The organism is Bradyrhizobium sp. USDA 4538 (assembly GCF_024171045.1).
Classification (GTDB): Bacteria; Pseudomonadota; Alphaproteobacteria; order Rhizobiales; family Xanthobacteraceae; genus Bradyrhizobium; species Bradyrhizobium australafricanum.
Genome location: NZ_JALJZE010000002.1, coordinates 114,887 through 230,229 on the forward strand (window position 1 = coordinate 114,887; position 115,343 = coordinate 230,229).

Annotated in this window: 85 protein-coding genes and 23 pseudogenes (1 of these 108 cut by a window edge); 57 read left to right on the forward strand and 51 right to left on the reverse strand. The window is 59.6% G+C overall.

Annotated features, from left to right (window positions below; all coding sequences use genetic code 11):
* A protein-coding gene (locus J2R78_RS41830) for an LLM class flavin-dependent oxidoreductase (RefSeq protein ID WP_253610277.1) crosses the window boundary here: on the reverse strand, positions 1-240 show its start. Its footprint begins 1,182 nt before the window's first position; the window shows 240 of its 1,422 coding nt (coding positions 1-240); the start codon lies at positions 238-240; its stop codon lies off the left edge, out of view.
* 534 nt (positions 241-774) lie between these two features.
* On the opposite strand from J2R78_RS41830, the gene J2R78_RS41835 reads away from it, so the two are divergent.
* Both J2R78_RS41835 and J2R78_RS41840 read left to right on the forward strand, forming a co-directional pair.
* Entirely contained in the window at positions 775-1,998 is a 1,224-nt protein-coding gene (locus J2R78_RS41835; RefSeq protein ID WP_253610275.1) for an acyl-CoA dehydrogenase family protein, read from the forward strand.
* 94 nt (positions 1,999-2,092) lie between these two features.
* Entirely contained in the window at positions 2,093-3,463 is a 1,371-nt protein-coding gene (locus J2R78_RS41840) for a styrene monooxygenase/indole monooxygenase family protein (protein ID WP_253610274.1), read from the forward strand.
* 141 nt (positions 3,464-3,604) lie between these two features.
* On the opposite strand, the gene J2R78_RS41845 is transcribed toward J2R78_RS41840, so the two are convergent.
* Positions 3,605-3,952: a hypothetical protein gene (locus J2R78_RS41845; protein WP_253610273.1), complete on the reverse strand. Its 348-nt coding sequence runs from the start codon at positions 3,950-3,952 to the stop codon at positions 3,605-3,607.
* Positions 3,953-4,046: 94 nt separating this feature from the next.
* Positions 4,047-4,529, reverse strand: a complete 483-nt coding sequence (locus J2R78_RS41850; RefSeq protein WP_253610272.1) for a hypothetical protein — start codon at positions 4,527-4,529, stop codon at positions 4,047-4,049.
* Between the two features lie 306 nt (positions 4,530-4,835).
* Between J2R78_RS41850 and J2R78_RS41855 the strand changes: the two genes are divergently transcribed.
* Positions 4,836-5,441, forward strand: coding sequence for a hypothetical protein (locus J2R78_RS41855; protein ID WP_253610271.1), 606 nt, complete (start codon positions 4,836-4,838; stop codon positions 5,439-5,441).
* A 167-nt stretch (positions 5,442-5,608) separates the two neighbouring features.
* Positions 5,609-5,794 (forward strand): winged helix-turn-helix domain-containing protein, encoded by a 186-nt coding sequence (locus tag J2R78_RS41860; protein WP_253610269.1) that lies wholly within the window; start codon positions 5,609-5,611, stop codon positions 5,792-5,794.
* A gap of 620 nt (positions 5,795-6,414) precedes the next feature.
* Here the strand turns inward: J2R78_RS41860 and J2R78_RS41865 are convergent.
* Positions 6,415-6,621: a hypothetical protein gene (locus J2R78_RS41865; RefSeq protein ID WP_253610267.1), complete on the reverse strand. Its 207-nt coding sequence runs from the start codon at positions 6,619-6,621 to the stop codon at positions 6,415-6,417.
* A 12-nt stretch (positions 6,622-6,633) separates the two neighbouring features.
* The gene (locus tag J2R78_RS41870; RefSeq protein ID WP_253610266.1) at positions 6,634-7,605 is read right to left on the reverse strand and encodes a GTP-binding protein; all 972 of its coding nucleotides are present in this window, start codon (positions 7,603-7,605) and stop codon (positions 6,634-6,636) included.
* Between the two features lie 331 nt (positions 7,606-7,936).
* Here J2R78_RS41870 and J2R78_RS41875 point away from each other — a divergent pair, with 331 nt between their 5' ends.
* Positions 7,937-8,818: a metal ABC transporter substrate-binding protein gene (locus tag J2R78_RS41875; RefSeq protein WP_253610264.1), complete on the forward strand. Its 882-nt coding sequence runs from the start codon at positions 7,937-7,939 to the stop codon at positions 8,816-8,818.
* 94 nt (positions 8,819-8,912) lie between these two features.
* Positions 8,913-9,917 (forward strand): murein L,D-transpeptidase catalytic domain family protein, encoded by a 1,005-nt coding sequence (locus J2R78_RS41880; RefSeq protein WP_253610263.1) that lies wholly within the window; start codon positions 8,913-8,915, stop codon positions 9,915-9,917.
* 1,103 nt (positions 9,918-11,020) lie between these two features.
* On the opposite strand, the gene J2R78_RS41885 is transcribed toward J2R78_RS41880, so the two are convergent.
* From J2R78_RS41885 to J2R78_RS41895, 3 genes are read right to left on the reverse strand one after another with little or no spacing between them, the layout of a single operon-like run.
* A complete protein-coding gene (locus J2R78_RS41885; RefSeq protein ID WP_253610262.1) occupies positions 11,021-11,818 on the reverse strand; it encodes an ABC transporter ATP-binding protein in 798 nt (265 codons plus the stop codon).
* A complete protein-coding gene (locus J2R78_RS41890) occupies positions 11,818-12,813 on the reverse strand; it encodes an ABC transporter permease (RefSeq protein ID WP_253610260.1) in 996 nt (331 codons plus the stop codon). The genes J2R78_RS41885 and J2R78_RS41890 overlap by 1 nt, the downstream gene beginning before the upstream one ends.
* Before the next feature lie 8 nt (positions 12,814-12,821).
* A complete protein-coding gene (locus J2R78_RS41895; protein WP_253610259.1) occupies positions 12,822-13,847 on the reverse strand; it encodes an ABC transporter substrate-binding protein in 1,026 nt (341 codons plus the stop codon).
* 685 nt (positions 13,848-14,532) lie between these two features.
* On the opposite strand from J2R78_RS41895, the gene J2R78_RS41900 reads away from it, so the two are divergent.
* A complete protein-coding gene (locus tag J2R78_RS41900; RefSeq protein ID WP_253610258.1) occupies positions 14,533-15,060 on the forward strand; it encodes an L-2-amino-thiazoline-4-carboxylic acid hydrolase in 528 nt (175 codons plus the stop codon).
* Between the two features lie 677 nt (positions 15,061-15,737).
* On the opposite strand, the gene J2R78_RS41905 is transcribed toward J2R78_RS41900, so the two are convergent.
* Positions 15,738-16,208, reverse strand: coding sequence for a GNAT family N-acetyltransferase (locus J2R78_RS41905; protein ID WP_253636050.1), 471 nt, complete (start codon positions 16,206-16,208; stop codon positions 15,738-15,740).
* Between the two features lie 538 nt (positions 16,209-16,746).
* Here J2R78_RS41905 and J2R78_RS41910 point away from each other — a divergent pair.
* Positions 16,747-17,223, forward strand: coding sequence for an Lrp/AsnC family transcriptional regulator (locus tag J2R78_RS41910; RefSeq protein ID WP_253610255.1), 477 nt, complete (start codon positions 16,747-16,749; stop codon positions 17,221-17,223).
* An 886-nt stretch (positions 17,224-18,109) separates the two neighbouring features.
* Positions 18,110-18,886, forward strand: a complete 777-nt coding sequence (locus J2R78_RS41915) for an autoinducer binding domain-containing protein (RefSeq protein WP_253610253.1) — start codon at positions 18,110-18,112, stop codon at positions 18,884-18,886.
* A gap of 126 nt (positions 18,887-19,012) precedes the next feature.
* Here J2R78_RS41915 and J2R78_RS41920 read toward each other — a convergent pair whose 3' ends face one another.
* Both J2R78_RS41920 and J2R78_RS41925 read right to left on the reverse strand, forming a co-directional pair.
* Positions 19,013-19,333, reverse strand: coding sequence for a transcriptional repressor TraM (locus tag J2R78_RS41920; RefSeq protein WP_253610252.1), 321 nt, complete (start codon positions 19,331-19,333; stop codon positions 19,013-19,015).
* A gap of 107 nt (positions 19,334-19,440) precedes the next feature.
* Positions 19,441-20,383, reverse strand: a protein-coding gene (locus tag J2R78_RS41925; RefSeq protein WP_253608102.1) for an IS630 family transposase whose coding sequence is annotated in 2 segments (ribosomal slippage) — positions 19,441-20,043 and positions 20,045-20,383 — 942 coding nt in all. Because the reading frame shifts where the segments join, the coding sequence is not laid out codon by codon here.
* A 403-nt stretch (positions 20,384-20,786) separates the two neighbouring features.
* Here J2R78_RS41925 and J2R78_RS41930 point away from each other — a divergent pair.
* Positions 20,787-21,785, forward strand: a complete 999-nt coding sequence (locus tag J2R78_RS41930; RefSeq protein ID WP_253610251.1) for an alpha/beta fold hydrolase — start codon at positions 20,787-20,789, stop codon at positions 21,783-21,785.
* A gap of 586 nt (positions 21,786-22,371) precedes the next feature.
* A pseudogene (locus J2R78_RS41935) lies at positions 22,372-22,812 on the forward strand (transposase); the annotation flags it as partial.
* A 75-nt stretch (positions 22,813-22,887) separates the two neighbouring features.
* On the opposite strand, the gene J2R78_RS41940 reads toward J2R78_RS41935, so the two are convergent.
* The 3 genes and pseudogenes from J2R78_RS41940 to J2R78_RS41950 form a co-directional block, all read right to left on the reverse strand.
* Complete coding sequence (locus tag J2R78_RS41940; RefSeq protein ID WP_246786227.1) at positions 22,888-23,415, reverse strand: group II intron maturase-specific domain-containing protein; 528 nt, start codon at positions 23,413-23,415, stop codon at positions 22,888-22,890.
* A gap of 115 nt (positions 23,416-23,530) precedes the next feature.
* Complete coding sequence (gene ltrA, locus J2R78_RS41945) at positions 23,531-24,781, reverse strand: group II intron reverse transcriptase/maturase (protein WP_253607755.1); 1,251 nt, start codon at positions 24,779-24,781, stop codon at positions 23,531-23,533.
* Between the two features lie 554 nt (positions 24,782-25,335).
* Positions 25,336-26,019, reverse strand: a pseudogene (locus J2R78_RS41950) (group II intron reverse transcriptase/maturase); the annotation flags it as partial.
* A 556-nt stretch (positions 26,020-26,575) separates the two neighbouring features.
* On the opposite strand from J2R78_RS41950, the pseudogene J2R78_RS41955 reads away from it, so the two are divergent.
* Positions 26,576-27,484, forward strand: a pseudogene (locus J2R78_RS41955) (IS5 family transposase); the annotation flags it as partial.
* 249 nt (positions 27,485-27,733) lie between these two features.
* On the opposite strand, the gene J2R78_RS41960 reads toward J2R78_RS41955, so the two are convergent.
* Entirely contained in the window at positions 27,734-27,883 is a 150-nt protein-coding gene (locus J2R78_RS41960; RefSeq protein WP_309145054.1) for an ATP-binding protein, read from the reverse strand.
* A 29-nt stretch (positions 27,884-27,912) separates the two neighbouring features.
* Between J2R78_RS41960 and J2R78_RS41965 the strand changes: the two genes are divergently transcribed.
* Together J2R78_RS41965 and J2R78_RS41970 are read left to right on the forward strand one after the other, a co-directional pair.
* Positions 27,913-28,146: a hypothetical protein gene (locus J2R78_RS41965; RefSeq protein WP_253610190.1), complete on the forward strand. Its 234-nt coding sequence runs from the start codon at positions 27,913-27,915 to the stop codon at positions 28,144-28,146.
* Between the two features lie 250 nt (positions 28,147-28,396).
* Complete coding sequence (locus J2R78_RS41970; RefSeq protein WP_253610249.1) at positions 28,397-30,499, forward strand: recombinase family protein; 2,103 nt, start codon at positions 28,397-28,399, stop codon at positions 30,497-30,499.
* Between the two features lie 6 nt (positions 30,500-30,505).
* Here the strand turns inward: J2R78_RS41970 and J2R78_RS41975 are convergent.
* A pseudogene (locus J2R78_RS41975) lies at positions 30,506-30,823 on the reverse strand (ATP-binding protein); the annotation flags it as partial.
* A 318-nt stretch (positions 30,824-31,141) separates the two neighbouring features.
* Here J2R78_RS41975 and J2R78_RS41980 point away from each other — a divergent pair.
* From J2R78_RS41980 to J2R78_RS42000, 5 genes and pseudogenes are all read left to right on the forward strand, one after another.
* Positions 31,142-31,309, forward strand: a complete 168-nt coding sequence (locus tag J2R78_RS41980) for a hypothetical protein (protein WP_253636051.1) — start codon at positions 31,142-31,144, stop codon at positions 31,307-31,309.
* Positions 31,302-32,633: a recombinase family protein gene (locus J2R78_RS41985; protein WP_253610247.1), complete on the forward strand. Its 1,332-nt coding sequence runs from the start codon at positions 31,302-31,304 to the stop codon at positions 32,631-32,633. Before J2R78_RS41980 ends, J2R78_RS41985 begins: the two co-directional genes overlap by 8 nt.
* Positions 32,609-32,782 (forward strand): annotated as a pseudogene (locus J2R78_RS41990) (IS110 family transposase); the annotation flags it as partial. The gene J2R78_RS41985 and the pseudogene J2R78_RS41990, both read left to right, overlap by 25 nt.
* Before the next feature lie 835 nt (positions 32,783-33,617).
* A pseudogene (locus J2R78_RS41995) lies at positions 33,618-33,932 on the forward strand (conjugal transfer protein TraD); the annotation flags it as partial.
* A 6-nt stretch (positions 33,933-33,938) separates the two neighbouring features.
* Positions 33,939-34,073: pseudogene (locus J2R78_RS42000) on the forward strand (conjugal transfer protein TraD); the annotation flags it as partial.
* Between the two features lie 19 nt (positions 34,074-34,092).
* On the opposite strand, the gene J2R78_RS42005 reads toward J2R78_RS42000, so the two are convergent.
* The gene (locus tag J2R78_RS42005; RefSeq protein WP_253610246.1) at positions 34,093-34,437 is read right to left on the reverse strand and encodes a hypothetical protein; all 345 of its coding nucleotides are present in this window, start codon (positions 34,435-34,437) and stop codon (positions 34,093-34,095) included.
* Entirely contained in the window at positions 34,437-35,528 is a 1,092-nt protein-coding gene (locus J2R78_RS42010) for an IS5 family transposase (protein ID WP_069276043.1), read from the reverse strand. The genes J2R78_RS42005 and J2R78_RS42010 overlap by 1 nt, the downstream gene beginning before the upstream one ends.
* 420 nt (positions 35,529-35,948) lie before the next feature.
* On the opposite strand from J2R78_RS42010, the gene J2R78_RS42015 reads away from it, so the two are divergent.
* Both J2R78_RS42015 and J2R78_RS42020 read left to right on the forward strand, forming a co-directional pair.
* Entirely contained in the window at positions 35,949-40,091 is a 4,143-nt protein-coding gene (locus J2R78_RS42015; RefSeq protein WP_309145061.1) for an IPT/TIG domain-containing protein, read from the forward strand.
* A gap of 241 nt (positions 40,092-40,332) precedes the next feature.
* Positions 40,333-40,563, forward strand: a complete 231-nt coding sequence (locus tag J2R78_RS42020) for a hypothetical protein (protein ID WP_253610244.1) — start codon at positions 40,333-40,335, stop codon at positions 40,561-40,563.
* 240 nt (positions 40,564-40,803) lie between these two features.
* Here J2R78_RS42020 and J2R78_RS42025 read toward each other — a convergent pair whose 3' ends face one another.
* The 6 genes and pseudogenes from J2R78_RS42025 to J2R78_RS42050 all read right to left on the reverse strand — a co-directional run bounded on the left by J2R78_RS42025 (position 40,804) and on the right by J2R78_RS42050 (position 45,791).
* The gene (locus J2R78_RS42025) at positions 40,804-42,252 is read right to left on the reverse strand and encodes an IS4 family transposase (RefSeq protein WP_253610243.1); all 1,449 of its coding nucleotides are present in this window, start codon (positions 42,250-42,252) and stop codon (positions 40,804-40,806) included.
* Between the two features lie 730 nt (positions 42,253-42,982).
* Positions 42,983-43,189 (reverse strand): transposase, encoded by a 207-nt coding sequence (locus J2R78_RS42030; RefSeq protein WP_253610241.1) that lies wholly within the window; start codon positions 43,187-43,189, stop codon positions 42,983-42,985.
* 447 nt (positions 43,190-43,636) lie between these two features.
* Positions 43,637-43,852: a copper-binding protein gene (locus tag J2R78_RS42035; RefSeq protein ID WP_253610240.1), complete on the reverse strand. Its 216-nt coding sequence runs from the start codon at positions 43,850-43,852 to the stop codon at positions 43,637-43,639.
* A gap of 53 nt (positions 43,853-43,905) precedes the next feature.
* Positions 43,906-44,160, reverse strand: a pseudogene (locus J2R78_RS42040) (copper resistance protein); the annotation flags it as partial.
* A gap of 171 nt (positions 44,161-44,331) precedes the next feature.
* Positions 44,332-45,228: an amidohydrolase family protein gene (locus tag J2R78_RS42045; RefSeq protein ID WP_253610239.1), complete on the reverse strand. Its 897-nt coding sequence runs from the start codon at positions 45,226-45,228 to the stop codon at positions 44,332-44,334.
* Between the two features lie 143 nt (positions 45,229-45,371).
* Entirely contained in the window at positions 45,372-45,791 is a 420-nt protein-coding gene (locus J2R78_RS42050; protein ID WP_253610209.1) for a hypothetical protein, read from the reverse strand.
* A gap of 245 nt (positions 45,792-46,036) precedes the next feature.
* Here J2R78_RS42050 and J2R78_RS42055 point away from each other — a divergent pair, with 245 nt between their 5' ends.
* From J2R78_RS42055 to J2R78_RS42090, 8 genes and pseudogenes are all read left to right on the forward strand, one after another.
* A complete protein-coding gene (locus J2R78_RS42055; protein WP_253610238.1) occupies positions 46,037-46,627 on the forward strand; it encodes a LysR family transcriptional regulator in 591 nt (196 codons plus the stop codon).
* 33 nt (positions 46,628-46,660) lie between these two features.
* On the forward strand, positions 46,661-47,359 hold the full coding sequence (locus J2R78_RS42060; RefSeq protein ID WP_253610236.1) for a hypothetical protein: 699 nt from the start codon (positions 46,661-46,663) through the stop codon (positions 47,357-47,359).
* Positions 47,360-47,488: 129 nt separating this feature from the next.
* Entirely contained in the window at positions 47,489-48,223 is a 735-nt protein-coding gene (locus tag J2R78_RS42065; protein WP_253610235.1) for a class I SAM-dependent methyltransferase, read from the forward strand.
* Between the two features lie 35 nt (positions 48,224-48,258).
* Positions 48,259-53,421 carry a rhamnan synthesis F family protein gene (locus J2R78_RS42070; RefSeq protein WP_253610234.1) on the forward strand — a complete coding sequence of 1,721 codons (5,163 nt, stop codon included), beginning with the start codon at positions 48,259-48,261 and terminating at the stop codon, positions 53,419-53,421.
* Positions 53,422-54,900: 1,479 nt separating this feature from the next.
* A complete protein-coding gene (locus tag J2R78_RS42075; RefSeq protein WP_253610233.1) occupies positions 54,901-56,226 on the forward strand; it encodes an IS4 family transposase in 1,326 nt (441 codons plus the stop codon).
* Positions 56,227-56,465: 239 nt separating this feature from the next.
* Positions 56,466-56,843, forward strand: coding sequence for a transposase (locus J2R78_RS42080; RefSeq protein ID WP_176937120.1), 378 nt, complete (start codon positions 56,466-56,468; stop codon positions 56,841-56,843).
* On the forward strand, positions 56,840-57,187 hold the full coding sequence (gene tnpB / locus J2R78_RS42085; protein WP_057016787.1) for an IS66 family insertion sequence element accessory protein TnpB: 348 nt from the start codon (positions 56,840-56,842) through the stop codon (positions 57,185-57,187). The genes J2R78_RS42080 and tnpB overlap by 4 nt, the downstream gene beginning before the upstream one ends.
* Before the next feature lie 47 nt (positions 57,188-57,234).
* A pseudogene (locus tag J2R78_RS42090) lies at positions 57,235-57,858 on the forward strand (IS66 family transposase zinc-finger binding domain-containing protein); the annotation flags it as partial.
* Positions 57,859-57,994: 136 nt separating this feature from the next.
* Here the strand turns inward: J2R78_RS42090 and ltrA (J2R78_RS42095) are convergent.
* Complete coding sequence (gene ltrA / locus J2R78_RS42095; RefSeq protein WP_253610232.1) at positions 57,995-59,191, reverse strand: group II intron reverse transcriptase/maturase; 1,197 nt, start codon at positions 59,189-59,191, stop codon at positions 57,995-57,997.
* A gap of 617 nt (positions 59,192-59,808) precedes the next feature.
* Between ltrA (J2R78_RS42095) and J2R78_RS42100 the strand changes: the two are divergent.
* A pseudogene (locus J2R78_RS42100) lies at positions 59,809-60,635 on the forward strand (IS66 family transposase); the annotation flags it as partial.
* Here J2R78_RS42100 and J2R78_RS42105 read toward each other — a convergent pair.
* On the reverse strand, positions 60,606-61,793 hold the full coding sequence (locus tag J2R78_RS42105; RefSeq protein ID WP_253610619.1) for an IS110 family transposase: 1,188 nt from the start codon (positions 61,791-61,793) through the stop codon (positions 60,606-60,608). The pseudogene J2R78_RS42100 and the gene J2R78_RS42105 overlap by 30 nt on opposite strands.
* A gap of 252 nt (positions 61,794-62,045) precedes the next feature.
* Between J2R78_RS42105 and J2R78_RS42110 the strand changes: the two are divergent.
* Together J2R78_RS42110 and J2R78_RS42115 are read left to right on the forward strand one after the other, a co-directional pair.
* Positions 62,046-62,315 (forward strand): annotated as a pseudogene (locus J2R78_RS42110) (transposase domain-containing protein); the annotation flags it as partial.
* Between the two features lie 78 nt (positions 62,316-62,393).
* Positions 62,394-62,708: pseudogene (locus J2R78_RS42115) on the forward strand (transposase); the annotation flags it as partial.
* 334 nt (positions 62,709-63,042) lie between these two features.
* Here J2R78_RS42115 and J2R78_RS42120 read toward each other — a convergent pair.
* From J2R78_RS42120 to J2R78_RS45500, 4 genes and pseudogenes are all read right to left on the reverse strand, one after another.
* Positions 63,043-64,022 (reverse strand): annotated as a pseudogene (locus J2R78_RS42120) (IS3 family transposase); the annotation flags it as partial.
* Between the two features lie 1,527 nt (positions 64,023-65,549).
* Positions 65,550-65,684 (reverse strand): annotated as a pseudogene (locus J2R78_RS42125) (NAD(P)-dependent alcohol dehydrogenase); the annotation flags it as partial.
* A gap of 173 nt (positions 65,685-65,857) precedes the next feature.
* Positions 65,858-66,742, reverse strand: a complete 885-nt coding sequence (locus tag J2R78_RS42130; RefSeq protein WP_253610230.1) for a DUF3102 domain-containing protein — start codon at positions 66,740-66,742, stop codon at positions 65,858-65,860.
* Between the two features lie 25 nt (positions 66,743-66,767).
* Positions 66,768-66,919: pseudogene (locus J2R78_RS45500) on the reverse strand (DUF932 domain-containing protein); the annotation flags it as partial.
* A 148-nt stretch (positions 66,920-67,067) separates the two neighbouring features.
* Between J2R78_RS45500 and J2R78_RS45505 the strand changes: the two are divergent.
* Together J2R78_RS45505 and J2R78_RS42135 are read left to right on the forward strand one after the other, a co-directional pair.
* Complete coding sequence (locus J2R78_RS45505) at positions 67,068-67,169, forward strand: helix-turn-helix domain-containing protein (protein ID WP_375167191.1); 102 nt, start codon at positions 67,068-67,070, stop codon at positions 67,167-67,169.
* Positions 67,166-68,038, forward strand: coding sequence for a DDE-type integrase/transposase/recombinase (locus J2R78_RS42135; RefSeq protein ID WP_253610228.1), 873 nt, complete (start codon positions 67,166-67,168; stop codon positions 68,036-68,038). Before J2R78_RS45505 ends, J2R78_RS42135 begins: the two co-directional genes overlap by 4 nt.
* 610 nt (positions 68,039-68,648) lie before the next feature.
* Here J2R78_RS42135 and J2R78_RS42140 read toward each other — a convergent pair.
* A pseudogene (locus tag J2R78_RS42140) lies at positions 68,649-68,880 on the reverse strand (pyridoxal-phosphate dependent enzyme); the annotation flags it as partial.
* 169 nt (positions 68,881-69,049) lie between these two features.
* Complete coding sequence (locus J2R78_RS42145; protein ID WP_253610226.1) at positions 69,050-70,114, reverse strand: GlxA family transcriptional regulator; 1,065 nt, start codon at positions 70,112-70,114, stop codon at positions 69,050-69,052.
* Between the two features lie 62 nt (positions 70,115-70,176).
* On the opposite strand from J2R78_RS42145, the gene J2R78_RS42150 reads away from it, so the two are divergent.
* Genes J2R78_RS42150 through folD form a run of 6 tightly spaced genes read left to right on the forward strand, consistent with a single transcriptional unit; the run spans position 70,177 to position 77,063 of the window.
* Positions 70,177-71,427 (forward strand): sarcosine oxidase subunit beta family protein, encoded by a 1,251-nt coding sequence (locus tag J2R78_RS42150; RefSeq protein ID WP_253610225.1) that lies wholly within the window; start codon positions 70,177-70,179, stop codon positions 71,425-71,427.
* A gap of 8 nt (positions 71,428-71,435) precedes the next feature.
* The gene (locus tag J2R78_RS42155; RefSeq protein WP_253610224.1) at positions 71,436-71,699 is read left to right on the forward strand and encodes a sarcosine oxidase subunit delta; all 264 of its coding nucleotides are present in this window, start codon (positions 71,436-71,438) and stop codon (positions 71,697-71,699) included.
* The gene (locus tag J2R78_RS42160) at positions 71,696-74,689 is read left to right on the forward strand and encodes a sarcosine oxidase subunit alpha family protein (protein ID WP_253610222.1); all 2,994 of its coding nucleotides are present in this window, start codon (positions 71,696-71,698) and stop codon (positions 74,687-74,689) included. Before J2R78_RS42155 ends, J2R78_RS42160 begins: the two co-directional genes overlap by 4 nt.
* Complete coding sequence (locus tag J2R78_RS42165) at positions 74,682-75,293, forward strand: sarcosine oxidase subunit gamma (protein ID WP_253610221.1); 612 nt, start codon at positions 74,682-74,684, stop codon at positions 75,291-75,293. Before J2R78_RS42160 ends, J2R78_RS42165 begins: the two co-directional genes overlap by 8 nt.
* Before the next feature lie 30 nt (positions 75,294-75,323).
* On the forward strand, positions 75,324-76,184 hold the full coding sequence (purU, locus tag J2R78_RS42170) for a formyltetrahydrofolate deformylase (RefSeq protein WP_253610220.1): 861 nt from the start codon (positions 75,324-75,326) through the stop codon (positions 76,182-76,184).
* A 3-nt stretch (positions 76,185-76,187) separates the two neighbouring features.
* On the forward strand, positions 76,188-77,063 hold the full coding sequence (gene folD / locus J2R78_RS42175; RefSeq protein WP_253610219.1) for a bifunctional methylenetetrahydrofolate dehydrogenase/methenyltetrahydrofolate cyclohydrolase FolD: 876 nt from the start codon (positions 76,188-76,190) through the stop codon (positions 77,061-77,063).
* A 102-nt stretch (positions 77,064-77,165) separates the two neighbouring features.
* On the opposite strand, the gene J2R78_RS42180 is transcribed toward folD, so the two are convergent.
* The 8 genes and pseudogenes from J2R78_RS42180 to J2R78_RS42215 form a co-directional block, all read right to left on the reverse strand.
* Positions 77,166-78,108, reverse strand: a protein-coding gene (locus tag J2R78_RS42180) for an IS630 family transposase (protein ID WP_141343507.1) whose coding sequence is annotated in 2 segments (ribosomal slippage) — positions 77,166-77,768 and positions 77,770-78,108 — 942 coding nt in all. Because the reading frame shifts where the segments join, the coding sequence is not laid out codon by codon here.
* A 115-nt stretch (positions 78,109-78,223) separates the two neighbouring features.
* Positions 78,224-79,151, reverse strand: a pseudogene (locus J2R78_RS42185) (IS630 family transposase).
* Positions 79,152-79,303: 152 nt separating this feature from the next.
* A complete protein-coding gene (gene glnT, locus J2R78_RS42190; protein WP_253610218.1) occupies positions 79,304-80,602 on the reverse strand; it encodes a type III glutamate--ammonia ligase in 1,299 nt (432 codons plus the stop codon).
* Positions 80,603-80,677: 75 nt separating this feature from the next.
* Positions 80,678-82,006, reverse strand: a complete 1,329-nt coding sequence (locus J2R78_RS42195) for an FMN-binding glutamate synthase family protein (RefSeq protein WP_253610217.1) — start codon at positions 82,004-82,006, stop codon at positions 80,678-80,680.
* Positions 82,007-82,018: 12 nt separating this feature from the next.
* Entirely contained in the window at positions 82,019-82,708 is a 690-nt protein-coding gene (locus J2R78_RS42200) for a protein glxC (RefSeq protein WP_253610216.1), read from the reverse strand.
* The gene (locus tag J2R78_RS42205; protein WP_253610616.1) at positions 82,708-83,601 is read right to left on the reverse strand and encodes a glutamine amidotransferase family protein; all 894 of its coding nucleotides are present in this window, start codon (positions 83,599-83,601) and stop codon (positions 82,708-82,710) included. The genes J2R78_RS42200 and J2R78_RS42205 overlap by 1 nt, the downstream gene beginning before the upstream one ends.
* A 199-nt stretch (positions 83,602-83,800) precedes the next feature.
* Positions 83,801-85,135: an ammonium transporter gene (locus tag J2R78_RS42210; protein ID WP_253610215.1), complete on the reverse strand. Its 1,335-nt coding sequence runs from the start codon at positions 85,133-85,135 to the stop codon at positions 83,801-83,803.
* A 540-nt stretch (positions 85,136-85,675) separates the two neighbouring features.
* Positions 85,676-86,618 (reverse strand): IS630 family transposase gene (locus tag J2R78_RS42215; protein WP_253608102.1). Its coding sequence is split into 2 segments (ribosomal slippage): positions 85,676-86,278 and positions 86,280-86,618, totalling 942 coding nucleotides; the frame shifts between segments, so codons are not numbered across the junction.
* A 214-nt stretch (positions 86,619-86,832) separates the two neighbouring features.
* On the opposite strand from J2R78_RS42215, the gene J2R78_RS42220 reads away from it, so the two are divergent.
* Entirely contained in the window at positions 86,833-87,501 is a 669-nt protein-coding gene (locus tag J2R78_RS42220) for a helix-turn-helix domain-containing protein (protein WP_253610214.1), read from the forward strand.
* A gap of 412 nt (positions 87,502-87,913) precedes the next feature.
* Here J2R78_RS42220 and J2R78_RS42225 read toward each other — a convergent pair.
* Positions 87,914-88,617, reverse strand: a pseudogene (locus tag J2R78_RS42225) (SDR family NAD(P)-dependent oxidoreductase).
* A 141-nt stretch (positions 88,618-88,758) separates the two neighbouring features.
* Here J2R78_RS42225 and J2R78_RS42230 point away from each other — a divergent pair.
* On the forward strand, positions 88,759-89,034 hold the full coding sequence (locus tag J2R78_RS42230) for a hypothetical protein (RefSeq protein ID WP_253610213.1): 276 nt from the start codon (positions 88,759-88,761) through the stop codon (positions 89,032-89,034).
* Between the two features lie 90 nt (positions 89,035-89,124).
* Positions 89,125-90,009, forward strand: coding sequence for a DMT family transporter (locus J2R78_RS42235; protein WP_253610615.1), 885 nt, complete (start codon positions 89,125-89,127; stop codon positions 90,007-90,009).
* Between the two features lie 97 nt (positions 90,010-90,106).
* Here J2R78_RS42235 and J2R78_RS42240 read toward each other — a convergent pair whose 3' ends face one another.
* The 3 genes from J2R78_RS42240 to J2R78_RS42250 all read right to left on the reverse strand — a co-directional run bounded on the left by J2R78_RS42240 (position 90,107) and on the right by J2R78_RS42250 (position 91,546).
* Entirely contained in the window at positions 90,107-90,652 is a 546-nt protein-coding gene (locus J2R78_RS42240) for an amidohydrolase family protein (protein ID WP_253610212.1), read from the reverse strand.
* Positions 90,653-90,677: 25 nt separating this feature from the next.
* Positions 90,678-90,983: a hypothetical protein gene (locus J2R78_RS42245; protein ID WP_253610211.1), complete on the reverse strand. Its 306-nt coding sequence runs from the start codon at positions 90,981-90,983 to the stop codon at positions 90,678-90,680.
* Positions 90,984-91,126: 143 nt separating this feature from the next.
* Positions 91,127-91,546: a hypothetical protein gene (locus J2R78_RS42250; protein WP_253610209.1), complete on the reverse strand. Its 420-nt coding sequence runs from the start codon at positions 91,544-91,546 to the stop codon at positions 91,127-91,129.
* A gap of 245 nt (positions 91,547-91,791) precedes the next feature.
* Between J2R78_RS42250 and gcvA the strand changes: the two genes are divergently transcribed.
* On the forward strand, positions 91,792-92,715 hold the full coding sequence (gene gcvA / locus J2R78_RS42255) for a transcriptional regulator GcvA (RefSeq protein WP_253610208.1): 924 nt from the start codon (positions 91,792-91,794) through the stop codon (positions 92,713-92,715).
* A gap of 263 nt (positions 92,716-92,978) precedes the next feature.
* On the opposite strand, the pseudogene J2R78_RS42260 reads toward gcvA, so the two are convergent.
* A pseudogene (locus J2R78_RS42260) lies at positions 92,979-93,437 on the reverse strand (transposase); the annotation flags it as partial.
* A gap of 72 nt (positions 93,438-93,509) precedes the next feature.
* Between J2R78_RS42260 and J2R78_RS42265 the strand changes: the two are divergent.
* From J2R78_RS42265 to J2R78_RS42305, 9 genes and pseudogenes are all read left to right on the forward strand, one after another.
* A pseudogene (locus tag J2R78_RS42265) lies at positions 93,510-93,680 on the forward strand (IS5/IS1182 family transposase); the annotation flags it as partial.
* Between the two features lie 23 nt (positions 93,681-93,703).
* Positions 93,704-94,234, forward strand: coding sequence for an L-lactate permease (locus J2R78_RS42270; RefSeq protein ID WP_253610207.1), 531 nt, complete (start codon positions 93,704-93,706; stop codon positions 94,232-94,234).
* An 82-nt stretch (positions 94,235-94,316) separates the two neighbouring features.
* The gene (locus tag J2R78_RS42275) at positions 94,317-95,210 is read left to right on the forward strand and encodes a sterol desaturase family protein (RefSeq protein WP_253610206.1); all 894 of its coding nucleotides are present in this window, start codon (positions 94,317-94,319) and stop codon (positions 95,208-95,210) included.
* Positions 95,211-95,630: 420 nt separating this feature from the next.
* Positions 95,631-97,069, forward strand: a pseudogene (locus tag J2R78_RS42280) (IS701 family transposase).
* Positions 97,070-97,521: 452 nt separating this feature from the next.
* The gene (locus J2R78_RS42285) at positions 97,522-98,199 is read left to right on the forward strand and encodes a TetR/AcrR family transcriptional regulator (RefSeq protein WP_253610205.1); all 678 of its coding nucleotides are present in this window, start codon (positions 97,522-97,524) and stop codon (positions 98,197-98,199) included.
* Between the two features lie 249 nt (positions 98,200-98,448).
* Entirely contained in the window at positions 98,449-99,177 is a 729-nt protein-coding gene (locus J2R78_RS42290) for a hypothetical protein (protein WP_253610204.1), read from the forward strand.
* Between the two features lie 49 nt (positions 99,178-99,226).
* A complete protein-coding gene (locus J2R78_RS42295) occupies positions 99,227-100,141 on the forward strand; it encodes a carotenoid biosynthesis protein (protein ID WP_253610203.1) in 915 nt (304 codons plus the stop codon).
* A gap of 114 nt (positions 100,142-100,255) precedes the next feature.
* Positions 100,256-101,878: an MFS transporter gene (locus J2R78_RS42300; protein WP_253610202.1), complete on the forward strand. Its 1,623-nt coding sequence runs from the start codon at positions 100,256-100,258 to the stop codon at positions 101,876-101,878.
* A 4-nt stretch (positions 101,879-101,882) separates the two neighbouring features.
* Positions 101,883-102,923 (forward strand): HlyD family secretion protein, encoded by a 1,041-nt coding sequence (locus J2R78_RS42305; protein WP_253610201.1) that lies wholly within the window; start codon positions 101,883-101,885, stop codon positions 102,921-102,923.
* A 181-nt stretch (positions 102,924-103,104) separates the two neighbouring features.
* Here J2R78_RS42305 and istB read toward each other — a convergent pair whose 3' ends face one another.
* Both istB and istA read right to left on the reverse strand, forming a co-directional pair.
* Positions 103,105-103,947, reverse strand: coding sequence for an IS21-like element helper ATPase IstB (istB, locus tag J2R78_RS42310; RefSeq protein ID WP_076832955.1), 843 nt, complete (start codon positions 103,945-103,947; stop codon positions 103,105-103,107).
* The gene (istA, locus tag J2R78_RS42315) at positions 103,944-105,446 is read right to left on the reverse strand and encodes an IS21 family transposase (protein WP_253610614.1); all 1,503 of its coding nucleotides are present in this window, start codon (positions 105,444-105,446) and stop codon (positions 103,944-103,946) included. Before istA ends, istB begins: the two co-directional genes overlap by 4 nt.
* A gap of 211 nt (positions 105,447-105,657) precedes the next feature.
* On the opposite strand from istA, the pseudogene J2R78_RS42320 reads away from it, so the two are divergent.
* Positions 105,658-105,849, forward strand: a pseudogene (locus J2R78_RS42320) (transposase); the annotation flags it as partial.
* Between the two features lie 167 nt (positions 105,850-106,016).
* Here J2R78_RS42320 and J2R78_RS42325 read toward each other — a convergent pair.
* From J2R78_RS42325 to J2R78_RS42335, 3 genes are all read right to left on the reverse strand, one after another.
* Positions 106,017-106,478, reverse strand: coding sequence for a group II intron maturase-specific domain-containing protein (locus J2R78_RS42325; RefSeq protein ID WP_253610200.1), 462 nt, complete (start codon positions 106,476-106,478; stop codon positions 106,017-106,019).
* Positions 106,479-106,611: 133 nt separating this feature from the next.
* Entirely contained in the window at positions 106,612-107,862 is a 1,251-nt protein-coding gene (gene ltrA / locus J2R78_RS42330) for a group II intron reverse transcriptase/maturase (RefSeq protein ID WP_253607755.1), read from the reverse strand.
* 518 nt (positions 107,863-108,380) lie between these two features.
* Positions 108,381-109,223, reverse strand: coding sequence for a reverse transcriptase domain-containing protein (locus J2R78_RS42335; RefSeq protein ID WP_253610199.1), 843 nt, complete (start codon positions 109,221-109,223; stop codon positions 108,381-108,383).
* A gap of 508 nt (positions 109,224-109,731) precedes the next feature.
* Here J2R78_RS42335 and J2R78_RS42340 point away from each other — a divergent pair.
* The 3 genes and pseudogenes from J2R78_RS42340 to J2R78_RS42350 all read left to right on the forward strand — a co-directional run.
* Positions 109,732-109,998 (forward strand): annotated as a pseudogene (locus J2R78_RS42340) (transposase domain-containing protein); the annotation flags it as partial.
* Complete coding sequence (locus tag J2R78_RS42345) at positions 109,995-110,597, forward strand: plasmid pRiA4b ORF-3 family protein (protein WP_253610198.1); 603 nt, start codon at positions 109,995-109,997, stop codon at positions 110,595-110,597. The pseudogene J2R78_RS42340 and the gene J2R78_RS42345, both read left to right, overlap by 4 nt.
* Before the next feature lie 709 nt (positions 110,598-111,306).
* Entirely contained in the window at positions 111,307-112,698 is a 1,392-nt protein-coding gene (locus tag J2R78_RS42350) for an MFS transporter (RefSeq protein WP_253610197.1), read from the forward strand.
* 248 nt (positions 112,699-112,946) lie between these two features.
* Here J2R78_RS42350 and accD read toward each other — a convergent pair whose 3' ends face one another.
* A complete protein-coding gene (accD, locus tag J2R78_RS42355; RefSeq protein WP_253610196.1) occupies positions 112,947-113,819 on the reverse strand; it encodes an acetyl-CoA carboxylase, carboxyltransferase subunit beta in 873 nt (290 codons plus the stop codon).
* Positions 113,820-115,343 lie beyond the last annotated feature (1,524 nt).

Here is a 115,343-nt window from a genome sequence, read left to right on the forward strand (position 1 = left end):
AATCTGCGCTGCCTGCTCGAGCGCATGGAACAGAGAATTTTTGTAGACGTCATAGTAGCCGATCACGTCGGCGATGAAGATGCCGTCAAATATCCCTCGCTCCAGCGTTCGCCCGAGATCCTGCCAATAGTCGAGATCCTTGTACTTGTATGAGCGGTCTCGCGGGTGCGCCCAGACACCGGGAGACTGATGGCCGACACAATTCATGTCGAACGCATTGAACCGAATCTGTCGCGCCATTCACACATCTCCGTCGCGTCGCTCAGCACGACACCGTTGGCTCGTTCGCGCGACATCTCGCCACAACACGCGATCAATCGTCCATCGCGTTTATCGATCTTTTTCGACACGCATCTTTCGTCGCATCTCGTTGCGGGATGAAAAACTCGCTCCTGGCTGCTTCCTGCTTGGCGTCACCAGGCTCGGCCCATGCGACGCACTCGATGCAAGACGCGACAACAACTTGCTTCGATTCGATCGCGTTTCGACACGATCTACCGCGCAGATCGCACGGCACGGAGAAGACTCCTTTCGCGCTAGCTGTGCTCGCGAGCATCGCAATCTTTTTCACCGATCCTTGCGTCACTTCAGACGACGTCGATAGACGACATCGATCGGCGGCTCACGCAGCAGATTTTTCTTCGCGCGACGTGCGGCTCCAAACGATCGTGTTGCATCCGAACGGAAATTCAGTCTGGCTCTCGCAAGCGCGTGGATTATTCTTCAAGACAACAAATCCATCCAAGGACCCACGGAACGAGCGGACGCAGCACGATGACCATTCATCCCGGCAGACCGAGCATCAGCGACGATGCCCTTCACGAGCGCTTCGCTCCGATCTTTGAGACGATCGCAGCAGGTGCGGTAGCCCGCGAACGAAGCCGCACGCTGCCGATCGAGGAAATCAGACTGTTGAAAGAGGCCGGCTTCGGCGCATTGCGTGTGCCGATCGAGTTCGGAGGGCTCGGCGCGACGCTCCGCCAGACCTTCGAGCTACTGATCGCGCTCGCGGCCGCCGATTCCAACCTGCCGCAGGCGTTACGGGCACACTTCAACCTGGTCGAGGACCTGCAGCTGAACAAGGATGAGGCCGTCAAGGCACGATGGCTCGGAGCCATCGCGAACGGCGCGCTGGTCGGGGTCGCCGTCACCGAGCCGGGCCTGGGTGCGGTTGATCGCTACCGGACCGCCGTCACATCGGAAGGAACCGCGCTGCGGCTCAACGGACTGAAATATTACACGACCGGCACACTTTACGCCGATCATCTGCTTGTCGCGGCCGACCAGGACGGCAAACGAGTGACCGTCCTGGTCGACACCAGCCAGCCTGGCGTCAGCGTCGAGGACGACTGGGATGGCTTCGGCCAGCGGCTCACGGCAAGCGGCACGGCGGAATTCAAGAATGTCACGGTCAGCCCGGATCGGATCATCGGTCCCGGCTATGGAACGGAAGGCAGGGTGTTTGGAACCGCCCACGTTCAGCTGATCCTGCTCGCCACGCTCGCAGGGATTGCGAAACGCGCCGCGGCGGATACGACCGACTGGATTAAGGCACGAACGCGCACGTTCACCCATGCCGTCGCCGACCTGCCCCGCAATGATCCCCTGGTGCAGCAGGTGATCGGCCAGCTCCTCAGCGCCGCCTTTGGCGCGCGGGCAACGGTCCTCGCCGCGGTCGACGAGCTCGCGCGGACGCTTGATGGCCGCCACCAGGATCCTCAACAGCTCGATGCCTCCGAGCTTGCTGCAGCGCAGGCACAGGTAACCGTCATCAAGCTCGTGCTCGACGCCGTGACCACCCTTTTCGAGGTCGGCGGCGCTTCCCTCAGTTCGGAGAAGCTCGCCATCGACCGGCACTGGCGCAACGCACGGACCATCGCTTCCCACAACCCTGTAATCTTCAAGCTCCGCGCAGTTGGCGGGTACGAGTTGAATGGCGAGACGCTTCCATATGCCTGGAGTGCCGGCGTTCGTTCCACACGACAACAGGGTAACTAGCACCCCGCCTTCTCGCGAGCTTCACGCGTCGAGACGATGACGCACGTCGAGATCCCGCCTTCGGCGCCGAGAACTTTTCCTTCAGGAGAACCACGTGTCCAACACCAACCGCAAAGTCGCGATCATTGGAGCAGGTCTTGCCGGGACGACGGCCGGACTTGGCCTCGTCAACGCGGGATTTGATGTCACCATTTACGGCGACCGAGACCGGTTATCGCTACGCAACGATGTGCCTCCCACGGGGACGGCTGTCTACTTTGGCAAATCCCTCGAATACGATGCCGAGGTCATCGAGGATCTCTATGACATCGGGACCAGCACCGGCATGAGCGTTCGGATCTTCTCCGGCATCGGCGAGGCTCGAACTCCCGTTATCGAGTTCGACCGTCCCTTTAACTATCGGGCGCAGGCCGTTGATACGCGGCTCCGTGCCGACGATCGCCTCGGTCGTTTCCTGGCGCGAGGCGGAAAATTCGTCGTGCGCCCGGTCACGCCCGAAGATCTGGATGCGATTGCGGCGGACGCCGACCTCACCCTCGTGGCGACAGGGAAGGGCGGCTTGTCGTCCCTATTCCCGGTTGATCCGGATCGCACCGTCTACACCGAGCCGCAGCGGCACCTGCTGCTCGCAACATTCAAGGAGCTGGATCGCGCCGATCATCAGTTTGCCTATCGCAGCTCGGACGGCGCCCGGCACAACTGGTTCAACATCCATGCCGATTTTGGCGAGACGTTCTTCGGCCCTTATCTGCACAAGGACCTCGGCGCCACGCGGGCGTTCATTGGGTTCGCCAAGCCCAGTAGCCCGTGGATCGACATCTTCAACACTGTAAAAGACGCTCAGAGCGCGCGTGACGCCGTGGTGAACCTGTTCGCGACCTATTTCCCGGAAGATGCGGGGCTGATCGATCAGCTGAAGCCCTTGCACGAGGATCCACACTCCTGGCTTCTCGGCGCGGTCTCACCGACGGCTCGACGCGCCGTCGCCCGCACCAAAAATGGACACGCTGTTGCAGCAATCGGAGATGCCGCAGTCTCCTTTGATCCGCTCGGCGGTCAGGGCGCGCAAAATGCAGTTGTCCAATCCGTGCTACTGATCCGCGCGCTCAAGGAGCACAAGGACAGGATCACCTACGAATGGCTGCAGGATCAATTCAACAAGCATTGGGACCATCGCGCCGAGGCCGCGACGGAAGTTACCCGGCTGCTTCTTGGCGATGAAAAATACGCAACGCATGCGGAGTTGCTGTTCCCGGCCGCTGCTGTCAACGCGACGGTCGGAAGCGCGTTCTTCGATTTTCTCTCGGAGCCGCAGCCGTTACTCGGTATTCAGAGCCGAGAGCAGATAATCAAGTTCATTTCGGATCTCGCGGGTGAGACAGCGGACAATGTCTTGGCACGGTTCAATCCACCGGAGCAACTTGCGCGCGCGCAAGCGGCCGAGCGTGCGTTCGTCTCATCATAAGCAACGGAGTTCACTACTTCGGCGATGATCGAAGCCTATGCCGAAGCCGAAAAGTCGGCAGCCTGCTTGATGCGTACGGGAGCAGACCGAAGGCCGTGCTCGACATCGAATTCAGCCGTCGGAACGACATTTTCGATAGCGTCAAGGCCCACGTCCTGGCACGGAAATGGACGGCAGCCGAGCTCGATGGACGGTTTCGTGCGTCAGCACTTGCCGAACGACGATCCTGACTGCCGCGCACCGCAATTTCGCAGAGAAATTGTTGCTCCTGATGGTGTAGTTGGCGAAACCGACCGGGCCGAGCGCGTTGTTCAGATTGTGATTGCCGAAGCGTCCGCCGCCCGAACACGCCGACATAGAAGCCGGACCGTCGTAGGCCGGTACCGCGACCGTGGGCGCCTTGGTGTAGACGGGACGATCTGCGCTCACGGCCGGCGCAGCGAGCAGCAACGCTCCGAGCGCCGCGGCAGTGAAGAGAATCTGCTTCATTGCGTGCCCCAAATTCCGATGAGGGAGCCGCGCGATCTTGTCGGCGCGGCGCCGCCTGTGGATCAGAAATGAATGATGATGTCTGCCGAACCGATCAGAGCGTCCTTCTTGGTGGGCGCAATGCCGAGGTTCGCGTTACCGTTGAATGCCGTGGCGTCGAGCCTGGTCGAGCTGGACCGTGTTCGGGTTGTAGTCGTAGGCCGCCGGCGAATTGCCGCCGCGCACGCTGTTGTTGCTGAGGTTGCCGCCGGCATTGATCCAACCGCAGAGGTTGTTGGCATCGTTCGTTCATCCACTGTCCCGCTGGCGTATTGCCGAGCGCCGCCATCAGCGGGCTGTCGACCGAGCCCGACCTCGTCACGCCGAAGCTCGTCGTGCCGCCATAGGGCCATTCGCTGAACGGCATTGGCGGCGTGCTCTGCGGCGTCGCCGGCCAGTCGGCACGCCGCGGCGCCGACGCTTTCGGATCGGACGGCGCGGTGTCGTGTCCCCACTCGAGCCGGTAGTAGTTAATGAAACGACTGAAGAAGTCGCTGGCCAGATAGCTGTCGAGGCAGGAGTAGTTCTTTGTACGCATCGCACATAGAGGTCGGCATCGTCAGCAATGGCGGATCGGCGTCAGCTGCGTGTGCTGCGCACGTGCACAAGGAGTCTGCGGAAGACTCCTCGTTTCGAGACATCGGCGCGTTGCAATACGAGAGATTTGCAGAAGGCAATGTCATTTCCGCCATAGCCGGGCCGGCATCATGCTCACGATCGATGCGCTGCTATCTTATTGCTATGCCGATCGTGGTGAACCGAGTCGACGATTTCTGCAGCTAGTCGTAAGCTTGCTGCATCGGGCGGAATAGTTCGCTTCGATCGAGATGGAGCGCTGCGATTCGTGGTAAGCGGTACGAAACGTACAAATGATATCGCTCTCAACAACACAGTTGACGACATCGACCTGAATTTCCTGCCGGCCGATCTCACGGCACAATGCCGCAATCTGATCGAGAGCTATCACGACATTCACGGCTACGCCTGCCTGCCCGACATGCTGTGGCGTGCCCGGCTCGGTCCGTTCATCGAACGCCATCATGAATTCCGGCAGCGGTTGCGCAAGGCATCGACCACGCGCAGCGCCAAGAAATCCAACCAGGGTTTTGTTGGGATCGCGACCGCGATCCTGTCGCTCGAGATATTAGCGAGCAGCTTCGCCGGCTGGAGCGCCCTCTATCCGGAGGCTGGCGCGAGGGCGCTCGCGGTCCTGAAGCGGCAATCCGGGGCTTCGCTGACCCCACTGATGGACTTCTATCTCTATCCACCCAAATACATCAGCTCAGCGGCCATCACCAAGTTGGCGCCGCCACGGGCCGGCCGGACAAGCGGGTCCGATCCTTACCGAACGTCGGAGCCGGATGTTTCGGGCGAGCAGCTCGCTCTCAGCCATGCCGACATAATGCTGCAGAATTCGGTTGGTGCAGCACTACTGCTTCAACGGCGCTGAACCCGCCTGCCAGCGTGATCCTGCGCCAGCGTCCGGCAAGTACCCGGTGGTCGTGGTCGGGCCGCTGTCGGTCGATCTTGCCAGCCAGACCGTCTCGCTCGACGATACCAGGGTCAAGCTGACGCGAAGGAATACCGACTGCTCCACGTGCTTGCGATGCATGTCGGATGGTGGTGACGCACAATCAGCTGCTGAAAGAGATCTGGACCGGCAACCAGCGCGACAACATCCAGTACCTGCGCATCCTCGTGCGCAAGCTGCGACAGAAGATCAAGGCCGATCCCAACCAGCCGCGCCTGCTGGTAACCGAATCCGGGGTTGGCTACTGGCTGGAGACCAGCGTGGCCGACTGATCGGCTCGGTGCCGGTCCCTCGGGGGCATATATAGAAAAACAATATGTCTCCGGCGTGGATGGCTCTGACTCGCGCACAAAAAGGGGCACGCGGAGGAATTCCTGATACAGCCTTTTCACATCCCGGGCCTTGTGGGTCGGTACTGGATGCTGATCGTTCGCGCTGTAGCCACCTTCGCGCTGATCGCCTGCAGAACCCGGGACCGGGCCTAACCGCCTCCCGCATAGCAGTCCCAGGGGCAAGGGACCTGTGTTCCGGGTTGGAGACCCGGTTTCACCGAGCGGCCTCTCGGTTTCCGCGGCGGTTGCTTGTGTCGGCACTGCTGAGGCGGCCAGCGCCGCCGCGCTTTTGATGACGCTGCGACGATTGAACGCTCGGTTGTGGGAATCGGTCTTCCAAGCGTGTGCGGAGACTGGTGACCTTAATGACGCGTTCGACGCCTGTAGACTAATCAGAACGCGCGCGCTGATATCCATCATGACCCGGAGCACCAACGCACGGCCGGAACCTACATAAGGTCACACGCCTACCACGCGTCGCGCAAGACGGCGCCCGTCGGGCCCGTCGGATGCGTACGATCATTCTGCAATGGACGAGGAACATATGGCGGATCGAAGTGCTATGAGCGCCCCGTCATTCGAACGTTTCCTTTCGAGGGAGCGGGTTCTTTCAGTCCGGTTGCATCACCGTTGCCGGCTCGGTCATGCGGTCGCTCACCGACCGCATCGGTCGGTGGAAAGATGCTGTCATATATCGCGCGAGCTTCGCGAATGAGGCGAAGCCGCTCGAGCTCGGATTTCGGAACGAATCCTGCGATCTCGGTCATTTTCGCTCCCCTTTAGGCGCAGCAAGCCTCAAAGCCTTGCCTGAGCAGGTCCTTTGGCAAGTCGCGCCCGATGAAAACGAGCCGTGTCTGGCGCGCCTCTTGGTCCTTCCAGGGACGCCGACTTCCGCCTTCAATGAGCATGTGCACGCTCTGAACGACAAATTGCCGATCGTCATCCTCGATCGATGCGATGCCCTTCATGCGAAGGATGTCCGGACCAAAGCGCTGTGTGACATCCTGAATCCAGGACACGAACCTGCCGGGCTTCATCGGTCGATCGGCGACCAGGGACAGGCTGCCGATCCCGTCGTCGTGTTCGTGCTTGTGTTCTTCGGTGAGGAATCCGGGCTCGACTTCGAGGATGCGCTCGAGATTGAAGGCGTCTTGCCCCAGTATCTGGGCGAGATCGATACCACAGCGCTCCGTTCTGTGAATCTTCGCATATGGGTTGATGTTTCGGATACGACGTTCGACTATTGCGAGCCCGTCCGCATCGAGAAGATCAACCTTGTTGATGAGAACGACGTCGGCGAACGCGAGTTGCTCCTGCGCTTCTGGTGCGCGGTCGATCTGTTCGAGGAGATGCCTGGCGTCCGCGACAGTGATGATGGCGTCGAGCTTCGTCTTGCGGCGGACGTCCTCGTCGACAAAGAACGTTTGCGCCACCGGCGCCGGATCTGCGAGCCCTGTCGTCTCGACGACAATGCCGTCGAAGGCTCGGCTGCGCCGCATCAGCCCTGCGATGATCCGGATGAGGTCACCGCGCACCGTGCAGCAGATGCAGCCGTTGTTCATCTCGAAAATCTCCTCGTCCGCGTCGACGATGAGATCGTTGTCGATACCGACCTCTCCGAATTCGTTCACGATCACCGCAAACCGCCTGCCGTGCGTCTCGGAGAGGATGCGGTTCAGAAGCGTCGTCTTGCCGGAGCCGAGATAGCCGGTCAGAACCGTGACGGGAATCCGAGGTGCAGCATCGGTCATGGGTTGTTATGTCCTTGCTCCTGTCATATGCAACGTTATAACATTACATCCAATCAGGGCGGATGCAAGGCAAAGATGTGCGGTCAGCCCCCGTCAGATGCGGGCGGTTCGGGGCTGAAGCACAAAAAAGAGAAAAAGACCGTCCGGGTTTCCATGAACTAAGCAATGCGGTGAGGCTCTGTTGTTCCAGCTGTGTCGTGACACCATGATCCATGCCGACGCTCGACGCCGGCTTCGATTCGATTTGGCCGGTCGACCGGCACACGACATCTCCGTGTGGCAGAAGGCCCGCTTTCGACAGCTTCGACGATTGACCTTGGTTGGCGTGGCAATGGCCTCGGCGATCTTGCCGGCTTCCGCGGAACAGCAAGCAACGAAACTAAAGGTGGTGGCGACATTTTCGATCCTCGGCGACTTCGCCAGGAACGTTGGCGGCGATTGGGTCGAGGTCACGACGCTGGTCGGTCCCAACGGCGACGTCCACGTCTATTCGCCCACGACCGCCGATGCGGAGGCGATCAGGAATGCCAGACTGGTGATCGTCAATGACCTCGGCCTGGAGGGCTGGCTACCGAGGCTCGTCAAATCATCCGGCAGCAGTGCGACCATCGTCGCCGCAACCGACGGCATCGTTCCGCGCAAGATGGCTACCGGCGAGATACCGAGTCGTGATCGTGGCGCAGGGTCAACCGACCCGCACGCCTGGCAATCCGTTGCGAACGCTGAGATCTATGTCACCAATATCCGCGATGCCATGGTAGCCGCCGATCCCGCCAATGCTGCAACGTACAGGGCCAATGCATCGACCTATCTGACCAAGCTGGAAGCGCTCGACCGCGACGTTCGCGAGGTGCTCGCGGCGTTCCCTGTCGAGCGGCGCAGGGTGATTTCAACTCACGATGCCTTTGGTTATTTCGCCGACGCCTACGACATCACGTTCGTGGCGCCCCAGGGCGTTTCGACCGAAACCGAGCCGAGCGCACGGGATATCGCAACCATCATCACGCAGATCAAGAAAGAGAAGATTCCAGCGGTCTTCCTGGAAAACATCAGCGATCCCAGACTGATGCGCCAGATTGCCTCCGAGACTGGAGCCGCGATCGGCGGAACGCTTTATTCGGATAGCCTGACGGCGAAGGATGGCGAGGCTCCGAGCTATATCGAGATGGTCAGGCACAATATCAGAACGATTGCGAGCGCCGTTGCGGACTAACGCGCTTGCCTCGCCGCGAGGTCCGGCGCTAACGGCTGAACACGCCGCGACGCTTGAACTAGCATGCAGACGCTTCGGCAGGAGAATTGAACCGGTGCGGTCAAGATCCGTCCTTCTGATCATCAATATCTTCAGCCTCGTCATCATCGTCATCGCCTTACTGGCGTCGCCACGGTCTTTTGCCGCGCAGCAATCATCGGATATTCCGGCTTGGCTGAGGGGACATGTCGGCGAAGGCGAAGGTCAAATCGCACAACTGGTCTTGCAGAGGGCACGCGCGCTTTACCAGCAAAAAGTGAGCCAAGGCGCGGTTAAGAATCCTTGCTATTTCGCGATGGACGCGACGCGTCCCAACGATTTAGGCGACGGCAAATTGGGGCGTCGGTTCTACGTTGTCTGCGAATCCGAGCGATCGTTTCGTGCAATTTCGGCGGGGCATGGCGGCGGTCGCGATTTGAAAGGCGTCGCGGATTTCGCAAACGGAAGACGCTGCGCGAAGAACTTCGGCAATGCGATGGATTCGAATCTAACGGCTGGCGGGGCCTACGTGACCGGCGAGACGAAGACGTCTTTCAAAGGCTACTACCGTGTTTCGGCGAAACAAGACGCGGTTCTGATACGCTCGTTCGTTCAATTTGATGGCGAGGGTGAAACCGCAAATGCCCGACAGCGCGAGATCGGCGGGCATCCGGCCGAGCTGTTGAGGAACGTCTGTCTTCGAAAAGATCCACGCAGTCCGTATGCAAATCACGAGGGGTACGTTCCTTTTGGAACACTGGAGGATTACGCTGGCGGCCGCAGCAACGGGTGTACCAGTTGGTCGCCATCGGACGCCGGCCAGATTATCGCGATGGTGAAGGATAACCCGACGACGCTTTACATTTATCCTGAGTCTGCCGACATCGAGGTCGTCGCGCGAGCAGTGGCGGCCGGCCGGTCGCTATCCGGCGTGGGACTATATTGGAACGCTTCCTGTTTGAACGAAATCCGCGCTCCGAAATTTTGGCGGAAGGAATCCCTCGAGCCTATCCTGGCTCAATACAAGAAGGATCATCCGGCACCGGCGCAACTGCCAACGCCGATATGCAAGGGGCGGTGAACTTGATGACTCGCCTCATCTGTTGGAGCTACCGCTCATCCCTTGCAACTCACCAGCGACATATTGCAACGCGAGCATCTCAGGATCACGGATTTGCAATTGTCGGTCTCAATCCCGATCGGATCATTTTCGACCACGCGCCCCTTCTTCCCTTCTTATTTCTCAATGCTGCCAAGGCGCAGCAATCGCCCCACCAGCGCTTACGGGCACAGGCCGCTTCCGGCTCACACCGCCCGGATGTCGCCTTTCGCGACCTTCAGGTCGACCTCGCGCAGCGCCGCGACACCGCCAAATGCCAGCGAGATTCCCAGCGGGCGCATAGTTTGTTACCGACGGGATAACAAGCGTCGTTCACTCGTCACCCGATAACATCGGGCCTCTTCCGGCGGCGATGTGCGCGATCTTCACATTCCTTGAATGATAGTTGTCTCCGTGGTGCCCCAATAGCATCGCTGGCTCCATCGTGCCGTTACAACGACTTTCTCGACGCTTATTCGGCTGGCGTGTCGCTACATCGCCAATCGTTTGATTTGGAGCACATGCCGCTCCGGGTTCATTCTTTGTTGCAATGTTCATTTAACTTGAATCATGTCGGCAACGCGCAGACCTGACCCAATTCGACCGCCTCGTAACTCCTCCCTCAGACGGCTCACCGCAAACTTCGTCGCGATTAGCGATCTCGATCGCTGTGGCAGCCGTTCGAATGCAGTGGGTTTCCGCTATTCCTTAGCAATGGTGCGGCGGGTTCGCCAAATTGTCAGATCGGAATAGCCTTATCCTATTTGACGAGCTATCCGGACAAGGGACGAACTATCGTGGGCGCGAATTGTGCAACACCAGGCTCGCAGACGCGACGAGCATGCCAATCCAGAAAGTTCCCCACCAGTACTTCACGATAGACCCTGGATGCTCGCCTCGACACAGTGAACGGGCGAGGTCGCATATGTCTGAACGACCAACGAGACAAAGCCCCGCCTCCGGGATCGAAAGATAGGCATACAGGACGACATCCCGGTAGGTGATCCACCACCAGACGATAGCGAACACCAAGACAACGATCCCGACCGACAGGAGATTCGCCGCCCTCCTCGCCACCTTTTGCCTCAGGTCGGAAGGCCGAGGGTTGCGAGAATGCTTCGGCGCAGCGTTATCAAATCCGGATCATCGCGATGTCTTGGATACGGCTTGTCGAACCGAAATTCGGCCTTGATGCGTGCCGGGCGATCACTAAGGACGATGATGCGTGACGAGAGCACCAGCGCCTCTTCGACATCGTGCGTGACCAGGAGTGCGGTGAAGCCGTTGTGCTGCCACAAACCCACTAGCTCCGCCTGCAATGTCAACCGGGTCAGCGAATCGAGCTTGCCTAGCGGTTCGTCAAGCAAGAGCAGCGCCGGGTCGTTGACAAGTGCGCGCGCCAGCGACGCTCGCTGTGCCATGCCGCCAGATAGCTGGTGAGGATAGGCACCGGCGAACCCCTCGAGCCCGACGAGTGCCAGCGCACTGTCGACACGTTTGTGCGCCTGTTTTAGCCGCCCGCGCGCTTCCAACCCGGTCGCCACGTTTTTCCATACGGAAGCCCATGGAAACAGCGTCGGATCCTGAAAGACCAGACCGCGCGATGGATCGGGATGTGTGATCGGGCGGCCATCTGCCAGGATGCTGCCGCTGGTCGGCTTCTCCAAGCCCGCGATCAACCGCAGCAATGTCGACTTTCCGCAGCCTGATGGTCCAAGCAGTGCGACGAAGTCGCCGGGCGCAATATTGAGATCGAGCGCCTCGATTACCGGAAGCTGCGCGCCGGCCAGGCTGAACTGATGGCTGACGGCATGGACGTCGATGGACATGCTGACGGACCTGACAACATCAGCCTGTGGCGAGGCGAGCGCTGCGATGGACATCAGATAAATCCCTCCTGCCAACTCAGCAGACGGTCCCGCACCACAAACAGCAGCCGGATGAGACCGGCGCACAATATCGCCATGATGATCAAGGCGGCATAGACATTCGCATAGCCGGAATAGGCGGTCTGAAACTGGATATACCAGCCGAGCCCGTATTTAGCGCCGAGCATTTCGGCCACGACCAGAACGGCAAATGAATAATACAGCGCCATGAACAGGCCGACAAAAACGTGCGGGGTCGAGGCTGGGATTGCCACCCTGCGGATCAGGTACCAGTCATCCGCACCAAGGATGCGGCCGACGTCGTAGAAGGTACGATTCACGGAATTGACCCCTGAAGCAGTCAGGATTGCGACCGGAATACCGGAAGCCAGCGCAACGATGAAGACGCTCGCGCCAAACGTGGTCGGGAAGAAATAAAAGGTACAGGGTATCCAGGCAGTCGCCGGAACCGGCCCGATCAGCTTCAGGAACGGCATGCCCCAATAACTGAAGCGCTTCGACCAGCCGAGCGCTACACCGGTTGCATAACCAACGAGGATGCCGGAGAGGAAGCCAAGCGTCCACAGGCGCATCGTATAGCCGATGCAGATCAAAAGGCGTTGGCCGTCGGTCACGTAAACGTTGAGCAGCCCGTGCGGCGGGGAGAAGAACGGCTTGGGGAGCCAACCGAACTTCGCGGTGGTCAACTCCCAGAGGGCGAGCCACACACCAACAGCGACAAACCAAGGCCCGTAATGCACGAGCAAGTCACGGGCGCCTCTGAGACGAGGTACAATCGGTGATAGAATGAGGAACATCGCCGCGATCCCACCGGTAATCGCAGCGAACAGGCCCGTGCTGCCCCATGGCACAACATCGGGAATCCCTATGGTGATCACCGCCGCCGTCGCCCATGCCAGCGCCGCCAGAAGACCCTCGCGCCACAGACCTGCAAAAAACGTCGCCGGCGCCAACAATAGTCGGCGGCCTATCTGGAGCGTGTCAGTCACCGCAAGCCTCACGCCAACAGGTTGACCGTGACCCGCTCCGCAAAGGCCTTTGGGTCGGTCGTTGAATCTAGCACTTTAACGAGCTTCAGATCCTCTGCGGTGATGCGGATCTGATCGACCAGCGGCTGGCCGATCGGATGATCGTGATACACCAGCGAGCCGAGGATCTCGGTCAAGTCGGCGAGAGACAGACCAGCCGGTTTCAGGGTCTCGAAATACCACTTCGCCACTTCATCGGGATGATTGGCAGTGTATTCGTGCACCTCAATGTTAGCCTCAGCGAGCCGCCGAAGAGCGTCCTTGTTCGCGGCCAGAAATGGCCCGTTGGCACCGAGGACACAGCATGTATGCCCCTCGTATGCGCCGGTCTGAGTGTCCGCGAGCTTGATGAAATTGAACTTCTTCTCGATCGAATACGCCCACGGATCGAGATGCGCGGCAACGTCCGCCTCTCCCCTGTGGACTGCCTCGCCAACCAGATCGAAGGGGACGACCTTCCACGTGACCTCCGTTTCTGGATCGATGCCGGCCTTCGCTAGCGTGACCTGGAACGCGACCTTCGGGGGCGATACAACATCGTAGCTTGCGATGGTTTTCCCCTTGATCCCTGCAATGTCCCTGATGCCGGACGCCTGCGAGGCCAGCAACCGCTGGCATCCGCCGTGCGACCCCACGAACAGCTTGACATCGAAACCCTGCTCCAGCGGCTTGAGCCAGTCTCCAACAAGGCCGGCGCCCGCATCGGCCTTGCCTGTCGCCAGCGCTTGGATCAGAGTCTGGCCACTGGCGCCCTGATAAAACAATTCGACATCAAGATTGTGCTTGGCATACAGGCCCTTTGCTACTCCGAAACCTAGCGGAGAATGACACGCGGCCACCTCGGTCCAAGCGAGCCGAATCTTGGGTGCCGGCCCGGCCACTGCAGGTGAATAGATATTGTTTCCTACGAAGCCAGCCGATGCCGCCAGCCCTGCCATGCCGGTCGCCTTCAGAACTGTTCGGCGCGAAACATTGAGAGTCCTCAATCTGCTCATACCAACACTCCAATGCCTTACGGCCAATGGGCTTGCTCGGACCGAAGCGCTTCTTGCGCTGCGGGCGCAGAGAATGCGATCGATGTGGAATGATGCGTTCTTATCTCTTGAGTGTCGAGCCACGGTCAGAAATAACGATGCACGCTCTGCCGAGCGATGGCTCGGCATTCCGTTTGTTTCCGAGCTATTCTTGATAACAGTCCATTTTTTCCGCTTGCTTCGTGACTGTTCGCATTCAGCCCTGGCTTCGGCTCGCATCTCCCTGACGATGCATGTTTCGGGTCCGCCGAACCGGATAATGGATTTTCCAGGTGGACCAGCGGTCATCAACCCTCTCGGACGGATTGGCTCGCCTACGCGAGTTGGCGCCTCAACTGTCCATCGGCAAACAGCTGGCCCCTAGCCGCCGATATACGTAGAACTCCATTGTCCACGACTTGGAATGCGCTGTGCGATCGTTAGCCGCCACGGTATCGAACCGAACTACACGTACTTATTTTGCGAACGTTCTTGACCCGCGTCCAAGGAGGATGGCTCTATCAGCCGATCTGATTATTCGGCTTCAAGCAGCCTTTGCCTTGCATAAGGCACGCCAGGCCGCAGTCATGCCGCCCGTCAGACGACTTCTGTCCCGCCCGGACACCCCAACAGATCCACCGGATCGAGAGCTGAATGGAGAGTTGCCATGACCGATCAAGCCGAAGCGGGTTCTTCGTTGGACAACGAAATCGGAATTCTTGAACGGCGACAGATTGAGGCGGGCGTTATTGCGCCCATCTACGCCGTCATGTGCGAGCGCTTCGGTGAGGATCAGGCCAAAGCCGTTCTCGAGCTGGCGATCCGGCGCGCCGCCATCGCCGGCGGCAAGCATTTTGCCGCGCGCACCCCCGGCGGCACCAATATGCAGTCGTTTCGGGAGCTCCAGCCTCTCTGGACGAAGGACGATGCTCTGACGATCGAGGTCATCACGGCCACGGACGATCAATTCGACTTCAACGTCCATCGCTGTCGCTACGCCGAGACCTACCGTGAGATGGGCCTCGGTTCCATCGGCCATCTCCTATCGTGCAATCGGGACGGCTCGTTCTGCGAAGGTTACGACACGCGGCTCAAGTTGACGCGTACCCAGACGATCATGGCCGGCGCCGACCACTGCAACTTCCGTTATCGTCTTGAAGAGGACGAAGAGGCACCTGCCCCGGAGCAGCGCTAGTTCAGCACGACGGGCGTGACGCGCGCAAGTCGCGTCAGTCGATGCCCGATCGGAGCGTCTGAGCCAGATCATTCCGTGTAATTGCTAGACCCAGTTGTGAAGTGGAGGGTTCTTGCCATTGAGGCCATAGTTGCCGATCAGATGGTATTTCCAACGTACAGGATCGTGCAGCATGTGGGTACAGGCATTGCGCCGGTGGCGATCGAGGCTGAGGTTCGTACGGGCACTGCTCGCTCCACCGAACTACTGGATTCCGCGTTCGAAAGTGCCACTTTCCAGCTTGGAATATCGAAGTTCCCAAACCTATACTATCCCGAGATTATAGGAATGCCCCTCTGTTGGAGTGGACGGCTCTGACATTGCATCGCGCTGCGTCAATCCCGGAGAACGTTGGCCTCAGCGCACAATTCCATCGGCTGCATATTGCAATCGACAATGCTGAGGGTGGAGCGGGCCACTCCAGTCTCGCGGAGGGAGCTCGGATTAGCTACGAACTAAAGAGCGGCCGTTCGGGCAAAAGTCTCCGCGGAAGAGCTCCGAGTTGGTAGACTCGTCGGTACGGACTCAATTCAACCAGCGTTGCTTGGGCAAATAGCCAAGAGGTTGCCAGGAGAACGGTGCCAGCGCTCTCCCTTCGTGAGATGAGATAAGATAGACTTCGTCAACAACGTCGAAATTCACAGCTCCATGTGTATGACCTCAATAGGCATGCCGCCGAGACCGTGAGAGAACGAGCCTCGGCCCACGCTTCGAAAGCCGCATTTTCGGTAGAAGCTTTCGGCGTTGATCGTCGCCTCAAGCCTGATTGGCCCACTATGGCCCAAGCGCGCTTGCGCTATACCCATCTCGAGCAACCGTCGGCTGAGTCCGACGCCTGCTAAATCGGGCAATATGAACAATCTGGTTACCTCGCTAGGCTCGACGTCGACAAATGCAACCACGACGTCTCCGCGCTGACACACGGTCATCCGTCCCTTGGCAATAAGGCCTTCGTAAAATACCGGCGTACGCTCACCCATCCAATTCTCGATTTGAGCCCGCGAGTAGGATGCGCCCGCAAGGCCAGCGATCGACGCCTTGGTGATGTTGAAAACCGTTTCCGCATCTTCCCGACGTGCGGGCCGAAAGGAAAAGTTGCCGTCGGCCATCATGAAAACCCGAATTCCGAATCGCTTCGTCTGCCTTTCAATCTGCGAAATCGCCGGGGCGCCAGTCAACAGTGCGCCTTAGCCGGTGGTGATGTTCCGATCCGCTGAGAGCGCGAAGTACCAGAGGCGCTAACGGCCCGACCAGCGAAGTTGAAACGATTGCCGACATCGGAACCGTCCGCCGAAGATCGACGTAAAATTCTTGAACGGCGACGCGTCGACGCGAGCATCATAGCGTCCATTTTTGCCGTTAACCGCGAGGCGTTCCGGCTCCGTCGCAAGATCACTGTGAGCTTCTTGCCTCAGGAAGTTGACATGACCTGATCGATGTAGAAGCTGCGCACGTTGGTGATGCCCTGCCCGCCTTACGCCAACGGCAACCGTGCTCCCACGGCTGTTCCAGTCCCGCCCGCACAATATCCCTGTTCGTTAGCTTGCTGTTCTAGCGCAGATTTTCGTCGTATTATTCTATATTGGGATGATTTTCTGCTTCTTGGCAAGTTTTCAGAGCTAAATCCACCTTAGGCTGGAGCGGATTATGCCCTACGACCGAACAGATGCCCGTATTCTCCAGATCGTGCAAAGGAATAACCGTCTAACCTCCGAGGCGATCGGCGAGATGGCGGGGCTTTCAGCCACCGCGTGTCAACGACGACTGAAGAGACTTCGTTCCGAAGGTATCATCGAGGCAGACGTCTCAATCGTTTCGCCGAAGGCAGCGGGAAGACCTATTCAAATGCTTGTGCTGGTGACCCTTGAGCGCGAGCGTTCAGACATCATCGACAGGTTGAAGAAGGCGATCAAAACGAACGATGAAATCGTCAATGGGTTTTATGTCACCGGCGATGCCGACTTTGTCCTGTACATGACCGCCCGCTCCATGGAAGATTATGAGCAGTTCACCCAGCAATTCTTTTACAAGAACCCAGACATTAAGGGTTTCAAGACGATGGTTATCCTGGACCGCGTAAAGGCCGGCTTTGCCATTCCAATCGAAGCTCCAGCCCAGGATTGATCAACCCCCCCGCGACCACGAGAGTTGGGCATCTCACTGTCGGACCAATCGCGAGCGACGTCTCGAGACTACGTCCTCGTCGACTGCAACGCTCGTCATCCAGCCGACGGACGTCGGCGTTCGCGGCGAGTTCGAGAGGCCACCGTCGCAAAACAGCCACGGCATGGTTATCTGACGCCGCGAAGTCAGGACCTGTTAGCGAAGCCGACAGCCTTCCCGGTAAACCCAACTCCGACCGGCATCAACATCAGACCAAGATGACCACGGCAACATTTCCGATTGGATCGCCGCACAGCCAGCTCCCTGAAGCGCGCATCCTCGTGCTGCGTTCCAGCTCGCGCAGTTCGTCTGTCGCCGGTGATGCTCCATGCAGGCTCGCATTCCGCCGCCATATCCATGTTGAATGTGTTAGCCGATCAGGACCCATAAGGCGGCTGCAGGATGCGGCCATCTTCGGCGGTCATCCGCCATCAGCGCCACCACCGAGACATTCCCCATAGGCTTCTCCTATGACCGACCCAAAAGTGCCTATTTGTCTGTCCGGGCAGCGCGCGTTACTCGTTAACAGTGTTCGGAGATCAGGGTCGGTGCGCGACGAAGAGCTTCAGCACGAAATGGTCGCGTGGTGTTGGCACCCGGCTCGTCTGCACGACGCAAGGCGCTATAGCCTTCACGCCGAGGACCAACGCAGAACTGAGCGTCCGATTCGCGGCAACCGACATTGAACCCTTGGGTTGAGGAGCGCGGTTTCGCCTGCGGCCGGATCGAACGCCTTAGAGGACGCAGGACACACCGATTGGATAGAGATCAATAGGTAAGCAACAGGGAGGTCGAATTCCGTCGAGTCACTCAAAAACGGTCATCAAATCAGAACAATGACAGAACCGTGACGCTCATCCGACGAGCAAGGTCGCCATCGCGCGGACGCTCGGAAGATGAAGACTGGGAGGAACTTAAATTGGATGGACAATTGCAGGCGTTGATGGACGCCATCGATCTCGCACGCGACGAGCGTTCCATTCGCAACGCGATCAAAAAGTTCACTGTCTCATCCGGCTTCGATCGCTATGCCTACATTCATATCAACGCCGATGATGTGGTCGCTTTGAGCGATTATCCCGCGGAATGGCAGAACCTCTATCTTGCAAAGCATTACACGATCATTGACCCTGTCGTAACGACCGCCAAACGCAGCATGCGGATGTTCGCCTGGTCGGCTGAGGAACGCGACGTGCGCAAAAGTTCGCGCGAGGTCAGGCAATTCTATTCCGAGGCGACTGACTTCGGCATTCGCTCCGGCGTTTCAATTCCGATCAAGACAAGCTATGGCCGCACCGCGATGATCACGCTCGCATCAGATCGTCGGCGGGTCGAGGTTCCGCCATGGGACCCGATGCAGGCGGCATTGGCGCTCGCCTACATTCATGTTCATCTCAGCCTGGCGTCTGCGTCGTCGTTCAAAACGGGGGATGTGACGTTGTCGACGCAGGAAGCGATTTCACTCAGCTGGTCATCATATGGCAAGTCGATGAACGTGATCGCCGACTTGCTTGGGATCAAGCCACGAACGGTCCAATTCTATCTGGATAACGCGCGCGACAAACTCGGCGCCAGCAACCTCCAGCACGCCGTCCGCATCGCCATGGAGAAAGAGTTGATCTAGATCCGGCGTGAGCGCCCCGGGGCAGCACTCACTCTCATGTTGGGTAATGCCCCGAGCGAGACAAAGACGGAAACCACGACGCCCACACCGGTGCGCGCTGATTCACGAAGTCTGCGAGTTTGCCGATTATCCGGCCGGTACCTTTGGAACGTAGCCGAGCCGATCGATCAGGTTGTTCAAAATAAGCTGGCGCGCCCGATGGTCGGCTTCCGCGTGTTCATGAATTCGTCGGAGTTCCGCCCGGCGTTCTGGGCCACAGTTTGTGTCAGTCTCTGCGGTTGCCCAGTCCAGTCGGGCCGTCTCGGCGAGCGCGACGCTAACCCGGTATTCGCGAATGGCGCCGACGGTTAAGTGTTCAATCTCCGGTTGCGTCATTCCGCCAAAGATGCGATCGAGATCGCAATTGAGCCCAATGCCGGGCGATTCATCATCCTTGATTGATACCACAACTCTCACACGGGCCTGGTCCGCGGTGCGCCCCCGCCGACGATAATCCTTTGATCCCTAGCCGGGGGTTGGAAACTGTGTCTAGAGCATTTTCCACATGATGTGGATCATCTGGTGTATCCAGCATGCCTAAAGTAGTTGGCACACATCTGCGGCGCAAACGACTTGACGAGTTTGCCGATGAGTTTGAGCAGGGCTTGGACCGTGCGGGTGGCGCCTTTGCGCAGCGCAGCTTTCAACCGGGAGAAGGCCTGTTCGATTGGATTGAGGTCGGGCGAGTAGGCCGGCAGATAACGCACGCGGGCGCCGACAGCCTCGATCGCCTCGCGGACACCGGCGATCTTGTGAGTGCGCAAGTTGTCCATGAAGACGATGTCGCCCTTGCGCAAGGTCGGCGCCAGGACTTGCTTGACATAAGCCAGGAACGAGGGCCCATCCATTGCACCGTCGATGACATAGGGCGCCGTGAGGCCATCGATGCGCAGCGCGGCGACAAGCGTCAGCGTCTTCCAGTGACCATGGGGCACGCCAGAGACGAGGCGCTCACCGCGAGGAGAGCGCCCATAGTGCCGGACCATCTTCGTCGTGACCGCAGTCTCGTCGATAAAGATGAGGCGCGGTGCACGCAGCTTGGGCTGCTCGGCTTTCAGCGCGGCACGCTCGGCAGCGACGTCAGGTCGATCCTGCTCGGCGGCGTGCAGTGTTTTTTTTGAAGGTGATGCTGTGACGGTCGAAGAAACGCCAGATCGAACCGATGCCGGCCTTTTGCTTTCTCTGAGAGCGCAGACGCGCGCGGATCTCCTCGAGCGTCAGGTCCGGCTCCGCGGCGATCAGCTCGATCAGCCACTGCTTGTGCTGCTCCAACGGCGAGCGGCTGTGCCCGGTGCCGGGCTTGGCCTCAACGTTTCCGGTCTTCCTCCAACGATCCATCCATCGGATCGTAGTCGAAGCGCCGAGATTGAGAATGCGCGCAGCCTCACGTGCGCTTTCGCCGGACTCAACAAGCTCAACCGCACGCACCCTGAGGTCCTTGGAGTATCCCTTCGCCATCGCATGCCCCGCATGTTGTCGCGGGCAACACCGAATCTGATTTGCGTGCCCGTGGGAATCCCCTTTGACTGTTCCGATTCACCTCAACTGGAAACCGCTCTAGATAGCGTCAGACGGATACCTCTTATACCAGACATCCAAACTGCGAGTGGGGACCTTATAGATGCGCCATTCTAGGTCCTTCATTCTGACTGTTGTGTCGAATGGAGGAATGCACGCTCAGTGCGTGGACCTGAGGTGCTAATGGGAGGGGCTGGCTAAACACCCCGGTGCGTTGATCCGCGGCTTAGCGCACGAGTAAGGTGCGTCGATTGCAAACACACGCTGAGATGTGTATCTTGGAGGTGGAGCACAAACTGCGGCCTGTGGAACGCCGAGGGCTGCCGTCGCGTGGAGGAAGACTATGAACAAGCCGACTGAGCGGATCATCAAAACCAACGGCATCAGGCTCAATGTGCTCGAGCAAGGCGAAGGTCCGCTCGTGGTTCTGTGCCACGGGTTTCCCGAAAGTTCTTACTCCTGGCGTCATCAGATGGAGGCGCTTGCCGCCGCCGGCTTCCGTGCCGTTGCCCCTGACATGCGTGGCTACGGCAAGAGCGACCAACCGGACGCAGTTGAGCAATACACGACATTTCATATGGTTGGCGACCTCGTGGGTTTACTTGATGCGCTCGAGATACGCAAGGCGGTCGTAGTAGGGCACGATTGGGGCGCCGCGATCGCTTGGCAGGCGGCGCGTCTGCGTCCGGACCGATTCCATGCGGTTGTCTGCCTTAGCGTACCGTACCGGCCACGTGGTCCAGCGCCGCCGACCACCCTAATGCCGCAAACGGCCGATGCTCAATTCTACCAACTCTACTTTCAGGAGCCCGGTGTCGCTGAAGCAGAGCTTGAGAGAGATCCCAGTCTTTCCTTGCGGACCATGCTGTATGGCGCGTCAGGTGAAGGCGCCGCCGCGATCCGCGCGCTGATCGCGGACGGCAAGGCCGCGCCGAACGCCGGCATGATACCGCGCGGCAGCGGCGTGTTGCAGGGAGTCATTGAGCCGCCGCCACTGCCGTCGTGGCTCAGTGAAGCCGACGTCGAATTCTATGCCGGTGAATTCGCGCGCGGCGGCTTCCGCGCTCCCCTGAACTATTATCGCAATGTCGATCGCAACTGGGAATTGGCGGCGGCTTTCGCTGACGTCAAAGTGACGGTGCCTGCGCTCTACATCGCTGGTGACCACGATATGGTCTTGGCGGCCCCGGGGACGGCCGAGTACCTTGCAAATCTACGTCAGTTTGTCCCTTTGCTGCGCGAGATCAAGATACTCCCGGGTTGCGGCCACTGGACCCAGCAAGAGCGTCCCACGGAAGTTAGCATCGCGATGATCAACTTTCTGCGCGATCTGCCGAACTGATCTATCTGTTTACAGGAAAAGGACCTGCGCACGCGACAAGGCGCCTTCACTATCAAGGCGAGGCGCCGAAGTCGCCCTATCGCAGTTCAGCCCTTCGATAGAACCGTGCCTGAGCTCCTCACCGACTCCAGTGCTGAGCTCAAGTCCAAGCGAGCCTCCCGACATCTCCATTCCGAGTGCGTAGGACGTCATGCGCGACACGGCAAACGGCTATCGCAGGACAAAGTCGAAGCCAATCCCAAGTCCCTACCTTGTTACGCCTGCATCACATCCATGCGTGCCGTAGCGCGAACTACCTATCACGGTGCAGCCTAACATCGATCCCTTTTTCTATCGCAGCATCCAGGCTCTGTCCGTAATCCTCGCTGGCCCCGCCCAACACGAACGAATTGCCGACGATCGGATCACCCAATTTAGTCGTCCGTGAACAAGCCTCTAAGCGATTGAGCGGGAGTCTGTTTTTCGGATGCGGAGGCATTTGAGATATGCAGGGATTGGGAGCTTGAGAAGCCCAAACCCTGCAATTTCGTTTTATGGATTTCCCTTCGCTGCGGACCATGATTCTGTGTTGCATCGGAGGGGGACGATGCGGCCGAAGAAGCATAAGACGACGGGATCGAACGATCTGTTCCGGGCACGGCTGGACCAGATCATCAACATGAAGCACGAGCTGGTTCTGCTCGCTGGCAAGGTCGATTGGGACTGGATCGACGGCGAGATCGCGCCGCTCTACAGCGAGAACGGCCGGCCCGGGATCGAGACCCGCTTCGTGATCGGGCTGCTATTGCTCAAGCACATTTACGGGTTGTCCGATGAGGGGGTCTGCGAACGCTGGGTCCATGACCCGTATTTTCAGTTCTTCACCGGCGAAGAGTTCTTCCAGCACGTCTTCCCGCACGAGCGCTCGGACCTGAGCCACTGGCGCAAGCGGCTCGGCGACAAGCTGGAGCTTTTGCTGGCCGAGAGCCTGCGGGTGGCACACGAGGCCGGCGCGTTACGTGGCCAAGACCTCCAGCGGGTCACGGTCGGTCGAGTAGCCCCGGGGAATTGCACCCCGAGGCTCTCACGAAACCGGACGTGAACCTCTCGATTCATCCGGCTTCTATCTTCCAGCCGCAGGTCGAATGCCGACTCGCCACAAATAGAGTAGGTTCGGATCGCGCTGTGCGAGCCGTCCCAACCAATATACTGAGGCGACTTTCCGGCCTTTCAACCGCTTGTATTTCCGCCTCGTCCAACGGGCGAGCGCGTCGTTTACGTGACGAAGGACGTTGACACATTCCGTCCGGTAAAACCGTCCGTAATAGTTCAGCCATCCTTGCACGACAGGATCAATCAGCTTGGCGAGTTCTTCAAGACTCCAGTGGTTTCGCGTCGAACCCAGTCGCCATGAGCGAATGGTTTGTCGGATTCCTTTGGCAGCCTTGTTGCTGATTGCCGGGAGGAAGTTGAGGAACTTCTCGCCCTTTCGATCGCGAGCGCTGCGCGGCTGGAAGGTGTAGCCAAGGAAGTCGAACGAGATGTGTTCGCATTCCTTTCTCCGTTTATTATCCTTGCAGTAGACGATCCGGGTTTTCTCCGGATGGAGCTCCAGACCGCATTCCGCAAGACGTTTTCGGATCGCCTCCATCACGGTTCGAGCCTCGCTTTCAGTTCTGCAATGGACTATCAGTCGAGTCGCCCGGGGGAGTTTCACCCCCAGGCGCTCACAGATCCGGACGTGAACGTCTCCGCTCATCCGGCTCTTACCGTCCAGCCGCCGTCTTGTGCAGCATCGACCAATGGGCCAACAGCGTGGGGGTGCGGCACGCAATGTCCCGTACCCAGTGCTCTGCCCGTCTTCGATGTCGCCGCAGACGTTTGTATTTTGACATCGCCCATCGCGCGAGACATCGGTCGAGATGGCGTAGTGTCGGGTAAAGCGCCGATTTGTAGTACCGACCATAGTAGTTCATCCAGCCTCGAATGATCGGGTTGAACATCCTCGCCAGGTCGTCGATCCTCTTATCCACCCGGCAGCGTAGTTGCCAGGCACGGATTTCCTGTCGGATTGCCTTCGTCGCGGCATTGCTGACACCGGGGCTGAAGTTGACGAAGTGCTTTCCCCAACGGTTCTTCGACCGACGGGCGCGGAACGTGTAGCCCAAAAAGTCGAATTTCTGTTCAGGATAATCACCTCGCCGGTGGTCATCCTTACAATAGACTATCTTCGTCTTGTCCGGATGAAGCTCCAGTCCGCATTCGGCAAAGCGCTTCGCAAGCGCCTCCTTCAGTTGTTGTGCCTGCCGCTCACTGTCGCAATGGCAGAGAATATCATCGGCATAACGCTCGAACGGGATGCTCGGATGATTTCTTCGCATCCACATGTCGAACGTATAGTGGAGAAAGAGATTCGCCATCAGCGGTGATACCACCGAGCCCTGCGGCGTGCCCTTCTCACGGGGTTCAAGGGTGCCGTCTTCCAGTTGAACGGGAGCTTTAAGCCACCGTTCAATGTACAACAACACCCAAGCGCAGTCCGTGTGCTTCCGAATCGCCTTGAGCAAAAGCTCATGCGATATCGAGTCAAAATAGGCCCGAATGTCGAGATCGAGCACGAAGGGATGCCGCCAGCATCGCTGGCGAGCAACCCCAACGGCATCGAGCGCCGATTTTCCGGGTCGATATCCGAACGAGTCTGGATGAAAGTGCTTCTCCAAATCCGGCTCCAGATATCCTTTGACGACCGCCTGAGCAACGCGATCCGACACCGTAGGAATTCCTAGCGGCCTCTTCCCGCCGTCGCGCTTGTCGATCTGCACACGCTTGACCGGCGGTGGAAAGTAGCTGCCCGAAGACATTCGATTCCAGAGCTTGTACAGATTGCTCTGCAAGTCTGCCTCGAACACCTCGATCGACTGCTCGTCCACACCGGCTGCGCCCCGATTTGCTTTAACCCGTTTGTACGCCTCCCAAACCCAGCGCTTGGGGATGTCATACGGCTTTGCTTGACCCAAAAGAGTCCTCCCGTTTCCGGTTGCTCTTCCAATCAAGCGGGACAGTGCCGTGCCTTCGCTCCGCCACCATTACAGTGCCTTCGTCACTACTACACACGGCTCCGTCCCTGCATCGCGCATTGGTACTCAGACTCTTGTGGGGCTTCCACTTGAACCATTCCCTTGGCATCGCGATACAGGTTCCCACGTTCCGCACAGAAGCCTGAACCGAGGTCACGCCACCTCGCCTGCCGGACGCCGCCTGAGCCGTAAACAGGTATCGCTCAGACTGATCCCAAGATAACGACTACCCCTTGGTTTTGACGTCTTCCCTACGCTTTCGACAGTTCATCGGTGGTTCGCTTGCGCTCGTCTCCTCGATCCTTACCTGACAGAGTCTCGCTCTGCCTTTTCCGGTCTCGCTCACCACCTCAACCATTGGGCCGAAGCAGCAGCCGGTGGTTTGAACCCTGATCCTGCAACCCGAGTTCGAGGGGCCAACCCCCATCTTCTGTGCAGCAAGGCTGCTCAAAGGTGCTCTACATCACACCTCCTTCGCGCCGTCGTGGCGCACCATCGTCAGCGTATCTTTCGAAACACAAACAAGGGAAGGTCCGCTGCATCCAGCGATCGAATGCATAGTGCAGAACCAAATTTGCGAGCAGCGGTGAAACCACTGAACCCTGAGGGGTTCCGCGTGTTCTCTCCACTAGGATTCCGTCTTCTTTCTCCACGGGAGCTTGCAGCCACCGCTTTACGTAGAGACGAATCCAGCTCAGTTCCGTGTGGTGGGCGACGGCCTTTTCGATCAGGTGCCAAGGAATCGAGTCGAAGAACGACTTGATATCAAGGTCGATAACCCAGTCGAATTTCCAGCAACGCTTTCGCGCTGTCCCCACTGCGTCAAGCGCCGAACGGCCGGGCCGATAGCCGTAGGAGTCGGGATGGAATATTCGTTCCATCGTCGGCTCCATAACCATCTTTGCAACCGTCTGAGCCACGCGGTCAGCTATAGAGGGTATTCCTAACGGACGCTTCCCTCCATTAGCCTTGGGAATTTCCACGAGACGGACGGGAGGCGGAAAGTATGTTCCCGACGACATTCGATTCCAGATCTTGTAGAGGTTTCTCTTCAAGTCCTTTTCGAATTCCTCGATGGAGACCCCATCCACACCCGCTGACCCGCGGTTCGCTTTCACCTGTTTCCAAGCTTCCCAAACGAGATGTTTGGGGATCTGATACGACTTTGCCTCAGTCATCGGCTCCTCCCGTTTCCGGTTGGCCTGTGACTTTGGCTGGAAGATCGGGTCCCTTCGCTCCGCCCGTATTACCGGGCCTCATCACTATTACGAACCCGTCCGCCCCTGCGTCGCGCATTGGTACTCTGCCCTCGGCGGGTCCGCCGCCTTTGGGGTCTCCCTTGGCATCGCGACGCAGGTTCCCATGTTCCGCGCAAGAGCCTGCCATCGGGATCACGCCGCCTCTACACCGGTTGCCGCCCGGCCAATAGACAGGCTCTCGCCGCGCTTGATCCCAGGAGGTGGTATCGCCCCCGGTTTCGACAACACCTGAACTGTACTTTCGATGCATCATCGGCGGTTTACTTGCGTTCGTCTTCCCGTGGCTCACCTGACAGGCTGATTGCCCGCCTTTTCCAGCAACGCTCACCACCTCAGCCATTGAGCTAAAGCAGCTTGTGGCGGTTTGGACTCTGATCCTGCAATCCGAGTCCGAGGGGCCTGCCCTCATCTCTTGCGCAGTAAGTGCTCGGAAGATGGTCTACATACTCAACCTCCTTCTTCGCGCCGTCATGGCGCACACACCACGGTGCAGCCGAAGGCCATCACCTTTCCGACCGACGCCAAGCTGCTGCATGCGGCCATCAATGGCCTCAACCGCCTGGCGAGAAGACACGGCGTCAGGCTGCGGCAATCCTATTCTCGCGTGGCCGAGGCAGCCGCGATGATGGCGGGCCGCTACGCCCATGCCAAACAGTTCAGGCGGCATCAGCGGCAGTTGCGTATCTTGCGCAGCCGGCTGGGCCGGATCATCCGCGACATCCGCCGCAAGATCGGGGGCCAGCCTGCACTGGAGGAGGCGTTCGCCCTCCCGCTGAGCCGAGCCACCCAGATCCGCTCGCAGCAGCAGCGCCAGCGCGGCTGGAAGCTGTATTCCTTCCATGCTCCGGAGGTCGAGTGCATCGGCAAGGGCAAGGCCAGCGCACCTTACGAGTTCGGCGTGAAGGCCTCCATCGTCACCAACAACCGCCGGGCTCCCGGTGGCCTGTTCGTGCTGCATGCCAGGGCGATGCCCGATAACCCGTACGATGGTCACACCTTGCGGGACGTCCTTCACCGCACCGAAACGCTCACCGGCTGTTCGATCGAGCGGGCCTATGTCGACAAGGGATACCGCGGCCACGACGCACAAAATCCCCGTCGCGTCTTCATCTCCGGCCAGAAGCGCGGCGTCTTCGGTGTCATCAAGCGCGAGCTGCGCCGCCGCTCCGCCATCGAGCCCATCATCGGACACCTGAAGACCGAAGGTCACCTCGGACGCTGCTACCTCAAGGGCCGCGCAGGAGATGCCGCCAACGTCATCCTCTCGGCCGTGGGCCACAACTTCCGCCGCATCCTTGCCTGGCTCAGAGAACTCTTGTGCCTCTCCCTGTTCCAGCTATGGCGCATGCTCGCCTGTCCAGCCCCGCTCAATTCGGCTTCTTAACGGACGACAATTTAAGCGTTGCGATCGTCCGACCTTCAACAATGAAGTCAACGTTATGGCCCGCCGCCTGCCGGCTGAACTCCCTGAGAACTCGGGCGGAAGAATCGCTAAAGACAAGTTCTATCCCGCCGCTCGGAAGCTGCGTATTTCGCAAAAACGGGACAGTGGTTTCGCTAACTGACGGACAGCAGTTTCGCTAAATCGCGGACAGCGTGGCGGCGCTGGCTTTTGGTTGCCTGGTTGTTGAAGTCAGTTGGTATTCGTTTCGCTGTTTTCGACGTCGGTCAAGGGGCGCGCGGCTTTTTTCCTTCGCATGCTGTCGCCTTCGAGAGCGATGCGGTGGGAGTTGTGGATGATCCGGTCGAGGATAGCGTCTGCGATGGTTGGCTCGCCGAACACGTCAGAGTACCCCTATTCTTGAGCGGGTCGTGTCTCACGTCACGATCACTGACCCGCATCATTTTCTTTTTGGGCACCGGCTTGAGGTGCTGAAGGAGCGGTCGGGGCGCGGTCCCGCCTACGTCGTTGTCGCGCTGCCGGACGGCCGGCCGCGGGCGATTCGGATCGCGTCGACGGATCTTGCCGAGACGATCACTTCCCGCCCGAACGCCGCCGATCTGCCGCGCATCAGTGCACGTACGCTGATCCCATTGATGCATTGATGCAACATTTGAGCGCGAGTCTGAGCCTTCTCGACGAGAAGGTGATTCGCGATGACCCACCGACCGCTTCCAGGTCGCGTTGCGTATCGACCCCTACCGACGTTGGCAAATCCACCTGGCCGTCCGGCCGACATTCCGCGCCTGTGGCCGAATCTATCGACCGCGACACAAACGCAGATTGCTCAAACCATCGCCGCGCTGATGCGGCGAATGCAAGCGGTTCCCGGCACGCCCGGAAGAGGACTGGGTCGTGCTGATCAGCTTGAACGTCGCTGACGAGCGGCTCACGACTGCGCACCGAGCCAAGTTGGCCTATGTCTACGTGCGGCAGTCATCCGTGAACCAGGTGCGCCAGCACCAGGAGAGCACGGAGCTGCAGTACCGGCTCGTCGATCGCGCCGTCGGTCTGGGCTGGCCGCCGGAGCGCGTCCAGGTCATTGACGAGGATCTGGGTAAATCCGGTGCTGGCGGTGTGGATCGTCATGGTTTCCAGAAGCTCATTGCCGAGATCGGCCTTGGCAACGCCGGTCTTGTGGTGAGCCTCGACGCTTCTCGCCTGGCCCGCAATAACCGGGACTGGCATCAGCTTCTCGAACTGTGCTCGGTGTTCGGCGTCCTCATTGCGGATGGTGAGCGGCTTTACGATCCGCGAGCCTACCACGACCGCCTGCTGTTGGGATTGTCCGGTATCATGAGCGAGGCGGAGTTGCATCAGCTTCGGATGCGTCTTCACCAAGGGGAGCGTCAGAAGGCGGCACGGGGCGAACTGCGGCTGCCCCTGCCGGCCGGGCTCGCCTACGATCGGGCGGGTACGATTGTTCTCAATCCCGACGAGGAGGTGCAGGCCCGTCTTCATCTTGTATTTGCCAAATTTCGGGAACTGCAAAGCGCTCGCCGTGTGATGCGTTACCTGGGCAGGAACGGATTGTCCTTGCCGGTTCGACCGCTGCTTGGGCCATCTCCACACGAGGTCGTCTGGCGTGCGTCAGAGAGTGGACGCGTCCTTAGTATCCTGCAAAATCCAGCCTATGCTGCGGCGTATGTTTATGGTCGCCGGCAAAAGGATCTGAGCCGATGCCAGCCGGGATCACTGACGGGAACGGTCAAGGTGGCGATCGGGGATTGGGCGGTTTGCCTCCACGCCGCTCACCCAGGCTATATCAGCTGGGAGGAGTTCATGGCCAACCAGGGGCGACTGGCAGATAACGTCTTCCGCTATGAGGCAGGACATTCTGGCGTACCGCGCAAGGGGGCAGCCCTGTTACAAGGAATTGCGATCTGCGGCCGTTGCGGACGGCGCATGAGCATGCGCTACACTGGCCCGAATGCCGACTATCCGGTCTATTGCTGCCGCTCGGATCGGGACCAGCAAGGCAGTGCACTGTGTCAGGAAGTCCGGGCCTTGGCGGTTGACGCGCTGGTCGAGCGGGTGGTCCTCGATGCCCTGGTGCCGGATCAGATTGAGATCGCACTCGCGGCGGCGGGCCAACTGGAGCAGGAGAGCCGTCAGCTCGAGCGCCAGTGGGCGCTTCGCGTGGAGCGCGCCCGCTACGAGGCCGAGCGCGCTCGGCGTCAGTATGACGCCGTAGAACCCGAGAACCGTCTTGTGGCGCGCTCACTTGAGCGGGCTTGGGAAGAGAAGCTGCGTGTCGTCGAGGCGGTCGAGCAGCAGCATGCGCGTTGGCGCGTACAAGAGCCGCTTCTGATTGGCCCGGCGGAACGCGCTGGGCTACAAGCGCTCGGCGAGAACCTGCCGCGGATTTGGAATACGGCCACCACGTCGGCAGCCGATCGCAAGCGCATTCTGCGATTTGTCATCCGCGAAGTCGTTCTTGATCAGAAGCGGACCCGAGGTCAAGTGTGGCTCAAGATCATCTGGCACACCGGCGCAACCAGCGAGCATCACGTACAACGGCGCGTTCACACCTACCGCGATTACATCGACATTGATCGGTTGCGGCAACGGATCGTCGAGTTGAATGCTGAACACAAAATGGATGGCGAGATCGCGGCGATACTCAATCGGGAAGGCTTCGTCGCGGCCCGAGGCTGCGCCTTCAAAGGCGAGAACGTCTGGGTGTTACGCACCCGCTGGGGCATTCCCACCGTCAAAATCAACGGCATGGTCAAGAACCCAATGCGCTGGCCCGACGGTAGCTTCTCGATTCAGGGCGCAGCGGCTGAGCTTGGAGTAACCCCGCAGACGGTGTTCGATTATCTCGCGCGCGGATTGCTGGCAGGTCATCAGTTGGCCAAGGGCCAGCCATGGCAGATCGAGCTCTCAGACAAACAAATTACTCAGCTTCGCAACCGGGTACGACGCACCAAGCGTTCGAAGAAGGAGGCATCATGAAGTCATCGGCTCGCCGATCATGTCGTGCCATTGGGCAACGGGCAGCTGGGCGGTAATCAAGGTCGATTTGCGCCTATAGCGCTCTTCGAAGATTTCGAGGAGATCAAGGCGCTGCTGATCATTGAGGGTGTGGGTGCCCCAGTCGTCGAGGATGAGCAGATCGATGCGGCCGAGCGCCCGCAGGAGCCGCGGGTGGCGGCCGTCGCCGCGCGCCAAAGCGAGATCGGTGAACAGCCGCGGGACACGCTGATAGAGCACGGAGCGATTGTCGCGGCAGGCCGTGTTGCCGAGCGCCGAGGCGAGCCAGCTCTTGCCGACGCCGGACGAACACGCGACATAGTACCCAAGAACATCCGTTCGAAGTTGTCATTCAATATCGACATCATCCACGCGCTGGTGAGCGCGTCATTGCTTTGAGGCGCGTCATTCACGGGGCTCGCCATCACTTCGTGATCGAACAGCCCGACGGCTCTCGCGCCTTGCTGCCGGCATGGATGACAGAGAATTCCGCCGCGGCACTGCCGACGGTTGAAGTCCCTCGGCTTCCCCTGGATTCGTTGCGCGCACTTCGCGGCCTCGTTGATGCACAGCGCGTATCGTCGTCACCATCATCTGGAACGAGTCGGACGGTTGGAGGTGATGATGGAACAGCAATGGCGACAGCTCGATCTGCCGGCGGTCACGGCAGGCACAGTCCAGCACCAGCGGCTCGATCCGCTGATTCGTTTGGAAGTCACAAGTCTGCTCAAACTTCTTCTCGACGAATGCAGCACCGACTGCGCAAAGGTGACGGAGGCGGACAATGAATAAGATAACGTCTGATCATTTATCACGCAGCGCCTATGTCTATGTGCGGCAATCGACCCCGGACCAACTCGTCAATAATCCTGAGAGCCGTCGGCGTCAGTACGCGCTCGCAACTCGCGCACAGCTGCTTGGCTGGGAAAACGTCATCGTCATCGATGATGACCTTGGTCGCTCGGGGGGCGGCACAGCGCGTCCCGGCTTTGAGCGCTTGCTGACCGCGATCTGCACCGGAAGCGCCGGCGCTGTGCTGGCCGTCGAGGCTTCCCGCCTGGCCCGTAATGGCCGCGACTGGCACACACTTCTGGAGTTCTGCACGCTGGTGAACAGCCTGATCATTGATGAGGACGGCGTTTACGATCCAAAGCTCACCAATGACCGACTGCTGCTAGGTATGAAGGGGACGTTCAGCGAACTGGAACTAACGATCTTGCGCCAGCGCTCACAAGAAGCACTGCGCCTCAAGGCAGTACGTGGCGATCTTCACACGAGTGTGGCCGTCGGCTACGTGCGCAGCAGCGACGACAGGCTTGAGCTGGATCCGGACAGGCGGGTGCGCGAGGCGCTCCATTTGGCGTTCCGTAAGTTTGCCGAGTTTGGCAGCGTGCGCCAGGTCGCGATTTGGTTATGCGACAACGGCATCAAGATGCCGATTGTCGTGTATGGTCCACGCGGCCGAATGGTGGAGTGGCGGCTGCCACGCTACAATACGATTCACCGGCTGCTGACCAATCCGATCTATGCTGGCGCCTACGTATTTGGTCGGACCGGCTCGCAGGTTCGAATCGAAGCCGGCCGCAAGCTGGTCACCCGTAATGTACGGCGAACGCAGAAAGACTGGGAAGTTCTGATTCGTGATCATCACGACGGCTACATCTCCTGGCAGGATTACGAGAACAATCAACGGACCATCAACGGGAACGCTAACATGAAGGGCGCGATGGTGCCGGGATCGGTGCGCAATGGCGGTGGATTGCTGGTCGGCCTGTTGCGTTGTGGACGTTGCGGTCGCAGGCTCAAAGTGCAGCATAATGGGCTGCGAGGTGTTGCGCGCTACCTTTGCAACGATGCCAGCGTTAATCACGGAAGACGAACGAAGTGCATTGCATTTGGCAATGTGCGAATCGATGCAGCTGTGTCGGCCGAGGTATTATCGGTGATTGCGCCTCTCGGCCTTGACGCTGCTCTGCAAGCAATCGCGGACCGCGAGCGCGCCGGCCGAGAGCGGCTGCAGCACATAGAGCTTGCGCTCGAGCAGGCACGCTATGAAGCGGCTCGCGCACACCGACAATATGATGCGGTTGACGATGCCAGCCAACCTCTGCACTAACGAAATGGTACAAGGCGCGGGTCGCACACAATAACGGACGCATGAAAAAATCAACCATCGTTGCGCTGGCACGCAAGCTGCTGGTCGCCCTTTGGAAATATACAAACTCGGGCGTCGTCATCGAGGGCGTGGTTATGAAACCTGCCTGACGATCACGTCGCCCTTTCCGCAATCCCTCAGGATGTGATCAGTCCTGACGGAACCGGGCCGATGGACCGAAGGTGCGCGATGGCGAAATGCCGGGTATAAGTATGGTCTCATCGTCCTGAGCCTGCCCGCCGCAAGCGGGATGTTGGTACGGCTGCACATCACGCCGACCGTATGTGAGCTTGATATGGCCCGCCAGGCGAGCCGCGTCACGCAGTTGGCTCAGAACTCGGACCCGCTACGCCGGAGATATCCATGTATTCTGATTAATAACGGACGTGGGAGTGCAAGCCCCGCGCTGCCTCACGCTACATGGTCACGCCGGGCCAGGCTCCTGATTGTTGCAAGGATCGTTCGTGGATGAGATGCGCGGCTGTGGAGAAACAGCCGACTTGGTGCGAGGGTGAGACCGGGTGAGCCGTCCCGAGAATTTTTATTCGAGGGCGCGCCTATACGTCGTTCCGACTGTCGCCTTCATGTGCCAAGGTTCAAACAGCGAAAGAGGCCCACTCGTTCTTTACTTCGACGTGGCGAGGTGCGCGCAGATGAACTGTGTGCCGGATCGCATTAACCGCGATCTGCAAGACCTTGACCGCCGTGTTCAACCACGAGCGGATTGCGGAGTTACGCCAAATCATTTGGCGATGCCGCCATTCCACAATATTCTTGACATCGACCAAACCATGTGAGCGCGCCCTCCCTCGAAAAAATCTCGCGATGGACCGCGCCGTGCCACACCGTCCCGACAACATAGAAGCAATCAGCAAGGCGCTCAACTGTCATCGTGTCATCGTGTCATCGCCGCATCGACAACGAACGAAGACGATGGAGGCAACAATGTGCAAGCTGCGGGACTTCGACACGGAGCTGAAAGCGCTTGAGGACAAGGCGCGAGACCTCCGAAGCCGCGAGGTGCTCGGGCTTGGCGAACTGGTCATCGCCACCGGAGCCGACGCGCTCAGCGCCGACGACTGCCGGGTGCGCTGGTCGCCATCGCGGAAACGAAAGATACCGTAAAGACGGAGGCGTGGGTGAAGCGCGGGCCCGCGTTTTTCGAGGCGCGAACACCGCGATCTACGTCAGCGCCGTGACACCGAGCGCTCTCGGTCACATTCGAGCGGCGCGCAACCGGCGTCAGGCGGCGCGGGCGCGCATGACATGCGAAGCTGGCAGATCGAGCGCCGCAGGCGCTCGCGGCATCTGATCGAACTCGGCAGGCTCGTCGTTAAACCCGGCGTCGGGGACCTCACCGACGACGACCGCGCTACCATCTACGGCACGCTCATCTGGATCTAGCAGGCCGTTGAAGAACTCAGCCGCGTTCGCAAACGAAGGCTGAATCGTCGCCATTGTGGATGTAGAAGTGGCCAACGAGCCTGCCCGCAGTGCCGATCATGGCCCATCCGCGACCACAGGACGGATCATTCTCGTCGTGCCTCTCCCATGAGAACTCGGCGCAGGCCGATCCGTCGCGGGTGCCGTAGCGAGCATCCAGGAAGCCCTTGAGAGCCCCAAACGCTATTTCGCCATCGGACTTGCCACGGAAGGTGAGATGCGCCTCTCCGACAAGATCGAGGAAGTCGCTGTCCCAGTTGTCCATTTCGACGATGCGCCAGCGGCCGGCAAAGGCCTTGGCAAAGCCGGGCACCTTGGCCATCAACCGGTCTCCGCGATCAACTTGGGCAGCCGCACCAGATTGTAGGCGGCCGCAGCGAAGGTAAAGGCCCATCCGACCCGATCACGGCCACGGAATCTGGTCTTCTCTTGCCCGGCGACCGTCTTGATCCAGCCGAATGCCTCCTCAATCCGCTTGCGGATGCGCTGGCTGACAGCATAACCGCCGTGCCGGGTCGTACGCCCGTCGATCGCAGAGCTACGGCCGCCGGTATTCTGCGCAACATGCGGCGTCACGTTCATCGAGCGCAGCTCGTTGACGAAGTCTTCTGCATCGTAGGCTTTGTCGGCACCAAGCGTGATCGCTGTCGGTCGATCGGCACGAGGCTCGATCATGTGCAGCGCGGCCACCCGTTCGGCATGCCCACCGGCCTGCGTCAGGCAGGCGTCGACCAGCAAGCCGTGGCGGTTCTCCATCAGCCCGTGCCCGATGAAGCACAGCTTCGTCTCCTTGCCTTTCCCCTTGCGGTAGAGCCTGGCCTCCGGATCGGTGGTCGAAGCATGGGTGTCGTTGGAGCGCTTCTGGCCATGGAAGTTCGCTTCAGCATTGCGCCCGCCGCCTTGGGCCGGCGGCTCGCCGGAGCTATCCTTCGGTTTGACGCTCTTCATCGAGGCCCAGGCCTCGATCAGCGTGCCGTCGACCGAGAAGTGATCGCTCGACAGAAGCTTCTTCACCCTGGGCTGCGCCAGCACCGCCGCCAGGAACTTCGCCGCGATGTCGCCTTCCAGCAGCCGGTCGCGGTTCTTCGAGAATACCGAATGGTCCCAGGCTGCATCGTCGACGCCGATTCCGACGAACCAGCGGAACAGCAAATCATATTCCAACCGCTCCATCAGAAGCCGCTCCGAGCGGATCGAATAAAACGCCTGCAACAGCATCGCCCGCAGCAGCTTCTCCGGCGGGATCGACGGCCGTCCAATCGGCGAATAAAGGGCGGCGAACTCGTGCTCCAGCGCCGCCAGCGCCTCGTTCACGATCGTCCGGATCCCTCGCAGCGGATGATCACGCCGCACCCTTGCTTCCAGGTCGACGTAGCTGAACAGCTCGCCCGTTCGATTGTCGCCGCCGCGCACGCACCATCTCCGAATCTCGTCGGAGCCAATGAATCATGATCCTCGGTCGGCGGCGACCGCCTTTTTTCAACAGCCTGCTAGACAAGCTCAAAAGCGAGCAAGGCGAACAGGCGCGCGAGCTCTGGGCCGAGAAGGGAAAGCATTTGTGGACCGACGCAAAGGAGCGAATCTCAGCGCCTCGGAAGACCGGTACGATAGGGTTTCCTGATCTGAACCCTTTTTGCAATATTCTGACCGTTATTCCGATAATTGGTGTTCAAAACTTATTATTAGAGCCCCACGGCTATCCGTGCGCCGTTTGGGGGGGAAGTGGTGCTTTATTCGTTTTATGCCGTTCTCGGCCGTGCAATCCGTTTGTTCTTTCTCGTCGCTGCCGTCCTTGCTGGCGCAGCGATTACTGCGAACGCAGCTCCGGTGGAGGTGACGGGTTTCACGCCGACCTCGGGACCTGAGGCCGGCGGCACCACGGTGACCATCACCGGCAGAGGTTTTGTCGTTACTGGCGCACGTGTTACCAAGGTGGCTTTCGGCTCTAACGATGCGACTAGCATCAGGATAGTCTCGGGTACGGAGATCATTGCAATCTCACCGCCAGGTACTGGCAGCGTGCATATTGTCGTTACGTCGACTTTGGCGGGTGAGGTAGCCTCGGCCGACCGCTTCACCTACACCCCGCCGGCGCCGACGGTCACCTCGATCACGCCGACGTCCGGTCCTGAAGCGGGCGGCACGGTCGTAGCGATCACCGGCACGGGCTTCACCGGCGCGACCGCCGTCAAGTTCGGCGCCACCGCGGCCACCAGCTTCACGGTCAATTCGGCGACCTCGATCACCGCGACCGCGCCCGCCGGCGCCGGCACGGTCGACGTCACCGTCACCACACCGGTCGGCACCAGCGCAACGTCTGCGGCCGACCGCTTCACCTACACCCTGCCGGTGCCGACGGTCACCTCGATCACGCCGACGTCCGGTCCTGAAGCGGGCGGCACGGTGGTGACGATCAGCGGCACCAACCTCGCCAATGCCAGCGCGGTGACGTTCGGCACCAGTGCGGCGCGGATCACGGCCAACTCGGCGACCTCGCTCACGGTGACCTCGCCGGCCGGCACCGGCACGGTCGATGTCCGCGTGACGACGCCCGGCGGCACGGTGTCGCCGGGCCGCTTCAGCTATGTCGCGGCGCCGACGGCAGCCTCGCTGTCGCCGAGCTCCGGCCCCGAGGCGGGCGGCACGGTGGTGACGATCAGCGGCACCAATCTGGCCGACGCCAGCGCGGTGACGTTCGGCACCAGTGCGGCGCGGATCACGGCCAACTCGGCGACCTCGCTCACGGTGACCTCGCCGGCGGGGACCGGCACGGTCGACGTCCGCGTGACGACGCCGGGCGGCACGGTGTCGCCGGGCCGCTTCACCTATGTCGGCGCGCCAACGGCAGCCTCGCTGTCGCCGAGCTCCGGCCCCGAGGCGGGCGGCACGGTGGTGACGATCAGCGGCACCAATCTGGCCGACGCCAGCGCGGTGACGTTCGGCACCAGCATGGCGCGGATCACGGCCAACTCGGCGACCTCGCTCACGGTGACCTCGCCGGCCGGCACCGGCACGGTCGACGTCCGCGTGACGACGCCGGGCGGCACGGTGTCGCCGGGCCGCTTCACCTATGTCGGCGCGCCAACGGCAGCCTCGCTGTCGCCGAGCTCCGGCCCCGAGGCGGGCGGCACGGTGGTGACGATCAGCGGCAGCAACCTGGCCAATGCCAGCGCGGTGACGTTCGGCACCAGCATGGCGCGGATCACGGCCAACTCGGCGACCTCGCTCACGGTGACCTCGCCGGCGGGGACCGGCACGGTCGATGTCACCGTGACGACGGCGGGCGGCACGGTGTCGCCGGGCCGCTTCACCTATGTCGGGGCGCCGACGGCGGCGTCGCTGTCGCCGACGTCCGGTCCGGAGGCCGGCGGCACGGTGGTGACGATCAGCGGCAGCAACCTGGCCAATGCCAGCGCGGTGACGTTCGGCACCAGCATGGCGCGGATCACGGCCAACACGGCGACCTCGCTCACGGTGACCTCGCCGGCCGGCACCGGTGTGGTCGACGTCCGCGTGACGACGCCGGGCGGCACGGTGTCGCCGGGCCGCTTCAGCTATGTCGGGGCGCCGACGGCGGCGTCGCTGTCGCCAACGTCCGGTCCGGAGGCCGGCGGCACGGTGGTGACGATCAGCGGCAGCAACCTGGCCAATGCCAGCGCGGTGACGTTCGGCACCAGCATGGCGCGGATCACGGCCAACTCGGCGACCTCGCTCACGGTGACCTCGCCGGCAGGGACCGGCACGGTCGATGTCACCGTGACGACGCCGGGCGGCACGGTGTCGCCGGGCCGCTTCACCTATGTCGGGGCGCCGACGGCGGCGTCGCTGTCGCCAACGTCCGGTCCGGAGGCCGGCGGCACGGTGGTGACGATCAGCGGCAGCAACCTGGCCAATGCCAGCGCGGTGACGTTCGGCACCAGCATGGCGCGGATCACGGCCAACTCGGCGACCTCGCTCACGGTGACCTCGCCGGCGGGGACCGGCACGGTCGATGTCACCGTGACGACGCCGGGCGGCACGGTGTCGCCGGGCCGCTTCACCTATGTCGGGGCGCCGACGGCGGCGTCGCTGTCGCCAACGTCCGGTCCGGAGGCCGGCGGCACGGTGGTGACGATCGCCGGCAGCAACCTGGCCAATGCCAGCGCGGTGACGTTCGGCACCAGCATGGCGCGGATCACGGCCAACACGGCGACCTCGCTCACGGTGACCTCGCCGGCGGGGACCGGCACGGTCGATGTCACCGTGACGACGGCGGGCGGCACGGTGTCGCCGGGCCGCTTCACCTATGTCGGGGCGCCGACGGCGGCGTCGCTGTCGCCGACGTCCGGTCCGGAGGCCGGCGGCACGGTGGTGACGATCAGCGGCAGCAACCTGGCCAATGCCAGCGCGGTGACGTTCGGCACCAGCATGGCGCGGATCACGGCCAACACGGCGACGTCGATCACGGTGACCTCGCCGGCCGGCAAGGGCGCGGTGACGGTGACGATGACGACGCCGGGCGGCAACGTCTCGCCGGGCACCTTCACCTATATTCCACCGGCGCCTTCCGAGACGAAGACGACGATAATGTCGTCGCAAAATCCGAGCAGTTTTGGTCAAGCCGTCACGTTCACGGTCACCGTCACCGCAATCGGCGCCGGAACGCCCGCGGGCACGGTGACGTTCAGGGACGGTGATGTGCAGATAGGAGCCTCCTTCCTGTCTGCGGCGGGCGTCGCGACGCTGATGACAAAGACACTCTCTGTCGGTAATCACAGCATCACAGCGGCTTATGCTGGCGGCCCTGCGTTCAATGCCTCGATTTCGTCGCCCCTGACCCAGTCGGTGAACATTCCGGCCGATAGCACCAAGCTGCGTCAACTGCAGGTCGACGTTACCAAGGTCGTGGCGCAAAACTCCGGCCAGGCGATTTCGAGCGCAATAGATACCGCAATCTCCGAAGGGTTCAGTGATGGCGGACGATGCATAACACCTGGACCAACGGGTCTGCGGCTTAACCTGACCGTCCCCTGTGAGGACGAACTGCAATCCGCGCGCCCCAGCGCCAGTGCTTACGCGAGAGAGGGGGCTCCCGGCAGAGCCAGCCGCGATAATTCTAGCATCGACGACGTTTTTGCAGCGGTCGAGTCGGCGAAGGTGGCTTCGGCGAAGGTTCGGGCACAAAATAACTGGCTGTTCTGGATCGACACCCGCGGGACCAGCATCGACCGCTGGGCATCGCCGGGCAATTTCGGCGCCGGAGCGACCCAGGCAGCACTCTACGGTACCCAGTTCAATACGCTCGCCGGCCTGACCTACAAGATCGCTCCTGACTTTCTGGTGGGAGCGGTGGGCGGCTATGAGAGCTTCCAGTACACAATGGATAGCATCAGCGGAAGACTCAAAGGGGACGGCTGGACGGCCGGCTCCTATCTCGGTTGGAGGATTACGCCGGCATTGCGGTATGATGCGGCCGTGACCTTTTCCAACATCAGCTACAACGGCACCGCAGGTGCCGCGCAAGGAAGTTTCAGTGGTCAACGCTGGCTGCTGACGACCGGCCTCACCGGCTCCCATCAATGGGCCAACTTCCATCTGGAGCCGTCGACCAGGCTCTACATCCTCCGGGAGCGGGAGGGGGCCTATATCGATACGCTTGGAACCAAACAGGCCGCGTACAACTTTTTCGCAGGACGTGCCTCAGCCGGGACCAAGCTGACCTATCCGGTGTCCTGGAGCGATGGCCTGCTGCTGTCGCCCTACGTCGGGGGATATGCTGACTACTACTTCACGCGGGACAATGCTGCGGCCGTCATCATCGGCACGTCCGTGCCGCAAATTCCGATCCAGTTGCAGGGGTGGTCTGCGCGTTTCACCGGCGGCGTCGACCTCAGATCCGCCGGCGGCGCCACACTCGGCGTTGGCGCCGAGCTTGGCGGGATTGGTGGCAATACCCGGATCTGGACGTTTTCCGGACGCGCTCAAGTGCCATTTTGACGATGAGGCTAAATTCGATCTGGTAAGGCAGCGCCCGTCCCAATCGGGAAGGAGATTCTGGTGGCTGAGCAAACGTTACAGTCCGAGAAGAAAACAACCCAAGGGAATGATTTTCCGAGTGTTTGGTGCGAGCGGAAATGGCTATGGCTGTCCGGCGTCAGCCTGGCGACCCTGGCTTCTTTTGTTTCCCCCTGCCACTGCGGAGACGGTCGTCCTGCGGACGGGCGCCCCCACGTGCGTTATGAGTGATGTAACGATCCACGGATCGCCTTATAAGAACGCTAATAGTGATTACGACCCTGACGGCAAAGGGGTCTATTTGGAAAAGGGTACTCGGTTCAAAGGTAGCAACCTCACCATCAACGCGGACCTGACGGGGATCCAGTTGCTCGGCGGGAATAACTCCGTCAGCCTCACGGGGCACAACACCATCAGTATGACTGGCGTGCCCCAAAAAGGCTTCGGGGTATGATGCCGGCATTGACATCAGAAATGGCGGCACACTGGATTCCAATGGAACTCTCGACATCCGGTCTTATCAATCCGTGCCTTGTCGTCCTGCGACCAGCGCCGCCGCCGCTCCAACCCGCCCAAAACCTCGACCCGCATCGCCTGATGACCTTAAAGCTAGACTTAAGGCCACAGGCTTCGCGAATTGCCACCCGTCACGCAAGACGGCCCCCGCCGGCTTACGATTACCCACATTTTTGAGTCAGAGTTCCGCTCCCGTTGCGATATCGATGAATCGCGATAATCCGCGCCACATGATCAGATTCCCTGGAGGCGGATCGTTGGCGCGGGCGAGATAGCCGCCGAGCCTGGCGATCTTGATGAGATAATTCGACAATGTCTTTCGTTGTGTGCTGACTGGAGTCTTGTCTTTGACGAGCCGATCAAGCAATTGGATTTCGGCTTTGGTCAGCACAAATTCTGGTGGGGCATTTGGCGCTGAGCGATTGAGCATCGTCATCCAAAAAATGCGCCAACTCACAATGCAGAATACAGAGATAAGATTCGTCAATCGCTGAGCAGTCCGCAGTTGCGAGTCCTCTGCCCTGCAGCCGGATTTGAGGATCTTGTGGAAGACCTCGATCTTCCATCTCAGAGAATACCATTCGAGTTTTTCGATCGCATCCCTGCGCGATTGCACCGGAAGATCGGTCAGGAGTTTCCATTCAATCTTCTTTCTGTTCTTTGGCGCTCCTCTTTCATCAGCGTGGATCACTGTCAATGTCAAAGCTGGATACCGCGACTGCTTGCCTATCGGTGGCAGAATACGGATTTTACGATATCGGATTTCAAGAACAGCCTGGTCTGGATTGCCCTTGCTATCCTGGACTTCGATCCGGTGGAGACCTTTGACCACGACCTCGTCCATTATCGTTGCAACGGTATAATCGCCATCGCCTGCGAGGCGATTGACACAGGTCCTTACCAAGAAATGCGTTCCAACCTCTTGGGCGGCGCAGAACAATTCATAAATATCGGCCTCACGATCACCGATATGGATGCACTGGGATGGCTCCTCGAACAGCTCCGTGGATTGCTTGAGGTTCTCCAGCCACCGAATGCTCTCCTTGGTTTCAATGGGGATCCGTGTCAGGTTGACCTCGCGCCTGAGCGCAGCGACCCCTCTGAATTTCTTTCTGGTCCAAAACTTCACGGCGCTGAGCCCCAGTGGAAGCCCCTCGAGGGTCACCGCAAGGCTCGAATGCATCAATATTCCGCACGTCGTGTACGTTTGGGGTTTTCCGTCCAGTCTTCGGGAGTTGCTTTTGGGGATGCGCTTAATCATCCCGATCAGATCCGGACGCTCCCGTTGGTAGGTGAATTCGGTCGTATCATGCAGGACAAGAACAGGTCCTTTCGCGGCCGCGATACGTTCCCGCGTCGATTTAAAATGACCAGACAGGATGTCGGCCTCGCTTACTCGTTCATTGGAGAAGAAACGATAGGCCGCCTTGGTGTTCGCCCAGTCTTGGCAAACCATCGGAATACTCTGTCCGATGTCTCCACCAATCTGCTTCAGCAGCATGCGAAATCTCTCGCCAAGTCGGGCATCTTGAAACTCGCACAGCGCAGCTTCACGGTCAAACCAGGTCACCGCGTCAGACGTCAACCGATGCGCCTTTTCATCCCGGGCGCGTGAAGCCAGTCCCATAGAGCACCTCTTCTCGAATCAGGTGCCCATCAAAGAATCACAAGCGATTCTGGCGACTCAAGTTTTTCGGCTCAGTGCACCCCGAAAAATGTGGGTAATCGTAAGGCTGCTCGGATGCGTACGACGGATGCAGTCGAAGCCCTCCTCGATTCCGAAACCGCGCGGCATGAGCTGGGTGATCCCGCCGATGTAAGCGCAGATCCACGGTACCCGGCGCCTGGCGGCGGCGGCCGACAGCGCTTTCGGCTGCGCCTCGAGCGATGCGGCCAGGATCCGCCTCGCCTCGTCGGCGGTGCCCCCTTTCGCGCTGCTTCTTTTTCTTCTTCACCTTAACGACGATGCCTTTGGTAACGTGGGCGTTCAGAAAAGGCCGCCCGGGCCGCCGCAAGCCTTCTCAAGCCCCGCCAGAAGAGCAGCTCTCGCCTGACCGTCCAAATCCAGGGCTCGGCCCAACGTAACCGGTATGAGCTCCCACGTCCGCGATGATTAGCGGTCGCGTGCGTAGCGGATGGGCGTCCAGTGCTGGCGCAGCGGACGGGTTGACGCTGTTTCTCCGCGACGGCCGTGTCGAAGTTGACAGCAACACAGTCGAGCGTTCCATGGCAATCTCCACGGGCTTCGTCTGTACCGGCGAAATACACTCGGACTTGCCAACCCTCCCGCCATCGCTCTCGGCGCCAATTTGGATAGGCACGAAGTTCTGGGCTTTGCCGGCCAGCGCCGCCGCTACCTAGCGTCGCCACACCGTGAGCAGTCCGCGAGAAACGCCATTGCGCCGGGCCACCTCGGAGATGTTCGCCCCCTCCTCACAGCTCTCCGCCGCGATCCGGGCCTTCTCCTCGCTCGTCCACCGTCGCCGCCGGCGCTCCCCAGTGATCACCTCAACGCGGCGATAAGAGTCACCTTCCTGCCTGGCATCAAGCATGGCCTTTGCCATCACGCTACCTCCACCGATCAACTCTTGCCAGCCTGTATCGCAGGCACGCTTCGTCACTGCGAGGTGAGGGCCTCATGCCCGATACGGCCCAACATTAAATTCACTTCTCCTAAACGTTTCACGGTCACCGCCGCACGCTGCAATCCGTCCTCTTTACGGTGACATCGGCGGTCACCCGCTCCGGTCGCCTCTTCTTTGTGAATGCCAATTCGCCCATCGGACGTCCAGAGACACGACGATCTGGACGGAGGCGGTCGGCCCGTGAGCTGTATAGCAGACGCGCTCAAGCTTCTGGCTACCGTTGTCTGCTTTTCTCGAAGCGGGACATCGAAGCCGCTTGACCGCAGGGAAGAGATGCATCGTCAGCACCGCCCCCTCAAACTCCTCACAAGCAAGCCCCCTCGTCGAGGTTGTTAGAAGTATCCCGATTGCCAGGGCGCCGAGCGCTCATTTCGCCTTCTGCAGCTTCGTGATCGCAATTCCGCCGTCGAGTCGCTCGACTTCGCACTGAACCTTTTCGCCGACATTGACCTGATTGAGCATCGATAGGTCCTTCACGCGGTACGTCTCCTTGACTTCGCCGGTGACGGCGTTGCCTTGCGCCAGAGCAGCCGTGGATACGACGACGGATGCGAGCAGGATCGCTGCTTTCAACGTTCTCATGGTTTCTCCTTTTCGTTGATCGGATCATTCGTAGCTTCGCAGCGATGTTCGCTTCACCTCACGGTGCCGAACATGCCGGACTCGCGGTGCCCTGGGATCAGGCAGGCGCACTTGCCCGACTTGCTGAACTTCCAGACGGGCTATGCGGTCTTCTTCAGAGCAATCTTCTTCGGATCGTCGTGCGCCATATCGGGGTTCATAGCCGCCGCGTGCTCTGGATTCTCAGCATTTGTTCCAAGAACGAATTCATGATCCAACTCACCATTGTTCTTCAGTACGAACGTGATCTGCTCGCCCTGCTTCGCTTCTCAGAGGAGTTGCCTGTGTCGATGTGGATGCGGTGAGCCTACATTCCCTTCATGTCGTGCACTTTGGGCGGTTCTGGCGGCGCGTCCCTGCGTGTCGGCTGCCCCGTCGTCGCATCGACCTCATATGCGACGGTGCCTGGCGGATACTTGTTGGGGCCTGACTCAAAGTCGTCAGTCGTGTGTGATTGATAATCCGTCAAAAGACCGCACGGGCGCCGCCGTCGTATCTATTCGGTGTGATCGACCGATTGGTGTGAGAGCCGAACAATGCATCGGCGGTGCCCGTCCTGTGGCCGAGGCCGAGTCCGCATCCATCAATCGACTTAGTCGCACTCGATCGCTGGCAGCGAAGCTCTGTTTCGCCAGGGCGTCGCTGACGGCCTGCTCGATGGATGCGAGGGATTTTCCAGCCGCATATGTTCCAGCGAGGTTCACGAGCTTCTTCGTCCCGTACACCGTGAGCGGTGCGAGTTTCATAAGCGTGTCGTCGCCATAGATCGGCGAGCCACCAACGACGACCAAGGCCACATCCGCCGGCATTACGCTAACGACCGACAAAGTCGGTGAGCTCACGTCACCGCGCACGACAATAACGTCGGCCTGACGGCCGGCATCGAGTGAGCCGACATGAGCGTCAATTCTGCCCATCTTTGCGGGCTTCGTGTTCGCCATGGCGATCAGCTTATCGGTCTTGACGAATGGATAGCGCCGGCTCGCGTAACCCAACTCCTGCAGCATGCCGGCGCTTCCCGATTTGCTCCAGTCAGGCGCAATCGCGAGCGGTACCTGCAATCCGTCCGCTGCGGCAATGTCGGTGGTCGTGTCATAAAGGTCATCGTTGCCCCGCGGCGACCAGATGAGACCGGCGTCACCCTTCGCGATGGCGTCGACGTCGACCCTTCGAAGTGCCGTACCGTGAATGATCCCTATTCCAGGCGTGCGCAATCCGGCGCTCTTCAACATGAAGGATTCGTGATGCGCGCTCGCATCGGTTGGTGCACGTTCCGACAGGAGCACGGTGAGACCGCGCAGGAGGCCGGCCTTGAGTTCGCACAGAATGAATTCCATTCGATCGCGAGCGCCCTCATGCGGGAACACTTCGTTGTCGACGAGATCGAGGAGCCGAGGTTGGGGATTATTGGCGTCCTTCTGGTAGGGATCTTTGGCGGGTCCGGCATCATGAACGGCAGGCCCGACCAGAGATCAAGATTTCAAATGAGGCCCGCTGTGCACTTCTTGTTGTCGTTATGTTCGTCAGTTGGATGGAGGCTGCCGAGCGAGGAGGTCGTACCGCCGGCGATCGCTTTGATCTCGGCCAGGATCTCTACCTTGCAGGCCGCGGCGTCGAGAATCGCATTGTGTGGTGAGACTAGGTTGCGGTCATACTCGGCATAGTCCTGCCACTCGTACCGGTTGGCGAACTTTCTCGGGCGCAGCCATCGCGGAAGGACGTACCAGTAAAGATGGTTGTGCTGATCGATGAAGCCGGTATGGATGATGCCGGGAACCTTGACCGGCGCCGCGGTGATCGCGCCACTTCCTTGTGGGCCAACTGCCGCGATCTTGTCGCCTGAGATCGCGAGCACGCCGTCCGGGAGGACGGCGCCGGGCGTCAGGGCGGTTCCATGCACGCTCCAATCCGTGGCATCCGCTGGATGTCGACGTGAAACCGATCAAGGGCGGAAGTCAAAAGCAACAGATAGAAAGAACGAGTGACACGCGTCCAAGGCATATCGGCCTCCGCCTGCACCGTGGGAGCCAGGCGGGGGAGACGGCTTTTCTTTTCAGCGCAATGAGCAACAATCGGCGTTGCTTTATTAGATAACGTGAAGTTAGACTCGCTCTCGCTAAAATTGTAAGTCAAGGTGTCGGCTGAATGATCGGTTCGAGTTGCCGCCGCAAAATGCCTTCCCTGATGGCGGTCCGCGCTTTTGAAAGCGCCGCGCGCCTCGGACATTTTACGGCGGCAGCCGACGAATTGCTGCTAACCCAAAGTGCTATCAGCCGCCACGTCCGCAATCTGGAGCAAAGCCTCGGGGTCCAGCTTTTCCATCGCCGCGGCCGTCATGTTGCTCTGACCCAGGACGGACGCCGCTATATGGAAGTGGCGGCAGACGCTTTCGACCGCATCGCCGCGGCCACGGCATCGTTGCGCCATTCACGGCACGCCCAAGTGCTCACCATCAGCATGCCTCCATCGCTTGCGATCAAATGGTTCACTTCGCGGATGGCGCAATTCCTTGAGTTCTGTCCAGGAACGGAACTGCGCATCCGGGCATCCTGCCAGCTTGCCAATTTCGATGATGACAGCATCGACGTCGCCATCCGTTATGGCCGCGGCAATTGGCCGGACGTGGAGGCCGAACAACTGATCGGCGAGCAGGTCGTCCCTGTTTGTAGCCCGTCCCGACGCAGCAGGACGAGCCGCTATCGCAGCTATTTCCGCTATGGGCGATCAGTAGACTGATCACGCATGTTTCTTTGGTGAAGAGGAAAACTGGTGGACATCCACGGCAAAAACAACGAGGTCTCCTGTGGAGAGAACGTTACCCTGACCGGCACGATCACCGGTGAAAACAACACTGTTTCTATCGGCTCTGCGAGAGAGTACAGCTCGATCCGACTGTCAATAAACGGCACCAACAATCAGATTCGAATTGATGACTGCTACCAGATCAAAGGCTTAGCGATCCAATGCGGCTGCCACGTTGCTGCACATAGCACCCGCCTGACAATTGGAAGCCAGTTCTCGATGGAGCCTGGCTGCGCCTTTCTGCTGTATAACTCGACCAATCAGATCTCTATTGGGCGAGATTGCCTTTTCTCGAACGGGATCATTATCCGCTGCGGAGAATCTCCGCACCTCATCTTTGAAGCATCATCGGGAAACTACATTGATGTCTCGGATGGGGTCTCAATTGGCAACCACGTCTGGGTCGGCGAACGTGTTTACATTAACAAGCGGAGCGCAGTTCCGGATAACTGCATCGTTGCGGCATGTAGCGTTGTTACGAAGCGTTTCGACGAGCAGTTTGCTGTTATCGCGGGCAATCCATCGCGTGTTGTGAAGGCCGACGTTCAGTGGGTAAGGAACAGAGATTTTCTGGCGCCTGGCTCGAAACTGTCTGCTGGATACAAGAGGTTTCAAGACCACCTCAATGAACGTCTTAACGCCGGTGTGACCGACTTTGAGCTGTAGCGTTGCGCTCGCTTCACGGAACCACAAATGAACCACGCCTCAGACCAAACAAATGAACCGGAATCGACGAGTTCTGGCTTAGAGAGCTTTTCGAGAGTGTTGACAGATGACCGCTTAAAGATTGCATGCATGCGCCCAATCTATTTGGCGACGTCGGCGTGGCTTGAACATATTCCGTTTGCCTTTTGGCTAGTCAACGGGCAGCGCCCCAAAAAGCTGGTCGAACTCGGGACGCACTACGGCGCCTCGTACTTTGCTTTTTGCCAAGCGATCGAAAAACTGACTCTAGGTACAACCTGCTACGCCATCGATACTTGGAAGGGGGATCAGCATGCGGGCTTCTACGACGAAGAAGTGTATGCCATTGTGACGGCTCACAATAATGCTCTCTACTCCCGGTTTTCTCGACTTGTTCGTGCAACGTTTGACGACTCCGTGACGTATTTCGAAGATGGAGCTATAGATTTGCTTCACATTGACGGACTGCACACATTTGAAGCTGCTCAACACGACTTTCAGACGTGGAGACCAAAACTATCGGAGTCGGCAATTGTCCTTCTACACGACACGAATGTTCGCGAGCGCGAGTTCGGCGTGGGTATCCTGTTCGCGCAGCTAAGCGCGGAACATCCATCGTTCGAATTTAAGCATGGACATGGTCTCGGGGTGATCGGCGTCGGAAAGAACCAGCCCGCAGCGATACAGGGCCTGTTCGAGGCGAGCAAGCATGGGCCCACACATCGAGACTACTGTGAGTTCTTCGCCAGATTGGGACGCGCGTGCGCAGATGCACATTGCGTCAGTATCCTTCAAAAGCAGCTTCAATCGTTAAGGCCACCGAGCCTGCCGCCAGCCAGCTCCTAAGATGTCAAACAACCTCTCAGCGCAAAGGCGACTACGTGACGTCAGAATTCAAGTATGAAATCGAGCGCATTACTCCCGAATTCGATTCGGAGTACTACCTGAATCAAGTGCCCGAGCTACGAAGCTCGAAAGACAATCCCATTCTTCATTACCTAGAACAGGGCTGGCGAGAACTTCGCGATCCGTCACCGAATTTTTCAACTCGATTTTATCTGGACAGGAATTCAGATGTTCGGACGGTCGGCATTAACCCGTTCGTTCACTATATTATCGCTGGTAGGTCTGAGGGACGTTTCGGGCACCCCAAAGATCCGAGGAAGATAGCTCTTGATCATGACCTTGAAGCTGCACAGATCGCTCCCTTCTTTGATCGAAAACACTACTGCAAGCAAGTTCCAGAACTTTCTGATTCCGAGAATGAAGCTCTGCTACACTACGTAAGGCAAGGTTGGCGAGAACGCCTGGACCCATCGCCGGAGTTTTCAACGTCCCACTATCTCGAAAGCAATCCCGACGTGAAAGCGCGGGACATGAATCCCCTGTTGCACTATGTGGTCGCTGGTCGCGCTGAGCATCGGCAGCCGAAGCCGAGCCAACAACTCGGAAAGAGGCCTCTTGCCCGTCCGCAGGATGGGAGCCAGTCGTCTCCGCAGACGATGGCAGCCAGCGAAGGGGCCGGCCCTCCGAAACGGGCAATTGATTCGATTAAAGACACAGATTTCTTTGATATCGGTTACTATCGTCGAACATACGAAATAGTCGGAGACGACGCGGAAGTAATTCTCGATTACCTCCGGACAGGGCGGAAGGCGAGCCCTTACTTTGATCCCGATTGGTATCGGAAGAATTATCCTGACGTTGGGGCCGGCCTCTTCGCGCCGCTTTGCCATTATTCTGAGGCCGGCCGTTCAAAGGGCCATCGGCCGTCACCGAATTTTGATGGAAGTTTTGTTCAGTTTTCGGCTGAAGAGATCGAGAAGATCATAGCGGAGTCGGGTCTATTCGATCCGAAGTGGTATCTTCATCGCAATGCGGACGTGGCGCGCGCTGGCGCGGACCCGCTAAAACATTATGCGAAAGTAGGCCATCAGGAGTACAAGCGGAGTGCCAATGCTCTTTTCGACAACACCTACTACCTACAGCAAGCGATCGAGGTACGGGAACGCAAGTGGCACCCATTGGTTCACTACATCTTGGTGGGTTCCAAGAGATCGCTCAGTCCTCATTTAATGTTTGATGTCAGATGGGTCGAGAAGAGGGCGGAATTGCCCATGTCCGCGAATACGCTCTTGGGTCGCTTGCTCGTCGGAGGGCTAGAGGCGGGAATTGGACCCAATGAGTACTTTGACCCTTCGCTTTATTTGGCCAACTGCCCCCAAGCCAAGAACTTCCCAGGCGGCACGATTTCTCATTTCCTTGAGAAAGGTTGGTCAGAGGGACTGGATCCGTCGGAGCGCTTTAGCACCACAGGATACGGAAACGCCAATCCTGACGTGAGGGAGATGAAAGCGAACCCCTTGTTGCATTTCCTCGACAAGGGTCGCGATGAAGGACGCAACCCCAAGCCAACCTTTGTGGGACTTCCACCGGGACTGGAGCGGTTCAGTGACCCCGAGTACGGAGGGACTGGTCCCCTACTTCGCTTTGATGCGGAAGTTGCTTTGCCGTCCACATTCGCCCTATCTGTTGCTGTGCATCTGCATCTCTATTACACGGAAATGACAGAGGAATTTTGTTCATACCTGAACAATATCCCGGTCTCATTTCACTTGTTCGTATCCGTACCGCCGGGCCGGGGCGACACAGAGGTCATTAGCAAACAATTCGCTGCCCAGCTCACGCGCTGTTCTGGGATTACAATTTCGTCGCCCGACAATCGTGGACGAGACATTGCACCATTCCTAGTTGAGTTTGGCCGCGCGCTCCTGACCTACGATATCGTACTTCATCTCCACTCCAAAAGGTCGCCGCATAGCCCGAAGCACGCAAGTTGGCGTCGCTATCTACTTCACTATACCCTGGGCAACGAAGCAATAGTCTCGCAGATTTTGACGACCTTCTACGCTGATCCCAAGATTGGCTTGTTTCAGCCCCCCTATCATCCGCAAGTGCGTGCCCAACCTAAGTGGGGAGGAAATCGCGATCTCGTTGCCATGCTTCTCGATCGGTTTGGAATGTCATATCATGGCAATACGTGCCCTGACTTTCCTGCAGGTTCGTTCTTCTGGGCCCGGACCGATGCGATCCGCCCACTATTAGAGGGACGCCTTAAGCTAAATGATTTCGACGATGAGGCAGGTCAAATCGATGGAACGATTGCACACGCGATCGAACGGCTCCTTGGCCTAGTGCCAGTCTTACGTGGCTATTCCGTGGCATGCCGATTTATCGATGTTGCGCACGATCTCGTACATTACTACGGGAAGTCAAGGCAGTTTCATGCGTTCAATCGAGACAGGTCAGCTGATATCATAACCTATCAAAGAGCGGTCCAAGCCAGAGGAACGAAGCGCGGACGAATCGCAGTAGTTACAGCTATTATTGGGCCCTTCGACGCTCTTCTGCTCCCATACCATCTCGAGCCCTCAATCGACTACTTTTGCGTCACCGACTCAGTGACCGATGGCTACGGGGTTTACCGGCTAATAGAGTGTCCGCTAGCTGATGCTGATGCGCGCAGAAGCGCTCGTTACATCAAGACGAACCTATTGCGACTATTTCCGGGATACGATTTTGTTGTTTGGAGCGACGCAAACGTGCTCCTGCGTGCGAAAGTCACTGACTATGTCGCTGCGACAGAGGCGTCGGGCTGCCCTGTCGGGGCCATTCCTCATCCAACGCGAAGGTCATATCTGGAAGAAGCGGCAGCAGCTGTTGAGCTAAAGCTCGACGACGAGAGCGTCATCAACGCTCAGATGGCAAGTTACGAGGGTGTGGAGGGTCTAGATAAGACCAACCTAATTGAAACTAATTTCATGGTTGTCGACGCTCGCAAACAAGAAACGAAACAATTCATGCAGAGGTGGTGGAACGAACTCAATAAATACAGCCGGCGCGATCAGCTTAGCATCAATTATTCCCTCTTGATCACCAACGTGAAGTGGCATCCGCTGCTATCGGAGTTTATGTCGGTAAGAGACGCAAGCGACTTTTCTCTGTTTCGACATGGTTTAAATGATTGGGGTCCTAAGCCACACATCTATTCGTCCTGGCACCAGCCCAACAGGAACGACGGGCATCTCTTGCCCCTCTTCGATGAACATCGTTACATGAAAGCGGCTGGAACACTCGATCTGGACGTTGTTGTCTGCGTATTCAACGCCCTTGACGACGTACGGCTCTGTCTAGCTTCTGTTGTCGAGGCGCTCCGTGGTCGCGGACACCTGATTATTGTTGACGATGCATCGGACAATGAGACCGCTACCTTTCTCCAAGAGTTCGCGCGCAAGCAACGCGCGACAATCGTGCGACATGAAGAACGTCTTGGGTACACCTGCGCTGCAAACGCGGGAGTGCGGGCGGGGAACAATCGGAACGTATTGCTGCTAAATAGCGATACCATTGTTCCAGCCGGCGCCCTCGAGAAGCTGTCTGACGCTCTCGATCGTGACGCGTTGCTCGGAATCGTCGGGCCGCTATCGAACGCCGCCAGCTCACAATCCGTTCCGTCAACGGTGGGAACCACGTCGCAGACTGCTATCAATCAGCTCCCGCCGGGAATGACAGCCGAGGATATGGATCTCTTGCTGGAAAGAATCTGGGACGGCCGCATAGTAAGAACGCCGCTCATTCATGGATTCTGCTTCTGCGTGAAGAGAAGCGTGTTCGAGAGAATCGGTTTCTTTGATGAACAGAATTTTCCTCGTGGATACGGCGAGGAAAATGACTTTTGTTTTCGTGCTGCAGACGCGGGTTGCGACCTCGGCGTTCTCACGAGCACATACGTCTTTCACGCAAAATCCAAGAGCTACGCCGAGAGTGAGCGTAAGGAATTGATGACCAATGGCATGGCCTCTTTGATCCGAAAGCACACGAAGTCAAGAGTGTCACGGGCTGTAGCAACCATGGGTGCGCAACCCAGATTGAAATCGCTGCAAGACCACGTCCAACGGCTATTTGAGACTCCGAAGACGGCCGCGGAAACGCGAGGAAGATTGTTCTTGTTGCCCGCCCTTCGGTCTGATGGCCTCCCCGCTGGGTCCGGCTACGTGCGAGTACTGCTGCCATACAGGTCCGAGGCCGTCTGCAAAAGGTGGCAGGTCCATGAACTCAGGAGTGCAACTACTCCGGTCCTCACCGCAAAGGATACTGTTCTGATTCAGCGCGATGGCGGCGTAATAAGATCGGAAGATCTTGAGGAGTGGACATCCAAAATTGTCCGGTCAGGCGCACGAATTGTATATGAAATTGACGATGATTTGCTTGACGGCGTAGCGCTCCGCAGCAGGGGGTTCCGCGGAGATGCGGACGATTTAGACAAAAGGGTTCGAACGTTTGTCAACGCTGCCCAATGCGTTTTGGTCTCCTCCGACGCCCTGCATCACAAATTCTCGGCAATGCACAGGAATGCGATCACACTTCCTAATGCGTTGGATGGAGACCTGTGGCAGTTGACAGATGCGGAGCCAGTTGGGCTGCAAAATCTTGAGAATAGGTCCGCATCCGAAAGGATCACCATCGGCTATGTCGGCACTCCAACGCATGATGACGATTTATCGATCGTGAGACCAGTAATGTCTGAACTGCAGAAGCGATTTCCCAATCGCATCGATTTCCAAGTTATTGGCGGTTTTTCGCGACCGAAGGACGCGTTCGGTAGCGTGATACAACTGCCGACAAGCAATGATTACCCCAGCTTTGTACGCTGGTTGAGAGAATCAGTCTGCTGGGATATCGGATTGATACCTCTTGCAGCAAATAGCTTTAACTCAAGTAAGAGCTATTTGAAGTTTCTTGAGTGTGCCGCATTGGGTATGGCGTTGGTTTGTTCGGACGGTCCAGAATACTCGAAGGTAGTCAAGCATGGTCACAACGGACTTCTCGTCAAGAACACGACGAACGATTGGCTATCGGCGCTCTCAGATCTGATAACTCGACCTGACGAGCGTGCTCGGCTCGCTCGTAGCGCATTTGACTATGTACGATCCCTTCATACAATTGAGAGGTTAGGACCTGAGATCTTGAAAAACTTGCGTTAAACCCGGCCCGAATAGTAAGGGACATGCCGTCATCTTAGCCGAGCCTGTTCCTGGGGCAGGATTCGACGCACACCGTGTGAGATACAGAGAATGGCCTTTCGTTATTCAGCGGTTGGCATAGTCGTAGGCTCTATTGCGGTGATCTGTTCCGGGTTTTCCCGTGCCGAAGACTCTTCGGGCATCGGTTGGCCCTCACCAAGCAAGCGCGCCTATATATCCGGCCACTTTCACGACGATTTCATTTCGCTTGGCGTGTCAAGTAGAACAGCGGGAGCTATTCATAGCCTAATGTGGAGAGGCGTCCAGTTTGTGAATAGTAACGATCATGGAAGAGAGATCCAATCAGCCACATTCTTTGACGACAGAGGTGAGTGTCTTAACCCAACCGAAGCAGGAGCGGCCAGGGACGGAACGGGCGAACGCAGTACCAGCAAGCTGCTCTCATTGAGCGTTCAGAAGAGCCAACTCACAACCGTTACTCAGATGGCCTACTGGCTAGGCCCGGGAGAGAGGAGCGAAAATTGCAAGAGCAGCGCGTCCATCGTTACATCTAAGCTATCGAACGACATATTGACGAAAACGGTAACTATAGGCGTTGGCGACATAGCAAATGCCATATCGTATGAAACCACCTTTCACGTTGCTGAGAACCACTCGTCAGGAGGATTTGAAGCCCTGACTGCTTACATGCCTCCTGAGTTCAATAACGTTTGGACCTTCAATCCTGCCACCAGCGAGTTAAGGCTTGAGCAAGTCGGACAGGGAGATGATGCTCTTCCGGTGATATTTTCGACGGCCGACCGAAACTATGCGATCGGAGTGTATAGCCCAGCGGAGGAACGGTCGGCATATGGCCGGTGGAAATTCCTGGAAAGAGGAATGTCGGCGCCCACAACAAAGATGAACTGTTACTTCCGAAAAGCTCCCGTTGCTCGTGGTGATCATAGTTTCAAATGCTATATTGTTTTAGGCTCGCTGGAGGATGTGAGGAGTGGGATCAGGTCCTTATGCTCTCGTTCCGGTGTGCGAACCTGCTCGGAACGTTGACGGATACCGTCAGAAAGTCTCAGGTCTCAGGCGACAAGATTCTGACGTTCCTGGCCCGGCAGCCGCGCTGCATCGTGGGTGATCTGTGAGCGTCATGCAGAGACCACGCGCTGAGGGTTGATCTGGTGGGCTAGGAAGATCTCGCGGAATGTTTTGTCGCGAGGTTACAATGTCCAAGGATAGTCGTAAGGATAGCGATAAGGATAGGTCGCGGTAGGGACACGGATTTCTCCGTGCCCCCCGCCCAGATCGTAAGCGGCAAGCTGAGGCCGTCAGGCTGCGTGGTTCCATGGCATAAGCGCGTCGATTTGTATCCCTCCGTTGAGGCTTACGATTACCCACATTTTTCGGGGTGCACTGAGCCGAAAAACTTGAGTCGCCAGAATCGCTTGTGATTCTTTGATGGGCACCTGATTCGAGAAGAGGTGCTCTATGGGACTGGCTTCACGCGCCCGGGATGAAAAGGCGCATCGGTTGACGTCTGACGCGGTGACCTGGTTTGACCGTGAAGCTGCGCTGTGCGAGTTTCAAGATGCCCGACTTGGCGAGAGATTTCGCATGCTGCTGAAGCAGATTGGTGGAGACATCGGACAGAGTATTCCGATGGTTTGCCAAGACTGGGCGAACACCAAGGCGGCCTATCGTTTCTTCTCCAATGAACGAGTAAGCGAGGCCGACATCCTGTCTGGTCATTTTAAATCGACGCGGGAACGTATCGCGGCCGCGAAAGGACCTGTTCTTGTCCTGCATGATACGACCGAATTCACCTACCAACGGGAGCGTCCGGATCTGATCGGGATGATTAAGCGCATCCCCAAAAGCAACTCCCGAAGACTGGACGGAAAACCCCAAACGTACACGACGTGCGGAATATTGATGCATTCGAGCCTTGCGGTGACCCTCGAGGGGCTTCCACTGGGGCTCAGCGCCGTGAAGTTTTGGACCAGAAAGAAATTCAGAGGGGTCGCTGCGCTCAGGCGCGAGGTCAACCTGACACGGATCCCCATTGAAACCAAGGAGAGCATTCGGTGGCTGGAGAACCTCAAGCAATCCACGGAGCTGTTCGAGGAGCCATCCCAGTGCATCCATATCGGTGATCGTGAGGCCGATATTTATGAATTGTTCTGCGCCGCCCAAGAGGTTGGAACGCATTTCTTGGTAAGGACCTGTGTCAATCGCCTCGCAGGCGATGGCGATTATACCGTTGCAACGATAATGGACGAGGTCGTGGTCAAAGGTCTCCACCGGATCGAAGTCCAGGATAGCAAGGGCAATCCAGACCAGGCTGTTCTTGAAATCCGATATCGTAAAATCCGTATTCTGCCACCGATAGGCAAGCAGTCGCGGTATCCAGCTTTGACATTGACAGTGATCCACGCTGATGAAAGAGGAGCGCCAAAGAACAGAAAGAAGATTGAATGGAAACTCCTGACCGATCTTCCGGTGCAATCGCGCAGGGATGCGATCGAAAAACTCGAATGGTATTCTCTGAGATGGAAGATCGAGGTCTTCCACAAGATCCTCAAATCCGGCTGCAGGGCAGAGGACTCGCAACTGCGGACTGCTCAGCGATTGACGAATCTTATCTCTGTATTCTGCATTGTGAGTTGGCGCATTTTTTGGATGACGATGCTCAATCGCTCAGCGCCAAATGCCCCACCAGAATTTGTGCTGACCAAAGCCGAAATCCAATTGCTTGATCGGCTCGTCAAAGACAAGACTCCAGTCAGCACACAACGAAAGACATTGTCGAATTAATCTCATCAAGATCGCCAGGCTCGGCGGCTATCTCGCCCGCGCCAACGATCCGCCTCCAGGGAATCTGATCATGTGGCGCGGATTATCGCGATTCATCGATATCGCAACGGGAGCGGAACTCTGACTCAAAAATGTGGGTAATCGTAAGCCGTTGAGGGCCGCCTTGTTTGACGAACGCGATCGCTGCAGGTCCTAGGGGTAATCCTAGGAGAAGCGCTATGACGATTTCGAGGGCGGAGGTGATCACGTCGGTCGAGCGGCGGCGCCGCTGGTCGCAAGATGAGAAGGAACGGCTTGTTGCAGCGTCGCTGGAGCCCGGCGCCAATGTTTCCGAGGTGGCTCGCGTGGCCGGGCTTCATGTGAGCCAGCTGTTCAGGTGGCGCAAGGAGCTTTGCAGGCACGGCGAAGCGAGCATAGCGCCGTTTGTTCCGGTCGAGATTGGGTCGTCCGCGCCACCGCGGGAGGTGGCCGAAGCGCCGTTGACGACGACGACGCGTCGACGCAAGAGCCACGGCATCATCGAGATTGATCTTGGTACCGGGCACCGCATCCGGGTCGATGGCGACGTTGATGGAGACGCGCTACGTCGTGTTCTCGATGCTTTGGTCCGCCGATGATCCCAGTTCCCACGGGCGCGCGAGTGTGGCTCGCGACAGGCTACACGGACATGCGCCGAGGCTTTCCGTCGTTGGCACTCCAGGTGCAGGAGGTGCTGCGCAAGGACCCGCTCAGCGGTCATCTGTTCGTCTTCCGCGGTCGCCGAAGCGATCTTGTGAAGGTGATCTGGCACGATGGCCAGGGAGCATGCCTGTTCACCAAGAGACTCGAGAGAGGAAAGTTCGTCTGGCCATCGGTTGCGGGTGAAGCTGTGACGATCTCGCCGGCTCAGATGAGCTACCTGTTGTCCGGAATCGATTGGCGTAACCCTCAAGAAACCCATCGGCCGACGCGGGTCGGATAGCCGCTTTTACGATTTGAATCTGCTGCTCGATCTGATTCAATGGCTTCATGACATCGAAGCCGGACGATCTTCCTTCTGACCTCGCGAGCGCCTACCTTGCGCTGCTGGCCGAGCGAGAGATGTTGCAGGCTGAGCGCGATGTCGCCGTCGCGGATGCCGCCAGTGCGCGGGCGGAGCTGTCGGACAACGAAGCGCTGATCGCACATCTTGAGCTGCGGATCGAGAAGCTCAAGCGCGAACTGCACGGGCAGCGATCCGAGCGCTCGGCACGGCTGCTCGAGCAGTTGGAGTTGGAGCTCGAGGAACTCGTAACCACGGCGAGCGAGGATGAGCTTGCCGCTCAGGCGGCGGCGGCGAAGACGCAGAACGTCCGTCCCTTCACGCGTAAGCGGCCGGTGCGCAAGCCTTGGCCAGACGATATCGAACACGAGCGCGTCGTCGTTGAAGCTCCAACGACCTGCGCCTGCTGCGGTGGATCACGGCTGGCGAAGGTCGGCGAGGATGTGACCAAGACGCTGGAGGAGATCCCGCGCCGCTTCAAGGTCATAGAGACGGTACGCGAGAAGTTCACCTGCCGCGATTGCGAGACGATCAGTCAGGCGCCTGCGCCGTTCCATGCCACGCCGCGCGGCTTCATCGGTCCACAATTGCTGGCGACCATCCTGTTCGACAGTAGGGTCGAGGACTGGCGCGCCGCTCGACCAAATTTTCGATCGCGCACGTTTCCAGCCCCCGCCACATCGCACGCAGCATGCGGATTTCCCGCACTACGCGCTCCCATTTGCTTCGCACCAAGGCTTATTTGACCTATCGTGCTGGAGCGGCGTTCGCCTTGCCAGTACTCGCCCGGTAGCCATTGAACAGCTTCAAGGTATCGTACAGCCACGACCTACTCCACTGCTTCCAGCCGAAGCCTTTTCGTTTCCGAGCCTTCGCCAGATGGCGTCTGACCTTCTTCTCTACCCAGTTTCTGATGTAGGCGAAACATTTACCGGAATCGCCCATCGCGAAGTAGTTTACCCACCCTCGGAGCTTCGGATTGATCAGGCTTATCACCCGGCCAATCGGTTGCGACCGGTGGCGGCGAAACACTTCCTTGAGCCCCCGCAGAAGCGCCGTCCGCTTTTTGAGCTTGGGCGTGTAATACGGCCGCATCACTCCGCGCAGACTGCGGAGGTAGCGGAAGTCGAATCCCAGAAAGCCGAAGCTCTCGCCTCGTTCCAGATCGACTATGCGGCTCTTCTCATCATTCACTTCAACCTGCAGTTTGGTGAACTCTTCCCGTAATCGCTTGTCTATGGCACCGAGCAGCCAGTCATGTCGCTTGTGGGCGTCGATCAAGACCACCAGATCGTCAGCGAATCGTGCATATTCGACGTTGGTGTACTTGCCGCGACGAGTTACCTCACGCGCTCGCTCCAGCATCTTATCCACCTCGTTGAGGTAGAGATTACTGAGCAAGGGTGAAATTACCCCGCCCTGTGGAACGCCCTTCTTGCCAGATGCTTTCAGCATCAGCCGCAGCAGATGCAGAATTTCCTTGTCGTCGATTCGCAGAGCCACCTTCTCTAGCATCCGATCGTGCCGGATGTTGTCGAAATAGGCGCGCAAATCAACGTCGAGAATCCGCGTCTTCCGCTCGGCTACCGCCTGGGCAACTCGCTTGATCGCTTCATGTGCCGTACGCTTGGGCCGATATCCAAACGATCCCGGTTGGAAATCCGCCTCGAAGACAGGTTCGAGTACGAGCTTGAGCGCGCCTTGCACCACTCTGTCGCGAATAGCCGGAATCGACAGAACGCGGACCTTGGAGCCCCCGTCCTTCGGTATTTCCCGCTTCCTTGATGGGAGTGGCTGATAGCTGCGCCCGATCAGTTCGTCCCGTAATTGTTCGAGTAGCGACTCCACGCCTCGCGCTTCGATGGCTTCGAACGTCACTCCGTCTATTCCCGGAGCGCCGTCGTTTTCTTTCGCCATCTCATACGCTGCGCGCAGCGTCTCCATCTTACACACGTGGACGTATAGACCCCAGAACCGCCAAGACGGTTCAGCCTTCGCCTTGACGTATAGCCTCCGCCTCAGGTCCTGCAAATCGATGGACGCCTTTGTCATCTCGTCCTTGCCTTCCTTACGTTGGAGACATCACAAATGGCAGGGTCCCTTCGCTCCACGGGTGTTACCCCGCTTCAGCGCTACTGCGGACCCGGCCGCCACCTTCTCATCTTCGGCCGATTTCCCGGGGGCGCCGGTTATACGGCCTACCTTCTTCCGGCGATTTCTCTCCGGGATGAGGAAGGCTTCTCCAGTTGCTTTGCATGTCCTTGTCACCGTGCTGTCGCTTTCACCCCGCCGAAATGATCCGTCGCATCAGTTAGCATTCGTCGGATCATGCTGCCTTCGCCCCTAAACTGCGGGCTCGGCTTTCGGTTCTGAGCATTTTCCAGGCCACAGCGCGTTCTCTTTTGATACGGCCCGGTGACTCGTGAGCTCCCCAAGGGAGTCTTTGTCGATAGGCTTCAGAAATTCGGTTTCTCTCCTTTCTGCTATCCACACTACGGGGAGCTAACTTTTTCCCCGGCAGGACTAACTCCTGCTGAACATGCCAGCCTTCGCTGGACGCACAGTTCGGCATGCATATCCCGCTCAACCGCCAAAGCGCGCGCTTCAAGAGCGAGAGGATCGACCTGTCGTTGTCGACGCTGGCGGACCAGGTCGGCCACGGGACCTTCGCGGTCATGCCGCTCTTCCACCTGATCGAACGCCATGTGCTCGCTGCCGAGCGCCTTCATGGCGATGACACTACCATCCGGATCCTGGCGAAGGGCAAGTGCACGACCGGACGGATCTGGACGTATGTACGGGATGATCGGCCCTTTGCCGGGCCTGCGCCGCCTGCGGCGGTCTATTACGCCTCGGGTGACCGACGAGGCGAGCATCCCCAGAAGCATCTGGCCGCCTTCGCCGGCATCCTGCAAGCCGATTGCTACAACGGCTTCGAGCCGCTGTTCGATCCGCAGAAGAAGACACTACCAATTACGCCGGGTATTGCTTTGCCCATGCCCGGCGAGGCTTCTTCGAGCTGGCTGACATCGAGAAAAATGCTCGGGAGGGCAAGAAGGGTAAACCGGTCTCCCCGATCGCACTGGAGGCGGTCAAGCGGCTGGACGCGTTGTTCGAGATCGAGCGCGCCATCAACGGCTGTGACGCTGACGACCGGCGCGCCGTCCGCCAGGAACAGAGCAAGCCGCTTCTCGACGACATGCACGCCTGGCTGCTGCGCGAGCGCGAAACCCTCTCGCGCTCGTCCGAGGTCCTGAAGCCGATCAACTACATGCTCAAGCGCTGGGAGGGCTTCGCCCGCTTCCTCGACGACGGCAGGATCTGCTTGACCACGGATGGTGTTGAGAAGTCCTTACCTTCAGTTCGTGGCAACTTTTTTTGGTTTTTCCTTCCAGGCAGCCACCATGCGTTCGTAGGCCTGTTCGACGCGTGCGACGTAACCAGCTTCCCGTTCGCGGATTTCCTTGATCCAATAGTCCCGGCCCGGGCCAGCCTTGCCGTAGGCACGGGGAGCCCCAGCCTTTAGAGCCACCTTCCGGAGTTTCATTGCCGTGAACGCTGGCCGCGCGTAAGCGTAGTCCTTCCCGGTCGTCAGGACGTGCCAGATCATGACTGCGAGCTTGCGCGCCGTCGCAACGGCTGCGACCCCGGCCCCGTGCTTTTTCTGCGTGCGGTTGAAGAATGCTCGCAACGGACCCGGCGCCGTCTTGGCTGACCACGCCGCCTCAACCAGCATCTTGCGGGCGTCACGGTTGCCCTGCTTCGAGATCCGGCCATGCCGTGCCGGGTGCTCGCCTGACTGCCGAACCCGCGGAGTCAACCCGAAATAGCTGCTGAGCTTATCCGGCGACGGGAAGCGTGCAATGTCGCCGATGGAGGCCAGTACACTCGATGCGACAACCGAACTCACGCCGGGGATCGTCATCAGCTTGAGGGCCCGTGGATCGCCCAGAGCCTGCTCGGCCACGACTTTGTCGATCTCCGACAGTTGCTTCGTCACGCGTTCGAGTTCCGCGATCAGACGCCAGAGCATTGCACGCTCCTCCGGTGGAAGAGGCAGACTGTCCAGCCAATGCTGTCCGCGCTTGCCGAACAGATAGCCTTTGTAGGGCGGGATAAGGTTGGCATGCAGGATAGCCTTCATGCGTCCTTTGATCCGGATGATCTGCGCCAAGACGCCAGCGCGCTCGGCCATCTGGCGCCGGCGGCTGTAGGTGTCCTCGTCAGCAACCCAGACCTCCGGCAAGAAGCCGGCAGCATGCAACTTTGCCAGGGTCCCAGCATCGACCTTGTCCGTTTTGACTCGCGCATAGGCGATCGCCCGAACGAGCCTCGGATTGGCGACCGCGATGCGCTTAACGTGCGGGCGCAGAAGACGTTCGACCGCGGCGCTGTTGCCCGTCACCTCGATGACCACCTCATCCTCGAGGCTGAGTGTCTTGGCGAAGGCGACAAGCCTATCGTGAACGAGCTCTACGCGGAGCTGTCGGATTATTGTTCCGTCCTCCAGGATCGCCACCTGGGCGAACGATCGGTGGATATCCATGCCAACGATTTGCATGCTTGGTTCTCCTTTGTCTTAGGAGCCAGTGGCTTGCACGACATCTACGGATCCGCGCTCGCAGCGCAGCCGGGCAAGTCGTAGGGGGCGGCCAAGTAACAAAGCGAGCTCACAGCTCATGGTCATGGCGGCCTGCCACCGTTTCGTGCTCCAGCGCCCCTATCCCGGCTTCGACAGACTAATCCGGACGACCAGTCCTCTCCACCGGGTTTGAGCGCTGAAAACATCATGCCCTTTAACAATTGCGCTGAACGCGCATTGAGAGGCATCGCCTTGGGACGGCGCAACTGGACCTTCGCCGGCAGCCAGCGTGGGGCCAACCGTGCCGCCATCATGCTGACGATGATCACGACGTGTCGTCTCAATGACGTCGATCCAAAGGTCTGGCTTGCCGACGTCCTCACCCGTATCGCCGATCTTCCCACTTCGCGTCTGCACGAACCGCTGCCCTGGGATTGGAAGCTTCTGCGCCAGGCTGCAGAGCCCTCCGATCAGCGGGCCGCCTGATCTTCACCCAACGCCATCATAGCGCTCTCGAGACCCGCGCGCATGCGTCAATCGGGCGGCCCTCGTCGTGTGCGTACCGACGTTCGACTTGCCGGAACACTGCTGTCTCGTCTGAAAGTCGGATCAATGCTGCTTGCCGACCGTGGCTATGACGCCGACTGGATCAGAGAGTTTGCCATGAAGAAGGGCGCGTGGGCCAACATCCCGCCGAAAAGCAATCGCAGCGATCCGATCTGCTTCAGCCCTTATCTCTACCGCGCTCGCAACCAGGTCGAGCGGTTCTTCAACAGGATCAAACAATGTCGTCGGGTGGCGACGCGCTATGACAGGCTCGCTGCCAACTACCTTGCCTTCGTTCAACTCGCGTCAATTAGGCTAGCTGCGCCTTCATGAGTCCGCGTCCTATTTCCAGAGCATAGTAGACGCGCGGCGATCGGCTATACTATTGCTTGCGCGAGTCTACCGATTCGCGATTCCGCTGACATTCCTTTTGCCGCCGATCTTGGCCCGATAGGCATCTGGCTCGCACTTCCGCTTTCGGATGTCTTTCAGATATTGGTGACCTTCGTGGTGTTGAAGGCCAGGTCACCGCAATCCGAATGGGGTTTGTTCCGGTCAGCATAGGCCGGAAGTGCTGTACGCTGTACAGGTGCTCGGGAACACAGTGAGCCAATCACAAACGCAGAGATCACGCGTGGGGCGTCGACAAGCAGCAACGATCGTCTGCCGACGCCATCGCCGCATTGTCCCAGACGTTGCCGGAACGGCTCATGCTGCAGACGATGCCGTGGTTGGCCATCAGGCTCTGGAACTGCTCGTTTGTGTATTGGCTGCCCTGATCCGAGTGGTGCAACAGCGCATCCGGCTTACCCCGCCGCCAGATCGCTATCAGCAGCGCATCGGTCACCAACTGAGCCGTCATGGCAGCGTTCATCGACCACCCCACCACCCGGCGTGAGAACAGGTCGATCACCGCCGCCACATAGAGCCATTCCTCGGCTGTCCAGAGATAAGTGAAGTCGGCGATCCACTTCTGGTTCGGCCGCTCGGCAGCAAACTGTCGGTCCAGCAGGTTCGCCGGCACCGTCTCGAGCTGCCGATCGCCGCTGTCCTTCGGCAAGCGCAGGCGGCGCGGCCGTGCCCGCAGGCCCTGTAGGCGCATCAGTCGTTCAATCTGGTGCAGGCCACAGTCAGCCCCGTCGGCAAGCAGATCACGCCACACTCGGCGCGCGCCATAGGTGCGGTCGCTGGCCCTGACGCTGGCCTTGACCTTGCCACCGAGCACTTCGTCGCTGCGGGATTTGGCGCTGGGAGAGCGGTTCAGCCAGGCAAGGAAGCCCGACCGCGACACCCCCAACGCATCGCATAGCCCTGCCACCGGCCAGATCGCCCGGTGCTTCGCGATGAAGCCGAACTTCATGTCGCTTCCTTCGCGAAGTAGGCAGCGGCCTTCTTTAGGATGTCCCGCTCGGCTTTCAGCTTGGCGACCTCACGGCGCAGCCGTTCGATCTCCTGCTGCTCAGGCTTCATTTGCCCGTGGCCGGGAAAGGCCTGCACCGGATCGGAGCCGAACTCCTTGACCCACTTGCGCAGAACATTCTCATGAACGTCCAGGTCGCGGCCAGCTTGCGCCACCGACACCTTGCGTTCCCTGACCAGCTTGACTGCCTCGATCTTGAACTCGCGACTGCACTTCCGTCTCTTCATCGCCCACCTCCGGCTTCATGAAACACCTAATCTTGGTGTCCATCAAACCGGCAGCAGCTCATTTCTCCGCTTGGCGACGTCGATTCGGACAAACGCTTCCTTATAATCCGCCACGGCTCGTCCTCCTGTGATGAGGGTCGGCCCCGACTGCCCAGCAACCTTCGGACTCCCAGTGTAGGGCGAGCCACCTCATCGATAGCAGCGCATCTACGCTGTTACTGTCCAGCGGCGTTGGTTCCCAATCTGCTTCAGAACTTGAACGTCAAAGGAAATATGGTCGCCAAGAGGCGTTCGAATGCAGAACACTGCTCAAAAACGCGCCTCTCGAGGATTTTCCGCTCTACGTCAGGTAGCTCGGTTTGAAGCAACCGACGACAACGCCAGATGTCGTTCCGCACAGATCTGATCTCACTCAAGCTATCATCAATCGAAGTCATCGGATGCGAACTTAGTTGAAACATTCGCGATGGAGCCGCCAGGCGCGCGTCTCACATCGATAGTTCGGCGACCGGCGATTGCAACTAGTAATTGGTCTAGCCTGGGACTTGGATTGACACTTCTTCGCTGGAACGGGGTCATCGCGCAGCCTTCATGCGTTGCGCAACCTCTGTTCGCCAAATGTCGACCGGTCGACGGCATTCGCGTGCATCCTTGGCTTTGCATTTTCTAACAATCAAGTTCAATGAGTGAACTGTCTCGTCGCGTAGCGCGCTTCTGTCGACCTGCCTTCACTGGTTGTACGTCCGGGGTTGGCACACCCCGCGCTCACTGCAAACCAGTTGATTGTTCACAATAGCCGCCTCCTGCCGGCCTCTCGACTAACTGAAACCGCGCAGCAGATTTCGCGAGCTCGAATGCTACACGGGAACAGCTAGCTCTTTCGGCACGACCCTACAGCGATCACCGCGCGGTGGGTTCGGCCCACCGGCCACAGAACTCGAATCCATGTAGACCGACCAAAGAGTCGAACCGGCCGGCGAATCGAACCGACGCCGCTCGGGACTGAACTTGACACGACAACTTCAGTTTACGAACCCAAAGGCTCGGCGTTAGATGTTGGTATTCGCGCTGGTAGAGAGTGCTGAACATCATATCAAGTGGATTGATATCGGGCTACCGCCCAGTACGTCCGCGTCGAATGCGAAAAATCCCGCGCCGCTCGATAGCCGTTCGGCGCGCCCAGATTGATTTCTCATGCGCCGAGCTCCATGAGTTGGCCTTGATCGACGCTGTCGAGAAACGATCGCGCGAGACCGTACTTGTGGCAATCTCAGATGTTGACGCGGAGTTGGAAGACGCTTTCTCCGCCGCTTTCGCCGCGAGGAAACATTGGCTGTGCTCTCGGTGGGTCTTCCGTAGCAGTGAGACGCTGTAGCGAATGATATTCTCGTCTAATCGCGGTCCACCCCAGCCTTTCTCTACAGAGTACGATCGCCACGCAGCGAATGTCGCGAATTTCAGCTAATGAGCGTTTTGCGCTTCATTCGACCGTTGCTGCGCGATAGCTTGAGCAACGTTGGAATGCGTCCACCCGTCGGCATTTTCGTGTCCCATGATGAGGGGCCGCAATTTGTCGCCGGTTGGATCCATACGCGATTTCCATACTCCTTCGATGATATGCAGATCGGTTCGGCATACGCCCGCGCCGCCGATACGAAGTAGCGCCCAGCGGCGACTCGTCTGAGCTAAAGACGAGGCTGGTTAGCCGACGCCCTATGAACATCCTCGACTAAATTGCTCTAGCATGTCGGGACAATCTTACGCTTGCGCTGAGTCGGGTGCCCACGGAAGACTAGCTCTGCAGCGGCTAGTCCGCAGGGATGGTTCCCCTACGGTCATGCAAGCTCCGCCCGTTTCGTCGCGACGCGAAAGTGTCGCCCGAGTTCCTCAGCCAAATCTGGATCAGATAGAACGCTGTCGCTGGTTAGTATTTGACAAACCCGTGCGAAATCCACGTCGGACAATTTGCGAGCCAAGAATGCCGCGAGCTCGCCAAGCCCCGCCCTTTCCTCATCGATTGGATACTGCGCTCTAACACTGCGACTGGCATCCTCCGATGCAACGCTTCGCTCACGTCTACTTTGCGCCACGAATGTCCTTAATTCCTGGCGTATAGCCACAGCGCCGATTTGTTCTCCGGCTTCAAGACGTTCCAGCACATCAACGACGAACTGCTCTGGCACTCCGTTCGCGGAAAGCATGTAGATTGCGGATACAGGCAAATGCGCAACGGCTGCGCTTTTTCCGGCCGCCCACTGTGCGGCACGCATGTACGCTTGAGCGGTCCGACAGGGAATGCCCACCTCGCTTTCCACCCAGCCCAAGAATACTCCATGGGAGAGATGCCGCTTGGCTTCGAGAAGCGCTTTGCCGATCTGAATTATCGAGCTGGCACATTGCCTGCGAATACGATCGGCCTGACCACGCAAGAACGCCTCAACGGAGGGTGACACACCTGCATAGTCGAATTTCAGGCTAGACGAAGCGACATACCGATTATCGGCCACCAAACCAGCGGCATTTCCAGACATGAACCCGCCCAACGTTTCGTCGCCCAAGCTATTCAGCGCATATTGTCTCACACAAATCAACGCTGGGTTGTTCGTAGATTCGTTCATTTTTTTCGCCGTGAGCTGTTCGATTCTTAAAAGCCAATGCGTCAATCCGACGTGACAAGAGGAACCTATCAACCCTGCCTGATCGGCTCGGTATTCGTTCATGATTGAGAGCCCACTACGTAGACCCGTCCGACAGGGACAGATAGCGCTCCTCCGCTGGGGCGAGAATCATTCCGACGATACTCGGCCAACGCGCGTCCCGCGGGTCACGTCCACCTTGTAGCCGCCGGCGTAGTCGCGGCCGGCGCTCAAAACTTCGACTTGGGTGTCGCGCGCCATGGAAAGCTGCCCCCTCGGCGCCATGAGGAATTGCCCCCTCCTTGGATTAGCCGAGGAGAGAGCGAATGAAGCAGGAACGAATCACTAGAGGCTCGTCGTGGAGTGATCCACGGGGCAGGTGATGAAGACGCCGGATGACGTGGCGGAGATGTTGCGCCTGAGGGCGTGCGGATGGGGGCTGAAGCGCATTGCGCGCCAGCTGGGCTGCAGCCATCACACGGTGAAGGATTATATTGCGGTGGACGGGTGAAGCCGTTCAAGTCGCCCGAGCGGCTGAAGCGGCTCGACGGCCTTGAGGGTTGGCCGCGCGAGAGGTTCATTCGCCATCGCGGCAATGCGGACGTGGTGCGCCAGGACCTGTTGGCCGAGAAAGGCGTGACAGTCAGCCGGCGAACGCTGCAACGCGCGATGCAGCCCTATCGTCGGGCGCTGAAGGCGGAGGCGCTGGCGACGATGCGGTTCGAGACGCCCCCTGGCCGGCAGCTGCAGATCGACTTCGGAGAGCGCCTGGTCGAGATCGGCGGCGTGAAGATCAAAGCATTCGTGTTCGTGGCGACGCTCGGGCATTCGCGGCGGGTACATGTGGGTGCGTTCCGGGCCGAGAAGCAGGAGCACTGGTTCGCTGGGCTCGAGAGCACATTCACCACCTTCAGCGGTGTCCCGGAGGAAGTGCTGATGGACAACCCACGCGCACTTGTGGTGCGCCGACGACGTTGGCAGCCGGTCGGTTCAGTTCAACGACAGGCTGATTGCCTTCTCGAAGCACTGGGGCTTCCGGCCTCGCCGCCTGCGCACCATATCGGGCACGCACGAAAGGCAAGACCGAGAATGGCGTCGGTTAGACGACGCGACGCCTGCTCAACCCCGATCATCGCCGCCGCTAGCGAAGGCACGCTGACCAGACGCGTCACGCCGCTCTGCTCCAGGACCGATGCCAGCTCGTACACATCATTGACAGCTGCCTGCGGCACGATCACCAGCGATCGCCCCCATGCCAGCGGCACCAATATCTCGAAGATCGAATCGATTGAAATTCCTGAGCGGAATAGAGGCACTCCAGATCACAGCGACGCGTCAAAAATGGCAAGGTCAGGCTCGACGGGAAACTGCCGTGGGTGACCAATTTGCGCAAGGAAGGGTTCGACGTCGCGGCTGCCGTCCAGGACGACGACAACAGGCCGGCTTTTGTCGTCAGCCTATCATCGGAGGATAGCGGTCTGACGCGCTCGGCCGACCTTGACCTCATGGCCATGCGCGCGTCGAACACCGCAGCAATCAGGATCGCCCGTCTTGATATCGATAATGACAGAATCATTCACCCGAATGCCGGCGATTGGCTCGCCCGAGTGCGTCCCGCCTTTCTGGGCTTGCAATGCGGCATGTCGATCGGACTTGCGGCCCGCGCGCTGTCCGAAGCGGGCAGCCTGATCGGCGACGGGCGTGGTCAGTTGGCGGCGGCTGTCGAACGGCTCACGGGGGAGCTCATTGTTCTCGAAGATCAACTGCTATCGCGGATCGATAGCTCGTTCTTCGTCGATCAGCCCATTACGCTGTTTGAGTTGCGGATCCGCCTCGCCGAAATTGTCAACCAGTCGATTCAGCTCGAGCTCAGCGCCACCGGAGGCAAAGTCTATTTGTCGATCCCGGGCGAAGGCTATCAGCGCCGCCTGCGCGAGAGTGCCTTCATTCCGGTGGTAACTCCGAGCCTCGTGCAGCTTGAAAGCGTGATCAAGGCGCATCGGCGACCCTCGGCTAGCACCGTGGCCATCGAAGCGGCACCGACGGCTCCACGCCGACGACCTTGATCGACGGGTTGAGAAACTTCACGAAAGCGGTCACGCCGGCCGCCAGCCCGCCCCCGCAATCGGCAGTAAGATCGCTTCGATCGCATCTGGATGCTGCCGCAGGATTTCCATCCCGATGGTTCCTTGGCCAGCAATCACGTCGAGGTCATCGAAAGGAAGGCGACGGCTGGCTGCGCTGGTGCCACGCAGTGAGCTCCGATGCCAAGTTGCTCGATGGCGTCGATCGGCTCAGCAGTTTCCTGTCGCGCAGCAAACCCTGAACGCCAATCGGTCGGAGGATGCACGACGCGCGGAGCCCGTGCCCCCAGCATTCCTACGGCGCAAATCAGACGCTTCTGCTTGAACGCGCACTGCTGGACCGTTGACCCCCGACTTTCGATTGTTCAGGTGCTCGCGTGCGTGCATTCGGATCGCCTCTTCGCTCCTGGGCAGGCGCAACTCCAAAATGTAACCTGTAGCTTCTCGAGAACTGCGTCGGTGCCGCGAAGCCAGTTGCAAGCGCGATTTCGCCGATCGATTTCGTCGTCTGACGCAACAGGACCCTGGCGTGCTCGAGCCGAGTCCGCCGGTAGTGCCGATGGATCGTGGTGCCCAAGTGGCGCGCAAACAGGCGCTCAAGCTGGCGCAGTGAAACGCCTGCGATCTCGGACAGTTCGCGCGACGACAAGGGAGTTTCGATCTCCCTTTCCATCCGCAGCAACATCTGAACCAGTTTGGGGTGACGGACACCGAAGCGCTCGGTGGGCGACAGTCGCTGGGCGACTTCGCCGCGGCGCACTTCCGTCTGGAGAAACCAATCACTGACGGCCGAGGCCAACGCCGCGCCGTGATCGATGCGGATCATTGCGTGCATCATGTCGAGTGCAGCAATGCCGCCGGCGCAAGTGAAGCGGTCGCGATCGAGCTCGTACAATGAGCGACTGAGATGCAGGAATGGGAACGTCTCGGTGAATGCCGGAATGTGTTCCCAATGCACCGTACAACGATATCCCTCGAGCACGCCGGCCTGAGCGAGCAGATAAGGCCCCGCCGACACGCCGCCCAGTGTGACCCCGTGGCGGGCTGCCTTTCGCAGGAAAGCTAACGTCGGCGGGTGATTAAAGGCTTGCGGATTGCCGCCCGCACAAACCACGATCGCATCGAGCCTACCTGCACTGCCGATATTGGCGTCGGCCTGAATGCGGACGCCGTTCGAGGCGACGATATCGCTACCGTGAATCGAAATATGCCGCCAACGGTAGAGGTCCTTGCCGGCCAGGACGTTGGCGGCGCGCAACGGCTCGACCGCCGACGCATAAGACATCATTGCAAAGCCGGGGATCAGCAACAAGCCGATCCGGCGCGGCTGCGTAGTGTCGTAAACAGCTATCTTTTGGTCGTTTTTCGCCATTTGGGGCAATCAATAACAGCGCATGATGCCTCTTACAAGTTAGCGTCGAAACGGCTCAGGTCATGCACTACTCCTTCCTAAATCTTGCCTGGCAGGCGCTCCGCGGACATCGCGATTGGCGGCCGGCGTGGCGTGATGCGGCCCCCCGCCCGCATTACGACATCATCATCGTCGGCGGCGGTGGACACGGCCTTGCCACCGCATATTACCTCGCCAAAGAGCATGGCGTCCAAAACGTCGCGGTGCTCGAGAAGCGGTACATCGGCTCCGGCAACGCCGGGCGGAACACCACGATTATCCGCTCGAACTATCTCCTGCCCGGCAATGAGCCCTTCTACGAATGGTCGATGAAGCTGTGGGAAGGGCTCGAGCAGGACCTCAACTACAATGCGATGGTCAGCCAGCGAGGCGTGCTCAACCTCTATCACTCTGATGCCCAGCGCGATGCTTTCGCACGGCGCGGCAACGCCATGCTCCTCGCCGGCGCCGACGCGGAACTGCTCGATGCGGCCGCCGTGCGCCGGATGCTTCCGATGTTCGATTTCGACAGTGCGCGCTTTCCGATCAAGGGCGGTCTGTTGCAGCGACGGGGCGGCACCGCCCGGCATGATGCAGTCGTGTGGGGCTACGCCCGCGGCGCCAGCGATCGTGGAGTCGATGTCATCCAGAACTGCGAGGTTACCGGCTTCCTGCGAGAGGGCGACCGTATCGTCGGGGTCGAGACGACCAGAGGCAAGATCGGCGCCACGAAGGTCGGGCTGGCCGTGGCCGGCAGCAGCTCACGCGTCGCCGCGATGGCGGATCTGAGGCTCCCGATCGAAAGCCATGTGCTGCAGGCCTTCGTGTCGGAGGCAATCAAGCCGTTCATTCCGGGCGTCGTGACCTTCGGCGCAGGCCATTTCTACATCAGTCAGTCCGACAAGGGCGGGCTTGTGTTCGGTGGCGACATCGACGGCTACAACTCCTACGCCCAGCGCGGCAACCTGCCGACTGTCGAGGACGTCTGCGAAGGCGGCATGGCGCTGATGCCTGCAATCGGGCGGGTGCGCATGCTGCGCTCATGGGGCGGGCTAATGGACATGTCGATGGACGGCTCACCGATCATGGACAAGACGCCGGTCGACGGCCTGTATCTCAACGCCGGCTGGTGCTACGGCGGCTTCAAGGCAACTCCGGCTTCCGGATGGTGCTTCGCGCATCTGCTAGCGCGCGACGATCCGCACCCCGTCGCGGCGGCCTACCGTCTCGATCGCTTCGAGACCGGCCATATCATCGACGAAAAGGGCCAAGGCGCCCAACCGAACCTGCATTGAGAACCGGCATGCGTATCAAATGTCCCTTCTGCGGCCCGCGCGATGTCAGCGAGTTCGCCTATTACGGCGACGCCAAGCGCCGACCCGAGGCATCAATGTCGGATGCACCGCGGCAGGTTTATGAAGCAGTTTATCTGCGCGACAATCCGGCGGGCCGACATGAAGACCTTTGGTATCATTCCGGCGGATGCCGAAGCTGGCTGAGAGTGACTCGTGATACTCGGACGCATGAAGTTTTCGGTGCGAGTCTTGCCGCTGGAGAGGTGCCATGAGTGGAGCAGCCTCGCACACGAAGCCCAGACGGCTTTCGAAAGGCGGCCTGATCGATCGCAGCAAGCCGCTGAGCTTCACCTTCGATGGCGAGCACTATCAGGGCTACGCAGGCGATACGCTCGCCTCCGCGCTGCTCAGCAACGGCGTCAAGCTCGTCGGCCGCTCGTTCAAATATCACCGGCCGCGCGGGATTCTGACTGCGGGCAGCGAGGAACCGAACGCGCTCGTCGAGCTGCGGAGCGGGGCACGGCGCGAGCCAAACACGCGCGCAACCATGATCGAGCTGTTCGACGGTCTTTACGCACAAAGCCAAAACCGCTGGCCTTCGCTGAAATTCGATATCGGAGCCGTCAACTCGTTGCTCTCCCCGTTTTTCGCCGCCGGCTTCTACTACAAGACCTTCATGTGGCCCGCCTCTTTCTGGGAGAAGGTCTACGAGCCGGCGATCCGACAGGCCGCCGGTCTCGGGCGCGCCAGCATGGAAGCCGATCCGGACGTCTATGAGAAGCTGTACGCCTTCTGCGACGTTCTCGTCATCGGCGGTGGTGCGGCGGGGCTTGCTGCGGCCTTGAGCGCGGGCCGCTCCGGCGCGCGGGCCATCCTGTGCGACGAAGACCACGTCCTTGGCGGCCGTCTCAATGGAGATAACAGGGAAATCGGAGGCGAAAGCGGTTCGGCATGGGCGCACCATGCCAGCCTTTCCCTCGACGCCCTGCCGAATGTTCGCGTCCTGCGCCGGACGACGGTGTTTGGTGTCTACGACAGCGGTACCTACGGCGCGGTCGAGCGTGTCTCCGACCATCTTCCGGTTCCCGCGCCACATCAGCCGCGGCAGCGGCTTTGGAAGATCGTCGCGAAACGCGCGGTCCTTGCCACGGGGGCGATCGAGCGGCCGATCGTGTTTGGCGGCAACGACCGGCCCTGCGTGATGATGGCTTCAGCGGTTCGCAGCTATCTGAACCGGTTTGCCGTCGCGGCCGGCCACCGCGCCGCGATCTTCACGGGCTGCGATGACGCATGGAGGACCGCTTTCGATCTGGTCGGAAGCGGAATTCCCGTGGAAGCCATTATCGATATGCGAAGTGACGTTGACTCCCGCCTTATCGAGAAGGCGGGGCGGTTGGGTATTCCTGTCTTTGCTGGCGCACGGGTTGTCAAGACGCGCGGAAGGCAAGGTCTCAAAGCCATCTCCGTACGCTCAGCGGATGGTCAAACGAGGGATCTTGCGGTCGACTTGCTGGCTATGTCCGGCGGATGGAACCCGAACCTCGCCCTCACCACCCATCTGGGCGGCCGGCCGAGCTGGTCGGACGCGCTGGCGGCATTCGTTCCAAATGTGACTCCCCCTGGCATGACGGTCGCTGGCGCCGCGCAAGGATCCTTTGCGCTTGCGGACGCGGTGCGAGAGGGCGATGCGGCTGGCACGGCTGCGGCCGAAGCGGCTGGATTTGCCACGCAAAATCATCCTCTGCCTCAGGCAGATGATGAGGCGATCGGCTCCAAGCCTTTCTGGTACGTTGCCGACAGCCGGTCGAAGGCATTCGTCGATTTCCAGCACGACGTAACAAGCGATGATATCGCACTCGCCGCCCGCGAAGGCTTTCAGTCGGTCGAATTGCTGAAGCGATATACCACCCTCGGCATGGCCACCGATCAGGGCAAGACATCGAACGTCAACGGTCATGCCTTGATGGCGCAACTAACCGGGCGGCAGATGTCACAGGTCGGCACGACCGTATTTCGGCCGCCCTATACGCCGGTTGCGATCGGCGCGCTCGCCGGTCACCATCGCGGTTCGGAGTTCAAACCGACGCGCTTGACCGCGGGCCATGGCTGGGCCGAAGAACGCGGCGCCACGTTCGTGGAGGCTGGGCAGTGGCTGCGCGCGCAGTGGTTCGCTCAACCGGGAGAAACCCACTGGCTGACGACAGTGTCACGCGAGGTCAGGGAGGTTCGCAGCAGGGTCGGCGTCTGCGACGTCTCCACCCTCGGCAAGATCGATGTCCAGGGCAATGATGCGGCTGCATTCCTGGACCGGGTCTACGTCAACATGTTTTCGACGCTTCCGATCGGCAAGGTCCGCTACGGGCTGATGCTACGTGAAGACGGCGTCGTGATGGACGACGGCACGGCTGCCCGCTTTGCGACCGACCACTATGTGGTGTCGACGACGACCGCCAATGCGGCCAAGGTCATGCAGCACCTCGAGCACGCACGCCAGATACTATGGCCTGAGCTCGATGTTCAGCTCGTATCCGTCACCGAGCAATGGTCGCAATACTCGATCGCGGGACCGTATTCCCGACGGCTCCTGGCCCAGTTGCTTGGCGACGCCGCCGAAATCTCCGACGCCGCCTTTCCCTATCTCGGCTGCATCGAATTCCGCTGGCGCAACGTTCCGGCCCGCCTGTTCCGTGTGTCCTTTTCGGGTGAACTTGCCTACGAGCTGGCGGTGCCGGCGCAATTCGGCGATGCAACCATCCGGACGATCATGGAGGTCGGCAGCGAGCTCGGTGTCGTGCCCTATGGAACCGAAGCCCTGGGCGTGATGCGCATCGAGAAAGGCCATGTCGCCGGCAACGAACTGAACGGCACGACGACGGCGACCGATCTTGGCCTCGGCCGGATGATGTCGCGCAAGAAAGACTTCATCGGCCGCATGCTCGCCATGCGGCCGGGGCTCGCCGCCCGCGGGCGCCCGGCGCTGATCGGAGTCAAGCCGGTTGCTAAGACTGCGCGACTGCACGCCGGCGCTCATTTCCTGGGCCTTGGTGCGAAGCCGAACATGACGAATGATGAAGGTTACGTCACCTCCGTCGCCTACTCGCCGATGCTCGAGCATTGGATCGGTCTCGGCCTGATCCAGAACGGCCTGGCGCGGATCGGCGAGATCGTGCGGGCTTACGACCCGGTCCGTAATCGCGACACCGAAGTCGAAATCGTCTCTCCCATCTTTTTCGATCCCGAAGGGACACGTCTGCATGGCTGATCCTGTTCTATCTCCACGTCCTGCCTTATTGGACATCGACCGATCGCAACCCGGTGCTGGCGTCACCATCTGCGAGTTGCGCGGACTTGGCTTGGCGACGATGCAGACCCGCAAGGGACAGCACACGCTGCTGCGCGACCGCGTCAGACAGCATTTCCTTCTTGAGCTTCCCAATGGCCCAGCGATCGCGCGCGCAGGCGAGATCGCTTTCGTGGGCATTGGCCCACATTATTGGCTCGCTATGGGCGACGGGGCAGGCCCTCTGTTCGCAATGTCGCTCAAACAGATTGTCGCGTCGCTCGCATCCGTGTCCGATCAAAGCGGAGGCTACGCGATTTTTCGCGTCGGCGGACCTGCGATACGAGACGTGCTTGCCAAGGGGTTTCAGGTCGACCTTCACCCCCGCACGTTCGAAATTGGAGCCGCGGCGACCACGATCGTCGCCCATATCGGCGCCAGCATCTGGCGCTGTGAAGACAAGGCCGACGGCAGCGCCTGCTTTGAGATTGCCCTGTTCCGCAGCCTCGCCAAGAGCTTCTCGGGTTGGTTCTCGAGCAGCGCCGCTGAGTTTGGTTGCGAGTGGCAGACCCGAACCGTTCCGTAACCTGCAGATTCCCTCTTCCAAGAGCCTCCCATGTCCGTCGACAGCTACATTCTGACCTTCTCTTGTCCTAACAAGCCCGGCATCGTCGCCGCCGTCGCCAAAACGCTCTTCGAGGCCGGCGCCAATATCCAGGAAGCCCACCAGTACGATGACGTCGAGACCAACGTCTTCTTCGCCCGCATTCGCTTTAACTTCGTCGGGACCGACAATGCTGAATGTTTCAGCAACGCCTTCGCAATCATCGCCGATGGGCTGCAAATGAAGTGGACCGTCCGTCCGCGTGCCGCGCGCCCCAAGCTGCTCATCCTGGTGTCGGGGTTTGATCATTGCCTGGCAGACCTGCTCTACAAATGGCGGATCGGCGAACTTTCCGCCGACATTGCCGGCATCGTCTCCAACCATCCGATCGAGACGTTCGCGCACCACGATCTCAGCACCATTCCGTTCGACTACCTGCCCGTTACGTCGCAGACCAAATCCCAACAGGAAGCGGCCATCTGGAAGATTGTCGAAGACCGGAACGTCGATCTCGTCGTTCTTGCCCGGTACATGCAGATCCTGTCCGACGGACTTTCGGCGAAGCTCGCCGGACGCTGCATCAACATCCACCATTCCTTCCTTCCCGGCTTCAAGGGTGCAAAACCGTATCACCAGGCACATGGACGCGGTGTCAAACTGATCGGCGCCACCGCCCATTATGTGACGCCCGATCTCGATGAAGGCCCGATCATCGAGCAGGACGTCGAACGCGTTTCGCATCATGACCAACCCGACGATCTCGTCCGCAAAGGTCGCGACATCGAGCGGCGGGTGCTGTCGCGTGCCGTATTCTGGCATATCGACGGTCGCATTATCCTGAACGGCTCCAAAACCGTCGTGTTCAAGGACTGAGCCATGACTGCGGTCAATATCGACGGCAAGGCGATCGCCGAGCAGGAACGTCTCAAGACCGCGGCCGGGGTCGCGGACCTGCAACAGCGGCACGGCCGGGTACCGGGACTCGCGGTCGTGCTCGTCGGCAACGATCCCGCAAGCGAAGTCTATGTTGCCTCCAAGGCACGTCAGACAATCGCTACTGGGATGCTCCCGTTCGAGCACCGCCTGCCAGCCAAGACCTCGCAGGAGGCGCTTCTCTCCCTGATCCGGAGGTTGAACGCCGACGACGAGGTCGATGGCATCCTGGTCCAGCTGCCATTGCCGTCGCACATCGATACCGACACCGTCATCCGGTCGGTCGATCCGGCGAAGGATGTCGATGGTTTCCATCCCGAGAATGCCGGACGTCTGATTCGCGGACTGACCAGCCTGGTCCCCTGCACACCGCTTGGCTGCATGCTGTTGCTCCGCTCGGTGCAGACGAAACTGGCGGGCCAGCACGCAGTGGTGGTCGGGCGCTCGAACATCGTCGGAAAACCGATCACTCACCTCCTGCTGCAGGCGGATTGCACCGTAACGATGACGCACTCGCGCAGTCATGACTTGCCGGGACTTTGCCGCCAGGCCGATATCCTGGTTGCAGCGGTCGGCCGACCGGAGATGGTGCGCGGCAGCTGGATCAAGCCCGGTGCAATTATTATTGACGTCGGAATCAACCGCTTGCCGGCGGAGGCCGGGGCCAAGGGCCGACTGGTCGGGGACGTTGCCTTCGGAGAGGCCCGGGAAGTGGCCGGCGCGATCACTCCGGTTCCTGGGGGTGTCGGTCCGATGACGATCGCGTGCCTGCTGAGAAACACGCTGCAAGCTGCGACGAAGCGGTGGGCCGAGGGTTGACCTCGTCGAACGTGCCGCAAACCGTTGGTTTGTGAAACTCGCCCGATATCCGGAACAACCGGTCTATCTTTTGATACTAGAGCATTTTCCACATGATGTGGATCATCTGGTGTATCCAGCATGCCTAAAGTAGTTGGCACACATCTGCGGCGCAAACGACTTGACGAGTTTGCCGATGAGTTTGAGCAGGGCTTGGACCGTGCGGGTGGCGCCTTTGCGCAGCGCAGCTTTCAACCGGGAGAAGGCCTGTTCGATCGGATTGAGGTCGGGCGAGTAGGCCGGCAGATAACGCACGCGGGCGCCGACAGCCTCGATCGCCTCGCGGACACCGGCGATCTTGTGAGTGCGCAAGTTGTCCATGAAGACGATGTCGCCCTTGCGCAAGGTCGGCGCCAGGACTTGCTCGACATAAGCCAGGAACGAGGGCCCATCCATTGCACCGTCGATGACATAGGGCGCCGTGAGGCCATCGATGCGCAGCGCGGCGACAAGCGTCAGCGTCTTCCAGTGACCATGGGGCACGCCAGAGACGAGGCGCTCACCGCGAGGAGAGCGCCCATAGTGCCGGACCATCTTCGTCGTGACCGCAGTCTCGTCGATAAAGATGAGGCGCGGTGCACGCAGCTTGGGCTGCTCGGCTTTCAGCGCGGCACGCTCGGCAGCGACGTCAGGTCGATCCTGCTCGGCGGCGTGCAGTGTTTTTTTTGAAGGTGATGCTGTGACGGTCGAAGAAACGCCAGATCGAACCGATGCCGGCCTTTTGCTTTCTCTGAGAGCGCAGACGCGCGCGGATCTCCTCGAGCGTCAGGTCCGGCTCCGCGGCGATCAGCTCGATCAGCCACTGCTTGTGCTGCTCCAACGGCGAGCGGCTGTGCCCGGTGCCGGGCTTGGCCTCAACGTTTCCGGTCTTCCTCCAACGATCCATCCATCGGATCGTAGTCGAAGCGCCGAGATTGAGAATGCGCGCAGCCTCACGTGCGCTTTCGCCGGACTCAACAAGCTCAACCGCACGCACCCTGAGGTCCTTGGAGTATCCCTTCGCCATCGCATGCCCCGCATGTTGTCGCGGGCAACACCGAATCTGATTTGCGTGCCCGTGGGAATCCCCTTTGACTGTTCCGATTCACCTCAACTGGAAACCGCTCTAGAGCGTGATCGTTTCACGTTGACGCGTATCCGGCATTGGCGAGGTAGTTGGCGCATTCCTGCTGTGAGAAGCAGTTTAGCAAAGTGCCGATGCGCCTCCAGGTTGCCTCCACGTTTCGCTCAGCCGCCTTTATGAGTACGGTCTTGAGCTTGGCGAAGACCTGCTCGATCGGGTTCAGGTGGGGGCTGTCGGGCAGCAGGAAGAACAGCTTTGCACCGGCGGCGCGGATGGCGCGTCGGACGTTCGTTCCCTTGTGACTGCCGAGGCTGTCGATGATGACGATGTCGCCGGGCCTGAGCGAGGGAACCAACACCTGCTCGACATAGGCCAGAAAGCTGTCGCCGTTGATCGGCCCGTCGATCACACTGGGGGCGCTGACGCCGTCATGTCGAAGCGCCGCAAGGAAGGTCCGTGTCCGCCATCGGCCATGGGGAGCCTTGGCAACCAGCCGCTCCCCGCTGCGCGCACGGCCGTGGGAGGTCTCGTTGTCCTGGCCCAGGTCTGGTCGATGAAGACCATACGGAGGGATCAAGCCCTTGATACTTTTTCCATTGGCCCGCCGCCGCGCGACGTCGGGATGATCCTGCTCGCTGCCGTGCAGGCATTTTTGAAGCTGATGCCTTCGTGCTCGACGAAGTGCCACACCGCGTAATAGCTGATCTTGATCCCGCGCTCTGCGAGCTCTGCCAGCAGCGCGCGCAACGTGATGTCCGGCTGCTCGCCAAGCCGCTTGAGCAGCCCGTCGCGTTCGGCCGACAGCGCGTAGGGACGATTGCCTCCCATCGGTCGCGCCGGGGCGCTTCCGGTCGAGCGGTACCGCTGGGACCACTTCACTACGCTGGCAACGCTGACCTTGAAAGCTGCCGCCACAGCTCGACAGCGTTCGCCTGCGGCTGCCGCTACAACAACTCACGCAGATCACGAGAATAGGCTCGCCCCATCCGATGCGGGCCTCCAGCCCAACCAGCATCTTGATTCAGAATCCGATCGATTGGGACTCCCTATCGATTCAGACTCAGACGATCATGCTCTAATGACGAACGGGGGGGAGCACAGGTGCACTGTGCCTCCCTTTTCGCTGCTTTGATGCCTGTCAGCAATCGAGCGTGGTTTCGCGCTCCCATGCCGTCAGATGGCGGGAATACGAATTCCACTCGTCGGTCTTGAGCTTGATGTAGCTCGGTATGAACTCGTCCAGCCTTTCCGACAGCACCGGTGACGATTTCAGCGCTCGGATCGCGTCAAGCAGATTCAGCGGCAGCTTTTTGCCCCCCTCGACTGTATGACCTTCGGTGTACATGTTGATATCGAGGCGTTTGCCGGGATCGCGCTCATTGTCGATGCCATCCTGCCCGGCAGCAAGCAAACCCGCCTGCAGCAGATAGGGATTGGCTGCTCCGTCAGCCAGTCGCACCTCGAAGCGCCCCCCTTCGGGAATACGGATCAGATGGGTACGATTATTCCCCGCATAGGTCACCGAGTTCGGCGCCCAGGTCGCTCCAGACGTCGTACGCGGCGCATTGATGCGCTTGTAGGAATTGACGGTCGGATTGAATAGAGCAGCAAGCGCATCGGCCGAGTGCATGATGCCGCCGAGGAAGTGATAGCCGAGCTTTGAGACCCCGAGTTCGCCGGTTTCGTCCTCGAACAGATTGCGGCCATCTCGCCACACCGAGACATGGGCATGGCAGCCATTGCCGGTCAGGTCGACGAACGGCTTCGGCATGAAGGTGGCGCGCAGCCCGTGCTTCTCGGCGATCGCGCGCACCATGTACTTGAAGAACGCGTGACGATCCGCCGTCTTCAAGGCCGCGTCGAAATCCCAGTTCATCTCGAACTGGCCGTTCGCGTCCTCGTGATCGTTCTGATAGGGTTTCCAGCCGAGCGACAACATGGCATCGCAAATCTCGGCGATCACGTCGTATCGTCGCATCAGTGCCTGCTGATCGTAGCAGGGCTTTGACTGGCGGTCGGCGCCATCGAAAATCCCGGTACCGTCGGGCGAGATCAGAAAGAACTCACATTCGACCCCGGATTTCAGCTCATAGCCTTTGGCGGCGGCATCGGCGATCAGCCGCTTCAAGAGATTGCGCGGCGCTTGCGCAACGGGCTTGCCGCTCATCCAGGGATCGGCGGCAAGCCAGCCGACTTCAGGTTTCCATGGCAATTGGATTAGGCTTCCCGGATCTGGCATTGCGAACATGTCAGGGTCGGCCGGCGTCATGTCGAGCCATGTTGCAAAGCCGGCAAAACCCGCGCCGCTCTTCGCCATGCCGTCGATCGCGGCGGCGGGCACCAGCTTGGCGCGCTGCACGCCGAACAGGTCGGTATAGGATATCAGGAAATATTTGATGCCTTTCTCCTGCGCGGTGGCATGAAGACTGTTGGTCATGGTTCCCTCTTTGATGCTTCAATACCCCGGCATTGGATACTTGCAGCTCATTAGGGCTCACGAACTGCGAGCCCGCTACTTCGTGATTCGCGGAATCCAGTTCGTTCCGGCGAGCGGCACGCCCGCCATGGCTGCGGCCTCGATCGTCAGTGCGACGAGATCTTCTGGTTCGAGATTGTGCAGGTGACTCTTTCCGCAGGCGCGCGCGATCGTCTGGGCCTCGATCGTGAGCACCGAAAGGTAATTTGCCAATCGACGCCCCGCCTTCACGGGATCCAGTCGCGCTGCAAGCGCGGGATCCTGCGTGGTGATCCCGGCGGGGTCCAATCCCTCCTGCCAATCGTCATACGCACCGGCAACCGTACCGAGCTTTTCATACTCCGCTTGGAGCTGCGGATCGTTGTCGCCGAGCGCAATCAGCGCTGCGGTGCCGATCGCCACCGCATCCGCGCCGAGCGCCAGTGCCTTCGCGACGTCGGCGCCGGTGCGGATACCGCCAGAGACAATCAACTGCAGCTTGCGGTGCAAGCCCAGATCTTGCAGCGCCTGCACCGCGGGCCGGATCGCAGCCAGGATGGGCAGGCCCACATTTTCGATGAAGACTTCCTGGGTTGCAGCGGTGCCGCCCTGCATGCCATCGAGCACGATCACGTCGGCGCCGGATTTTGCCGCTAGTGCCGTGTCGTAATAGGGACGGCTGGCGCCGACCTTGACATAGATCGGCTTTTCCCAATCGGTCAGCTCGCGCAATTCCTCGATCTTGATCTCCAGATCGTCAGGTCCGGTCCAGTCCGGATGCCGGCAGGCTGAGCGTTGGTCGATGCCCTCCGGCAGCGTGCGCATCTTTGCGACCCGCGCCGAAATCTTCTGCCCCAGCAGCATGCCGCCACCGCCCGGTTTTGCGCCCTGCCCGATCACGATCTCGATTGCGTCCGCCTTTCTCAGATCGTCGGGATTCATGCCATAGCGCGACGGCAGATATTGATAGACCAGGATGGAGGAATGCCCGCGCTCTTCGAGCGTCATCCCACCATCCCCGGTGGTCGTCGACGTCCCCACTGCAGAAGCGCCGCGCCCCAAAGCTTCCTTGGCTGGCGCCGACAGGGCACCAAAACTCATGCCAGCAATGGTGACGGGAATCTTCAGCTTGATCGGCTTCTTGGCAAAGCGCGCACCCAACGTGACATCAGTGCCGCATTTTTCGCGGTAGCCTTCAAGCGGATATCTCGAGATCGAGGCGCCCAGAAATAGGAGGTCATCAAAATGCGGCAACGCACGTTTTGCGCCACCACCGCGGATGTCGTAGATACCAGTTACAGCTGCGCGTTGAATTTCGGCGATCGCTTGCGGGCTGAAGGTGGCAGAGAAACGCGGCGGGGTGCGATGAGGCGGCGGAACGGTCATCAGGAATCCTGCTCAATAGGCGTCGACGTTGTCGATATGGAAGTGATAGAGGCGGCGCGCAGAACCGAACATCTTGAAGTCATCGGGACTGACCGTGTCCGTCAGAGCCGCGCGTTTCAACACCGAGCGGAGGATCGACTTGTCCGCCGTCGACATTTGCTTCTCGATGCAGTCAGCTCCAAGGCCTGCGACATTGCCGCGCACGAACAGCCGGGCTTCGTAGATGGAATCGCCAAGCGCATCACCGGCGTCGCCGAGCACGACGAGATTGCCGGCCTGCGCCATGAACGCGCTCATCGGCCCAATCGACCCTTTGACGACGATGTCTATGCCCTTCATCGAGATACCGCAGCGCGCAGATGCGTTGCCGTCGATCACGAGCAAGCCACCGCAGCCGGTCGCGCCGGCGGCCTGGCTGGCGTCTCCCCTGACGCGAACCTCGCCCGACATCATGTTCTCGGCAACGCCAACGCCAGCATTGCCCGAGACAACGATCGTCGCTTGCTTGTTCATGCCGCCGCAGTAATAACCAACATGACCTTCGACTTCGATCGTGACCGGCGCATCGACGCCGCAGGCGATCGCATGTTTGCCGCCAGGATTGGTTACGACCCAATGAGTGTCATGGGCGGTAGGCGGCAGAGCATGCAGCATCGCGTTCAATTCGCGCAGCGGCGCTTTGGCAAGATCAAAGCTCGACATCAGCGTCGCTCCCACGCGTAGATGGTTGCGGGTTTCGGCTCGAAGAGATGGGCCTTATCGACCCCCGGCAACATCGCCAGCGCACGATATTCGGAGCCAAAGGCCACATAGTCGTCGGTCTCGGCCATCACCGCTGGCTTGCAGGCGATCGGATCGCGCAGCACCGCGAATCCGGTCTCCGTCCCCACGACAAAGGTGTAGAAGCCGTCGAGATCGGTGAGACTCTGCGTCAAAGCATCCTTGAGCGAAGCGCCTTCCCGGATCTTCCAGCTGAGATAGCCCGCGGCGACCTCGGTGTCGTTTTCGGTTTCGAACGTCATGCGCGCGCGTCGCAGGACGCGACGCACGCCGTTGTGATTCGAGAGCGATCCGTTGTGGACGAGGCATTGATCGGGACCGGTCGAGAACGGGTGCGCGCCGCGCGTGGTCACTGCCGATTCCGTCGCCATACGGGTGTGGCCAATACCGTGGCTGCCCGCCATTCGTGCCAGTCCGAACCGCTGCGCGACTCGTTCCGGAAGGCCGACCTCCTTGTAGAGCTCCATTCGCGTCCCGGCCCCTACAAAGCCGATGTCCCCGCGCGCAGCGATCCAGCCGCGCGCTTGTTGCTCCTTGGTCGCGGGAAGCGAAACCACCGCGTGGCTATCGCGATAGGTAGTGACCAGATTGTCCCCAACTGCCTGTCCGAGCTCGGGGATCGCCTCGCGCAGCGCCGCCTCGCTCGCGCCGCTCACCGTCAGTTTCACGCGCCCCCGCTCGCCATCGCCATAAACAGCGAAGCCAGCGCTGTCAGGGCCGCGATCACTCATCACGGCAAGCATGTCCGACAACATCGCCCCGAGCTCCGGCTCAAGCCTCGGCCGCTTCAGAAACAGCCCCACGATTCCGCACATGAAATCCTCCACCATCGTGGTTGCGCCAACGCGCAACCCTTAGCCGACGTAACCTGTACGGCAATTTATATTCCTGTCAAGCAACGGTTAGACAACCCGTCAATTTTCGGAAGGCTGCGCCCACAAGCCCTGAGAGAACGAGATAACGTCGCGTCGGCGAGATGAGATCGCGCCGACGCGACGGCGTTGCAGAAAACCCTCAGCTATGGATGGCCTCGCCGTGCAGCGCGAGATCCAAGCCGATCTCTTCGTTTTCCTTGCTGACGCGCAGACCGATGGTGATGTCGATCAGCTTGAGGAGCACAAAGCTAATCACGCCAGACCAGACCAGGGTCATGCCCACGCCTTCGAGCTGGAGCAGGATCTGCCCGGGATTACCGTCGACGAGACCAGCCTTGCCGGTGCCGCCGATCGCGGCGATCGCGAATACGCCGGTCAGGATGGCACCCAGGATTCCGCCGACGCCGTGTACGCCCCAGACGTCGAGTGCATCGTCATAGCCGAACATATTTTTCAGCCCCGACACACCCCAGTAGCATGTAACGCCGGCCGCAAGGCCGATGATCAAGGCACCGCTGACGCTGACGAACCCGCAGGCCGGCGTTATGGCAACGAGGCCGGCGATCGCTCCCGACACGGCGCCAAGCAGACTCGACTTGCCGCGCATTATCGCTTCGACCAAGCACCAGGAGACGATCGCCGCAGCAGTCGCGCCATGGGTGTTGATCATTGCGATCCCCGCTGAGCCACCAGCAGAAAGCGCGGAGCCGGCGTTAAAGCCGAACCAACCGACCCACAGCAGAGCGCCGCCGATCATAGTCAGGAGCACATTGTGAGGCACCAGGGCGTCTGTGCCGAACTCCTGGCGCTTGCCGATCATCAGAGCGGCGATCAGTCCGGCGATGCCCGAATTGATGTGAACGACGGTGCCGCCCGCAAAATCGAGCACGCCAGCGTCGGCGAGGAAGCCACCCGGCCCCCAGACCATATGCGCGATCGGAGCGTAGACCAGCAAAAGCCAGAGCGACAGGAACAGCATCGCCGCCGAAAACTTCATCCGATCCGCCGGACCACCGAGGATAATGACGGGCGTGATAATGGCAAAGGTGAGCTGGAACATCACGAACACAAATTCTGGAATGGTTTGTGCCGCCGGCGCCAGCGTGTCTGGCGCAATGCCCTGCAGCATGAACTTGCTCATGCCACCAAAGAACGGATTGCCTTCGGTGAAGGCCAGCGTATAGCCGATGACGATCCAGATTACCGATAAGATACCGGCCGCAAAGAAGCACTGCATCAGAACTGCAAGCACATTCTTCTTGCGCACCAGGCCGCCATAGAACAGTGCAAGACCCGGTACCAGCATCATCAGGACCAACAGCGACGAGGTCAGCATCCAGGCCGCGTCGCCGGAATTCAAGGCTGGGGCCGGCGTGGTTGCCGCCGGCGTTGCGGTCTGCGCCAGACCTTCGCCGAAGCCAGCCATCAAGAACACACCGGTGGTCAAAACTACGTCACGCATCTTCTTCAGCATTTGAACAGTGTCTCCCCTAAGAGCCTAGGATTTTGGGTTGCCGCGTCGTGGATTTGATAAGTCGGGGCCTCGTCGAGGCAGGTCGAAGCCTTGAATCGATGTCGATGCGCTGGAGCCACTTACCTGGTTTATCGCGCCGCGCGACACGCCCAGTAGGATGGCCGCAAAGTTTCGATCTGGTGGGCCGAAGGACAGCGATGATGAACTTCATTTGCGCTTCCATTGCATGCCGCGGGATGTTTCCCGACAGGCAACAAATTTGAATACAAATATCGTGCCAATTGTTCTGCGCCAGAAATTTTCTTTCTTGATGAGAAATTTTAACGGGGCACGGGCTCTACCTCGCCCCGTCCCGAGTGACCGGCCGCCTCAGGACCGCGGGCTGTGGCTAGAATTCAAGCAACAGAACAATCTTGTGGCAGGGCGAAAGGCTTCCTGCCGAGAACTCCCCGTGCGCCCTGAATCGGCCGGGCCGCCGAGCAATGTGGGAAATCGCAGCAGGGGCTGCGCTTGGCTAGAGCATTTTCCACATGATGTGGATCATCTGGTGTATCCAGCATGCCTAAAGTAGTTGGCACACATCTGCGGCGCAAACGACTTGACGAGTTTGCCGATGAGTTTGAGCAGGGCTTGGACCGTGCGGGTGGCGCCTTTGCGCAGCGCAGCTTTCAACCGGGAGAAGGCCTGTTCGATTGGATTGAGGTCGGGCGAGTAGGCCGGCAGATAACGCACGCGGGCGCCGACAGCCTCGATCGCCTCGCGGACACCGGCGATCTTGTGAGTGCGCAAGTTGTCCATGAAGACGATGTCGCCCTTGCGCAAGGTCGGCGCCAGGACTTGCTTGACATAAGCCAGGAACGAGGGCCCATCCATTGCACCGTCGATGACATAGGGCGCCGTGAGGCCATCGATGCGCAGCGCGGCGACAAGCGTCAGCGTCTTCCAGTGACCATGGGGCACGCCAGAGACGAGGCGCTCACCGCGAGGAGAGCGCCCATAGTGCCGGACCATCTTCGTCGTGACCGCAGTCTCGTCGATAAAGATGAGGCGCGGTGCACGCAGCTTGGGCTGCTCGGCTTTCAGCGCGGCACGCTCGGCAGCGACGTCAGGTCGATCCTGCTCGGCGGCGTGCAGTGTTTTTTTTGAAGGTGATGCTGTGACGGTCGAAGAAACGCCAGATCGAACCGATGCCGGCCTTTTGCTTTCTCTGAGAGCGCAGACGCGCGCGGATCTCCTCGAGCGTCAGGTCCGGCTCCGCGGCGATCAGCTCGATCAGCCACTGCTTGTGCTGCTCCAACGGCGAGCGGCTGTGCCCGGTGCCGGGCTTGGCCTCAACGTTTCCGGTCTTCCTCCAACGATCCATCCATCGGATCGTAGTCGAAGCGCCGAGATTGAGAATGCGCGCAGCCTCACGTGCGCTTTCGCCGGACTCAACAAGCTCAACCGCACGCACCCTGAGGTCCTTGGAGTATCCCTTCGCCATCGCATGCCCCGCATGTTGTCGCGGGCAACACCGAATCTGATTTGCGTGCCCGTGGGAATCCCCTTTGACTGTTCCGATTCACCTCAACTGGAAACCGCTCTAGCCGTAGGCGCCGGGCCACAGTATAGAGGGGCGACGATTTTATCATCCGGTCGGACGATCTGCGGTAGCCGCGCTTTGGGGGCGGACTGAGCAGATTCAGCGAGGTTTCACCGTGGTTAAACGCGCCATCAAGCGTTCGAGAGCGGACGCACCGCGGCAAGAACCGGAGCTTCTGACCGGTTCGTTAGCTCCCAAGGAAGTAACCCCCACTCTTGAATCCGAAATCGGAGCTGAAGTCCGAAGACTGAGGAAGGAGCTGGACCTCACGGTGCTGGAGCTCGGCGCGGCGGCCGGCATTTCAGCCGGCATGATGTCCAAGATCGAGAACGGGTCGATCTCGCCCTCTCTGGCGACCCTATCTGCGCTGGCGAAGGCCTTGAATGTGCCGATCGGCCGTCTATTCCGCGAAAGCACCGAGCAACGTGATTGCTCCTTCGTGAAGGCGGGTACAGGCGTCCGTATCGAGCGGCGCGGCACCAAGGCCGGGCACCTCTATGACCTGCTCGGGCATAGCGTCGGCGGCGATATCGTCGTTGAACCGTACCTGATCACATTGAAGGGTGACGCCGTTCCCTATACTGATTTCCGGCATGCTGGGGTAGAGTTTATCTACATGCTCACGGGCAAAGTACGCTACCGACACGCCGATCGTAGCTATCTGCTGGAATCCGGCGACGCGCTTTTCTTTGACGCGGCAGCCCGCCACGGTCCGGAAGAGCTCATAAAGGCACCGATGACGTATCTCTCCATCATCGTTTATCCGCGGCGCAGCCGAAATTGACTGCGGGTTAGACGCCGAGGAATGTGACAGCCATGACGAGACCGTATGCTGCGATGGAAACCATCGGCGCTATAGTCCGCTACTCGGCCAGGACGCCATCCAAATCAGGTAAGAGGAGTGTGAGGTGATAGCGGGGGAGCGCGACCACCTTTCCCCACACCAACCAAACCTATCTCATCCAATCCTCGGCGCAAGGAACAGCATGAACCCTTGGGCCGAGTCAGCTTCTACGCCCCTGAAAATCCCCGAACCGAGGACGGGCGAAAGGGGGCGATATAGCGGAAAATCGAACGGTTTCGCGTAATCGCGATCGCCACCGTGCTGGCGGTGATCGCAGCAAAGGCGCCCATCGATCCATCCTACCGCACGCCCGGTGCGAAGGATTGCTTCGCTTCGCTCGCAATGACGGAACTTACGCCTGCCGCACCACTCCGCCCGCGTTCATGCTGCCGTCGATGACGATCTCGGTGCCGGTCACATAGCGAGATGCATCCGAGGCCAGATACAACGCGCCTTGCGCGATCTGAATCGCCTGCCCGGCACGGCCGAGCGGCGTCGCAAACCTTGCGCCCTCGTCGGGATCGATCGGCGCATTCTGTCTAGCGCCTGCGGTACCCGTCGGAATCTTGCCCCACATCGGCGTATCGATAATGCCGGGATGCACGGAATTGACGCCGAGGCCGGCGAGCGACGACATCATGATGATCGAGCCGCCGCCGTGTTTGCGCATCAGGGGCAACGAATACTTCACCGACAGGAACACGCCGTCGAGATTGATCGCGGTCTGCCGGCGCCAATCCGCAGGCGACATCTCGACGATCGAAGGCGCGTTGATGCTGATTCCAGCATTGGACACCATCACATCGAGCCGGCCATGGCGCTTAGCGACCTCTGCCACGACCTCGATCCAGCGCTGCTGGTGATGTCCTGCGGCAGGAAGCTCACATCGCGAACCGCCTTCTTGAGACGCGCGGCGAGTTCCGGTCCCCTCAACTCATCGATATCGGTTGCGATAACGGTCGCCCCTTCCTGCGCAAACAATTCGACGATTGCCTCGCCGATGCCCGACGCACCGCCGGTCACCAGCGCGACCTTGCCTTGAACCTGTCCTGACATATCCACTCCGAACATTTCCTATCTGATCACCGTCGGGCCCCGATCCGATACCGCGACGTCGAGTACACGGAACTGCACACTTTCGGTGCCTTGCCAACGGTCGACCGCAAGAGAGCCCGCCACGGGCAATTGCTGGCGCGATTGTACGTCAACGCGCTGCCGAGCTTCTGTCCGACCGAACGGGACGCGACGTATGGCTTCTCCGCGATCTACACCGGCGCCGGCTCAGGCAAACAGTCCGGCCTCGCGATGGAGCTGACGTTCAGCTACGATTCCACCGTCGGAGATCAGCAGATCCTGCAAGCCTTCAACATGGGGCATGTCGGTCTCGCCGAGGGCGCCCCTCAGGGTGGCATCGCGCGCGGACATATGCTCGAAGTGCTCCAGATTCAGGGGGCGACGCTCGCTCTGATCTGATGCTATCTTTCGATCAGGATCCAAGCTGATCCGCGAACGAGCTGCCGCGAACAAGCGCGCGGCTCGTTTTACCAGAAGTCTTCGTTGGACATGCTCTACGACATCACCGCATTAACAGCTGCGCTACGCGTCGCCTTGAGCAATATCATCTCGCCTCCCGCCATTCGTCATCTCGGTCCGGTTCGATTCAATTGCTGGCGTCTTGGCGCCGCGTTGATTGCGCTGATCGGACTTGTCGCGTGGCGCGGCGCCTGGTCGCTGCCGACACATGGTCAGTTGCTAGCGCTCATTCTCTCAAGCGCAGTCGGCATTGTCCTTGGCGACTCTCTCATTTATGCAGCGATGAGCCGGCTCGGTCCGCGTCGAACAGCGCTGCTCTACACGAGTTGGTCTCCGTTTGCTGCATTGCTAGGCTATGCAGTGCTGCGCGAGTCGCTGTCTCTCGCAACATTGTTGGGCATTGGACTCGTCGTAATTGGTGTGTCGCTCGCTATCAGCTATCGCGACGTGAAAAGCACAATGACGTCGGAGGAGACCAAGGGAACGTTGGCCGTTGGGGTCCTGTTCGGTTTGCTCGGCGGGTTGTCAGCAGCGGGTGCCGTCTTGATCGCCCGTCCCGTTATGGCCGCCGGCGTGGATCCGGCAACGGCAGCAGCCATACGAGCTTCCGTCGGACTCGTTGGCTTGCTGATTGTCGCGCAGCTCCCAGGTTTTCGAAGCCAGGGGCCGATGACAGGACCGATTGCGATACGTTCGGCCGCAAGTGGACTTTTAGGTATGGGAGCGGGGATGACTCTTGTGCTTTTCGCCCTATCAGCGCGGCCGGTTGGCGTCGTCTCGGCGCTGTCTGCCACGACGCCGGTTTTGATTCTGCCGCTGCTCTGGTTGGTCAACCGTAGTCGGCCCGCAGCTTTGGCGTGGATTGGTGCGGCGGTTGCCGTTGTTGGAATCGCCGCGATTTCGAGTGGCTACTGAGGGGCCACCAGATCTGCTCCGGGTGCGCACTCATCGCGGCGCGTCTTGCGACCCCGCGCTCAGCTTGAATCAAAGTCATTAGTCGTGTGATTGATAATCATTCAAAAGACCGCACGGGCGCCGCCGTCGTATCAATTCGGTGTGATCGACCGATTGGTGTGAGAGCCGAACAATGCATCGGCGGTGCCCGTCCTGTGGCCGAGGCCGAGTCCGCATCCATCAATCGACTTAGTCGCACTCGATCGCTGGCAGCGAAGCTCTGTTTCGCCAGGGCGTCGCTGACGGCCTGCTCGATGGATGCGAGGGATTTTCCAGCCGCATATGTTCCAGCGAGGTTCACGAGCTTCTTCGTCCCGTACACCGTGAGCGGTGCGAGTTTCATAAGCGTGTCGTCGCCATAGATCGGCGAGCCACCAACGACGACCAAGGCCACATCCGCCGGCATTACGCTAACGACCGACAAAGTCGGTGAGCTCACGTCACCGCGCACGACAATAACGTCGGCCTGACGGCCGGCATCGAGTGAGCCGACATGAGCGTCAATTCTGACCATCTTTGCGGGCTTCGTTTTCGCCATGGCGATCAGCTTATCGGTCTTGAAGAATGGATAGCGCCGGCTCGCGTAACCCAACTCCTGCAGCATGCCGGCGCTTCCCGATGGGCTCCAGTCAGGCGCAAATCGCGGGCGGTACCTGCAATCCGTCCGCTGCGGCAATGTCGGTGGTCGTGTCGTAAAGTTCATCGTTGCCCCGCGGCGACCAGATGAGACCGGCGTCACCCTTCGCGATGGCGTCGAAGTCGACCCTTCGAAGTGCCGTACCGTGAATGATCCCTATTCCAGGCGTGAGCAATCCGGCGCTCTTCAACATGAAGGATTCGTGATGCGCGCTCGCATCGGTTGGTGCACCTTCCGACAGGTGAACGGTGAGACCGCGCAGGAGGCCGGCCTTGAGTTCGCACAGAATGAATTCCATTCGATCGCGAGCGCCCTCATGCGGGAACACTTCGTTGTCGACGAGATCGAGGAGCCGAGGTTGGGGATTATTGGCGTCCTTCTGGTAGGGATCTTTGGCGGGTCCGGCATCATGAACGGCAGGCCCGACCAGAGATCAAGATTTCAAATGAGGCCCGCTGTGCACTTCTTGTTGTCGTTATGTTCGTCAGTTGGATGGAGGCTGCCGAGCGAGGAGGTCGTACCGCCGGCGATCGCTTTGATCTCGGCCAGGATCTCTACCTTGCAGGCCGCGGCGTCGAGAATCGCATTGTGTGGTGAGACTAGGTTGCGGTCATACTCGGCATAGTCCTGCCACTCGTACCGGTTGGCGAACTTTCTCGGGCGCAGCCATCGCGGAAGGACGTACCAGTAAAGATGGTTGTGCTGATCGATGAAGCCGGTATGGATGATGCCGGGAACCTTGACCGGCGCCGCGGTGATCGCGCCACTTCCTTGTGGGCCAACTGCCGCGATCTTGTCGCCTGAGATCGCGAGCACGCCGTCCGGGAGGACGGCGCCGGGCGTCAGGGCGGTTCCATGCACGCTCCAATCCGTGGCATCCGCTGGATGTCGACGTGAAACCGATCAAGGGCGGAAGTCAAAAGCAACAGATAGAAAGAACGAGTGACACGCGTCCAAGGCATATCGGCCTCCGCCTGCACCGTGGGAGCCAGGCGGGGGAGACGGCTTTTCTTTTCAGCGCAATGAACAACAATCGGCGTTGCTTTGTTAGAAAACGTGAAGTTAGACTCGCTCTCGCTAAGATTGTAAGTCAAGGTGTCGGCTGAATGATCGGTTCGGGTTGCCGCCGCAAAATGCCTTCCCTGATGGCGGTCCGTGCTTTTGAAAGCGCCGCGCGCCTTGGAAATTTCACGGCGGCAGCCGACGAATTGCTGCTAACCCAAAGTGCTATCAGCCGCCACGTCCGCAATCTGGAGCAACGCCTCGGGGTCCAGCTTTTCCATCGCCCCGGCCGTCATGTTGCTCTGACCCAGGACGGACGCCGCTACATGGAAGTGGCGGCAGACGCTTTCGACCGCATCGCCGCGGCCACGGCATCGTTGCGCCATTCACGGCACGCCCAAGTACTCACCATCAGCATGCCTCCCTCGCTTGCGATCAAATGGTTCACTTCGCGGATGGCGCAATTCCTTGAGTTCTGTCCAGGAACGGAACTGCGCATCCGGGCATCCTGCCAGCTTGCCAATTTCGATGATGACAGCATCGACGTCGCCATCCGTTATGGCCGCGGCAATTGGCCGGACGTGGAGGCCGAACAACTGATCGGCGAGCAGGTCTTCCCTGTTTGCAGCCCGTCCTATCTCGATGTGTCCGGCAACCTCAGCGATCTGCGCAAGGTCAGGTTTCTTCATGCCGACCTGCGCGAGGATTGGCGGACTTGGTTTCAGGCCGTCGGGCGGGCAGTCCCTGACGTGCTCCATGGCCCAAGGTTCGACGATGCGACATCCCTCCTGCAGGCAGCCATCGACGGTCTGGGCCTGGCCCTTGGTCGGACCCTGATGGTGGAAAAGGATCTTCGTGAAGGCCGTCTTGTGGCGCCATTTGACACGGCCCTGACCTCGGACTCTGCCTACTGGTTCGTTGTGCCCAAAGATCGAGCGCGCCATCCCCTGGTCGATGATTTCCGGCGCTGGATTCATCGGGAGGTCCAAGACATAAAGCTAGCGGTCCCGCGGGTGGCCGCTGCATGAGTTAGATTCATCAATTGCACGAATAAAAACGCGTTTTGCCGATCTAGGCAATCTCAAGGTCGACTCGCGCTGCTCAATCCTATTCCTGGATCTTGCGACCGGCGCAACGCTACAGATTGCCGGCCGCGGCAGGGTGATGAACGAGCTCGCACCGCTCCTTCACGTTTCACTTTTCGCGCCACGTCGTGAATCCCACGATCGTGTCCCTGAGCGTGGTGTAACTGGCGGTAGGGCACCGCGTTCGCCGGCATGAGCCGGACTGGTCAGCTGGCGATAGCCGGGAGGCTGACGGTTGGATCATCGCTCAACGGCGCGATGGTTTCCAGCGTCATGTAACGGGCGCGCTGGACGGCCCATTCATCATTCTGTTCGAGCAGGATCGCGCCGATGAGGCGGACGATGGCGTCCTCATTGGGGAAGATGCTAACGACCTCGGTCCGGCGCTTGATCTCGCCGTTGAGGCGCTCGATCGGGTTGGTCGAGTGCAGCTTGGTGCGGTGCTGCGGCGGGAACGTCATGTAGGCCAGCACATCGGTCTCGGCCTCGTCGAGGAAGCCGGCGAGCTTGGGTAGCCTGGGGCGGAGCTGATCGGCGACCTTCCGCCATTGCGCTCGTGCGGCCTCGGCATCGTCCTGGGCAAACGCAGTGGCGATGAAGGCGGAGACGACACGCCGTCCGCTTTTGCCGGCATGGGCCAGCGCGTTGCGCATGAAGTGTACGCGGGGGTCGTTGAAAAAGCTGCAATTGGCTGATTCCGTTCTCGTCGACGATTCGCGATCGGCGGAGCAAACGAGATGCTGGGGCGCAAGGAGCGGGATCAGTTGGAGCTCTTCATCGCTGGCTCGCTCAGACAGCTCGTCCCAGATGAGCACGTGCTGGCGCGGGTCGATCGCGTGCTCGACCTGTCTTGGCTAAGGGAAGAGGTCTCCGACTGCTATTGCGCGAACGACGGTCGGCCAGGCATCCCGATGGCCCGACATGGTTTCCATTGCTGCACCCAAGCTCCTGGCTGCTCGCCGTCGGGCTTGCAACCGCATTCGCGACCGGCCGCCCCACCTCGGTCACTGGTGCAGTCAGGCGAGCCTGGCTGAGGGGGCGCAAGCCGGTTCTCGCCATTGCACTTTTTCTTGCCATGGCCCAGGTGATGATCATGTCGGGCGTCGCCGGCGGCCTCGCGAAGGGGCTGCGGCTGCTTCTCGGCCCGTTCGCCGTTCTGGCGACACCCCTGCTCGGCGGACTGTTCGGATTTCTCACCAGCAGCAGCAGCGCGACCAACGGTCTGCTCATGCCTTCTCAGGCCGCACTTGCCGCCGAGACGCATCTCAGCTTGCTCTGGCTTGCCGCGCTCCAGAACTCGGTTGCCGCTGCCGCGACCATGCTTTCGCCGGTCCGCATCGCGGTCGGTTGCGTCCTTGTCGGGCAACCTGATCTCGAGAGGACCGTATATGCACGCGCATGGCCGCTTGGCCTAATTCCACTGATCATCCTGGTGGCGGCAGCCGCTCTTCTACTCGTTTGAGGTCGATGCGGCAGAGACTTTCGCCCCAATGAATCGGAGTACCAACCTGCAAACCCAGCGTTCTTAGAAAGGAGAAACGACCATGACCGATCAACTACTCTGGACGATGCTTCGTCAACTACTGTGGATCATGAGCTCTTCGTCGCTCGTCATCATCGTCTTTTGCACCGCCGAGGTCATCGCGGGGAAATTCAAGTTTCACTCGCTGAACGACTCGATCCTGGATCTCGGCACGTTCGCCTTTCCAGAACTTGTCGTCAGCCCCTTGGTCATCTACGTCGTCGCGGCGATCACGACGACCTTGCTGCCAGGAGACGCAGGAGCGTTGGCGGGCACGTCGATCTGGATACAGATCATCGCGTTCCTGCTTCTGGATGACATGGTCAGCTACTGGTACCACCGCGCCACACACACTTTTCCCTGGCTCTGGTACTTTCACATGGCCCATCATACGCCAACCTATATGAGTGCCAGCATCACCCGCCGGAATAGCTACATCTACCTGATCATGCATCCGAATCTTTATCTTGTCGGGATCCTTATTTACTTGAGTTTCGGCGACACTTTCATCTGGTACATCGCCGTCAAGAATACCGTGCTCACGGCGGCCCACAGTGCCATCCGCTGGGACTCCTTTCTCTACCGCTACGAATTCCTGAAGCCGATTGCATGGGTGATCCAGCGCACGATCTCCACGCCGGCCACGCATTGTGCCCATCACGCCACGCGTGAGGATGACGGCATCGGGCACTTTAACGGCAACTACACCGTTCTTCTGTTCCTGTGGGACGTTCTGTTCGGAACCGCACGTATTACACAGCAATATCCTCCGGAGTTTGGCGTCCCGGTTGACCCGGTGAAGGGTCCCGAACCGTGGTTCGTACAACTTCTCTATCCGCTGTTCTCTCCATCGCGCCAACCGGCAGCGGCTCCGCTTGACATCAGGCCGACGTCGGAAGAGCAATATTCCAGATGATCACACGAGAGAGGAGGCCGCGCGCGGCCCTGCCTCATCAATCGTCCGCCGATCAAAATTTACCTACCGGCTGCCTGGTTCGATGGATGCTCGATCCGGCGACCAGTGTGCGCAGGTGGTCGCCGCGGTAGCCATCGCCCTCGGTTCGCAAGTGCTCCGGGTGTGATGTCCGCGGATGTAATGTCCGAGACGGGCTGACGCAGCATCCGACATGACATCGTCGACGCAAATGACCCCCACAGCAGACAAGAGAACTCAATTGCTCAACTCATTGGAGCGGGGAAGTATGCCACACCGACAATAGACAGTTGATGCGGCTTATGCTCGCCTTTCCTGTCAGGCCTAGTCTGACTGAGTCACAAAACCGCCGGCCAGAATCAATGATGGTTGCAGCATGGACCATTAGCCGATGAGGCCGATATGAGCGGGCGTGGCACGAAGACGAGCGAGGAGCGATTTGCGGCATATTTGGAGGGGCTTGCCAGTGTCATCGGTCATGCTGATCGGAAGGCGCCGCTGCGCGACTATTGCGTCGGCCTGATGGCCTGTGGCGGTCGCAAGAGCGTGGAGCCGATGGCGGCGGTGACGGCTCCGGAGCGGACGGCGGCCCAGCATCAATCGCTGCGGCATTTCGTCGGCAGGCGGCGCCTGGTCGGATGAGAAGGTGCTGAGCAAGGTACGCGAGATGGTCCTGCCGGCGATTGAACGCCAGGGCTCCATCGAAGCCTGGATCATCGATGACACTGGATTTCCCAAGCAGGGGCGACATTCGGTTGGAGTTGCACGGCAATATTGCGGGCAGCTCGGCAAGCAGGATAATTGCCAGGTGGCGGTGTCGCTGTCGATTGCCAACCACCACGCCAGCCTGCCTGTCGCTTACCGCCTTTATCTTCCGAAGGAATGGACTGAGGACCGCGATCGGCGGACGCAAGGTGGGCATTCCTGCCGAAGTCGGCTTCCAGACCAAGCCGGAGATCGCGCTGGAGCAGTTGCGGTGGGCCTGTGCGAGCGGCCTTCCGCGCGGTGTCGTGCTGATGGACGCTGGCTATGGCAACAACAGCGACCTGCGCACCGAGATCAGGGCGCTGGGATTGACCTATGTGGCGGGTCTTCTGTCGAGCACGACGGTATGGGCGCCCGGCACCGGTCCCTTGCTGCCGAAGCCATGGTCGGGCCGCGGCCGTCCACCAAAACTGATGCGCCGCAACCGTCAGCATCAGCCAGCCGCCGTCAAAGCGCTCGCGATCGGCCTGCCGGTCCAAGCTTGGCGCACCATAACGTGGCGGCAAGGAACGAACGAAAAGCTGACCTCGCGCTTTGCCCGCGTGCGGGTCCGTGCCGCGCATCGTGATTATTGGCAAACCACCCGGCGAGCGCAGGAATGGTTGCTGATCGAATGGCCGAAAGGCGAGGACCAGCCTACCAAATACTGGCTCTCGACATTGCCGGAGGATGTGGCATTCCGGACGCTCGTTGAGACGGCTAAATTGCGCTGGCGCATCGAACGCGACTATCAGGACCTCAAGCAGGAGGTCGGGCTCGGCCACTTCGAGGGACGCGGCTGGCGCGGCTTTCATCATCACGCAACGATGTGCATTGCGGCCGACGGATTCCTAATCTCCGAGCGGGAGACGATTCCCCCCTCAGGCGCTCGGCGCGCCCGGCCGATCCCGCTCAATCGCATTCCCGCAGATTACAGACCCCGCGGATCTGCCGCTGCGGACCCAACGTCACATTCCAAATTCGATCGCGACGATGCGACGGCGGCTCGAACATGGGCTCGTCCGAATGCTGTCGAGATGTCCTTGTTGTGCGATCAAGTTCGACCACTACACAGATCATCGTTTGTGACGCAGTAAGATTAGAGGGCTATGGAGGAGACATAGTTCGCATCATCGCCCGAGACGGCGCGCCAACTTCCCCAAAATCTGCTTTGTTTGCGAACGCCGAATACCGCCGGACGCCGCACTAATTGGGCTCTCAGTTGCGCCCATCGACGCGCTGATAGCAGTGCGCTCGGGCTTCCACCTCGGTACCGGCCTCCGAATCGAGCCAGCATGTCAGTCGGCGTTAAGCCCGCATCTGAATTTTTCGCCGACTTCTCCGCCCCGCAGAGCCGGAACAACGGCTAAGCGGCTCCGCTACGATCTAAGTGTACCGGCGGAAGTCCGATGAGACCGCAATCCCGAACTCGACGTGCTTGAGGATGCGCCCGACGAACTGGGCACAGCGCCATCCTCACCTCGGCACAAGGGCGGAAGAATTTTAGGAGTAGGTTGAACATTAAGATAACATATGATATTTGGATATCATGGGACATCCAAGCCGTCGCCGCCTTACCCGTGAACAGAGCCAGGAACAGACCCGTCGGCGTCTGATCGAGTCCGCCCGTCGGCAGGTCGCCACGCGCGGTTTCAATGCCGCGACGGTGCGCGACATCGCAGAAGACGCCGGCTATTCGCTGGGCGCCTTCTATTCGAACTTCGACAGCAAGGAATCGCTGCTGCTGGAGGTTCTTAGTCTTCACAGGTCCGAGGAAGCGCTGCGGGTCGCTTCGATCATCGATTCTGCTGGCGGCGATTTCTCAAAGGTGCTTGCCGGCATTGAAACTTGGGCGGAACAGCTCTCCAAAACCCCCAAGCACGCAATGCTAGCCCTCGAGCTTCAGTTGCAGGCTGTCCGCGACCCCAATTTCGGCGCCGCATATTCAGCTGCCATGGCCAAGCAGCTCGCGCTATATGCAGACCTCGCGCGCCGGCTGTTCGATCTCAGCGGAGCGACTCCGCCGGCGCCGCTAGAAGACATTGCCAGCGGACTGATGGCGCTTTCGCACGGCGTCTCACTCGACAGGGCGCTCGGCGTCGGGACGGGCTCAAGCGTGCTCCCTGTCTTTTTCCGTGCCCTTTTCCAGAAACACCCAGCAGGACACGCCCGGGCAGCGAAGCCCGTCGCGCGCATCGAGCCTCCGCAGCATCGGAGATCGTCATGACCATTCCGGAACATTCGTCCAAACGCAAGGCGCTTATCATCCTGTCGTCGGCGCGAGCCCTCCCGCTCCGCGAGCCGGCCGATCATGCGCCGATCTCGACCGGGTTCTTTCTGGTCGAGTTGGCGCAAATCCTGAAGGAGTTTGAGGGCACGCACGCGTTCACGCTCTGCACGCCTGATGGCGCGACGCCGCAACTCGATATCAACGGCATGTCGCTCCCATTCATGGCGACCGACCGGCTCCGGAGCAATGGCCTCTCAAATGCTCGCTCCGGGCGGATTTGCCCGGCGCCGTCCCGATCTGGTGGCGCGGCGGAACGCCGAGCTGGAACTGGGTCGTCGCCATCTCGGCCCGCTCCCGGTGTCCGACAGTCTGCCGAACACCGATCCGGAGGCAGCCGATTTGCGTGACGAGATCGTTGCGTCCTTCGGCGAGTTGGCGAAGAAAGACTATCTGTCAGCGAAAGCAGTGGTCGAGCGGCATCGCGACCCAAACGATGACTTCTCGCTCGCGGATTTCGACTTCATCCATTTTCCCGGCGGCCACGCTCCCATGGTCGATTTCCGGGATTCGCTCTGGCTCGGCGAGATCATCAACCTCGCTTGCGAGGAGAAGGTGTTGCTTTCTCTGATCTGTCATGCACCGGTGGCCATGACTTCGGCGCGGTTTCGCATCGATCAGGATGGCGCGCCCCGCGATTTCCAGGACCATCCGTTCCGCGGCGCGAAGCTGACCACGGTACCCAACTATGGAGAAGTGGTCGCGCTCACGACCAGCTATCCGAAGATTCCGGGCCAGAAGACCCGGCTGACCTACTATGTCGACGAGACACTGAAGCAGGCGGGCTATGAGGTTTCCCTGTCGCTCAACCCCGGCGCGGTTCGGGTGATTTGGGAGCCGCATCTTCGTCTCCTCACGTCCAACGGGCCGCAATCGGTCGACGCCCAGGCAAAACAGCTGCGCTCGATCATCGGATAACCGCAGCGACAAGATCCATCCTCGGATTTCTTCAGCGAAGGAATAACGCATGGCAACGAACGAGATCCGCGGCTACCGGCTATTCGTCGGGGTGGCCTTCATCCTGATCCTTGGGCATCTCATGCACGCTTTTTTCAAGGGCTTTAGCGAGCCCTATGCCGCCACCACGATCGCCGGCGTGATGACGCCCGTATTGGTGACGCCCTTCGCCTTGTGGCACGGCTACCTGCGCTATGGCGCCCGGAAGATGATCGTCTTCGTTGTTCTCGTATCCATCATAAGTTGGAGCTACGAGTCCTTGAGCATCGCGACGGGCTTCCCATTCGGACATTATCACTACTCGAGCCTGCTTGGGACAAAGATCGGAACGGTTCCCTTATCGATCATGCCGGCATATTTTGCGTTCGGCTATTTGGCGTGGAGCATTGCCGCCGGACTTTTGTCCAGGCGCGACAGCCGCACGGTCGGCACCGACGTGTTCATGGTGCCCATTGTGGCGTCCTTCATAATGGTCGCTTGGGACGTGACCATGGATCCGATCAATTCATCGATTACGGGTACGTGGGATTGGCCCCAAGGGGGCGCGTATTTTGGAGTGCCCTTCGTCAATTTTCTTGGCTGGTACCTCTGTGTTTTCACATTCTTTCTTATTTTCGCACTGTACAACAGATCGGCCAATCACGGCGAAGGTCGGCCCGGACCTGACCAAGAGCTCTATTGGCAACTTCCAGCATTCATGTACGCGACGATCATTGCCGAGTATCCGGCTGGGATGCTTGGTCGTGAAAGCGTCCAGATAACGACCCACGATCATCACGTTTGGTGGACTGGCGATATCTACGGTTCGATGACGCTCGTATCGTTATTCACGGTACTTCCATTCGTGGTGCTGTGTTTGCATCGGCTAGCCGTCGATTTTTCTAAACCGCAGATCGGCTCAGGAGCTCGGGCGACCGGCAACTGATTGAGCGATTGACTGAGCAGCGCGTGCTGATGCCCGCCCTGGTCAACGATCCGCGCACGGCATTGAAGGCCCTGACGCACATATCTCGGAACATTGAGGCCCACCAGTAGCGTCATGTCCGATCCGGCCACACCGACACCCCCCACCACGCCGCCGCCCTACTCGCTGAGCAAGCTACGAGCGTCGGCCTACGTGATTGCATCCATCTGGCTCGCGCTCACGCAAGGGCTCGCGATGAACCTCATCAGCGTTAACATCCCGCAGATTCAGGGTGCCATCGCCGCCACAACAAGCGAGGCTAACTGGCTGATCGCGGCCTATTGGGCTCCCAACGTTTCACTGGCGCTGGCGTTGATCAAGGTCCGTACCCAATTTGGCCTGCGCAATTTCGCTGAAGCGAGCATCGCTCTCTTTGTCGGCGCGTCACTGCTCAACCTCTACATCATGGACCTCAATTCGGCCGTGGTGACGCGCTTCCTGAATGGCATAGCGGCTGCGCCGATTTCGACGCTCGGCTTCCTCTACATGATGGAGGCCTTCCCACCGAATCTGAAGCTACGTGTTGGTGCACCATTGGCCCTGATGAACACGACTTTGGGCACACCCATCGCTCGGCTGATCTCGCCCTATCTCTTCGATATACAGGGGCTACACAGCATCGCCATCCTCGATGTCGGGCTGGCGCTTGTGGCGTTCGGCTTTGTCTACATGCTGCCCCTGTCGCAGCCGCAACCGCGCGCCAAGGTGATTGAAAAGATCGACGTCCTCAGCTATTTGCTGATTGCCACCGGCATGGGCTGCACCGCCATCGTCCTTTCGCTGGGCCGGTTGTACTGGTGGTTCGAAGCGCCCTGGCTCGGTGTGTTGTTGGCGATCGCCTTCGCGACCATCACTGCCTCCGTTCTCATCGAGCTCAACCGCAAGAACCCACTGCTCAACATACGATGGCTCGTCAGCCCCGGTATCCTGCATTTCGCCGGGGTTCTACTGCTGTTTCGGCTCCTGCTTTCGGAGCAAACCACGGGCGCGGCGGGCATGTTCCTGGTGCTTGGATTGTCCAACGCGCAGATGGCGACGCTCTACTGGGTGATCCTCGGCGCATCGATTGCAGGCGGCCTGACCTGCGCAGCCGTGATGCAGCCGGGCCGTGCGACGAAAATCCATCTGGTCGCACTAGCGCTTATCGCCCTGGGCGCATGGCTCGACAGTCAATCGACCAGCCTGACGCGTCCCAACGATCTATTGGTAAGCCAGGCCATGATCGCGTTCGCCAGCGCGCTTTTCCTGCCGCCGGCCATGATTGCCGGCTTGACGTCGGCGCTGGCCAAGGGGCCGAACTACATCCTCAGCTTCGTCATCATTTTCCTGTCGACGCAGTCGGTCGGGGGCCTGCTCGGATCGGCGGTATTCGGGACGTTCATTACGCTGCGCGAGAAGCTTCATTCCAATTACCTGGTTGAACACATCGCCCTGACCGACTCGATCGTGGCGCAGCGCATCTCGCAGCTTGGCGGCGCCTATTCAAGGGTTCTTACCGATAAAGCCCTGCTCAATGCCGAAGGCATCGCATTGCTCAGCCAACAGGCCACGAGAGAGGCCAACGTGCTCGCCTACAACGACGCCTTCCTATTGATCTCGATCGTTACCGCCTGTGCTTTCCTGATCCTTCTCGTTCGCACCATTGCCAAGGCTGCAATACGCGCCGTGCAGCCGAGTCCCCAACCAACGGGCAACTGACATCATGAAGTTTCTTCGATCGGCCGCAACCATAGTTGCAATCGCGGTTGGCGTGACCGGCATCGCCACGGTTCTCTATGCTTGGCGATTGCCGCCCTTTACAAGTGTCGAACAGTCGACTGACAACGCATATGTGCGCGGTCGCGTCACCATTCTCGCACCACAACTCGCCGGATACATCGCCGAGGTCGCCGTGCAGGACTTTCAGGAGGTCAAGAAGGGGCAGATCCTCGTGCGCCTCGATGATCGCATCTATCAGCAGAAGCTCGATCAGGCAAAGGCGACCCTGGAAGGGCAAAAGGCCGCCCTTGCTTCTTCCGAGCAACAGCCTCTGTCGGCGGAAGCCAAGATCCGCGCTGGCGAGGCATCGGTCCGGGCCGCCAAGGTGACCCGGGACAATGCCGAGGCGAACGATCAGCGTATCGAGTACCTGAATACCCGCGGTGCAACGACCCAGAGCAATCTAGATCAGGCGCAAAGCGGGCTGGAACAGGCGCGCGCAGCCTATGTCCAGGCAACCACCAACCTCGATGTCGCCCAGCAGGATCTGCAGGGCATGCTGGTCCACCGGCAGACGCTGGAATCGGCCGTCGCCGCCGCTGAAGCAGCCGTACAACTGGCAACCATCGATCTGATGAACACTCGCATTGAGGCCCCGGAAGACGGCAAGCTTGGGGAGATCGGCGCACGTCTCGGACAATACGTCGGTGCAGGCACGCAACTTATGGCGATCGTTCCGCCGAAACGCTGGGTCATCGCCAATTTCAAGGAAACCCAAATACGCCGTATACGGCCTGGCATGCCGGCCAAGGTGGTTCTCGACGCTGCTCCCGACCTCAACTTCACGGGCAAGATCGAGACCTTAGCACCGGCAACTGGCTCGGAGTTCAGCGTGCTTCGACCCGACAACGCTACGGGCAATTTTACAAAGGTAGCGCAGCGACTGCCTATCCGTATCAAGTTCGACGAGGGTCAACCAAATGTCGAACGTCTGCTCCCTGGTCTTTCGGTGACCGTGACGGTCGACACCAGCCATGGCGGCTAGGCGAATCCACGCGCGTTGATCCGTCGGATTATGTCACGAAAATCCCGATTAGAGGTAATGGTATAGCGCGACAATCAGGATGAGAGCGGCCCGTCAATCAAGATGAGACGAGGCGGCCGAGTCAGGAGATAATTGACGCTGGCCGTCGACTTGGCAAGCGTTGATTGACGCTGCGCGACAATCAAGCGGCGCTGCCAGCGTCAATTAAAGTCTTGTCGAGTTCGTTTGGGGTAGTGTGAACAGGCGGCCGGCCTGGACCGCGCTTGCGATCGAGGGCAACTTTTCGACGGTAACTTTCGACGTTCATCTCGAGGATCGTGGCGTGGTGGACCAAACGATCGATGGCAGCCAACGTCATTGCTTGGTCCGGGAAGATACGCCCCCATTCGCCAAATGGCTGATTGGCCGTGATCAGCAGCGAGCGTCGTTCGTAGCGGGCGGCGATCAACTCGAACAACACACTGGTTTCCGCCTGATCCTTGCTCACATATGTGATGTCGTCGAGGATCAGGAGGTCATAGCGATCGAGTTTGGCGATCGCGGACTCCAGCGCCAGCTCGCGCCGCGCGACCTGCAGCCGTTGCACCAGATCAGTGGTTCGCGCGAAGAGAACGCGCCAACCGTTCTCGACGAGAGCCAGGCCGATCGCCGCGCCGAGATGGGTCTTGCCGCCGCCCGGTGGACCGAACAAGAGCAAATTGGCGCCGGCCTTCAACCAGGCGTCGCCGGCGGCGAGCGCCATCGCCTGTGCCTTTGATAGCATCGGCACGCTTTCGAAGTCGAAGGTTGCGAGCGTCTTGCCGGCGGGCAAACGCGCTTCCACCATGTGTCGCTCGATCCGACGGCGGGTGCGATCGGCGGCCTCGTGCTCGGCAAGGGCGGCGAGGAAGCGGGCGGCAGGCCACCCTTCCTTGTCCGACTGTGCGGCGAGCTTCGGCCAGATCGCCTTGACGCCCGGCAGGCGGAGCTCATTGAGAAGCAGCTCGACACGGGCAGCATCGACGGAGGTAGCGATACCGGTCATGCTGCCTCTCCCAGGTTCGAGCGGCCCGACATGACGCTGACGGAGGCGAGTTCATCGTAGACGTCGAGCGGCGCCAGCTTGACGGCGACACGCGGGATCGAGGCCGCCTCGGGCCGGAAGCGGTCGCGCAGCGCGGCAAGATCGGGTAACTGTCCGGCGTCCAGATCCATCGCGATCGCCTCGGCGAGGTCTGCTTCGCAGGCGCGCTCGTGAGCCAGCGCCAGAAGCTCGACCGTCACCTTGCAGGCGCGCCGGTCATCACCATGCTCCCGCAAGGTCTCGAACAGACGTTTGTAAGCTGCACGCGGGAAGAGTTGGTCGCGATAAACGAGATTGAGGAGCGCCATCGGCTTGCGCCGCAGGGCATGGATGACATGCCGGTAATCCACGACATGACCGCCCTGGCTCTCGGACACAGGCCGACCGCGCCGCAGCGTCACGACCGGTGTGACGCCAAGGAAGCATTCGAGCCGGTCGTCGAAGATGCGCACACGCAGGCGATGGCCGATCAATCTTGAAGGCACGGTGTAGAACACGCGCCGCAGGATGAAGCCGCCTGACGACGTCACCGGGATCACTTTCTCCTCGAAGTCGGTCGTGCGGCCTTTTGGCAGCGGCGCCAATGCCTCCTTCTCGATCGCGATCGGCTTGGCGAGGTTGGCGTTGCGCCGGCCGACAATCTCGTCGACAAAAGCCCGGTACGCATCGAGACTGGCGAAGTCGCGCGTCCCCCGCAGCAACAGCGCATCTTCCAGTGCCCGCTTGAGATGGCCGTGCGCGCTCTCGATCGAGCCGTTCTCATGTGCGATGCCCGCATTGTTGCGCGTTGGCGCCATGCCATAGTGGCCCATCAGCCCGGCGTAGCGCTGCGTCAGATCCTCCCGTGCGTCGGCGGCCAGATTGCGGAACGCTGCCGACAGGCTGTCGCTGCGATGCTCCCGCGGCACGCCGCCAAGCGCCCACAGCGCGTTCTGCAAGCCCTCCGCCAGGGCGACGAAGCTTTCGCCGCCGAGCACGACATGGGCATGCTCGAAGCCGGAGAACGCCAACCGGAAGTGATAGAGCCGGTGACCGAGCGGCTCACCCGCGATGGTAATACCGAGCGCGCTCACGTCGGTGAAGTCGGACAGACCCAGGCGGCCGGGCTCGTGCTGCTGGCGGAAGATCACGTCCTGTTCGGGGCCGTTGAGCGCCCGCCAGGCGTTGATGCGCCGCTCCAGCGTGCGGCGGATGTTCGGGTTCAGGTCATGATGCCGTCGGCGCAGCTCGTCCAGCACGCCGATCACGCGGATGCCGGGCGCAGCCTTCAGGATCGGAACGATCTCGGCCTCCCAATACTGCGCGAGCGGATCGGACCGGCGCCGGCCCCTCGGCGTCTTCTTCTGCGATGGCGGGCGACAATCGCCCTCGATTCGATACGCGCTTGCCTTCGAGAACCCCGCCTTGGCCGCGGCGGCCTCGGGGGACAGTGTCTGTCGGTAGGTCATGTACAGCCTCATCTGGTGGTCGGTGATGTGGAGGCCAGGCAAGGCATCGATTCCCTCTTGTCGAGACGAATCAACAGCTTGCACCAGCCGCACCCGGCCGCCAGACGGGTCCAAAAACGCGCGACGCCGATGGGGACGGTCCTCCGGTCGGGCTACGCCCTCCCTTCGGTCCGCCCCCATCGGCGCAGTCTCACCTTGATTGTCGCTGAAGTCTCACCCTGATCGCCGCCGCGCAGACGAGCGCCGCGCGGGGCGACAAGCGCATGCCCGGCCTCTGGCTGCAGCCTTGAAGCAGTGGTTTGAGGCCAAGCTTGCTCACCTTGCGCAGAAGAGCGACACGGCGAAGGCCCTGCGTTACGCGCTGCGTCATTGGGACGGCCTGACGTTCTACCTTGATGACGGGCGCATCGAGATGGGTAGAGTCGACGACTGGCGCGGTGGCTACAGGTTCCGAGGAGTTGCGGTTGGCCGGCAGCTTTCGCTGATGCGCCGGTGCCTCATTTCGGACCATGGCTCCGTTTCCAGTCGCCGCTCGTCAAACCGGGCGTGCGGATTTCCCGCACCCGGCTTTCTCTCGATCTATCAAGCCTTCGCTCTCGGCATGTCGGCACGTGCTCTGGGGAGGCGGTAGAGGCCAAGCGTTTCATGCAGGAACTCCTGCGAGTAACGGTTGAAGCCCCGTCCGCGCGCCCCGGTGCGCTGAACCAACCAATGTCGCAGACGGCGATCGACGTATTGCCGAATGAGGTTGTAAGTTTCCACCACTGGCCCTTGGTCGAAGTAGCCGCACCAACCGCGTAGAAAGCGGTTGATGACAGCGACTGTGTTCTCCGGTGTGTCCGGATACCACTGACGTGTCGTGCGCTCATGGATCTGTCTGAGCAATCGTCGAACGGCTTTCTTGGAAGGTCTTGTACCAAGGAACGCTTGACCTCCCTTTCCATAGAAGCGTCCGATCGTATACCCGAGGAATGTTACGCTATCCTCCGGGATACGGGCGAGACGCGTCTTGGTCTCGTTCACCTCCAGCCCGAGCCTGCTCATTAGCGTCTCCATTCGCGTCATTGCCATCTCGGACGAACCTGGGCGGCAGCAAATCACGAGTCGAGTCGCCCGGGGGAGTTTCACCCCCAGGCGCTCACAGATCCGGACGTGAACGTCTCCGCTCATCCGGCTCTTACCGTCCAGCCGCCGTCTTGTGCAGCATCGACCAATGGGCCAACAGCGTGGGGGTGCGGCACGCAATGTCCCGTACCCAGTGCTCTGCCCGTCTTCGATGTCGCCGCAGACGTTTGTATTTTGACATCGCCCATCGCGCGAGACATCGGTCGAGATGGCGTAGTGTCGGGTAAAGCGCCGATTTGTAGTACCGACCATAGTAGTTCATCCAGCCTCGAATGATCGGGTTGAACATCCTCGCCAGGTCGTCGATCCTCTTATCCACCCGGCAGCGTAGTTGCCAGGCACGGATTTCCTGTCGGATTGCCTTCGTCGCGGCATTGCTGACACCGGGGCTGAAGTTGACGAAGTGCTTTCCCCAACGGTTCTTCGACCGACGGGCGCGGAACGTGTAGCCCAAAAAGTCGAATTTCTGTTCAGGATAATCACCTCGCCGGTGGTCATCCTTACAATAGACTATCTTCGTCTTGTCCGGATGAAGCTCCAGTCCGCATTCGGCAAAGCGCTTCGCAAGCGCCTCCTTCAGTTGTTGTGCCTGCCGCTCACTGTCGCAATGGCAGAGAATATCATCGGCATAACGCTCGAACGGGATGCTCGGATGATTTCTTCGCATCCACATGTCGAACGTATAGTGGAGAAAGAGATTCGCCATCAGCGGTGATACCACCGAGCCCTGCGGCGTGCCCTTCTCACGGGGTTCAAGGGTGCCGTCTTCCAGTTGAACGGGAGCTTTAAGCCACCGTTCAATGTACAACAACACCCAAGCGCAGTCCGTGTGCTTCCGAATCGCCTTGAGCAAAAGCTCATGCGATATCGAGTCAAAATAGGCCCGAATGTCGAGATCGAGCACGAAGGGATGCCGCCAGCATCGCTGGCGAGCAACCCCAACGGCATCGAGCGCCGATTTTCCGGGTCGATATCCGAACGAGTCTGGATGAAAGTGCTTCTCCAAATCCGGCTCCAGATATCCTTTGACGACCGCCTGAGCAACGCGATCCGACACCGTAGGAATTCCTAGCGGCCTCTTCCCGCCGTCGCGCTTGTCGATCTGCACACGCTTGACCGGCGGTGGAAAGTAGCTGCCCGAAGACATTCGATTCCAGAGCTTGTACAGATTGCTCTGCAAGTCTGCCTCGAACACCTCGATCGACTGCTCGTCCACACCGGCTGCGCCCCGATTTGCTTTAACCCGTTTGTACGCCTCCCAAACCCAGCGCTTGGGGATGTCATACGGCTTTGCTTGACCCAAAAGAGTCCTCCCGTTTCCGGTTGCTCTTCCAATCAAGCGGGACAGTGCCGTGCCTTCGCTCCGCCACCATTACAGTGCCTTCGTCACTACTACACACGGCTCCGTCCCTGCATCGCGCATTGGTACTCAGACTCTTGTGGGGCTTCCACTTGAACCATTCCCTTGGCATCGCGATACAGGTTCCCACGTTCCGCACAGAAGCCTGAACCGAGGTCACGCCACCTCGCCTGCCGGACGCCGCCTGAGCCGTAAACAGGTATCGCTCAGACTGATCCCAAGATAACGACTACCCCTTGGTTTTGACGTCTTCCCTACGCTTTCGACAGTTCATCGGTGGTTCGCTTGCGCTCGTCTCCTCGATCCTTACCTGACAGAGTCTCGCTCTGCCTTTTCCGGTCTCGCTCACCACCTCAACCATTGGGCCGAAGCAGCAGCCGGTGGTTTGAACCCTGATCCTGCAACCCGAGTTCGAGGGGCCAACCCCCATCTTCTGTGCAGCAAGGCTGCTCAAAGGTGCTCTACATCACACCTCCTTCGCGCCGTCGTGGCGCACAGTCATCCGCGTAATTCACGATATGCGCATCGAGTTGGTCTTGGTGTCCGTGTTTGCGCCAAGCCAGCAGGAACCGACGAAAGTAGAGATTCGCCAACAGCGGGCTCAAAGGTGAGCCTTGTGGGGTTCCTCTTTTCTTCGTACGGGCCTCCGCCGTCCTTGTGGTTCGCCGACCGTCTCTCTCGATGACCGCGACTGTCAGCCAGTCTTTGATCATTGAGAGGAGCCGACCGTCGGCGATCCTGCGTGTGAGGCATTTCACCAGTGGTGCATGCGGAATCGAGGTGAAGTAATCCCTCAAATCCGCGTCGACGATCTCCGATCGTCGATGGTCTCTGATGTGCCAGAACACGCGGCGCACCGCCATCTTGGCGTCCAGTTTCGGACGGAAGCCATACTGGTTGTCCAGCAGGTCCGCTTCGAAGATGGCGCCGATCACCAGCATCGCTGCCGTCATGACCGTCCGGTCTTTTACGGTTGGAATGCTAAGCGGTCGACGTCCGCCATTACTCTTCGGTATCCATACCCTCAGCAGGGGCTGTGGTCGGTAGTTGCCCGACATCAGCTCCTCTCTGACATTTTCCAGCCATCGCTCGCGTCCCTCGGTTTCGATCTGAGCAAATGTGACGTCGTCCACCCCAGGAGCGCCCCGATTTCCGCGGCAGCGCCTGTAGGCTTCTTCCAGCACATCCAGTCTGCAGACTTTGTCCCAAAGAGAGTAAAATCGATAGTCCGGTTCAGCCTTAGCTTTCGCCTGCAGCGAGGTTTGAAGTTTCTGAACAGATATTTCCGGTGTTGCTAGGTTCATCACCAATCGCCGTGTTCTCAACTGTCGTTCTCGCATGGATCGAGTCAGGGTCCCTTTCCTCCGTCGGCGTTACCCGACATCACCGGTAATACGAACCCATCCGCCATCTGCCATCGCCGGCACTGCCCCTCACGGGTTTGCCGTTGGATACAGGCTTGCGCCCATCCACGGCGGCAGACTTCCCTTGTTGCTCACTGTCCATGTCCCGCGCGTGCTGCCATCACTACCCCGGTGGGACCTTGGGGTGCGTTTCTCGCTCGCTTCCCCCACGGCATCGGCTTTCCCCGTTAGAATGGCGGGTCGGCTCCCACAACGACATTTCGAGGCCTGCTCAATGTTCACTCACGTTGCGGCCCGCGCGGACCGTCGACCCTCGAAAGGGCACATTTTCGGAGTGCTTCAGGTCATTCGTCGCCTCCTGACCCGCCCCGAATACTTCCGGCTGGAGCGAGAGTTTGCCGGCCTGGGTTTACACCAGGGAGAACAGTGCGCCTTGCAAGGCACACACTCCAATGCGGTCGAGCGAGCGATGCGGCCGATCAAGCTCAATGCCAAGAACTCCCTTTTTGCCGGTTGCGACGAAGGTGCCGAGAATTGGGCATTGCTGGCTTCGCTCATTGAGACCTGTAAGCTCAATGGCGTCAGTGCCGAGCACTGGCTCGCTGACGTTCTCGCCAAGCTCGTCAATGGTTGGCCTGCGGCGCGACTGGACGAACTGCTTCCCTGGGCGTCGACCTATACGATGCATACACACGATCCGAGGCTGGCAGCATGAGCCTGAACACGACCGCGGTCCGGATCAAGGTGATCCTCAAGGATGTGAAGCCGGAGGTGATGCGTCGCCTTGTCGTCCCCGTCACCCTGCGCCTTGATCGGTTGCATCTGACGCTTCAGGAGGCGTTTGGCTGGACGAACAGCCATCTCTTCGAGTTCCTGGCCGGCGAAGGACGTTGGGGTATACCTGATCCCGATGGAGATTTTGGCCCTCAGCCCATCGATGCCCGCAAGACGCGGCTCTCTAATATCGTTCAGGAGACCGGCGCGAAGACGATCCATTATCTCTACGACTTCGGCGACAGCTGGGATCACGTGATCAAGCTTGAAAAGTGGTTCGACAACACGACAACGGAGGGACTTCCGTTCTTGCTCGAGGCCGCCGGCCGTTGTCCTCCGGAAGATGTCGGCGGTGCGCCAGGCTATGCTGAATACCTCGACGCCATCAGCGACCCCACCCATCCGGAGCACGAACATATGCGCCTCTGGGGCCCGGAGCAGTTCGATCCCAACGTCGTCGACCGGAAGGCGCTTGAGGCCGCTGTCAATGCGTTGTCCGACATATGGAAGCCGCGCCGGCGCACCACGCGCTCAAAATAGACGTCAAGCGCCAATCAAATGGGCCTCAGAGCTACGCTTACCCTCCATATCAGACAACACGATCTCTAGCGTATCCCTCCGATGCAACCCAAGGAATCACGCCACTCGATTCGATGGAATCCAAAACTTCAAGTTGCGCGCTTTTGGGACCTCAACGCCTAAAACCCGGAAATTTCAAATGTTGCGCTCACCCGAAAATCGAATCCCGCTCAAGGACTTGGCAGATTCTTCACGGCCGAATCGCTAGTTCACCTTGAGGCCACATTAGCAAGTTCGGCGATCAGCCCGCACACTGTAAAATCCTTCCGACACTCTTTCCATGGGCCATTCACAGTGCGGCCCCGCAATCTTCGTCGGCTTATCGCCGCCGTGATGACAGCCTTCACCACCTGTTCACGGGGGGGTCTCTGAATAGGGCATTCCTATTATGCTGGCCTGCCTCCCAGCCGGCATGTTGAAAAGCGATCATATTTGGGAAGCCAAATCGACTTAAACCAAGAGCCATCCCGCTCAAGGCCCACGCTGGCTGCGGTCTCGCTTCCGCAGTCTCGTCGACATTGTCAGTTTAATCGACTAATCGATCGATATGAGCATTTTTCTTTCTGAATCTTAAATTCAACGCAGCCAAGACGCCCTGGTCGAGGTGTCCTGTGTGAACTTTAATTGTCGAATATGTAAGTCGCAATACACAACGTGACGGTGCCTATCGATGTCCTACACCCCTCCCGATCACGGTTTTCGGACCTTTGTAATACTGTGGGCCGCACAATCGCTCTCGGTCATTGGCAGCGGTATGACCAAGTTTGCGCTCAATGTGCACATAACGCTAGTGCTCTTTCCTGTGCTTGAGCAGCGCACCCAGCTCGCCCTGGCGTTGACGGTCCTCAATCTAAGCTTCGCCATTCCCTTCGTTTTCGGTAGCCCCATCGCAGGGGCGTTTGCCGATCGTCACGACCGCAAACGGATTATGATTGTGGCCAACGTTGTGAACGGGCTGATCGCGCTTGTAACCCTCTCGCTGATGGTATCGGGGAGCCTTCAGATCTGGATGCTGGCCTTGATCGGTATTTTCGCCGCGGGTGCGAGTGCCCTTCATTACGCAACGTTCGATGCCTCCTACGCGATGCTCGTTCCGGACCGGCTCCTGCCGAGAGCGAACGGCATGATGCAGACGACTTCGTCGCTCGCGAGCATTGTCTCCCCGGCGCTCGCCGCCGTTATCATCGCTTTGCCCGCGCTTCTGGGCTGGGACGCCGAGCGCGACGGTGCGGCCCTGGTCATTGCTATCGACGCAGTGACCTTTCTCCTTTGCGCCCTCATGCTCATGGTCATGCACGTGCCTTCGCCCGTACGGGGGATGGGAGCGGACGGCAGGCCGAAGCAAAACCTCGTCGCAGACATGCGGGAAGGCGCGCGTTATATTCTCGACCGTCCACCGCTCATCTGGCTGCTTGCGACTTTCGCGGTCGCGAACCTCGCCGGGGCTCCGGTCGGAGTCATCGTACCCTTGCTGGTGCGATTCAACCTCGCCCCCGACCTTGCGGCGCACGGCTATACTTTCCAGACCGGGCTCGCGCTCATCGGCATCGCGAGCGGGGTCGGCGGCGTCGTCAGCGGTGTGCTTGTCAGTACTTGGGGAGGGCTGAAGCGCCAACGCGTTTACGGCGTACTCATCCCAATGCTACTTGCCGGCGTTGTGCAGACCGTATTCGGTCTCTCTCCGTTCATCATCGTCAGCACCGTCACCGCGCTCCTCGCAGCCGCAATGCGTCCGATCCTCAACGCGCATTCGCAGACGATCTGGCAGTCCTATACACCGCGCAAGCTGCAAGGCCGCGTCTTCTCGATCCGCCGTATGATCGCCTTGGCTATCCTCCCGATATCGACCGCGGCAGGAGGCGCACTCGCCGCAGTGTTGGATCCAGGTGTCGTCCTCGCCGCCCTAGGCGTCGTTTGCGCGCTCTTCACCGTATTGCAGCTGTTCAACCCCATGCTTTTGCGCATCGAAGACCACCTTTCGCCGGCTGCGTCCATTAAGGGGGATCCTCCGGCGGAGTGTGTTAGACCGCATGATCGTTCACTTAGCCGTCCGCCGTCTTGATAAAGCGGGACAGCACTCTTCGGACGCTTGGTTACGCGGCAAGGATGTCTGTCCGTACCCACCGACTCGAAGCTGATAATATCGGTTGCGGTTGTAGAGAGCGGACGTTGAGGGTGTGCTTTATGGTGACATCTATGCCGAGCGGTCATCAGTGGCATTGATGGTTGCCGAGTTGGCAAAGCAAGATGCAGACACGTTGGATTAACGTGGGGTTACGCTAAACTGGTAGGTGATGCCGGCGATTGAGGCTACTTGGCGTCCGCGGCCTTGGTTGGCGGTCTGCGGGTCAGTAAGGCGCAGACCCTTGCGAGGGTCGCGCGCATTTCGGCTCTGGGCACGACCATGTCGACCATGCCGTGCTCCTTGAGGTATTCGGCTCGCTGGAAGCCCTCGGGCAACTTTTCGCGGATGGTCTGCTCGATCACACGCGGGCCGGCGAAGCCGATTAAAGCGCCTGGTTCGGCGAAGTGGACGTCACCCAGCATTGCATAGGAAGCGGTGATACCGCCGGTCGTCGGGTCCGTCAGCACAACGAAATATGGCAATTTTGCCTCCCGCAAACGCTGCACGGCCACAGTTGTGCGCGCCATCTGCATTAACGACAGCGTCCCTTCCTGCATGCGCATCCCGCCCCCGCTCGCGAACAAGATCAAAGGTGTGTGGTGTTCGATGGCGGCTTCTACAGCTGTGATGATGGCTTCACCCGCCGCCATGCCAAGCGTACCGCCCATGAAATTGAAGTCGTGGACAACTACCGTGACAGGAATACCCTCGATTGTACCACGGGCCACTTTGATCGCGTCCTGCAAGCCTGTCTTCGTTCTCGCCTCCTTGAGGCGATCCACATAACGCTTATTGTCGCGGAAGCGCAGCGGATCGACAGGCAGCTCCCGTAAGGGCACATTCTCTTGGGAACCCTCATCGAGCGTGATCGACAGGCGCTGCAATGCAGTAATCCGCATATGGTGATTCGAGCCCGGAATCACCCACATATTGGCTTCAACATCTTTGCGGAAGACGAGCTGGCCAGTTTGGGGGCACTTGATCCAGAGATTCTCTGGCGTTTGCCTCCGAAGAAGAGTGCGGACCTTTGGAGGAACTACCGCGGTGATCCAATTCATGGGTGAATCCATTATCAATCGGCGTTCGCAACCCCCCGCTGCGCTGCTAGCGCCGTTAGATGAACCAAGTGGAAATGTCAACCGGGGTCTAACCAGAGGTGTGACGCCGATTCGGCGCATGCGGCTAGCCTTTGAGAGAGATGTCCTCATGCAACGAATGTCTTGTTCATGCAACGACCGCAGCCATGCATGGAGATCTTGATATCGGCGCTTACCATCGCACCAGTGAAGGCCGCGCCGGTGAGCTAGCGGCCCCGGTCGGTATTGAAGATATCCGGCCGCCCGCGCAGAGTCAGAACGTCGAGCACCGCGAGGCAGAACGAGGTGTTCATCGTATTAAAGATGGTCTACGCTAAAATTGCACGGCTCCTGATTGCCACGAGATAAAAGCCGCGACCGATCGGCAAATGAGTGATGTCGGCAGCCTACACCTGATGGGGCTGGTCGATCCTCAAATTGCGCAGCACGTAGGGAAAGATCTCGCGACCAGGCGCCGATTTGCTCGTGTTCCGTTTCGGTCGCAGTGCTGAAATCAACCACTGCATGCGCTTGCGGTTCACTGTCCGCTCCCTCGGCTTCCGGCATCGCAGCTATCCGCCACGAGCCCAGGAATGGCTAGGCGATGAACAGCTCATCGATCCGCTGCATCATGGCAAGGTCTTTATAGTCTGAGCGTGGTGGCAGGTAGACGCCAGAGCGGCCGACTGAGCCGGTCGGCGCAATCAAGCCATTCCACGACGTCCGGCGTGCTTATCTTCCGGACCTCCGCGCTAAAAGATCGGCTCCACTGCAGTCATTCAAATCCTGGTGTGTAACTTCTCGATCTCGCGTTCGCGAGCCCCCTGGTTCTTCTTCCGTCAGACATTAGCGTCAAAGGCCCGTGCCGCTTGTTCCAGCAATTGCTTCTTCCAGGCGTCGATCTGGTTCGGATGAACGTCGATCTGGTTCGGATGAACTTCGTAAGCGCTGGGCCAAATCGGCTGCCGTTGCTCGTTCCAACATCGCCTTTAGCGCGATCTTCGCCTTCAGCGTCGCGTCAATCTTTTCATTTCGCTTTCTTAGCTATCGTTGGCTCTGCTTACAACGAAGCTGCAACACGGGCGCCACCTTCACAAGATTTTTATCTTTCCATCAGGCCAAGTCAGTCCTGCAGCGCTCGTCGTCAAGTCGCGCCGAACCATACTTTTGGAATTGCCGCTTCTCGATAAGTGCTCTTGCAATTCGAGCGTGTGTTTGATTACATCCCGATTGCGCTCGTCATGTCTGAGATCACTCAGAAGGACCGCTCATCACGAATCTGCTTGATCGTCCTGACATCAAGCACTTGGTTCTAGTGAATGCCGAAGAGCACGTATTCCCTTTGGCTTAAAACAAGTGAGGTTCTCGCTGGAAAAGAAGTCCGATTTGGTCTCGCGAAGAAGGGCGACCGTACTAAGCCTATGGTGACCCGGCATGTGTGCCGTCTTAGCCTTGCGTAGAAACCACCTTTGACTTGTTAAAGAGTGCGCCCGCCTTGTGACAATC

Coding starts and splice junctions, on each gene's coding strand:
- J2R78_RS41835 (WP_253610275.1), top strand. CDS start 775: ATGACCATTCATCCCGGCAGACCGAGCATCAGCGACGATGCCCTTCAC.
- J2R78_RS41845 (WP_253610273.1), bottom strand. CDS start 3,952: ATGAAGCAGATTCTCTTCACTGCCGCGGCGCTCGGAGCGTTGCTGCTC.
- J2R78_RS41850 (WP_253610272.1), bottom strand. CDS start 4,529: ATGCGTACAAAGAACTACTCCTGCCTCGACAGCTATCTGGCCAGCGAC.
- J2R78_RS41860 (WP_253610269.1), top strand. CDS start 5,609: ATGGTGGTGACGCACAATCAGCTGCTGAAAGAGATCTGGACCGGCAAC.
- J2R78_RS41865 (WP_253610267.1), bottom strand. CDS start 6,621: ATGACCGAGATCGCAGGATTCGTTCCGAAATCCGAGCTCGAGCGGCTT.
- J2R78_RS41870 (WP_253610266.1), bottom strand. CDS start 7,605: ATGACCGATGCTGCACCTCGGATTCCCGTCACGGTTCTGACCGGCTAT.
- J2R78_RS41875 (WP_253610264.1), top strand. CDS start 7,937: ATGGCCTCGGCGATCTTGCCGGCTTCCGCGGAACAGCAAGCAACGAAA.
- J2R78_RS41885 (WP_253610262.1), bottom strand. CDS start 11,818: ATGTCCATCGCAGCGCTCGCCTCGCCACAGGCTGATGTTGTCAGGTCC.
- J2R78_RS41895 (WP_253610259.1), bottom strand. CDS start 13,847: ATGAGCAGATTGAGGACTCTCAATGTTTCGCGCCGAACAGTTCTGAAG.
- J2R78_RS41900 (WP_253610258.1), top strand. CDS start 14,533: ATGACCGATCAAGCCGAAGCGGGTTCTTCGTTGGACAACGAAATCGGA.
- J2R78_RS41905 (WP_253636050.1), bottom strand. CDS start 16,208: ATGGCCGACGGCAACTTTTCCTTTCGGCCCGCACGTCGGGAAGATGCG.
- J2R78_RS41910 (WP_253610255.1), top strand. CDS start 16,747: ATGCCCTACGACCGAACAGATGCCCGTATTCTCCAGATCGTGCAAAGG.
- J2R78_RS41930 (WP_253610251.1), top strand. CDS start 20,787: ATGAACAAGCCGACTGAGCGGATCATCAAAACCAACGGCATCAGGCTC.
- J2R78_RS41940 (WP_246786227.1), bottom strand. CDS start 23,415: ATGGAGGCGATCCGAAAACGTCTTGCGGAATGCGGTCTGGAGCTCCAT.
- J2R78_RS41980 (WP_253636051.1), top strand. CDS start 31,142: ATGGAACAGCAATGGCGACAGCTCGATCTGCCGGCGGTCACGGCAGGC.
- J2R78_RS41985 (WP_253610247.1), top strand. CDS start 31,302: ATGAATAAGATAACGTCTGATCATTTATCACGCAGCGCCTATGTCTAT.
- J2R78_RS42005 (WP_253610246.1), bottom strand. CDS start 34,437: ATGGCCAAGGTGCCCGGCTTTGCCAAGGCCTTTGCCGGCCGCTGGCGC.
- J2R78_RS42020 (WP_253610244.1), top strand. CDS start 40,333: ATGAGTGATGTAACGATCCACGGATCGCCTTATAAGAACGCTAATAGT.
- J2R78_RS42025 (WP_253610243.1), bottom strand. CDS start 42,252: ATGGGACTGGCTTCACGCGCCCGGGATGAAAAGGCGCATCGGTTGACG.
- J2R78_RS42030 (WP_253610241.1), bottom strand. CDS start 43,189: ATGGCAAAGGCCATGCTTGATGCCAGGCAGGAAGGTGACTCTTATCGC.
- J2R78_RS42035 (WP_253610240.1), bottom strand. CDS start 43,852: ATGAGAACGTTGAAAGCAGCGATCCTGCTCGCATCCGTCGTCGTATCC.
- J2R78_RS42045 (WP_253610239.1), bottom strand. CDS start 45,228: ATGGAATTCATTCTGTGCGAACTCAAGGCCGGCCTCCTGCGCGGTCTC.
- J2R78_RS42055 (WP_253610238.1), top strand. CDS start 46,037: ATGATCGGTTCGAGTTGCCGCCGCAAAATGCCTTCCCTGATGGCGGTC.
- J2R78_RS42065 (WP_253610235.1), top strand. CDS start 47,489: ATGCGCCCAATCTATTTGGCGACGTCGGCGTGGCTTGAACATATTCCG.
- J2R78_RS42075 (WP_253610233.1), top strand. CDS start 54,901: ATGGGACTGGCTTCACGCGCCCGGGATGAAAAGGCGCATCGGTTGACG.
- tnpB (WP_057016787.1), top strand. CDS start 56,840: ATGATCCCAGTTCCCACGGGCGCGCGAGTGTGGCTCGCGACAGGCTAC.
- ltrA (WP_253610232.1), bottom strand. CDS start 59,191: ATGGAGACGCTGCGCGCAGCGTATGAGATGGCGAAAGAAAACGACGGC.
- J2R78_RS42105 (WP_253610619.1), bottom strand. CDS start 61,793: ATGGATATCCACCGATCGTTCGCCCAGGTGGCGATCCTGGAGGACGGA.
- J2R78_RS42130 (WP_253610230.1), bottom strand. CDS start 66,742: ATGAACGAATACCGAGCCGATCAGGCAGGGTTGATAGGTTCCTCTTGT.
- J2R78_RS45505 (WP_375167191.1), top strand. CDS start 67,068: ATGTTGCGCCTGAGGGCGTGCGGATGGGGGCTGAAGCGCATTGCGCGC.
- J2R78_RS42145 (WP_253610226.1), bottom strand. CDS start 70,114: ATGGCGAAAAACGACCAAAAGATAGCTGTTTACGACACTACGCAGCCG.
- J2R78_RS42150 (WP_253610225.1), top strand. CDS start 70,177: ATGCACTACTCCTTCCTAAATCTTGCCTGGCAGGCGCTCCGCGGACAT.
- J2R78_RS42155 (WP_253610224.1), top strand. CDS start 71,436: ATGCGTATCAAATGTCCCTTCTGCGGCCCGCGCGATGTCAGCGAGTTC.
- J2R78_RS42160 (WP_253610222.1), top strand. CDS start 71,696: ATGAGTGGAGCAGCCTCGCACACGAAGCCCAGACGGCTTTCGAAAGGC.
- J2R78_RS42165 (WP_253610221.1), top strand. CDS start 74,682: ATGGCTGATCCTGTTCTATCTCCACGTCCTGCCTTATTGGACATCGAC.
- purU (WP_253610220.1), top strand. CDS start 75,324: ATGTCCGTCGACAGCTACATTCTGACCTTCTCTTGTCCTAACAAGCCC.
- folD (WP_253610219.1), top strand. CDS start 76,188: ATGACTGCGGTCAATATCGACGGCAAGGCGATCGCCGAGCAGGAACGT.
- glnT (WP_253610218.1), bottom strand. CDS start 80,602: ATGACCAACAGTCTTCATGCCACCGCGCAGGAGAAAGGCATCAAATAT.
- J2R78_RS42195 (WP_253610217.1), bottom strand. CDS start 82,006: ATGACCGTTCCGCCGCCTCATCGCACCCCGCCGCGTTTCTCTGCCACC.
- J2R78_RS42200 (WP_253610216.1), bottom strand. CDS start 82,708: ATGTCGAGCTTTGATCTTGCCAAAGCGCCGCTGCGCGAATTGAACGCG.
- J2R78_RS42205 (WP_253610616.1), bottom strand. CDS start 83,601: ATGTGCGGAATCGTGGGGCTGTTTCTGAAGCGGCCGAGGCTTGAGCCG.
- J2R78_RS42210 (WP_253610215.1), bottom strand. CDS start 85,135: ATGCTGAAGAAGATGCGTGACGTAGTTTTGACCACCGGTGTGTTCTTG.
- J2R78_RS42235 (WP_253610615.1), top strand. CDS start 89,125: ATGCTCTACGACATCACCGCATTAACAGCTGCGCTACGCGTCGCCTTG.
- J2R78_RS42240 (WP_253610212.1), bottom strand. CDS start 90,652: ATGCTGCAGGAGTTGGGTTACGCGAGCCGGCGCTATCCATTCTTCAAG.
- J2R78_RS42245 (WP_253610211.1), bottom strand. CDS start 90,983: ATGGAATTCATTCTGTGCGAACTCAAGGCCGGCCTCCTGCGCGGTCTC.
- gcvA (WP_253610208.1), top strand. CDS start 91,792: ATGATCGGTTCGGGTTGCCGCCGCAAAATGCCTTCCCTGATGGCGGTC.
- J2R78_RS42275 (WP_253610206.1), top strand. CDS start 94,317: ATGACCGATCAACTACTCTGGACGATGCTTCGTCAACTACTGTGGATC.
- J2R78_RS42285 (WP_253610205.1), top strand. CDS start 97,522: ATGGGACATCCAAGCCGTCGCCGCCTTACCCGTGAACAGAGCCAGGAA.
- J2R78_RS42290 (WP_253610204.1), top strand. CDS start 98,449: ATGGCCTCTCAAATGCTCGCTCCGGGCGGATTTGCCCGGCGCCGTCCC.
- J2R78_RS42295 (WP_253610203.1), top strand. CDS start 99,227: ATGGCAACGAACGAGATCCGCGGCTACCGGCTATTCGTCGGGGTGGCC.
- J2R78_RS42300 (WP_253610202.1), top strand. CDS start 100,256: ATGTCCGATCCGGCCACACCGACACCCCCCACCACGCCGCCGCCCTAC.
- J2R78_RS42305 (WP_253610201.1), top strand. CDS start 101,883: ATGAAGTTTCTTCGATCGGCCGCAACCATAGTTGCAATCGCGGTTGGC.
- istB (WP_076832955.1), bottom strand. CDS start 103,947: ATGACCGGTATCGCTACCTCCGTCGATGCTGCCCGTGTCGAGCTGCTT.
- istA (WP_253610614.1), bottom strand. CDS start 105,446: ATGAGGCTGTACATGACCTACCGACAGACACTGTCCCCCGAGGCCGCC.
- J2R78_RS42325 (WP_253610200.1), bottom strand. CDS start 106,478: ATGAGCAGGCTCGGGCTGGAGGTGAACGAGACCAAGACGCGTCTCGCC.
- J2R78_RS42335 (WP_253610199.1), bottom strand. CDS start 109,223: ATGAACCTAGCAACACCGGAAATATCTGTTCAGAAACTTCAAACCTCG.
- J2R78_RS42345 (WP_253610198.1), top strand. CDS start 109,995: ATGAGCCTGAACACGACCGCGGTCCGGATCAAGGTGATCCTCAAGGAT.
- J2R78_RS42350 (WP_253610197.1), top strand. CDS start 111,307: ATGTCCTACACCCCTCCCGATCACGGTTTTCGGACCTTTGTAATACTG.
- accD (WP_253610196.1), bottom strand. CDS start 113,819: ATGAATTGGATCACCGCGGTAGTTCCTCCAAAGGTCCGCACTCTTCTT.